Source organism: Synechococcus sp. MU1643 (assembly GCF_020514095.1).
Classification (GTDB): domain Bacteria; phylum Cyanobacteriota; class Cyanobacteriia; order PCC-6307; family Cyanobiaceae; genus Parasynechococcus.
In genome coordinates this window covers 224980-336702 of sequence record NZ_VTKY01000002.1, presented here as the reverse complement: position 1 = coordinate 336702, position 111723 = coordinate 224980, and the positions used below count along the sequence as shown (strand labels likewise).

Sequence of the window (111723 nt, the reverse complement as noted above, 5' to 3'; positions counted from 1 at the left end):
CGCCGTTGTCACCGCCGCCCAGTACCTGCGCAGTGGGGCGATGCGCCGCATCCTCGTGGTGGGGGCCGATCAGCTCAGCCGCTGGGTGAACTGGGACGATCGACGCTCCTGTGTTCTGTTCGGTGATGCAGCCGGTGCTGTGGTGCTGGAGGCTTCAGAGAACGGCCAGGACGATCTCGATGGATTCCTGTTGCGCTCCGATGGCAGCCGCGGCGAGGTGCTCCAGCTCCCCCAGGTAAGCCAGCGCCAGCCCCTGGTAGGGGACGCCAGCCATCAGTGCGGCGGCTTCGATCCCATTCAGATGAATGGGCAGGAGGTTTACAAATTCGCTGTGCGCGAGGTGCCAGCGATTCTCGAAAAGCTGCTTGAGCAGGGTGGTGTCGCTGCAGATTCCCTGGATTGGCTGCTGCTGCATCAGGCCAACCAGCGCATCCTTGATGCGGTGGCGGATCGCTTCTCGGTGCCCTCCGAAAAAGTCCTCAGCAACCTGGCCCACTACGGCAACACCTCAGCAGCCACCATCCCCTTAATGCTGGATGAAGCCGTGCGCGATGGACGCATCCAACCCGGCCACCGCATCGCCAGCAGTGGATTCGGTGCGGGATTGAGCTGGGGGGCAGCCCTCTTCCGTTGGAGCGGGCCCGCCTAATCTCCGGCACGGTCTGCAGAACACAGCAATGGCGATTGCCTGGGTCTTTCCCGGTCAGGGCTCTCAAAAGGTGGGCATGGCAGAAGCACTGCTCAGCATCGATGGCAGCCGCGAGCGTTTCGCCATGGCCTCCGAGCTGCTGGGGCGCGACCTGCTGGCGATCTGCCAGGGGGAAAGCGGCGGTGGTGATGGGCCCGATGACCTCAACGACACGCGCAACACCCAGCCCGCCCTGTTCGTGATCGAATCGGTGCTGGCCGACAACCTTCAGCAGCAGGGCCGCGAGCCTGCGCTGGTGGCCGGCCACAGCCTGGGCGAACTCGTTGCTTTGTACAGCGCAGGGGTGTTTGGGCTGGAGACGGGTCTGCAGCTGATGAAAACCCGCTCAGAACTGATGGCGAACGCTGGGGGCGGCGCCATGACGGCTGTGATCGGCTTCGATCGCACTCAGCTGGACGACCTGGTGGCCTCCACGGACGGCGTCAGCATCGCCAATGACAACAGTGATGCCCAGGTGGTGATTTCCGGAGCTCCAGAGGCCGTGCAGAGCGTGAGTGAGGCTCTGAAATGCAAGCGCGCCATCCCTCTTGCCGTCTCCGGAGCCTTCCACTCCCCGTTCATGGCGGAAGCGGCTGAACGCTTCGCCGCCGAGCTGGACAACGTGCCCTTCCTCGATGCCCGCGTGCCATTGCTCAGCAACAGCGCCGCGAGCGCCAGCACCAGCGCGGACGAGCTCAAACTGCGCCTGAAGCAGCAGATGACCACCGGCGTGCGCTGGCGCGAGACCATGACGGCGATGACCGACAGCGGCGTGGACACCCTGGTGGAAATCGGTCCCGGCAACGTCCTCAGTGGCTTGGCGAAACGCAGCATGAGCGGTGTCACCACCGCCCAGATCTCCGGGGCGGGGGACCTCGGACAGTGAGTCACTCCAGCCTCGTCCGCACCCCCAAGCCGAGCTTCACCTACCGGCTGGTCAGCAGCCTTCTGGTGTTCCCCGTCTTCCGCTTTCTGTTCCGAGGATCGACCGCCGGCAACAACAGAGTGCCCATGCAAGGGGCCCTCGTGGTGGTGGCCAACCATGGGTCGCACCTGGACCCACCCTTGCTGGGCCATGCCCTGGGGCGCCCCGTGGCCTTCATGGCAAAGGCGGAACTGTTCAACATCCCACTGCTGGGACGCGTGATTCGGGCCTGTGGTGCTTACCCCGTGCGGCGGGGTGCCAGTGACCGCGAAGCGATCCGCACCGCAACGGCGCGTCTGGAAGAGGGCTGGGCCACCGGCGTGTTTCTGGACGGCACCCGCCAAAGCGACGGCCGGATCAACAACCCACTCCCAGGAGCAGCCCTGCTGGCGGCTCGCACGGGAGCCCCGCTGCTGCCTGTGGCCATCTGCAACAGCCACCGCGCCTTGGGCACCGGGCGAAGCTGGCCGCGCCTGGTGCCGATTCAGCTGCGGATCGGCGACCCCATCCCAGCCCCGGCCAGTCGCCGCAGGCCCGATCTGGATGCCACCACCGCCCTGCTGCAGGAACGCATCAACGCCCTGCTAGATCAGGGTCCGCAGCATCCCTGAGGTCGCGACCGGTCATCACCCACGCCACCGCACGAACCCAATCACTCCATTGCTTGAGACGCCCCTCGCGGATGCAGTCCTCACGGCAGGCCACGGGGACACCGGTGAGCTGAATTCCACGGCTGCCCGCCACCACCTGGCCCACCGCCATCGAGCGGGGCAGATGGTCTTCGCTGGTCACCAGCAGCACGTGGCGAACGCCGTCCGCCTGCAGCTCATCCACCACAGACGTGAAGTTGCTGAGGGTGTCACGGGCCCGGTAATCCAAGGTGACGCGTTCGGGATTGAAGCGCTCCTCACTCAGCATCCATTCGGCGTACTCAGGGTTGCTGCCACCGCTCACCAGCAGGGGTAGATCGAGCTGACGCGCCAACCGGGCACCCATTCGTTCCCGGTCCACATCCCCCCCGAGCACCAGCACCAGCTGCGGCGGGCTGCGATCCAACAGAGCCCGCCGATAGGGCGACAGCGGTCCGGGCCCCAACAGCCAGGCCATCAGACCAGCACCCAGCAGAAGCCCTGTACGCACGCCCGCCATCAGACCTGTCCAACAGGGGAGGTGGGGTAGATCGGCAAAACCTCAGCCCAGGGCATCACTGCCCCGGCAGCATGGCTGCGCTGCAACAGCTGCAGCAACAGCGCCACATCAGCTGCCACATCCAGTTGCGCCTCAACGGCGGGCTGGGGAGAAGCCCCCTGCGGCAGCAGGGTTGGCAGGCTGAGTTCGTCAACCTGCCCAGAGGTGATGCGGTACTCACCACCCACCACCCCCCGGCGGGGCAACTCCTGGGTGATCCAAAACGGTTCCCCTTGCATGGATTGGGGCAGTTGCCGCTCCAAGCGTGGCGCCATCAGGGCATAACTGCTCACCCCCAGCAGGGGGCAATCCAACTGTTGCGCCAGGGTGCGGGCCATCACCACAGTGAGGCGGGTGCCGGTGAAGCCGCCGGGTCCCGTCGCTACGGCAAGGCCCTGCAACTGAGGCCAACGCTCAGGCGGGAGGAGCGACTGAACCCGCGAAATCAACCTGTTGGACAGGCCCCGGCCATCCGGATGGACCTGCACCAGGAGTTCTGCCCCAGGCTGCTGGGGATCCAGCAGCGCCATGCCGAAGCAGTCAGAACAACTGTGCAAGGCCAGCAGGAGTGGCAGGGCGGTCATCGGGGCAGCTCCTGACCAGGACGGCAACGCTGCCACCGTCCTGGATCCGCTTTAAAGCTGGAGCAGGAACGCACATCCCACTCAATCCCGGCCTGGCCATCGGGGAGATCCATCACCGAGACGTGAATGCGAGGCCCATCTGGCTCAAAATCCGGTATCTCCGCCAAATGCGGAACACCATGCTGACGCTCAACTGCGTGATAGGCCTGACAACGGTCGACCCAGCTGCAATCCACGCAGATGCACATGCCTCCCAAGGCCGTTCACTCCCCCATTCTGATGGCCGAAGGCTCCGGCGACGCATTGCTTGACCAGCTGCAAACGCGACTGGCGCCAGCCCAGTGGCCTCTCCCCCTGGCACGGCTTCCCGAGGGCACAGCGCTGGTGGGTGGCGCCGTGCGGGATGGCTTGCTGGACCGTCTCCAGGAGCAGCCGGATCTTGACCTTGTTGTCCCGTCGGATGCCATCGCTCTGACCCAGGCCCTAGCCCAAGAGCTCCAAGGCACCTGTGTGGTGCTCGATGCGGAACGGAGCATTGCTCGGCTGGTGATTGGAGGCTGGACGGTCGACATCGCCCGACAGGACGGTGACCGCATCGAAGACGACCTTTGGCGGCGCGACTACCGACTCAATGCCATCGCCGTGTCGCTCCAGCCCTGGGGAGAGCTGTGGGACCCCACAGGGGGACTGAGCGATCTCCAGCAGGGGTGCCTGACGGCCGTCTCGGAAGCCAACCTCACCGATGACCCTCTACGGCTGCTGCGGGGATTGCGGCTGATGGCGGAAATCCCGCTCACCATCTCCAGCCAGACCATGGGCTGGATTGAGCGCCACGCCGCACGGCTTCCAGAAGCGGCACCGGAGCGAATCCTGGCGGAGCTGCAGCGCCTGGTGAGGGGCGACCAAGCCGACGTGGCGATCGCAGCCTTAACAAGCCTGCCGTTGCTGCACCCCTGGGCGGCAGGAGGGCAACCTCCCACGCCTAGCAACATCGAAGGCCTCAGCAAAGAGGAAGCCGCTGCGGCTGTGCCCTTGGCGCGGCTGACGGCCTTGGTCAGCGATGAGGGCCTCAGCCAACTCCGAGCCAGTCGCGCCCTGCGCCAGCGCTGCAAACGGCTGCGGATCTGGCAGGAACGCATCGGTCAGGCACCGGAGTCGCTACCCGAAAGCGATCGACTGCAATTGCACGAGGAACTGGAAGGGGATCTCCCCGCCCTGGCCCTGCAAATGCCCATGCCCGAGAAAAAGATCTGGCTGCGGCGATGGCGGGACGCTGAGGACCCTCTGTTTCACCCCAGAAGCCTGATCGACGGCAACGGCCTGCTCACGGCCCTGGAGGTCGAACCCGGGCCCCGTCTCGGACGCCTGCTGCATCATCTGAAGCTTGAACATGCCTTTGGGCGCATCCAAACCCCCAGCGAGGCGCTGAAGGAGGCCAAACATTTCTTGACCCGTGAAAGCGAGGCTCTGTGATTAACTTTGCAGGTGTCAATGATGACGGTCAGACACCGACAGATCGCATTTTCTTTCCTTCATGAGCATCCGCCTGTACATCGGCAACCTGCCGCAGACCTTTGAAGAACAGGAGCTGGTGGCTCTGCTCAAGTCGGTGGGAGAAGGGATCCGGTTCAAGACAGTTCTCGACCGTGAAACCGGTGCATGTCGCGGATTTGGCTTCGCCAACGTGGACGATCCGAAACTGGCCGATGCCGTGATCGAAGCGCTGAACGGCAAGGAGTTCGGTGGCAGCGCTCTGCGGGTCGAGCGCTCCGAACGTCGCGACAACAATGCTGGTGGCAACCGTCGCGGAGCCCCCAATGCAGCCGGCCAGCCTCAAGTGGCTCGCAAGGCCGTGAACAAGGTTGTTCACAGCGATGCGAAGAGCGAGGGCGCTCCGGACCCCCGCTGGGCTGGCGAACTCTCCAAGCTCAAGGATCTCCTGGGCAACCAGAAAACGGCGGTCTGATCCGTCGCTGATCTGATTGAAGGAAACAGCTGATCAACCCCTGCCGGTCATACCAGTAGGGGTTTTTAGCGTGACTGAGCCAACAGGAACGAACGGGGCAGATCAAGCAGCTTGTTGACCTTGGCCACGTAGGCACGGTGATTGAACACGTCGTAATCGACGCGCTCAATTTCATCCAGGATGCCCCGGTACAGCCGCAAGGACGTCCACACCGGCCAGCGCGCATCAGCGGACAGCCAACGCACTCCTGCTTCGGAGCGAGCGAACCAATCGCGAGCCCGCTCCAGCTGGAATCGCATCAACGCACGCCAGGAGTTGTTGAGGGTTCCAGCCATCAGCTCCTCCTCGGAATAACCGAAACGCTCGAGATCTTCCTGCGGCAAATAGATGCGACCACGGCCCCGGTCTTCCCCCACATCCCGGAGGATGTTGGTGAGCTGGTTGGCAATCCCAAGGGCGACGGCAGCATCAGAGGTGTCGGGACAGTCGCTCCAGGGGGCTGAGGTGTAGGCCTGATCGACACCCATCACCCCCTGGGTCATCAGGCCAACAGTGCCTGCAACGCGATAGCAGTAGAGCTTGAGGTCTTCGAAGCGGGGGTAGCGGGTCCAGGTGAGGTCCATCCGCTGCCCCTCAATCATGTCGAGATAGGGCTGGATGCCCTGGGGGAAACGCTCCAGGGTGTCCACCATCACCGCATCCAAGTCGTCCTCCATCCGGCCAGCGAACAGGGCTCGGGTCTTCTCTTCCCAGCGATCCAGCCGCTCGGCAAGCTCTTCCACCGGACGCGCCTGGGCCTCCGGGCTGTCCATCAACTCATCCGTGCGCCGGCACCAGACATAGATCGCCCAGATGGCACGCCGTTTCTCTGGAGGCAGAAGCAACGTGCCGATATAGAACGTCTTGGCCCACTCGGCGGTCTCCCGACGGCAGGCCTCGAAGGCTGCGTCGAGATCCGGGGAGGCGAGGGGCATGGCTCAGGCCGTCACAGGCTCACTGGAAGAGGTCGATGATGCCAGCTGACCTGTCTTGCGGTCCACTGCACCAGCGCAGAGCTTGCCGCTGAGAACGGCACCCTCCATCGAGGCGAGATAGCGCTGCATCGTGTAATCCCCGGCCAGGAAGAAGTTCTTGATAGGGGTGGTCTGATCGGGCCGCAACTGCTGACAACCAGGGGTCGTTTTGTAGACAGACAACGGCGTCTTCACGACCTTGTATTTGCGCAGTGTGGCGGGATTTTCACCACCAAAATGCATCGGGAACAGCTTTGTGAGCTCGCCCATGGTGGCCTCGATGATCTCTTCATCGGGACGACCAATCCAGTCTTTGGCAGGAGCAAACACCAGCTCGAGCATTGACTTGTCGGGGTCTTCGTACTCCCTGCAAGTGATGCTCATGTCGGCGTACACGCTGAGCAGAGGCGAGCGGCTAAACAACAGATGGTCGATATCGGTGAGCTTGCGATCGAACCAGAGGTGCAGGTTGATCACGGGGACACCCCGAAGCCCATCCAACTTTTGGAAGACCTCCATCTGCTTCCAGGGCTCTGGCAAGAGCAGCTTGAAGGGATCCACCGGCAAGGCACTGACGTAGGCATCAGCGGTGAGGTCGAAGCTCTCCTTGCCTTTTAAGCCGCCGATGTGGAAGGCAGCGACAGAACCATCCTCATTCAACTTGATCTCCCGCAGGGGGCTATCGAGGTGCACTTCCCCTCCGAGTGATTCGATGTGCTCGACCACCGGCTGGCAAAGGCGCTCCGGCGGAGCGCCATCGAGGAAAGCCATCTTGGAGCCGTTCTTCTCCTGCAGAAAACGATTGAGCGCCGTGAGCACAACCGTGGCAGAGATTTCATCGGGATCGATGAAATTCAGCGCCTTGCTCATCGCTAAGAACACTTCATCGTTCACCCGTTCGGGAATGTTGTGGACCCGCAGCCACTCGGTCCAGGAATACTTGTCGCACTCTTCGACATACCCCTGACCCCGGAGCATCGCAGGCACAAGGCCCAGGCCGAAGCTGATTTTCTCAGGCCAGCTCAGCATGTCGTTGTTTCCCAAGATCGCGGCCACACCATTCACAGGGGCTGGCAGATCAGGAAAATCAAAGCGGCTATAGGTGCCTGGTTCCTCCTGCTGATTGAAGATCATCGAGTGGCTCTTCCACTGCAGCCGGTCTTCGATGTTCAGCTCCTTGAACAACTGGAGCATGTTCGGGTAAGCCCCGAAAAAGATGTGCAGGCCGGTTTCGTACCAGTCGCCGTCCTCGTCTTTCCAGGCCGCCACCTTGCCGCCGAGAACATCCCTGGCTTCCACAACGATGGGGGTGTGGCCGGCATCCGCCAGGTATTTGGCACAGGAGAGCCCTGCAAGACCAGCTCCGGCAATAGCGACGCGCATGCGGCCGTCTCGAAAGTGAAACCAACCTTAAAAGGGCTTGCCCCCCGTTCGCTTCTTAAAGTCGTGTCAGCTTTCCCGTGGGCGCGTCTTGGCTGACACCCTCCTCAAGTGCACCACCCGCCACGTGCGCCTGTTCACAGCAGCGCTTCAGGACGAAGATCTGGTTCCTTCGGATGACCAGCTGACCTTGGATCTTGATCCCGACAACGAATTTCTGTGGGATGCCGCCAGCCTCGCCAAGGTGCAGGGACGCTTCAAGGAACTGGTGGATGCCGCGGCCGGCGGGGAACTGAGTGACTACACCCTGCGCCGTATTGGTACGGACCTGGAAGGATTCATCCGGCAACTGCTCCAAGCCGGAGAACTCAGCTACAACCCGGATGGCCGTGTGCAGAACTTCTCCATGGGCCTACCCCGCACCCCTGAACTGTTGTGACCGGCTCGCGCTACGACCGCGGCGGCCGCCGACCGCGGGATGGCCGATACGACCGCGGTGAGCGTGATCGCTATGACGCTCAGCCCCGTGGCGGATACGGCCGTCCTCCCGCCCCCCCCTCAGGTGGCGGAGGGGGCCAGGGCCCCTTTCAATTCAGCACCCTCACCGTGGCCGTCTTGGCAGGGGTGCTCGTGGTGGGGATCGGCATCGGCAGCGCTGTCACCAGCACCACCCAGGGCGACCAGGGGAACATCGCCAGCTCCCAGCAGCTGGACATGGCCGTGCCCGACCCGGAGTTCTGCCGGCAGTGGGGTGCGAGCGCCTTCGTCATGGACATCGAGATGTACACGACGCTCAACCCCTCCAGCAGCTTTGTGACCCAGCCAACATTGCAACCGGGTTGTGTGATCCGTCGAGAAAACTGGTCAGTGCTGCGCAAGGAGGGGGCCATCACCGCCGTGCAGGAGCGTGAGTGCAAACAGCGGATGAACACCTTTGCCTACATCGGCTCCGTACGGGACAAGCCCGTGGTGCGATGCGTTTACCAAACCGATATCAGTGAGAACAAATTCCTGACCCGAGGCGTGGCAGACGACGCTGTGGGGGTAACACCAGAGGCCGATCAGTTCTGAACCAGTTGCTCCCCGATCGCTTCAGGAACGACTTTCGCTGCCTGGCGAATCGGGCTGTCAGCACTGGCGAAGACGGGCAGAACGTCATTGCGGAAGGCCACCGAGGCACGGGAGCAGTAGCGGGCGGGATGGGTGATCAGCTTGAGCTGGCGGCGCACCTGCAGATCCGCCACCTGGGGGCGATGAATCGTGCCGGCCGATAACTCCCGCTCGATCGACACCACGGGAACAAAGGCGGCACCCAGGCCCGCCTGAACTGCATTTTTGATGGCTTCCAGCGAGTTCAACTCCATGTCGATGCGCAGACGCTGCACATCCAGGCCGGAGCGGGCCAGAAGCTGGTCGACCATCTTCCGGGTGGTGGATTGCGCATCGAGGCAGACAAAGCCCAGGCGATACAGGTCTTCCTTGGTGAGCTCAGCCAGCCGGGCCAAGGGGTGCTTCACCGGCAGCACCAACGCCAGCTCATCACTGGCGTAGGGCACTACCTGCAGCAGTTCATTCAGTTCCGCGGGCAATTCACCACCGATGATCGCCAGGTCGATCTGACCGTTAGCCACACTCCAGCCCGTGCGTCGGGTGCTGTGGACCTGGAGCTGCACGGACACCTCCGGATATTTCTGGCGGAACAAGCCGATCATCCGGGGCATCAAATAAGTGCCGGTGGTCTGACTTGCACCCACGATCAGGGATCCGCCTTTGAGGTTGTGGAGATCATCCAGGGCCCGGCAGGCTTCATGGCACTGACTGAGGATCCGGTCGCAGTAACTCAGCAGCAGATGGCCAGCTTCGGTGAGCTGAGCCTTGCGCCCACCGCGATCAAACAACGACACCTCCAGCTGCTTCTCCAGGTTCTGGATCTGAAGGCTGACGGCTGGCTGGGTGACGTAAAGACTGTCGGCGGCTTTCTTGAAGCTGCCCTCACTGACAATCGCGCGAAGGATCCGCAGCTGGTCGAGGGTGAACGGCAGATCGGCCACCGCGGAACACCCGGAGGAACAAGGGAAATTTAGGACCGCCACGTCCGCCAGCCAGAATCACGCCCTTCCCACGCAGCCGCCATGGCCTCCACCCACCACAGCAGCGTCGTGATGCTGGTGCTGCTGATCCTGTTTGCGGTGATTCACAGCGGTGGGGCTGCGCTGCGCAGCCGGGCTGAAGCCGTGATCGGAGCACGGGCCTGGCGTCTGATCTTCGCGGCAGCCAGCATTCCCTCTGCCGTTGTGGTGATCGGATGGTTCCTGGCCCATCGCTACGACGGAGTTCGGCTGTGGAATCTCCAGGGCGTGCCTGGGGTGATTCCGCTCGTCTGGATCGGAACCGCCATCAGCTTCCTCTTCCTTTATCCAGCCACCTACAACCTGCTGGAGATCCCGGCGGTGTTGAAACCGCAGGTGCGTCTTTACGCCACAGGGATCATCCGCATCAGCCGCCATCCCCAGGCCATCGGACAAATTCTCTGGTGCCTCACCCACGCCCTCTGGATCGGCAGCAGCTTCATGCTGGTGACCTGCGTGGGCCTGATCGGCCATCACCTCTTTGCCGTCTGGCATGGCGACCGGCGCCTGAAGGCCCGCTTCGGCGAGGCCTTTGAAGAGCTCAAGGCCAGCACCTCAATCTTGCCCTTCGCTGCGGTGCTGGATGGACGTCAGCAACTGCAGTGGCAGGAATTCATCCGACCGGCGCAACTGGGCATCGCCATCGCCGTCGGCGTGTTCTGGTGGGCCCATCGCTTCATTCCGGCGGCTGCCGAATTGATGCGCAATTCAGCACTCCAGAACCTGCTGGGCTGAGCTGCCTACACTCGCTTCAACCTGCTCTTAGCGGATGCCCTCGGCCGAGGAACTCGCCTGGCTCATTCCCGTTCTGCCCCTGTTCGGCGCTGTGCTGACCGGGCTGGGATTGATCAGCTTCAACCGCACGATCAACCGGTTGCGCAAACCCGTTGCGCTGCTGTTGATCTCCTGTGTCGGCGCAGCTGCGTTCCTCAGCTACAGCATCCTGTTCAACCAGCTCAACGGCGCTCCGCCGGTCGAGCATCTGTTCGTTTGGGCCAGTGCCGGCAGCTTCGTTCTGCCGATGGGCTACGTGGTGGATCCACTCGGGGCGGTAATGCTGGCGCTGGTCACCACCATCGCTCTGTTGGTGCTGGTGTATTCCCACGGCTACATGGCCCACGACAAGGGCTATGTGCGCTTCTTCACCTACCTGGCGCTATTCAGCAGCTCCATGCTGGGACTGATCATCAGCCCCAATCTCCTGGAGATCTACGTCTTCTGGGAACTGGTGGGCATGTGCTCCTACCTATTGGTGGGCTTCTGGTACGACCGCGACGGTGCCGCCCACGCTGCTCAGAAGGCCTTTGTGGTGAACCGGGTTGGTGACTTCGGCCTGCTACTTGGCATCCTTGGCCTCTTCTGGGCCACCGGAAGCTTCGATTTCCAAGGAATCGCCGATGGCCTGCAGAACGGCCTGGCCGCCGGAACGGTGGCTCCATGGGCAGCATTGCTGCTCTGTTTGCTGGTGTTCATGGGTCCGATGGCCAAGTCGGCCCAATTCCCCCTCCACGTCTGGCTGCCCGATGCCATGGAGGGCCCGACGCCGATCTCTGCTCTGATTCACGCCGCAACGATGGTGGCCGCAGGGGTGTTCCTGGTCGCCCGACTCGATCCCCTCTACGCCCAGTTCCCCGTCGTTCAAACCGTGATCGCCGTCGTTGGCACGATCACCTGCTTCCTGGGGGCCTCCATTGCCCTAACCCAAATGGACCTCAAGAAGGGGCTGGCCTACAGCACCGTCTCCCAGCTCGGCTACATGATGTTGGCTATGGGTTGCGGTGCCCCGGTTGCCGGCATCTTCCACCTGGTGACCCACGCCTTCTTCAAGGCGATGTTGTTCCTGGGATCAGGCTCTGTGATTCACGCGATGGAGGAGGTGGTGGGCCACGAGCCCGTTCTCGCCCAGGACATGCGCCTGATGGGCGGCCTGCGCAAGCAGATGCCCGTCACCTCGATCACCTTCTTCATAGGCTGCATCGCCATCAGTGGCATTCCCCCCCTGGCTGGCTTCTGGAGCAAGGACGAAATTCTTGGTCAGGCGTTCAACAGCTACCCGCTGCTCTGGGTGGTGGGCTTCCTGACGGCGGGAATGACGGCCTTCTACATGTTCCGCCTCTATTTCCTCACCTTTGAAGGGGAGTTCCGCGGCAATGACACCGCCATGCAAGCCCAGCTGCTGACCGCAGCCGGCAAAGATCCTTCCGAGCACCACGCCCATGGCGGCAGCGTGCATGAGTCGGCCTGGCCGATGGCGGCCCCCTTGGCGGTTCTGGCGGTGCCTTCCGTGCTGATTGGCCTGCTGGGAACCCCTTGGAACAGCCGCTTCGCAGGCCTTCTCAATCCCGAAGAAGCCCTCGAAATGGCCGAACAGTTCAGCTGGGGCGAGTTTCTGCCCCTGGCGGGTGCCTCCGTGGCCATCTCCGTAGCTGGCATCACCCTGGCTGTTCTGGCCTATGCCCTGCGTCGGATCGATCTGGGGCAACTTGTAGCAGGCCGATTCCCGGCGGTGAATGCCTTCCTCGCCAACAAGTGGTATCTCGATGTGCTGAACGACAAGCTGTTTGTGCGGGGTAGCCGCAAACTGGCGCGGGAGGTTCTCGAGGTGGACGCCAAAGTGGTGGACGGCGTGGTGAATCTCACCGGACTACTGACCCTCGGCAGCGGAGAAGGTCTCAAATATCTCGAGACCGGACGGGCCCAGTTTTATGCCCTGATTGTGTTCGCCGGCGTGATCGGCCTGGTGGTGCTGTTCGGCGTGATCGGCGGCCCAATCGCTTAGATCCCATCGCCCATGTGTGTCATCGCCTATCGAGGTGATGACACAGCGGCCATGATTTCTACGATCCAACCAGTAAGGGTCGGATTCACAGAGTGTTCGAATTCGCAGTCGCCGGACTTGGCGAGCCGGTGCAGGCCACAGTGCCATGGCTGAGCCTATCGATCCTGGTGCCGATCGTGGGTGCTCTGCTGGTTCCCCTCGTTCCTGACGAAGGCGATGGCAAGAAGGTGCGCTGGTACGCCCTGATCGTGACGCTGATCACCTTCCTGATCACCGTTGCGGCGTACCTCACGGGCTATGACCCCAGCCTGAGCGGCCTGCAGCTATCCGAACGGGTGAGCTGGCTTCCCGATCTGGGGCTCACATGGGCGGTGGGTGCGGACGGGCTCTCAATGCCGCTGATTCTGCTCACCAGCTTCATCACAACCCTGGCCTGCCTGGCGGCGTGGCCGGTCAGTTTCAAGCCGCGCTTGTTTTATTTCTTGCTGCTGGCCATGGATGGCGGCCAGATCGCAGTGTTCGCCGTGCAGGACATGCTGCTGTTCTTCTTGGCCTGGGAGCTGGAACTGATCCCGGTGTATTTGCTGCTGGCCATCTGGGGCGGCAAGAAACGCCAGTACGCCGCCACCAAATTCATCCTCTACACCGCCGGCAGTTCCCTGTTCATTCTGTTGGCCGCTCTGGCCATGGGCTTCTTCGGCGGCGGCACCCCCAGTTTTGAGTACACCGCTCTTGCGGCCAAAGACTTCGGCACGGGCTTTCAACTGCTCTGCTACGCCGGGCTGCTGATCGCCTTTGGCGTGAAACTGCCGATCGTGCCCCTACACACCTGGCTGCCGGACGCCCATGGCGAAGCCACAGCACCGGTGCACATGCTCTTGGCCGGCATCCTTCTGAAGATGGGGGGCTATGCCCTGCTGCGCTTCAACTGTGAGCTGCTGCCAGCAGCCCACTCCCAGTTCGCCCCACTGCTGATCGTGCTGGGGGTGGTGAACATCATCTACGCCGCCCTCACCTCCTTCGCCCAGCGCAACCTCAAGCGCAAGATCGCCTACAGCTCGATCAGCCACATGGGCTTCGTGCTGATCGGGGTGGGCAGCTTCAGTGCCCTGGGCACCAGTGGCGCCATGCTGCAGATGATCAGCCACGGCTTGATCGGGGCCAGCCTGTTCTTCCTCGTGGGTGCCACCTACGACCGCACCCACACGCTTCAGCTGGATGAGATGGGGGGCATTGGCCAGAAGATGCGAATCATGTTCGCGCTCTGGACGGTGTGTGCCCTCGCATCCCTGGCCCTGCCAGGCATGAGCGGATTCGTCAGTGAATTAATGGTTTTCGCTGGTTTCGCGACGGATGAGGCCTACACCCTGCCTTTCCGCGTAGTGATCTGCGGGCTGGCCGCTGTGGGCGTGATTCTCACACCGATCTACCTGCTCTCGATGCTGCGGGAAATCTTCTTCGGCAAAGAGAAGGAGGAGCTGGTGTCCCACACCAACCTCGTGGATGCAGAACCGCGCGAGGTGTACATCATCGGCTGCCTACTGGTGCCGATCATCGGAATCGGGCTTTATCCCAAGCTGATGACCGACAGCTACCGCAGCTCGATTGAAGCCCTGGTGAACCGCAACCTGGGTGCCATGGAACAGGTGATCTCACCGACGGCCCCCTTGATTCGAGGCCAGGCTCCGGTTCCTGCGGTCATCCAGGCCCCTGCCGTGGGCGCTTCATAAATCACGTATCGATTCCGATTCATTCCCACCCAACCGTCCGTAAGTTCCAGGGGAACGCCCCCCTGCCATGCGTCAGATCAACTTCGGCCTGATCTTTAGCTTCGGCCTGATCACGGTGTTCTTCACCCTGGCGAACACCAATCCCACGACGGTTCACGTGTTACCCGGGGTCGAGTACACCCTGCCCTTGGCGGGTCTTCTGCTGCTGGCAGCGGGAATGGGAGCCGTCTCAGCCTGGTTCTTCGCCGCCTGGACCGGCATGCTCAACAACGTTGAACAATTCAGCAAGGCGAACGAATACGAAGCACAGCAGGTGCGCATCCAGGAACTGGAGACCGACCTCAACCGCTATCGCTCCACCGTTGAAACCCAGCTGGGTCTCCTCCCCGCGACCACCGTCAGCGCGAGCAGCGCTGAGAGCGACGACAGCGATGAAGCAGAGGTCACCGATGCCAGCAGTGCGGCTTAAGGCAGCACTGGCGACAACGGTTTGGGGCCGATACCTTGCCGGGAAAGGGTGAATTGACTTGCTCCAGGTGGCCCCCAAAGACGGCGCTGATGCTGGAGCTCGCCTTGCGATTCGGCTGCTACAAGACGCAGCGGAGCGGGGAGATCTCGATCCATGGGATGTGGATGTAATTGCCGTCATCGACGGCTTTCTGGATCAACTCCGGCAACGCATTGAAGTTCCCGGGCAGGTGGCAGCCGTCCTTACCGGACGGGGGGGCAGCTACGAGCGGGACCTTGCCGAAAGCAGCGAAGCCTTCCTCGCTGCCTCCGTGCTGGTGGGCCTCAAGGCGGAGATGCTCGAAACCAGCATGCTTCCGCCACCTCCCGAAGTCGAAGATCACTTCGACGCCGACTTCGATGGGCAAGGTTGGCTGGATCCGGCCTTTGATCTACCCCGACGGCCGGAACGGCATCTGCAGCGGCGTCCCGTGGCGCCACCGCCGTTACGTCGCCCCGTCACCCTTGGGGAGCTGATCGAACAGCTGGAATCGATTGCCGAGCAGCTGGAATCAGACGAACTCGAGGCGCGCCGCCGCAAACGGCAGAAGCGCTACAGCAACCGTGAAGCCATCGCCCAGGTAGCCGGGCTGGCCCACCGCGAAAAGCTTCCGGAAACAACTGCAGCATTGGGAGTGTTTCTCAACGGTTGGGAGACCGCCCTGGACTGGGTGGGCTTCGATCAACTGGTGGAGCATTGGGAGGTGACCGCCGCCGCGGACCTGGACTGTGACCGCGTCGGGGTGTTCTGGGCCCTGCTGTTTCTCTCCTCCCAGGGCCGGGTTGAGCTGGAGCAGGAGGGTTGGCTGCACGGTCCGCTGCGACTGAAATTCATCCCCGCGAGTGGCACTGCAACGCAACTCCCGATCCGCAGCCTTCAGGTGCCAGATCCGTCGCCGACCCAGACGGTCGTGGCAGCCTAAGACCGGGTCTATGGTCACTACCCTGTATTGACCGGTCCAAACGCCAATGAAGGCGATGATTCTGGCGGCTGGTAAGGGGACGCGGGTCCAACCGATCACCCATGTGATCCCCAAGCCGATGATTCCGATCCTGCAGAAGCCGGTGATGGAATTTCTGCTGGAACTGCTCAAGGAGCACGGTTTCACCGAAGTGATGGTGAACGTCTCCCACCTTGCCGAAGAAATTGAAAATTACTTCCGGGATGGCCAGCGTTTCGGGGTTGAAATTGCTTACAGCTTTGAAGGACGGATTGAAGACGGTGAACTGATCGGTAGTGCCCTGGGGTCCGCTGGCGGGCTCAAAAAAATCCAGGATTTCCAGCATTTCTTTGACGACACCTTCGTGGTGCTCTGCGGAGATGCGCTGATCGACCTTGATCTCAGCGAAGCGGTACGCAAGCACCGAGAAAAGGGCGCGATCGCCAGCCTCGTTACCAAACGGGTCCCCAAGGATCAGGTGAGCAGCTACGGCGTTGTGGTCACCGATGAGCAGAACAGAATTTCAAGCTTCCAGGAAAAGCCCAGCGTCGACGAAGCCCTCAGCGACACGATCAACACCGGCATCTACATCTTCGAGCCGGAGATCTTTGAGCACATCCCTTCGGGGCAGTCCTTCGACATCGGCTCGGATCTGTTCCCGAAACTGGCCGAGCTCGGTGCACCCTTCTATGCCATCCCGATGGATTTCGAATGGGTGGATATCGGCAAGGTTCCCGACTACTGGCAAGCCATCCGCAGCGTGTTGATGGGTGACGTTCGTCAGGTGGGCATCCCTGGCAAGGAGGTGCGTCCCGGGGTTTACACCGGTCTGAATGTGGCCGCCAACTGGGACAAGATCAACGTCAGCGGCCCCGTCTATGTGGGCGGCATGACCAAGATCGAAGACGGCGCAACGATCGTTGGACCCACCATGATCGGCCCGAGCTGCCACATCTGTGAGGGTGCCACGGTCGATAACTCGATCATTTTCGACTATTCGCGCATCGGCCCGGGCGTGCAGCTGCTGGAGAAACTGGTGTTCGGGCGCTATTGCGTGGGCAAGGACGGCGATCACTTCGACCTGCAGGAAGCCTCCCTCGACTGGCTGATCACCGACGCCCGTCGTCAGGACTTGGTGGAGCCTTCGCCCCAGCAGAAAGCCATGGCGGAGCTGCTCGGAACAGACCTCACCCAGGCAGCGAGCTGAGTCCGGCACGCTCCAGAATCATCGGGATGCGCTCCTCAGCCTTGATCGCCATCAGGTGCACACCACGCACGATGCCGAGGTAGCGCTTCACCTGTTCAGCGGCGATGGCCACGCCCTCCATGGCGGGATTCGCGGCGCACTCAAGCCGATGGATCAACGCATCGGGGATGCAGGCTCCTGGCACAACGCGGTTGATGAACCGGGCATTCTTGGCTGACTTCAACAGGAACACGCCAGCAAGCACGGGCACCCCCATAGGGCCGGCCAGCTCGCGCTGGAAACGCTCGAGCGCGTCAGGGTCCATCACCATCTGGGTTTGAACGAAGCGGGCTCCCGCCGCCTGCTTGCGCTGCAACCGACGCTGGAGACCGCTCCAGCTCCTGGATTGTGGGTCAGCGGCACACCCTGCAAACAGGGTGGTCGCCCCATCCGGCAGGGTGCCCTGCACGGGATCCACGCCCCGATTGAGGGCTTCCACCTGCTGCAACAGCTTCACCGACTCGAACTCATTGACCGGCCGTGCATGCGCCTGATCGCCCGCCCGCACCGGATCTCCGGTGAGACACAACAGGTTGCGGATCCCCAGCGCATGAGCCCCAAGCAGGTCGGATTGAAGGGCGATGCGATTGCGATCCCGGCAGGCCATCTGCAAAACCGGCTCCAGACCCGCCTCAAGCAACAACTTGCAGGAGGCCAAGCTGCTCATCCGCATCACGGCCCGACTGCCATCGGTCACATTCACCGCATGGACACGGCCTTGCAGCGATGCGGCCATAGCCAACATGTGCGTCGGATCGGCTCCGCGCGGAGGCATCACCTCAGCCGTGAGCACCTGATCCCCGGCCTCAATCGCGCGCTGCAGCGCCGTCTTCAAGTCCTGTTCCATTTCACCGGCCCACTATGCAGGATCAGACCGATCGTCCGGACTACCATGTACCCAGCGGTGGCCAGCCATGTCCTCCCATGACGGTACGGATCCTCTGGAGATCTCCCTCTCGGCCAGGGAGGTAGAGATCATCGAGCTCGTGGCAGAAGGACTGACCAATCAGGAAATCGCTGACCGTCTCACCATCAGCAAACGAACAGTGGACAACCATGTGAGCAACGTGTTCACCAAGACCGGTTCTAAAAACCGGGTGGCACTGCTCAACTGGGCTATGGACAACGGCAAGATCTGCCGGGACGGCTTCAACTGCTGCGTCCTTCCAGAAAACGATCCCCCTTCACCCTGATTGAGGAGCTGACGGGCTCCGGCAGGCTTTGCAGGGACGTGGGACCCACAGGAATTCGAAACAGGGTGGCGTATTCCAAGCAAGCCTCCACACTGGATCCCGCGAAGCGAAGCATTCCAGTTGTGTCGTACAGACCCACCACTGGGATGAACCACCAATCAGATAACTTCAAATCTAAAGGAAACATGTAGACAGGTCCAGTCCGGCCTTAGGACAAGCCACAACGGCGACGCTGCTCCTCGGGCCAGGACTGGACCGGATGCTGGGCCAGCACCGCATTGCTCCAGCGGGACTCTCCGGTGATCTCCTCTCCACACCAGGACGGAATCAGTAGATCCTCCTGGGCCGATGCCAGCTCCACCTCGGCCAGCACCAAGGGAGCGTTCTCAGCCTGGAAACAATCCACCACCCAGTCACCACCAGGGCAATCCAAGGCGTAGCGGACTTTGTCCAGGCGGTGGGGCGCCAGATCCCAGAGGGCTTCGGCATCCGCCACAGGGATCGGATACTCGAACTCATGGCGCACCAGGCCAACGGCATCAGCAGCAGCCTTGAGGGTGAGCCAGGCCTGATCCGAACCACGCAGGCGCATCCGCACTGTCACACCTTCGGCACTGGCGGCCAGATAGCCCTGACGCAGCGGCTGTGCTGGGCCAGCACTGCTGCGCCAGGCATCCGACCGCACCAGAAAGCGGCGTTCAATCTCGAAGGCCATGGATCAATTTTGCGAGGGCTGCGCCGCATGCAGGCTTCCCGCCCAGTGCAGCTTGTGGGACAGGGTGCGGTAATACGACGGGCTTTGATTAAGCAACACCATCAAGGCATGGTGGCGCGCCTGCTGAACGACACAGCACTCTCCTGGTTCCAACACCGTGCAGCCCACACCGTCCTTCCACAGCTTGATGCGGTGATCCCCAGCCCCCAGCGGCCAGATGGCCAACCTGGCCCGGGGCGGCACCACCAGCGTTCGGCTGGAGAGGCTCATGGGACAGATCGGGGCAACGATGATGGCATCGATGCCAGGATGAAGAATGGGCCCCCCTGCTGCAAGGGCGTACCCGGTGGACCCCGTGGGGGTGGAGAGAATCAGACCGTCACCACGCACCTGGTCGATCACTTCCCCATCGATCTCGAGCTCCAGGGTGCAGGTGGGCGAAATCTCATCGCGGTAGGCCCGGAGGTAGAAGTCGTTGAAGGCCCAGTGGTGCTCTTCATCGTCTTCCAGATCCGGCTGTTGCAGCAGACCGGGGGAGGCGGCACGGTCGTCTGCAGAGCGGCGATCCACCATCGCCTGAAGCATCATGCGCCGTTCGATCGCGAACTGATCGTCCTGAAGGCGTTGCCAGATCTGATCGCCACGCAACACACGGCGGTCGTGGGTAAGAAAGCCCAGATGGCCTCCCACATTGATGCTGAGGATCGGGATGTCATGCACCGCCAGGTGGCGAGCAGCTCCCAGCACCGTGCCATCCCCCCCCAGCACCAGCGCTAGGTCGGGCAACGACTCCTCAACAGCCAGTAAGCCTGGAAAAGGATTCACCCGTGGTCCCGACATCGCAGTGACCACTTGGGTTCCGATAGCTTTCAGTTCTTTGGCACATTGCCGGGCTTCACGCTGGGCAGGCTGACTGTCGGCCCGATAGATCACCCAGACCCGATCGAGACGCATGACCCAGGTGTGCGGGGGTTACCAGCGCAGCAGGTTGAACTGCTCCATGTCGACGGTAACGCGATTGCGATAAAGCGACAGCAGAATCGCCAGACCAACGGCTGCCTCAGCGGCAGCCACCGTGATCACGAAGACAGCGAACACTTGGCCGCGAATCAAATCACCATCCACGAAGGAGGAGAAGGCCATCAGGTTGATGTTCACGGCATTAAGCATCAGCTCAATGCTCATCAGCACCCGCACCGCATTACGACTGTTTATCAGGCCCCAAACACCGATGCAAAAGAGCATGGCGGCCACCAAGAGGTAGGCCTGCAGGGATGGAAGCGTGGCAAGAAAATCGCTCATCATTCCGCTCGGTTCATCAGCAGGGGAGTACGGGCCTTCTCAATCAGGCCTTGATCGGCCACCTCACCGGTGACCACATCGGTGGCCAACACATCACGACGGGCCAGCACGATGGCGCCGATCATGGCCATCAACAGCAGTACCGATGCCACCTCAAACGGCAGGAGGTAATCGGTGAACAGGTGTTCACCAATGCGGGCCGTGGCTTCTTCACCCACAGCGGGAGGACCGGGCAGCGGCCAGGGTGTGGTGACCACAACACGAACCAGCAACGCCAGCAGACCTGCGCAGACACCAGCGGAGACCGCACGGCGCGTGGTGAGATTGGCGATGGCCTTTAGGTCTTCCCGCTTGTTCACGAGCATGATCGCGAACAGGATCAACACATTGATCGCGCCCACGTACACGAGGATCTGGGCCATGGCCACGAAACTGGCGTTCAGCAGCAGGTAGAGCCCTGCAACGGCTGTGAACACCCCGCCCAGCAGGAAGGCGGAATAAACGATGTTGCTGAGCAGCACCACACCCAGGGCGCCGATCACCACAACGGCGGACAGCACCAGAAAACAGATCAGCTCGGTGGTTGTCGCGATGGTCATGCGTCGCCCTCCTTGGCCTCACTGGAGGATTGTCCCTCATTCTTGGCAGCGGGCTTGGCGGGAGGGGTGAGGGTCTCCAACATCTGTGACGGCAGCTGGCCCGCACGGGGGCGATCGGCAGCAACACCGTGGGGATCCATCTCGCCCGCCGGCAGATAGGCGAGTTCCCGCAGGGGAACTACCGAGGGATCGGTGGTGACGCTGGTGGGAAGACGTCCGAGGGCAACGTTGTCGTAGTTGAGGCTGTGGCGGTCAAAAGCGGCCAGCTCGTACTCCTCCGTCATCGAGAGGCAATTGGTGGGGCAGTACTCGACACAGTTGCCGCAGAAAATGCAGACACCGAAGTCGATGGAGTAGTTGCGCAGCTCCTTCTTCTTCGTGGCTTTGTTCATCACCCAATCGACAACCGGAAGGTTGATCGGGCACACCCTGACGCACACCTCACATGCGATGCACTTGTCGAATTCGTAGTGAATCCGGCCCCTATAACGTTCGGAAGGAATGAGCTTCTCGTAGGGGTACTGCACCGTGACCGGACGGCGCTGCATGTGGTCAAACGTGACCGAAAAGCCTTGGGCCAGATTCCGAGCTGCATCGACTGCATCCCGGGTGTAGTCACCGACCTGTTTGAGGAAGCCGAACATGGTCTGAAGGGGAGAGAACGAAGCGAAGACGGAAACGCAGAAATCCTAGGTAGGAAAACCTAGCCGCCGAATGCAACGGGGAAAGCGAGCTTGAGGGCTGCTGTCACCAGAAGATTTACCAGGGACAGGGGCAGCAGGAACTTCCAGCCCAGGTCGAGCAGCTGGTCAATGCGGACGCGGGGGGTGGTCCAGCGCAGAAGGATCGCCACGAAAACCAGCAGATAAGCCTTGAGCACCGTCATCACGATGCCAACGGCGCCTGTGATCACCTGCACCACAGGTGCATCGATGGGCTGGTTCAACCAGCCGGCCAGCCACTCCACAGGGATCGGGAAGCCCCAGCCACCGAGATACAGAACGCTGACCAGGACCGCCGAGAGCACCAGGTTGATGTAACCCGCCAGGTAGAAGAGGGCGAACTTCATGCCTGCGTACTCGGTCTGGTAGCCAGCGACCAGTTCTTCCTCAGCTTCGGGAAGGTCGAAGGGCAGCCGCTCACACTCGGCCAGGGCACAGATCCAGAAAATCAAGAAACCCACCGGCTGACGCCAGATGTTCCAACTCAAAATGCCGGCACCGGTCTGCTGGCCCACGATGTCGACGGTGCTCAGCGAGTTGCTCATCATCACGATGGCAAGAACCGCCAGAGCCAGGGGAATTTCGTAGCTGATCGATTGAGCAGCGGCCCGGAGTCCCCCGAGCAGCGAGTACTTGTTGTTAGAGGCATAGCCGCTCATCAACAAGCCGATCGGCTGAATGCTGCTGAAGGAGATCCAAAGAAAGATCCCAACGCCCACGTTGCTGATCAGCAGGTTCTGACCAAAGGGAATGATCAGCCAGGAAATGATCACCGGCACCACCACCAGCACCGGGCCTAGGGTGAAGAGGAGGCTGTCGGCCCGCGAAGGAATGATGTCTTCCTTGACCAGCAGCTTGAGGCCGTCGGCCAAGGGCTGAAGCACACCAAGAGCGCCGGCATATTCCGGACCGATCCGTTGCTGAACGGCGGCGGAAATCTTGCGTTCCAGCCAGACCGAAACCAGCACACCCACCACTGCAGCCACCAGGACCAGCAGCATCGGCAGCGGCAACCAAAGCAGCCTCGCCACCTCTGGGGAGAAGCCAAACCCTTGCAGGGCCTGGCTAAAGCTCAATTCCAGGTCCAGTCCCGGACTCACCATGGTGTCGACGGAAGTGCGTGCAACTTAGGCGGCCGGAGCCGAGACGCGCTCCTCAATGGGCATCCAGGAGCGTGGCTGGGATCCGGAGTAGATCTGCGAAGGCCGGAAAATTCGGTTCGCCCCGAGCTGCTCCCGCCAATGGGCCAGCCAGCCGGCAACCCTGGCGATGGCGAAGACCGGCGTGAACAGATCCCTGGGGATGCCGAGCTTGCGATACACCAGGCCCGAATAGAAATCCACGTTGGGATAGATCCCCTTGGGGCCAAGACGGGACGCTGCTTCCTCTTCAATCGCCCGGGCCACGTCGTAGAGGTCGTCATGGCCGAAGCTGGCGAACATCTCCTCCACCAGGGCCTGCAGGATTACGGCACGGGGGTCTTTCACCTTGTATTCCCGGTGGCCGAAGCCCATGATTTTGCGCTTGGCAGCGATGGCCTCATCCAAAAAGGCGCCAGCGTTCTCGGGACTTCCCACCTGCTCGAGCATGGCAAGGACGTCTTCATTGGCGCCGCCGTGGAGTGGGCCCGCCAGGGTGCCAACGGCTGAAGCCACCACGGCGTAGGGGTCGGTAAGGGTGCTAGCGGTGACCCGGGCACTGAAGGTGCTGGCGTTGAGGCTGTGCTCGGCATGGAGCATCAGGCATCGATCAAAGATCCGCGCCGCCAGGGGATCCGGCTCACGTTCCGTGAGCATGTAAAGGAAATTGGCGGAGTAGGCCAGATCATCCCTGGGCTGGATTGGGTCCTGGCCTTTGCGGATCAGCTGAAAGGCAGCCACCATCGTGGGGATCTTGGCAATCAGCCGCACCACCGCGTCATAGATGTACTGCGGGTCGTCGATCGCCCGGCGCGAATAGAACAGCCCCAGGGAAGCGGCACTGGACTGCAGCGCGTCCATCGGATGGCCACTGGCCGGGAAGCACTTCATCATGTCCCTCACCCGGAAGCTGACCCGCCGGTGCATTTGCACCGCGTGCTCAAACTCCGCCAACTGGTCACGGCTGGGCAGCTCTCCCCAGATCAGCAGGTAGGCCGTTTCAAGGAAGCTGCTGTTGGCCGACAGATCCTGCATCGGGTAACCGCGATAGGTGAGCAGCCCCTGCTCTCCATCGATATCGCAGATCGCCGACTGGGTTGCCGGCACGCCATCGAGGCCTGGACGCAGTTCGATCCCGGTCCGCGCATGGCGCAGGTCGCCTGTCTGCTGCTGGACCACCGCCTGATTGCCTCTAATAGCAACTTAAATCGTCAATCAACAGTGCTGGCCGAAGCAAGGCCTGCAACTGCCACTGACCCGCGGAACGACGCAGCTGGATCACACCAGCTTTCTTCAGCACCAGGGCACCGGGGGCACACCTCAGAAGAGCGCAGGCCAGATCGCCAAGGTCCGGCTCATGGCCCACCAGACCGAGGTGTCCATCCCACGGCGTCAGCAACGTTTCAAAGGCGCCTCCAGGTTGAAGGCGTTCGTCCACCGCAAGCTCTGAAGCGAGCCCTGCCTCCATAGCCAGTTCCGCCGTTTGCAAAGCCCGACGGTAAGGACTCGAGAGCAGGCGATCCAACCGCAGCCCCCGTTGCACCAGGGCCGCCATCACCAGCTGAGTTCGCTGACGGCCGGCGGCGGTCAAGGGGCGTTCCAGATGGTCCTGGCCCGCCTGGCGGGGTTCGGCGATGCCATGCCGCAACAGCACCAGGTCAGCCAAGCTCGAGCCGGGCATGCAACGGAATCTCGGTACCGCCCTGCTCCTGACGATCAACGTCGATGGCAACCGCAAGGCCGCGGACCTGGTCCTGGAGAGGCCGCCCCGCCATCACCTGCAGCAGGGCCCATGGCCGCCATTGCCCCAACAGTGCGCGGGCGGGCTCATCGGCCAGCATTAGGGCCTGCGCGGGTTGGGAGGACGCTGTGAGCTCCTGCCACTGGTTCAAGCGAGGCTGGAGGGCACGCCCGTTCTGGCGCTGCGCCAGAGCCATCAAGGACTCCCCCCACCAATTCAACGCTGACGAGCGAACCTGAGCCACGGCCAATTGAGCGTCCACCCCCGGCTGGCGTCCCCGCTGGCGCACCAGACGCGTCCAAACGCTCAACACCTCTCCATCGCCCTCCAGCTCAGAACGGGTCAGACCCTGCTCCTGCAAACGGGCGTCCACCGCATCCCGGGCAGGGTTTTGCGGGCGGGTGGCCAGCAGCCAGCCCTCGGGTTGGTCCTGCCAGAGGAGAGGGCCGTCATCGGCTTCAACAACAGCATCTGCCGCCGGCCGGTCCGCCAAGTGCTGCTCCAACACAGGAGCGAACCACTGGGCCAACGGATGGTTTTCGCTGGGATCCAACAAACGGGCTGGACTCTGCAGATGAGCCAGCCAGCGGGCATGGCCGCCGGCCGAAGCGGTCAGATCCGTGAGCCCAGGCCAGGGGGCAGTGCCAAGGGCTTGCTGGAACCCCAGCCTCCCATCCACCGCCAGGGTTGAACCCTCCGGCCGCAGTGATGCCACGAGTCCGCTCAGGTCGTCCCGTTGGGCCACCAGCTCCGGCAGCTGCAACCAATGCTCAAGGGCGTGGGGCGATGCCGTCAACAGAGCCACGCCCTCGCCGAGCTCAGCCACCTGACGCTGCAGGCGTTGATCCCCCAGCTGATGCTGATCCGGGAGCTGCGAGACATCGAGGGCCTGCTCCAGCACGCCCCGGCCTGAGGCCACGAGGAGCAAGTCGTCGTCAATCAAGGCCGTGGCCAGGGGTTGGGGGTCATGCCCCACCAACGCTCCCTGGCCGCTAATCACACCGATGCCGCGATAACTGCTGATCTGCAGGTCGGTGCCCGCCAAGCTGCGGGTCTGCCAGAACCGTTGCAGAAATCGCCGGGCGCCATCGTTATCCCGACTGGTTAAAGCCAACACCCAACCGGCGTTGGTGTCCCCATCGATGAGGGTGAGGCTGACCTCCTCACCAAGCCAGGGCTCCAGCTCAAGACCGAACTGGAGGCCCGCCAAGGCAAAGACGCCTTCGCGCCACTGCCGGGCGCCATCACGGGCATCGCGGCGTTGGGAGGCAGGGGCAACGGCCTGGGCATAGGCCGGCAACCGTCCGGGATCGGCCAGCCAATGGAGGGACAAATCAGCATCCCGGGGCACAAACCGGGCCGCCCGAGGCAGATGCAACGGCTGCTCTGCCAGCTGCAGGGGGCTCTGGCGGTTCATGGTCCAGAGCAGGCCAACGGCCAGCAAAAGCAGCGACAACAGCACAGCGCCGGCAGCGCTGAGGAAGGGGCGAGCCTTCATGGGCCGGCGGTCTCGGGTCGCCTCATTTTTGTCCATCACCGCAGAATGGCGCCATGGGCCAATCCCAACAACCACAACCAATCCAAGCCTCTGAACTGCAGCAATGGCTGCAAAGCGAGCGACCTTCCCCGCAATTGGTGGATGTGCGCGAGGAGGCTGAGCTCGCGATCGCTGCCTTCCCAGGTGCGGTGCTGCACCGCCCCCTGAGCCAATCCAATGCATGGCTTGGAACACTGCAGGCCGACCTCAAACCCGATCAACCCGTCGTGGTGGTCTGCCATGCCGGCATGCGCAGCTACCACTTCGGCCTGTGGCTGCTGGACCAACCTTGGGGCCTTGAGGTGTGGAACCTTGAGGGAGGCATTGATGCCTGGAGCCTTCAGGTTGATCCCAGCGTTCCCCGCTACTGATGAGCAAGCCCCTGTCCCTTCGGCAAGAACAGGTGCTTCAGGCGACGGTGCACCACTACGTCGACACGATGGAGCCGGTGGGCAGCCGCACCCTGGTGCAACGCTTCGGCATCCCTGCCAGCTCCGCCACCATTCGCTCCGCCATGGGGGCACTTGAGCGCCGCGGACTGCTGCAGCAACCGCACACGTCCGCAGGACGCGTTCCCAGTCCGATGGGATACCGGCACTACGTGGATGCGCTGCTACCAGAACCCGGCATCGCCGTTCAACACCTGGAACGGGAGCTCACCGGACTCAGTCTTCGTTGGGCCGGTTTGGACGACCTGCTGATGCATGTGGCACGGCGGCTGACGGATTTCACCGGCCTGATGAGCCTGATCACCCAACCGCAGCAGGAGAACCGCCAATTGGAGACGATCCGTCTGGTGCCCAGCGGTGATCGACTGCTGGTGATGCTGGTGGAAGCCAGTGGCCGGGCCAGCCACCTCAACCTGCGCCTTCCCCACGGGGCTGAAACCGAACTCACCGCGATGGAACGTTGGGCGTCGGCACAGCTCGAGCAGGGAGACCTGAACTGGGAGGCTCTGCCCAGGCAGCTGCTAAGCAGCGGCGCTGTGCTGCGCAACGCCCTTGAACAGCCGACACCCACCAACTCCACGCAAGTGGTGGTGCATGGCCTCTCCAGGCTGGTGAGCGAACCGGAATTTGAAAGCACGTCCAGCCTTCGACCGCTACTTGAACTGATCGACGAGCAACCTGGGACCTTGATCAGCCGCGGTGAATCCGCACGGGTGTGGATCGGGGACGAACATCCGCAGCCAGCGCTGGAGGCCTGTGCCGTAGTTCAGGCCCCCTACCACTGCAACGAGGGGCTGGGCCATGTGGCCCTGGTGGGCCCGATGCGCATGGCGTATGCCACGGCACGGGCGGCGGTGAAGCGGGTGGCCCGGCACCTGGAATTGCTGCTGGCCTGAAGCCAGACCGTCAGAGCTGAGCCCCCAGCTTCTCCGCCACGGTGTTGACGTCCTTATCGCCGCGACCGGAGCAGTTGATCACCACTTCCGTGCCATCAGCCAAGGTGGGGCAAAGCTGCTCAAGCCAGGCGAAAGCGTGGGCGGTTTCCAGGGCGGGAATGATGCCCTCAAGCTCACTCACCAGGCGCAGGGCATCGAGGGCCTGTTGATCGGTGACAGCGGCGTACTCAGCACGCCCGATCTCACGCAGGTAGCTGTGCTCCGGACCAACCCCGGGGTAATCAAGACCGGCACTGATGGAGTGGGCCTCCATCACCTGGCCGTCGCCGTCCTGCAGCAGCAGGCTCATGGCGCCATGCAGCACGCCGGCACGGCCCTCGGTGATCGTCGCGGCATGGCGACCGGTGGCCACGCCATCACCAGCGGCCTCGACACCGATCAGACGCACAGACGTGTCCTGAACAAAAGGATGGAAAAGGCCCATGGCATTGGAGCCACCGCCAACGCAGGCCATCAGCACATCGGGCAGCCGACCGAAGGCCTCATGGCACTGCTGCTTGGACTCTTCGCCGATCACGGCATGGAAATCCCGCACCAACATCGGGTAGGGGTGCGGACCAGCAACGGATCCCAGGATGTAGTGGGTGGACTCAACATTGGTCACCCAGTCGCGGATGGCTTCACTGGTGGCGTCCTTGAGGGTGGCGGTGCCGGCCGTCACCGGTTGCACCGTGGCGCCCAGAAGGCGCATGCGGAACACGTTGAGGGCTTGACGGCGCATGTCTTCCGCCCCCATGTAGATCACACACTCCAGACCGAAGCGGGCACAGACCGTGGCCGTGGCGACGCCATGCTGACCCGCACCGGTCTCGGCAATGATCCGCTTCTTGCCCATGCGTAGCGCCAGCAGGGCCTGCCCAAGGGCGTTGTTGATCTTGTGGGCACCGGTGTGGTTGAGGTCTTCTCGCTTCAGCCAGATGCGGGGGCCACCATCGAGGCGGCGGTAATGAGCGGTGAGACGCTCGGCCTCGTACAACGGTGTCGCCCGGCCGACGTAGTTCTTGAGCAGGTGATTGAGCTCAGCGGTGAAAGCTGGGTCATTCCAAGCATGGACCGCCGCTTGCTCTAGTTCTGCCAACGCCGGCATCAGGGTCTCGGGCACGTACTGGCCGCCGAATCGTCCAAAGCGACCGTGGGCTCCGGGGCGCACCGCTGGCTGCAGGCTGGAGGGATCCGGAGTGCTGGTGTTGGGCAGGGTGCTGGTCACGGATCCACGGCGGAGCGTCGGGTCAGCGTAAGCAGGCGGTCACGCCATGGGGCGCCGCATGGGCAGTCATCGACAATGCAACCCGGTTGCGATGGGTGGATGCCGAAGGGAGGCTGGCAGGAATTCAGCAGTGCCGAGAGCCTGCAACGACCGAGCGGACCTGCGGCGGATCCCACGGCGAAGGCGCAACAAATGGTGCGGGTGCAGCCCACCCGCGGGGGCAAAGGGGGCAAAACCGTGACGGTGATTCGAGGGCTGGAGCTGGATGCAGCGGGCTTCAAAGCGCTGCTTAAGAAGCTCAAATCACGCATCGGCAGTGGCGGTACCACCAGGGACGGCGTGATCGAACTGCAAGGAGATCAGGTTGATCTGGCGCTCGAGCTACTCAGCAAGGAGGGATACCGGCCGAAACGGGCTGGGGGTTAAGGGAGAATGGCCGCCACTTCATGCCGTGGCCATGACTGCCAGCCCTACCTACGGAGAACTCACCAACAAGGGTGCATCCACCAACATCGCCTGGCATGAGGCCTCGGTGGGCCGCGACGAGCGCTCGAAGCAGCGCGGTCACCGCAGCACCATTCTTTGGTTCACCGGACTGTCCGGCTCCGGCAAGAGCACCCTGGCCAATGCCGTTAACGCGGCTCTGTTTGAGAGGGGACTCGCCACCTACGTGCTGGATGGGGACAACATTCGCCACGGCCTCTGCAAAGACCTGGGCTTTTCCGATGCCGACCGTGAGGAGAACATCCGCCGCATCGGTGAAGTGGCCAAGCTGTTCCTGGATGCGGGCGTGATCGTGCTGACCGCCTTTGTTTCTCCCTTCCGTGCTGACCGGGACAAGGCCCGGGGCCTGGTGAAGGACGGTGACTTCCTCGAGGTGTTCTGCGCAGCTGATCTCGAGGTCTGCGAATCCCGCGATCCCAAAGGTCTGTACGCCAAGGCACGGGCGGGGCAGATCAAGGAATTCACCGGCATCTCGAGCCCCTACGAAGCACCGGAGACGCCCGAGCTCAAGATCGACACCGGCAAGCAGGATCTGGCCGACTCCGTGGAGCTGGTGATCAAAGCGCTCCAGGAGCGTGGGGTGATTCCGGCGGCCTGAGTTCGCCGTCGCCGGCCCGGGCGGCATCCGCCAGGGTCTTGATGCAACTGGCCATAGGCACTGCCAACAGCAGTCCCAGCAACTCACCGAAGCCGAAGATGGCGCCCACCCGAGCACCGATCGGCAGAGAGATCAGCAACCAGGCCGGTTGCAAACCCACGATGCTGCCCATCAGCCGCGGTTGGATCACCTGATCCACGATCTGACCCACCACGATCGCCGCGGCGAGCAGCTCAAGGCCTGTGCGGGGGTCTTGAACCGCCAGCACCGCACTCACCGAAACGATCGACACGGCACTGGCATAGGGCACCAATGTGGTGAAGCCGATCAGCACGGCGAACAAGACGCCGTAGGGAATTTTGAGGGCGGTGAAGACCAGAAGCTGACCACCACTGAGAATCAGTGCCAACACCACCTGGCCGGCGAAATAGCCGCGAAAGGTGCGCTCGAGGGTCGTCTGCACCAGATCTCGCCAACGATCAGGCAGCCAACGGGCCAGGCCATCGACGATCGGATCCGCCCCCAACAGCAGAAAAACCGCCAGCACCAGCACGATCACCACATTGATCGTGGTGCCCACCGTTGCCCCTAACAGGCCCAATAGGCGCTGGCTCAGTTGCGTGGCCAGCCGACTGAACTGGGCCACCAGATCACTACTGAGATCAGCGAAATCTGCAGGCAGGCCATGGTCGAGCACCCAGAGCTGACCTCGATCGATCCACTGCTCTGCCGCCGTGAGCAGAGATGGCGAGGCACTGATCAATTGGCTCAGCTGTTCAATCAGTAGAGGCACTAAGGCCACAGCCGCCCAGACCAGGAGCCCCAGGGTCATCAGGACGACACTGACGATGGCCCAGGCGCGCGGAAGGCCCCGTTGCGCGAGCCAGCGGCAGGGCAAGTCCAACAAAAAGGCGATCAAAGCCGCGGTGAGGAACAGCCCGGGGAATGGGGCGAACTGCACCAGCAAGCGCTTCAACACAAAGGCGTTCAAGCCCAGCAGCGGTAACAGAAGACCAAGTCGCAACCAGGCCGGCCAGGGCGTCATCGAAACGATGACGCGAATCGATCAGTGCTGCTCAAGGGAGGCCGGCTTGGAAGCGGAACTGACGTAATGGCACCAAAAACTGAGCCATACGGCAATCCCGAGGAATTTGAAACCCTCCTCAAAGATCTGCACCGTCTCGTAGGAATTCGGCCACAGCCACTGGAGGGCATCGGTCAGAACCGACAGACCCAACAACACAACGGAAACCAAAAAGGTGTCACCACCGAAGCGCCGCAGTGGCCCACAGAACCGAAACAACAACAGCCCGGTGAAAAAGGCGTAGGTGATGTAGAGGAAGGCCTCGCCGAGTTAGCGGTCATGCACCAAAAACATGTCGTCGAGGCACAGCCAAAGCGAGAAGCCGCCACCACAGAAGGCGAATTGGCGGTTCAGAACGGAGCCTTGGATCTGCCGGGTGGACGCTGCAAATAAGGCAATGGCAGCCGCCGCCATCCAAAGCAGATAGCCCACGCTGGAGAGGAAACCTTCTCCGAGAGGGGCCTTGCAGGACTGGGCCAAATCCCTCAACACCATCTTGGCGCTGATGCCCTCTGAGGCGCTCCAGACCAGGGCGACCGCATAGACGATCGCCGCAGGCACCACCGCCCCAAGCAGCGTGGAACGAACAGGAACATTCATGAATCCATCTGGGAGAGGTAATCCGTGCTGCCGAGAACAACCAAGCGCGCATCCTTGGCCACCACAGCATCGTGGAGGCTGCTGCGGTAGGCCTCAAGTTTCTGGGCCAAGCCAGCATCGGCCACCGAAAGGATCTGGGCCGCCAGCAAGCCAGCGTTGAGGCCCCCACCGATGGCGACGGTGGCCACGGGAATCCCCCCCGGCATCTGCACGATCGAGTGAAGGGAATCGACGCCGGACAGCGCCCGACTTTTCACCGGCACGCCGATCACGGGCAGTGTGGTGAGGGCGGCCACCATGCCGGGGAGATGGGCCGCCCCACCGGCACCGGCGACGATCACCCCAAATCCCTGGTCCCGGGCTGCTTGAGCGAAGTTCACCATCTCCAAAGGGGTGCGGTGGGCCGAGAGCACCCGAACCTCCACCTCCACTCCCAGCTCGCGCAGGATGGCGGCAGCGGGTTCCATGGTGGGCAAGTCAGAGTCACTTCCCATCACAACGGCAACTCGGGGGAGCACTGGCGGCACAACGCAGAGGGGCAAGACTGCCATCGTGTCCCCCCATGGCTGCCCCGGCCAGTGTTGCGTTGATGCACCGGATATCCAACGTTCGTTTGCCGGTTCCCCTGCCTGGGGACGGAGACCAGCGCTACGGCATCGACCTCGACGACCAGGGGCTGATCTGCCGCATCGACGCGATGGGCGCAGAGGCTCAACAGACTGATGAAGACTGGAACGGCGACTGGCTCAGCCCCCGGGGTGTTGACCTGCAGATCAATGGCGGACTGGGGCTGGCCTTCCCGGAACTGAGTGCGGCGGATCTGCCCCGGCTTGAGGAACTGCTCGAGCTGTTGTGGCGCGATGGGGTCGAAGCGATCGCACCAACCCTGGTTACCTGCGGCATCGCACCGCTGCGCCAAGCCCTGGCCATGCTGCGGCAGACGCGGCAGCAACACCGGCCAGGCCGTTGCCGGCTGCTGGGTGCCCATCTGGAGGGTCCTTTCCTGGCGGAGGCCCGCCGCGGTGCCCATCCCCGTGAACACCTGACCAGCCCCAGCCTGGAGGCTCTCGAGGAACGAATCGGCGGGTTCGAAGAAGAGATTGCCCTGGTCACCCTGGCCCCCGAACTGGAGGGGGCCGCTGCGGTGATCGGGCGGCTGCGGGAGCTGGGCATCAACGTGGCCCTGGGGCACAGCGCCGCCACTGCCGAACAGGCCAGCACCGGTTTCGATCAGGGGGTGGCCATGCTCACCCACGCCTTCAATGCCATGCCGGGCTTGCACCACCGGGCACCGGGACCACTGGGGGAAGCCTGCAGGCGCGGGGGGATTGCCCTGGGGCTGATCGCCGATGGCGTGCACGTCCACCCCACGATGGCGGTGCTGTTGCAACGGCTGGCACCGAAGCAGACGGTGCTGGTGAGTGATGCATTGGCCCCCTACGGCCTGGCCGACGGCGAACACCGCTGGGACGAGCGGGTGCTGCTGGTGAAGAACGGCACCTGCCGGCTCGATGACGGCACCCTGGCGGGAGTCACCCTGCCGCAACTGGAGGGGGTGAAGCGGCTGGCCCGCTGGAGTAACAGCCCCAGCGCTGCAATCTGGAGCGCCACGGTGGCACCGAGGCGGGTGATTGGCGATGCAACGGGGTGCCTGGACGCCCTGATCGGAAGGCCACTGACGCAGCTGCTGCGCTGGCACCAGCAGGAGGGTGAGCTGCACTGGGCCTGCGCTGCTTAGGATCCCGCCGACGCAAACCCTTCCGCCATGGCCCCCGATCAGCTGCTGGAGCAGAAACAGGCCGAGAAGAAGGAGGTGAAGGGCTATTTCGAAACCACAGGCTTCGACCGCTGGAACCGCATCTACAGCGACAGCGACGACGTGAACAAGGTGCAGCGCAACATCCGCATCGGTCACCAAAAAACCGTTGATGAGGTGCTGGCCTGGATTACGGAAAGCGGTGAACTCAGCCAGGCGAGCTTCTGCGATGCCGGCTGCGGTGTGGGCAGCCTGAGCCTTCCGCTGGCGGCCATGGGCGCTGGATCCATCAACGCCAGTGACATTTCCGAGGCCATGGCCCGGGAAGCGGAGCGCCGGGCCCGCGAGGCCGGCCTCGACATGGCCAAGCTGAACTTCTTCGCCAGTGACCTGGAAAGTCTGAGCGGCTCCTTCCACACGGTGTGCTGCCTGGATGTGTTCATCCACTACCCCCAGCAACCGGCTGAGGAGATGGTGAAACACCTCTGCAGCCTCACCGAAGAGCGCCTGATTGTGAGCTTTGCGCCCTACACCCCGCTGCTGGCGCTGCTGAAGGGCATTGGCCAACTGTTCCCCGGCCCGAGCAAAACCACCCGGGCCTACACGCTCAAAGAAGACGGCATCGTCAAAGCGGCAGAAGCCTGCGGCTTCAAGCTGGTGCGCCGCAGCCTGAACAAGGCCCCCTTCTACTTCTCGCGCTTGATCGAGTTCCGCAAAGCCTGATCTCCCTCACTTGGGGGATCCACCTGGAGTGTTGTCTCCCCCAAGTGAGGGAGACCCGAAAGCCGCCAGGCATGCAGCCGGTAGCCGCCATCCCCGGGGGTTGCTGTTGCTGTGATCTCGCGATTGCGGAGATACAGCGGATCCCCCAGCAGCGGACTACCCAGCTGCGCCAGATGAATCCGGATCTGATGCGGCCGGCCGGTGGTGATTGTCACTTGCAAGCGATCGCCCTCAGCCGTGCGCTCCAACAGCTCCAGCTCGGAGCGGGCTGAGAGCCGTTTGCGGATCGGCTCATCGTCGAGCGGTTCCGGCCCCCAGATCCAACCCAAGAGCGGATGCGGCCGTTGCACCACATCACTGCTCACCGTCAAGCACTGGCCCAGCTCCAACCCTGGCACCCGATAGCTCCAGGCCTGATACACCTTGCGGCAACCGCCTTCGGGCCGGAATTGCTTGGACCAGAGGGCTCGCGTTTGCGGCGTGCGGGCACACACCTGCAGGCCGGAGGTGAAGCGCCCCAGGCGGTGCACCGGCCGGGCACCGGTGGGCTCAAGCAAGGCCGTGAGCGTGTGGCACAGGAAGCCACCACCAGGCATCACCGGCAAGCCGGAGGGCTTGTTGATCACCAACAGGTCGCCGTCGTCGTGGAGCATCTCCCATTGATCCGGGATCGCCTCCTCTAGCCAGGGCGGACGCCGCCAACAGAGGGTGTCCCCCCCCTGCAGTGCTCTATCACCGGTGAGCAATGCGCCGTTCCAATCCAGCTCACCAGCCGCAATTCGCTGCTGCCACACCAACCCATCGGAGTGGCGGTAGCGGTCTGCAAGCCAATCGCTCACCGAGGTGCCGGCATCGGCCCGCGGCACCTTGTCGCGATAGGTCCAGCCATCATTGAGCGCGGCCGGCTTCAAGTCACCAGACGGTGCTCCAGGGCGTAGCGCACCAGTTCCGTGCGGCTGGAGGTACCCGTCTTGTTGAACAGACGGCTCACGTACTTCTCGACATTGCGGATCGAGGTCTCCAGCTGACGGGCAATCTCCTTGTTCATCAGGCCCTCAGCCACCAGCTGGAGCACACTCGCCTCCCGCGGCGTGAAGCTGTGCACCACAGGCTCTGTGGAGGGCAGCGCTTCCGCCTGGGCGAGCAACGAACGAATCTCGGTGATCTGCTTGGCCATCTGGCCCATATCGGTATCGGCGAAGCGCGCTGCTTCCTGCAACAGCCGTTGCTGGCGCTGGGCCACGTTGCGCACCCGCGCCACCAGCTCATCGGGGTCGAAGGGCTTGGGGATGTAGTCATCCACCCCGGCCAGATAACCCTGGGTGCGGTCCGCCGTCATGCCCTTGGCGGTGAGGAAGATCACCGGAGTGCCGCCGAGCCGTTCATCGGCGCGCAACTTCTGCAGCAAGCCATAGCCATCCAGCCGCGGCATCATCACGTCGCTGATCACCACATCCGGCAACATCTGCTGGGCCTTGCTGAACCCCTCTTCCCCGTCCACCGCAGTGGTCACGTCAAAGCCTTCGTCTTCCAGGTAGGCCTGCACCGCCGTGCGCAGACCGGGCTCGTCGTCCACGAGCAACAGGCGCGGGGCGGGCGCCGCGGCCTCTGCGGATTCAGCGGTGGGAGTAGGCGCGTCGCTCATGGCCGGAATCGCTCTTGTCGCAATGTATGGAGCACGCGCTCAACGGGCCAGTGCGGGTAACTGCTCCTGCTGTTCGGGAATCAGGGTGGAAAAGCCCAGATCCAGGGCCTTTTGCCGCAACATGGCAGGGTCGGTTCCCGCCACCTCCGGCACGCAGGCCGCCCACCACACCAGGTGATCTTCCCGGTTGACATCAGTGATGGGACCACCGGGATTGAGGGTGCGCACGTAAACCGCCATCGGGGTGCGTTTCACCCGCACAGGCTTGGTGGTGGAGCAGTTGACGCTCTCGACATAGACGTTTAGATCCGACGCCGACTCCTCCCACAAGCTGTAGCTGCGGGTATCGGGATTCGACGAAACTGGCTTGACCCCATAAATCCCGATCGAAAGGATGCCAACAGGGGCCGGGCGTTCGATCAGCACCTTGAGATCAGCTGGCCGCGATTGCCGCATCTGCTCCAGCACCTGCTCACGATCGAAACTACTCACGGGCTGTGCCCAGATCAGCCCCCCCAAGCCCAGCAGAGCCATCGGCATTCGCAGACCCATGCCAGTGCTGTTCGCAATACAGCACCATGATCGCAACATCTGCCTGAATCGTCCTGAGCGGCTCGGCTCTCGCCTTTGATTTCCAGGCCACCACCCCCTGTGCGGCCGAGGTGGTGCAGGCGATGGCGCCTTTTTGGAGTACGGATTGGGGCAATCCCTCCAGCCGGCAGCATCGGCTCGGCCTGAGCGCCTCAGCAGCAGTGAAGCTGGCGCGGCGCCAGCTGGCGGAGGCGGTGGGGGTGAACCCGGAGCGGCTGGTGTTCACCAGCGGCGCCACCGAAGCCAACAACCTGGCCCTGTTGGGCCATGCCCGCGCCCTAGGCAGGGCTCATCTGATCAGCGTGGCCACCGAACACCACGCCGTGCTCGATCCGCTAAAGCAACTGCAACGAGAAGGGTTCAACGTCACCCTGCTGGACCCGGGCCCCGATGGACTGATCAGCCCAGAGCAGCTGGAGGCGGCGATCACCCCCGAGACGCGGCTGGTGAGCGTGATGGCGGCCAACAACGAAATCGGCGTGCTTCAGCCGCTCGAGCAGCTGGGGGCTCTCTGCCAGGCCCACGGCATCACTCTGCATAGCGACGGGGCCCAGGCCTTCGGAACGCTGCAGCTGAACCCTGATGCCCTGGGGGTTGACCTGCTCAGCCTCAGTGCTCACAAGCTCTACGGCCCTAAGGGCATCGGCGCCCTGGTGCTGCGGGAGGGCATCGCCATCGAACCGCTGCAGTGGGGGGGCGGCCAGGAAGCGGGGCTCCGGGCCGGCACCCTGCCCACTGCCTTGATCGTGGGCTTTGCCGCAGCAGCCCGCCTGGCAATGCAGGAGCAGGAGCAGCGCAACGGCCGGCTTGAGCATTTACGCAATCAGCTTTGGGAAGGCCTGCAGCAAGACCTCCCCGGCGTGCTGCTCAATGGAGCCCTACAGCCGCGCCTGCCCCACAACCTCAACATCAGCCTGCCTGGAGTGAACGGCAGCCGCCTGCACCGGGCCCTGCGCCCGCAACTGGCCTGCAGCAGTGGCTCCGCCTGCAGCAACGGAGCGCCATCCCATGTACTACTTGCGATCGGTCGCTCGCGCGCTGAAGCCGAAGCCTCCCTGCGGCTGAGCCTGGGGCGCGAGACCACAGCCGCGGAAGTTGATCAAGCCATTGCCGCGATCACCGACGCCGCTGCTGCCGCCGGGCTCCTCAGCGGTCGCTAAGCAAGGGCCAAACGCTGGGCCACCCGCCATTTGGCACTACGGCTGCGGGGGTTGGCCTCTTCCTCCTGCTCAGTCGCCACCACCGGCTTGCGGGTGATCCGTTGCAAGCGCTCATCGCGCAGGAAGGCGGTTTTGACGCGGCGGTCTTCCAGGGAGTGAAAACTGATGATCCCCAGCAGGCCCTCGGGCTCAAGCCAGTCAGGGGCCTGCAGCAGCAGGCGATCCAGCACCCCCAGCTCATCGTTCACGGCAATCCGAAGGGCCTGAAAGGTGCGGGTGGCGGGGTGAATCCGCCCCCGCCGCGCCTTGGGGGGATAGCAACCGGCCACGGCGTAGGCCAAGGCCGCGGTGCCGTCATAGGAGCCCTTGTCTTTGAGATCGGCTTTGATCCGCCGGGCGATGCGGCGGGAGAGCCGCTCTTCCCCGTAGCCATAGATCAGATCCGCCAGCGCGTTCTCCTCAAGGCGATCAATCAACTCAGCCGCAGTCTCCCCCTCACCGCTGGCATTCATCCGCATGTCCAGGGGACCATCCAGGCGAAAACTGAAGCCCCGCTCCGCCACATCCAACTGCGGGCTGCTCACCCCCAGATCCGCCAGCACCATCACGGCGGGCTCTGGCGGCACATAGTCGGCAAAGTTGGTGGCCACAATCGAGACCCGATCGCCGAAGGGGGCCAGACGCTCCGCCGCCGCTGCCCGGGCCGTGGCGTCCTGATCCAAACCAATCAAGCGAAGGCCGGAATGCTGTTCCAGCAACAGGGCGCTGTGGCCGCCACCACCGAGGGTGGCATCGATCAACAAGCCATCCGGACGGGGGGTCTGCCGGGCCGCGTCCAGCACCGCATCGGCCAGCACGGGTACATGGCTGAAGGGGGGCACAAGCCACAGGCGAAGACTCCTTAAGATCTACACATCGATCGGACCACCGCTCCCATGACGCAGCTGGAAACGCGCACGGAGCCCATGGTGGTGAACTTCGGGCCCCACCACCCCTCCATGCACGGGGTGCTGCGGCTTGTCGTCACCCTCGATGGTGAGGACGTGGTCGACTGTGAACCGGTGATCGGTTACCTCCATCGCGGCATGGAGAAGATCGCTGAGAACCGCACGAACGTGATGTTCGTGCCCTACGTGAGCCGCATGGACTACGCGGCGGGGATGTTCTATGAGGCGATCGTGGTGAACGCCCCGGAAAAACTGGCGAATATCCCTGTCCCCAAGCGGGCGAGCTACATCCGGGTGCTGATGCTGGAGCTCAACCGCATCGCCAATCACCTGCTCTGGCTTGGACCCTTCCTGGCGGACGTTGGAGCCCAGACGCCGTTCTTCTACATCTTCCGCGAGCGGGAGATGATCTACGACCTCTGGGAAGCCGCCACTGGTCAAAGGCTGATCAACAACAACTATTTCCGCATCGGCGGCGTCGCCGCTGATCTGCCCTGGGGATGGCTTGAGAAGTGCCGTGATTTCTGCGACTGGTTCGGCCCCAAGATCGATGAATACGAAAAGCTGATCACCAACAACCCGATTTTCCGGCGCCGAATTGAAGGTTTGGGAACGATCGAGAAGGAAGACGCCATCAACTGGAGCCTCTCCGGCCCGATGCTGCGCGCCTCTGGTGTGCCCTGGGATCTACGCAAGGTGGATCACTACGAGTGCTACGACGACTTCGACTGGCAGGTCGCCTGTGAGAAGGAAGGCGACTGCTATGCCCGCTATCGCGTGCGCATCGAAGAAATGCGCCAGTCACTCAAGATCCTGCGCCAAGCCTGCGACATGATTCCCGGCGGCCCTACCGAAAACCTCGAAGCCAAGCGCCTCAACGAAGGCAAGGGCAGCGACGCTGCTGGTTTCGATTTCCAGTACGTGGCCAAAAAAGTGGCTCCCACCTTTAAGATCCCCAATGGCGAGCTCTACACCAGGTTGGAGTCTGGCAAGGGTGAGATCGGCGTGTTCATCCAGGGCAACAACGACGTCACCCCCTGGCGCTTCAAGATCCGCGCTGCCGACAGCAACAACCTGCAGATCCTTCCCCACATCCTCAAGGGACACAAGGTGGCCGACATCATGGCCATCCTCGGTTCCATCGACGTGATCATGGGATCGGTGGATCGCTGATCTCTGAACCGTTTTCTGCGGCGGTTGTAACGCACGGGCTACCTGCTGCCCGTGACTTTCACTGGTGGGTTGTGGCTCAAGGGACTGCATCCAGGCCTTCCCGGCCTGGGCTATCCGTTGCGTGCCCTCACCTGCGTTCCTTGACCCACCTGCTTTCTGACCCGCGCGACGGGGGCAGCACTCACCGGTGATCTGAGCGGATCGCTGCAATGGCATCTGTTTGGCCCCATTGCCGCCCTGGGGCTTGTGCTCTGGAGTGTGCTGGCGCTCCAGCAACGGCGTCTCATCCCGAAGGGCCTTCCCTTCTGGCCCCTGCCGATGGTGGCTGGAGCGTTAATCAGCTACTGGCTGCTGCGCCTGAGCGCCAACAGATGGCCCAGTGCCGAATCACTACTGCCGATGATCGCCGACACCACCGGGATGTGATGCAGGAAGGCCTGCCAGGCCTTCTGGACGGACGGGGGCTCGAAGGCGATGGCGCGGCCATGCTTGGGGCGAAATTTCTGTCAGGGTGACAATCGGCACCGGCTCTAACAACACATCGCCATGACCTCTGCCCCCTGGCTGGAGCTGAGCCGAACCGTGCGCTTTAGCGACACGGATGCCGCTGGCGTGATGCACTTTCAGCAGCTGCTGGGCTGGTGCCACCAGGCCTGGGAGGAAAGCCTGGAGCAGTTTGGGTTACCAGCGGGTTCAGTCTTCCCTGGCGGCCGCGGAGAGCAACCGAGCGTGGCCTTGCCGATCGTGCACTGCCATGCCGATTTCCGCGTCCCGGTGCAGGTGGGCGACAAGCTGCTGATCCGCCTGGAACCAAAACGGCTTGATCCCAGCAGCCTTGCGGTGAACAGCCAGGTGCTGCTGGAGGACAAGCTTGTCGCCACAGGCTGCCTGCGCCATGTGGCCATCGACGTCAACACCCGGCGCCGCTGTGCTCTGCCCGATGGCGTGGACCGTTGGCTAGAGGCGTCAAGCCTCGGCCACATCCAACCGCTCTAACCACTCCCGCCAGCGCTGGCGCTGCCATTTCCCCAGCGCCGAGGGCGCCAAGTCGGGGCATACGACCCAACGCCGAGGCGTCTCCGCCGGTGACCAGGACAGTGTGAGGGCTTCAAGCCGCGGCAACACCGCAGCGTCCATGCTGCCGACGAGGGCCACCAACCGCTGTCCCCACTCAGGATCATCCACACCGAGCAACAGCACGGCGCTCACCGGGAGTGATTCCGCCTGAATCGGGGTCATCAAACGCTCCTCCAGCTGCTCGGGAAACACGGTTTCTCCGCCGGAGTGAATGGCACCATCGATCCGGCCCGCAATCTGGAGGCCTGGGGTCAACATGGCCCGATCCCCGGAGCGCCACCAGCCATCAGCATCCCTGAGCGGTTCCCACCGATCGGGCTGATCCGCCCACCAACGGCCCAGGGCCAACCGATCAGTGCGCACCTGAAGCGCCCCATCAGCGGCCAGCCGCAGCTCCACATCCATGAGCGGGTCGCCACACCCCGGCTCGCCGGCCAAGAAGCGGTCTGGTGGCAATGCCGTCACCATCGCCGCCGTCTCCGTTGACCCATAACAAGGCGCCAGCGGCAGCTGCAACGCCCGAGCCTGATCCGCCAACGGAGGCGGAAGGGCAGCGCCACCGATCCAAATCAGCTGCAGCTGCTGCAGGAAGGCCACCCCGTCGGGATGGGCCAGCAGACGCGCCAGCTGCGTGGGCACCAACGACAGCAATGCAGAGGTCGTCCGCCAGGCAGGCAGGCCCTGGCAGAACGCAAGCAATTCGGTGGGGGTTTTCATCAACCCCGGCGCCAGTGGCTGATGCCCCGCGCCCCAACAGCCGGCGCGCCACCAAGGCATCAGACCACTCACATGGGTGTGAGGCAGTGCATTGAGCAGCAGAGTGGCGGCGGGGTCAAGGCCGATCCCCGTCAACCAATGGGCGGTGGCTGCGGCCGAACGGTCGAGATGCAGCGACGGCTGGGCGCAGCAACGGCTGCCGCCACTGCTGCCACCACTACGCACCAGCACACCCGGGCCTGGCGGCAGTTGATCGATGGGGGCAGCATCCGCCTCCGGCGCCAGGGGCACCCACTGCCCCGCCGCCAGCCTCTGCTCCAGCCGCTCGAACTCGCTCATGCTGCTGCGGCCCAGACCTGTTCTGAATCCGTGGAGAACAAGGGCCCCGATGGCGTCCAGCCGGGGGCCAGGCCCGGTGCCGTCGGCGTAGGCCCCTGGGCCTGAAGCCCGGCTAGATGCTCCAACCAACGCCGACCGATGCCGGTTTCAAACGCCGTGCTCAGCATCCGTTGGGGGATCCCCGCTTGCAGCTCCCGCAACAGCAGGCGGGGATCCCCCTCCAGCGCAGGCCGCCGCACCTGCCAGCCGCTCCAGCTGCGGCACAGCTCCGGGTGCTGGTCGAGCGATTCATCGAGGGCCACCGGCCCCAGCACCGCCAACTGCTCCAGGCCAGCTTGATCTTTCACCGCCAGCGGCTGCTCCAACCAATCCAGGCGCGGGTCATCGCACAACCGCTGCATCCAGGCCTGGGCCGTGCTGCGGTCCCAGCCGCCGTTGGCATCCAGCCGCAACCGGGCCGTGGTGGGCAGCCGCTGAAGCAGCTGCTCGAGCAGCTGACGTTCGAGGGGATCGGGCTCCGTCGCTACCTTCCACTTAAAGGTGCGCTCCTCAAGGCCACCCGCCGATGCTGCCGCAGCCTCCAGAGCCGCAAGCATGGCCTCGCCAGCAGGCAACAAAAGCGCAGGGGCAGGCGCCCTCAGCCATCCCTGGGGCGAAGCAGCACCCACCACACCTTGCAGCTCCGCCAGCGCCGCCCCCAGACCAAAACCCAGTGCCCCCGGCACCTCCTGCAGCAGGGCCTCCAACTGAGCCTGAGGAAACTCGTCTCGCAGCGAGGCGAGAGCGTGCTCACAGGCCGTGAACTGATGCCGCTGAAGCGGAGCCGCTTCGCCCCAGCCCACGGCCCCCTGATCACCCTGCAGCCGCAGCAACCAACCAGAGCGCTCCTGCAGCACGCCGGCTGCCGTGCGCAGCGGCTGCAGCAGGGCAAAGCGGAAGCGGCGACGCTGCAGCCGGAGCGTCATCCGCCCGTCCAGAAGCGAGCCAGCGCCAGACCTGCACTCAGCCCCAGACCATTCCAGCCCTGGAAGCGCAAGGCCAGAAACTTGCTGCCGCTGATCAGCTCCGGCCGATCGTGGTGGCGCTGGAGCAGACGCATCAGCTGCACCCCGGCAGGAAGACCAAGAGCGCTCAACAACACCGTCGGAGGCCAGTCCCCATGCAGCACGGGCACCCACTCCAGCGCCAGCGTCATGGCCACAAACCAGGGCACCAGCCCCGCCGCCCGAGCCGTGCCCAGACGCACCACCGGCGAACGTTTGCCGTGGGCGGCGTCCTCCTCCACCTGATGGAAGTGGGAGCAGAACAACACCAGGGTGGTCGCCAGAGCGGGGCCTGCCCCCAACATCCACGCGGTGCCCCAAGCAATCGATGCTGCCCCCCTGGGCTGCAGGACCAACAGAGCCGCTGCGGTGGCGAAGGGCCCAAAGGCCAGCCAGCACAGGGGCTCGCCCAGGCCGCGGTAACCCAGACGGAATGGAGGGCCCTGGTACACGTAACCCAGGCCGCAGCACACCAGCACCAGTGCCAACACCGCCCAGCTGCTGTTCCAAGCCACCCCCCCCATCAACAGCAACCCCAGCATCAGCGCGGCGGTCGCCCCCTGGGCGACACGGTCCCGGCGGCCGATGAGGTTCACCACGGAATGGGGCTTGCCGGTGGCATCCACCCCCGTGGCCGCATCAAAAACATCGTTGCTGAGGTTTTCCCAGAGCAACAACAAAATCGCCGCCAGCAAAAAGCCCCCCAACTGCAGCCATCGCAGAGAGCCCACCACCCCGAACTGCCATCCAGCGGCGACCAGCACTGGCATCACGGCGACGGAATACATCGGCCACTTGATCGCTGCCTTCCACAAACGGCGCCGATCGGCGTAACGGGATGCGACAGCCTGCGGCTCAGACATGGACAGGACCCGTTCCCGCAGGGCGAAGACCCATACATTTGAGCAGTAACCCTGGCCGGAAACGCCGCGGATGTCGGCTGATTGTTGTTTCAGCACCCTCCTCTCCGCTGCCCAGCGGGGATGGTTGGCCTGTGACGGCGATGAAGCGCTGCTGAGCCTGGCCCTGCCGATCGAAGGGATCGACCCGCTTCTTGCCCTGCCGCAGCTGGCGGAACAGGAAAGTTTGCAGGTGCTGTGGGACAGCGCCCCGGGCCTCTGCCTGGCCGCTGCAGGGCCCTGCCAGGAATTGGAGCTGGCGGGCAGTCGTCGCTTTGAGCAGGCCCAGCGCTTCGCCGACCTCTGCCTGAGCCGCTTGCACGACACGGCAGCGGACAGCCCAGCCCATGCGCGGCCTCGGGTGCTGCTGCGTTTCCGCTTCTTCGATCAGGTGAGTGAACGCCGCCGCAGTGAAGCGGTGGTGCCATCGGTGCAGGCGGTGCTGCCTCGATGGCAGCTGAGCCGTCAGGGACGCCGCGGCTGGCTGCGGCTGAATGGGGTCGTGAGCAGTGCAGCGGACTGCCGCGAGCTGGCGGAACAGCTTTGGCTCAAGCACGAACAGCTGGTCAAGAAGCCAGCCACGCCAACCCCGCTCAAGCCCCAGGCGATGGTGGCGGCAACGGAACCGGAAACCTGGCGGCAGCGCTACGCCGCAGCCCTCACCCGCGGCATTGATCTGGTCAACGACGACGAGCTGCACAAACTGGTGCTGGCAGTGCGACATCGCATTATTCTGGCCGAAACCTTCAACCCCCTGCCGCTGTTGAAACGACTGCGGCGGCAGCAGGCCGGCAGCTGCCGCTTCCTCTGGCAGCGCCATGCCGGAGATGCCTTTTTTGGTGCATCTCCGGAACGGCTGCTCAGCCTGCGGGCCGGTTGGCTGCGCAGCGATGCCCTGGCCGGCACGGCGGGGCAAGGGGATTCCGGGGCTCAGCTGCTGCGCTCCGACAAGGACCGCCGCGAACACCAATTGGTGGTGGAAACCATCACCGACCAACTGCGCCGCAACGGCTTGACCCCTCGCCACCGCCGGCAACCCCAACTAGCCCGGCACGGCAATCTCACCCACCTGCACACCCCGATCACGGCGGAAACCCACGGTCAGCCGGTGCTGGCCCTGGCTGAACAGCTGCACCCCACCCCCGCCGTTGCCGGCTTACCACGACGCGACGCGATGGCCTGGTTGCGCACCCTCGAACCCTTCGAACGGGGAAGTTACGCAGCGCCGATCGGCTGGATCGACAGCGCCGGTGATGGGGAACTGCGGGTGGCAATCCGCTGCGGTCATGCCCGGGGCTGCGAGCTGGACCTCACCGCCGGAGCAGGCCTGGTGCGGGGATCCGTTGCCGAGCGCGAGCTGCAGGAAGTGGGACTGAAGCTGGCCGTTCTGGCGGACCAGCTGGAACTTCAGACCAGCGCGCGCAACCGCTCAATCGTCTGATCCGCCAGGGGCTGGTTCATCAGCCGCTCCACTTCCCGCACACCGGTGGGGCTGGTGACGTTTATTTCGCTGAGCATGCCGCCGATCACATCGATACCGACGAAGAACAATCCCTCGGCCCGCAGCGCTGGGGCCAGAGCAGCACAGATCTGACGTTCCCGCTCCGTGAGTTCCGTGGCCTCCGCCTGGCCACCCACAGCCAAGTTGCTGCGGAACTCACCAGCTGATGGGCGCCGGTTGATCGCCCCCAGGGGATCGCCGTCCACCAGCAGGATGCGCTTGTCGCCCTCGCTCACGGACGGCAGAAAAGCCTGGGCCATCACCGGCAAGCGTTCCTGCTCCGTCACCAACTCCAGCAGGGCCTTCAAGCCCGGCGACTGACCGTTGACCCGAATCACCCCCAGGCCGGCACGGCCCCCCAAGGGTTTAAGCACGATCTCCTGCTGCTCCTGGGCAAACAACAGCAGCTCAGACACCCGCCCCGCAACCAGCGTGGGGGCCATCCAACGGCTGAAGCGCAACGCCCCCAACTTTTCATTCCAGCTGCGCAACGCACTGGGGCGATTGAGCACCCGCACCCCGGCCCGCTCCGCCACCTCCAGCAGATGGGTGGCGTATAGATACGCCTCATCCACCGGCGGATCCTTGCGCATCCAAATCACGTCAAACCCAGCCAGGGCCTGACGTTCGGCCATCCCAACCGTGATCCAGGGCTCCGGGGTCACCGGCAGGGCAATCACTAGGGGTTCATCACCCCGAGCAATCAGATCAGAGGGCGTGCAGGCCCACACCTCATCGCCGGCCCGACAGGCGGCCTGCATGAGCGCAACAGAGGAATCCTTGGCTGGATTGATCTGCCCCAGCGGATCCAGAACAAACAGCTGGCGCATCGATCAGGCCTTCAGCAGCGCATCAAGCTCAGCGGCGCGCTCCAAAGCATGGAGGTCGTCACAGCCACCGATGTGGCGATCGTCGATGTAAATCTGAGGAACGCTGCGGCGACCATCGCCCCTGGCCGCCATGGCATCGCGGCCAGGCTCATCGCCATCCACGCTGTATTCGGTGTAGCTCACCCCCTTGCGATCCAAGAGCCCCTTGGCGCGGACGCAGAACGGGCAAGTTTGCCAGGTGTAGATCTCAACCTTGGCCATTGCGTTGATGATGCCGGTGGTCGGATCCTATGCAGCAACTGCGCTGATAGCGTCAGAGGCTGATCAGGATCGAGTCTTTGCTGGATCTCACCGACTTCAAACGCGACCTTTCCGAGCTCACTGACCGCCTGGGCAATGCCCAGGACTGTCTTTGACGTCCCTGCACTGAACGCAAGGCAACAGGATCTCGAACAACTCGCGGCCCAGCCCGATTTCTGGGATGACCAGCAGAACGCCCAGAAGCAGATGCGGCGTCTGGATGAGGTGAAAGCCCAGCTGTCTCAGCTGGCCGGATGGCGCGGTGCAGTCGATGACGCCCAGGCCACCCTTGAGCTCTATGAGCTGGAGCCCGATGAGGACCTGCTGCAGGAAGCCCAGAACGGCCTGAACCAGTTACGCCAAGGGCTGGACCGCTGGGAGCTGGAACGCCTGCTCAGCGGCGAATACGACAAAGAGGGTGCCGTCCTCAGCATCAATGCAGGGGCCGGCGGCACAGACGCCCAGGACTGGGCTCAGATGCTGCTGCGCATGTACACCCGCTGGGCGGAAGACCGCGGCATGAAGGTGACCGTGGACGAACTCTCCGAAGGGGAAGAAGCCGGAATCAAGAGCTGCACGATCGAGATCGAAGGGCGCTACGCCTACGGCTACCTGCGCAACGAGAAAGGGACCCATCGCCTGGTGCGCATCTCACCGTTCAACGCCAACGACAAGCGCCAGACCAGCTTTGCCGGTGTGGAGGTTATGCCCAAGCTCGAGGAGGACCTCAAGCTAGACATTCCAGAAAAGGACCTGGAAATCACCACCAGCCGCTCGGGCGGCGCCGGTGGCCAGAACGTGAACAAGGTGGAAACAGCTGTGCGCATCCTGCACATTCCCACCGGGCTGTTTGTGCGCTGCACCCAGGAGCGCTCCCAGCTCCAGAACAAGGAGAAGGCGATGGCGTTGCTGATGGCCAAATTGCTGGTAATCGCCCAGGAGCAACGGGCGGCCGAAATCGCCGACATCCGCGGCGACATCGTTGAAGCGGCCTGGGGCAACCAGATCCGCAACTACGTCTTTCAGCCATACCAAATGGTGAAAGACCTCCGCACCAATGAAGAAACTAACGATGTGCAAGCCGTGATGGATGGGGCCCTCGACCCATTTATCGACGCCTCTTTGCGCCAGGGTGTCGATAGCCCCGGCGCCGACGCCGATTCCTGATCCCATGGCCACCGAGAGCACACCACCGCCGAGCTTCGTTAAACAGGCCATGCGCAACATGGTGCGCAAGGGCAGCAAGAGCCTGTTTCACTTCGGTCTCACCGCCATGGGATTACTCGGCTTCATCACCCTCGTGGCATGGCTAGGGCGTCCGACACTGCCGGGGTAGGCATGGAGCTCGACCTTGCGCTGGAGCAGGAGGGGGTGGCGCTGGAACCCTCCGACAGTGCCGACCTGCTCGATGAGACGGTATGGCTCCAGCAGCTGGAGCATTGGCTGAACAGACTTTTCGGGGATGAGAGCCTCGACTGCCCAACCCTGGTGCGCGCGGCGGAAGAGCTAAGCCTGGGGCTGCGCTTCACCGATGACGCCAACATCGCGGATTTGAACAGCACCTGGCGCCAGAAAACTGGCCCCACGGATGTGTTGTCGTTTGCCGCCCTCGACGATGCCGGTGACTGGATGAAAGGGCCCAGCATCGAACTGGGAGACATTGTCGTTTCCCTGGAAACGGCCCGACGTCAGGCCCAGGAACAGGGGCACAGCCTGCAGCGGGAATTGCGCTGGCTGGTGAGCCATGGCCTGCTGCACCTGCTGGGCTGGGACCATCCCGATGACGACAGCCGTGCCGCGATGCTGGCCCTGCAAGAAAGGCTTCTTGGGGATGGGTGGTCTGGAGAACCCAGGTAATCTTCCAAAAGCGGGCATGTGCCCTGCGGAGTCCGAGTTCCGTTCCGATGACCACCGAATCGCCCCGGAGACCACCCGCAGACGCAGCTTCTGAAGAAGTGGCCATGGTGCCCAACGCCATGCGACGACGGGGCAGCTGGCGCATCGCCGGTGATCTGCCGTCGAGTTTTCGCTACGCCGCCCAAGGCCTTGGCTACGCCTTCCTCACCCAGCGCAACTTCCGCATCCATGTGGTGACGGGCCTGGTGGTGTTTGGCATGGCCACCTGGCTGCAACTGGATCTAATCCGCCTGGCCGTGCTGGTGCTTACGGTGGCTGCCGTTCTGGTATTGGAGCTGCTGAACACTGCGATGGAAGCGGTAGTGGATCTGGCCATTGGCCGGCGTTATCACCCCTTGGCCCGCATCGCCAAAGACTGTGCTGCTGCCGCCGTGCTCACGGCCGCCATCAGCTCCTTGCTGATCGCTCTGTTCCTCCTGCTTCCGCCGCTTTTGCTCCGCCTGGGGCTCTAACTCCCGATTCGCAGATGCTGCTGGTCATCGACAACTACGACAGCTTCACCTTCAACCTGGTGCAGTATTTCGGTGAACTCGCTGCCCAGCATCCCGTGGCAGCCGATCTGCAGGTGCATCGCAACGACGCCATCAGCCTCAAGCAGATCCGCGCCCTGAAGCCCGACGCGATCCTGCTCTCTCCAGGGCCCGGCGACCCGGATCAATCCGGCGTCTGCCTCGAGATCCTCAAGGAGCTTTCAGCCACCGTGCCCACCCTGGGGGTGTGCCTGGGCCATCAGGCCATCGCCCAGGTGTACGGCGGCCGGGTGGTGCGCGCCCAGCAGCAGATGCACGGCAAGACCTCACCGGTGCTGCACAAGGGCGACGGCGTGTTCGCGGGACTGCCCCAACCGCTGACGGCCACCCGTTACCACTCCCTAATCGCCGAACGCGACACCCTGCCGGACTGTCTCGAGGTGACCGCCTGGCTCGAGGACGGCACGATCATGGGCCTGCGGCATCGGGAGCATCACCACCTGCAGGGGGTGCAGTTCCACCCCGAAAGCGTGCTCACCGATCAAGGCCACCAACTGCTGGCCAATTTCCTGCGGGAAGCCGAGGTATAACGCTGTTAGCGTCCGAAACACGTTCGACCCCGCCCATGTCCGTCCTGCGTTCCGCCGTGACCGCCGCTGCAGGCCTGGCACTCAGCCTCACGTCTCCTGCCATGGCGGGCGGTGGAGTATCGATCAGCAGCTATGGGCAACGGGCCCTGCTGATCCAGGGGGGCGGCCAGTCGGTGCTGCTCAACCCCTACAAGGCAGTGGGTTGCGCTGCGGGGCTTCCTGAACCCCGGCTAACGGCCGGCGTTGTTCTGGCCAACTCCGAACTCGCCGATGAAGGAGCCCGGGATGTGGCCGGCGGCCGCTTTCTCGCCCAACCCGGGTCGTATCGCATCGGCGGACTGAGCCTGGAGGGCTTTGCCAATCCCCACGACCGAATGGGCGGACGCCGCTTTGGCAATGCCACCCTCTGGCGATGGCAGCAGGGGGGCCTCAGCTTTGCCCATCTCGGTGCAACCGCAGGTGAGCTCACGGCCGCCGACCGGGTGCTACTGGGCAACCCCGATATGCTGATCATCGGCGTGGGTGGCGGCAGCAAGATCTACGACGCCGAAGAAGCTGCGGCGGTGGTAAAGCAGTTGAACCCCAAACGCGTCATCCCGGTGCAGTACGTCACCGGCGATGCGCCTGATGGATGTGACCAAGAGGGCGTGCAGCCCTTTCTCGACGCCATGGGTGGCACCGCCGTACGCCAAGTGGGCCGGTCGCAAACCCTGCCCGGCCGCCTCGACGACACCACCGTGATCACGGTGATGCAGTGATCAGCGCATCCAGCTGATTTCTGTCCCAACCCGCCAGCACAGCCAACAGCAACAACACCCTTGCTTTCTGGGGATTCAGGCTGCCTGCGGGCAGCAACCCAAGCCGTTCGTCCTCGGCATGGCGATGCACGGGTCCAGACCCGCAACGATTGGCCCGCAGCATCAACGGTCGTGGGCCAGCCCACGCCTCCAACACTCGGCATTCGCCAACCGACAGCTGACCCGCACCGGTACCCGTGAACACCAGGCCTGCAACACGGGAAGTGAGACAGGTGCTGAGCAGGAGCGGCTCGGGGTCCACACACCCGTAAACGATCGGCACCTCGGGCCATTGCTCCGGTAAATCGAAATAAGCGAAGGGCACCTGCCGAGGTCCACTCACACTTGTCAGATGAATGCCAACGTCGTCCACCCAACCCAACGGCCCGCTATCGGGACTGGCAAAGGCCCCCACCCCCTGGGTGGCCAGCTTGGTGACCCGCTGGGCGGCATGGACCTGGCCATCCATCACCACCAGCACGCCGTGGCCGCGCGCTTCGTGGCTCAAGGCCACCTGCACCGCATGCAACAAATTGAGGGGGCCATCGGCACTGAGGGCCGTGGCCGGCCGCATCGCCCCCACCAGCACCACCGGCCTGGGGTCGTCGATCAACAGCTGCAACAACCAGGCGGTTTCCTCCAGCGTGTTGGTGCCATGGGTGATCACCACCCCAGCCAGCTCAGGGTCCGCCGCGAAGGCATCACGGATGCGCCCCACCAGCGCTCGCCAATGCGCAAACAACAGGTCGGCGCTGTCGACATTGGCGATCTGCTCAACACTGATCGTCGCCAAGTCCTGCAGCTGCGGCACCGCCGCCAGCAGGGCATCACCCCCCAGCACACCCGCGGTGTAGTAGTTCGACGTTGCACTGTCGGCCGCACAGCCGGCGATGGTGCCGCCGGTGGCCAGCAGCAGCAGGCGGTTCATTGCTCCAAGGGGAGGAAGGCCTCCATGAAGCGCTGCATCTGGCTGGTGGTGCCAATGCTCACCCGAAAACAGCCGTCAATCAGGGGCTTGCCTGTCATCGAACGCACCAGGATTCCCCCTTCACGTAACGCCGCATCCACCTCCGCCACAGGGCGCTGGGGCCAGATCAGCAGATAGTTGCCGCCATCACAGTGATGCCGAACCCCCGCGTCCTGCAGCGCCTGCAACGTCCAATCGCGAGCCCGCAGCACCTCGGCCACATAGGCATCTACATACGACTGATCCGCCAAAGCGGCGAACGCCGCGGCCACGGCCACGCTGTTGACGTCGTAGGGCCCCGTGACGCGGCTCACCCGATCGACCACATCGGCATGGCCGATGGCAAAGCCGATGCGCAAACCCGCCAAACCAGCTGTTTTGGCCAGGGAGCGGAACACCAGCAGGTTCGGGGTGGCCGTGAAATCAACGCTCGGCAGCACGCTGTCTCCGGTGAAGGCCTCATACAGCTCATCCACCACCACCAAGGTTCCCGAGGCCGAAGCCGCCAGGGCTATCACCTCTTCTGCCGCCAAGCGTGTGCCGGTGGGATTGTTCGGATTGCAGATCAACAGCAACCGCGGCGTACGAGCGGCCAATGCCTCCTGAATGGCCGCGAGGGGAAAGTCAAACGTCTCGCCTTGGTAGGGGATCGCCTCGATCGCCATGCCCTGCATCCCGGCGCAAGGGGTGTAGTACCCGAAGGTGGGCGCTGTGGTCAGCAACGTCTTACCAGCATCGCCATAGGCCTGAAACACCGCATGGATGGCGGCATCCACACCGTTGAACAGGCCCACCTGATCAGGAGTCAATCCCGGCTGGCAGCCGGTTTCCACCAGGTTCTGAAGCAACGCTTCCCGCAGGCCGTCGTACTCCGGATAAACGGCAATTTCTTCGGTGCTGAAGTTGCGCAGCGCCTGGGCCACCAGGGGGCTGGGGCCAATGGTGTTTTCGTTGAAATCCAGCCGCAGCATCTGGCGGCGGCCCTCCAGCGGAGCGCTGTAGGCCTTGAGCTGCTCAACAGCGGCGCGGGCCACTGGAGCACCATCAGGTGTGAACGGTTGGATGTTGTCGCTCACATTCGGTCCAGGGTGGGAATGCCCAGCAGTCCGAGCCCCAGTCTGAGGGTGTCGGCCGTTAAACGACAAAGAGCGAGGCGGGATGCCAGCGCTTCAGGATCGGCCTTAAGCACCGGCACCTGGTCGTAGAAGCGGTTGAACACCTGGCTGAGCTCGAACAGGTAGCTGCACAACCGGTTGGGCAGCAGCTCTGCCTCCACCTCAGCGATCACGGCGTCGAACTTGAGCAGTTCCCGCACCAGGGCCCACTCCTGGAGCTCGCTGAACTGCAGTCGTGCACTGGTGGCCGCAAGGTCGCCCCCCTTGCGGGCGATGCCGGCGATGCGCACCACGGCATAGAGCAGATAGGGCGCGGTGTTGCCCTGCAGCGCCAGCATCCGGTCGAAGGAGAACTGGTAATTGGTGATCCGGTTCTGGCTGAGGTCGGCGTATTTCACCGCTGCCAAACCCACGGTGCCTGCCACATGCTGGATGAACTGCTCCGACTCGCTGCGCTCCTCCTCGTTCAGGCGTGATCGCAGATCGGTCTCGGCGCGCTCGACGGCTTCATCGAGCAAATCCCGCAGACGCACGGTGTCACCCGCGCGGGTCTTGAGTTTCTTGCCGTCCTCCCCCTGCACCAGGCCAAAGGGCACGTGCTCGAGGCGCGCACCGTCCGGGATCCAACCGGCCCGTTCCGCCACCTGGAACACCCCGGCGAAATGGTTCGCCTGGCCGGCATCGGTGACATAAACCACGCGCCGGGCACCATCTCCCTCTGGAGCCGCCCCAAAGCGGTAGCGGATGGCCGCCAGATCGGTGGTGGCGTAGTTGAAGCCGCCGTCGCTCTTCTGCACAATCACAGGCAGGGGCTTGCCGTCCTTGCCCTGCACACCCTCGAGGAACACGCACTGGGCACCGTCGTCGGTGACCAGCAGTTCGGCGACCTTCAAGCCATCAATCACCGCTGGCAGAAAGGGGTTGTAGAAGGATTCACCTCGTTCGCTCAGGCGGATGTCGAGCCGGTCGTAGATCTTCTGAAACTCTCGCCGCGACTGATCGCAGAGCAGGCCCCAGGCCTTGAGCGACACCGGATCGCCCCCCTGCAGCTTCACCACCTCATCGCGGGAGGTGAATTGAAAGGCTTCATCGTCATCGAAGCGCTTCTTGGCCTCGCGGTAGAAAGCCACGAGGTCTCCCAGATCCACCGCATCGGCGGTCTTCAGGGCTTCCGGCGCCACCTGCTTGAGATGGGTAATGAGCATGCCGAACTGGGTGCCCCAGTCGCCCACGTGATTGAGCCGCAGCACCGGATGGCCGCGGAACTCCAGCACCCGCGCCAGCGAGTCGCCAATGATCGTGGAGCGCAGATGCCCCACATGCATCTCCTTGGCGATGTTGGGGCTGGAAAAATCCACCACCACCGGCGCCGCGTTGCTGACCGCCGGGACGCCGAGCCGCTCGTCCCCCAGCCGGGCCGACACCTCAGCCGCCAGCCGCTCAGGGCGGATCGTGAGGTTGATGAAACCAGGCCCAGCGATCTGGGGCTCCAGGCACAGATCTGTGAAGGCGGGATCGGCCTGCAGCTGCTCCACGATCGCAGTGGCGATCTGGCGGGGGGCCTGCTTCAAGGGCTTGGCCAGGGGCAGCGCACCGTTGGCCTGGAAGTCGCCGAATTCAGGCTTGCTGGCAGGAGCCAGCTGGGGGTCCAGCCCCGCATCAGCCTCAGGGAAGGCCCGTTGCATCGCCGCCCGCAGCTGGGCATCCAGGGACTGGGACAGGCTGAGCATGGGCAGTGCGTGGCCGGGGGAATCCGGCTCTGATCATCCCTCTTCAGGTGAAACGCATGCTCAGGTCCAACCAGCGGCTGCGGGTGACCGGCGCACTGGTGGAGATCAGATCGATGCCCGTGGCGGCGTAGGCCTGCAACTGCTCGGGCTGAATGCCGGAGGCCTCCAACACCACCCCACGATCGCTGCAATTCCGTAGACGCGGCACCAGCTGCGTGAGCTGCTCGGGGCTGAACTCATCAAGGAGTACTCCGTTGGCGCCCGCCTGCACCGCTTCGGTGGCCTGGGCCTCCGTCTCCGCTTCCACAATCACGGCCGTTGGCCAGGGAGCCTGATCGCGCACAGCCGCGATGGCCGCCGTGATGCCCCCAGCCCAGGCGATGTGGTTCTCCTTAAGCATGGCCGCGTCATCCAGCCCCATGCGGTGGTTAAAGCCGCCGCCGCAGCGGACTGCGTATTTCTCAACAAGACGCAGCCCAGGCGTGGTCTTGCGGGTATCGGCCAGACGCACACCCGTGCCCTGCAGCTGAGCCACCAACTCAGCGGTGGCGGTGGCAATGCCCGAGAGGCGCATGGCCAGGTTCAAGGCGGTGCGTTCTCCCGCTACCAGGGCCGTGGTCGGACCCTCCAGTTCAAGCAGGCAGTCCCCGGCCTCGACGGCGTCGCCGTCATGCCGCAGCAAACGAATGCTCACCCCAGGATCCAGCAGCTGAAACAAGTGCTTCACCAATGGGCCACCGCAGAAGCGGCCAGGCTGTTTGGCAACCCAATGGGCCTGACCCTGCTGGCCCTGCAAGGCAGCCGCCGTCAGATCGCCACGACCGATGTCTTCTGCCAGCCAGGCCTCTAACGCAGCGGTGAGTGCAGGGGATTGCCAGTCCAAACCGTTCAAAACATCCGCTAAACCTATTTTCCGATGCAGAAGCGCGAAAATACACGATCTAGCACCGCTTCGGTGAGCTCTTCTCCTGTGATCTCCCCCAACGCGCGGATCGCCTCCCGCAGATCGATCGTCCAAAAATCCCAAGGCAACTGCTGAGCCGCCACCTCCTGGCTGCGGGCGAGGGCCTCGGCCGCTCGGGCGGCCAGATCTCGTTGGCGTTGGTTCAGGGCCACCAACATGCCGTCGGTTCCAGCAGCCCCGCAACGCTCCAGCAGGGCCTGCACCAAAGCTGCCTCCCCCGTTCCCTCCAACGCCGACAACTGCACATCCACCGGCTGGGGGAAGGCCCCAGCCGAGAGATCCGCCTTGTTGGCCACAAGAATGCGGGGGATCTCCTCGGGGATGCGCGCCAACAAGGCCGCGTCCTCAGCGGTCCAGCCCGCATGGCCGTCTAGCACCAACAGCACCACATCAGCCGTGGCCAGTGCTTCCTCGCTGCGGGCAATCCCCAGCTGCTCCACAGCGTCATCGGTGTTGCGGATGCCGGCAGTGTCGAGCAGGGTGATCGGCACCCCCTCCAGAACGATCTCGCTCTCCAGAAGATCTCTGGTGGTGCCCGGCAGATCAGTCACGATCGCCCGCTCGCGGCGGCTGAGCCTATTGAGCAGGGAACTTTTCCCAACGTTGGGGCGACCCACCAGCGCCACACGCAGGCCCTGGCGCAGGGCATCTCCGCGCTCGCCGTCCCGCACCAGCTGCTGAAGCTCCAGGCGCACGGCTTGCAGCTGCTGCAGTAGGGCCTCGCCATCGAGGGGGGGCAGGTCCTCCTCGAAATCCACCCGAGCCTCCAGCTCAGTCAGCTGGTCCAGCAGTCGTTCCCGCAGCGCCGTGATCTGGGCCTGAATGCCGCCGTCGAGGCCCGCCATCGCCAACTCGGCCGCCCGGCGGCTGCGGGCCGCCACCAGCTCACTCACCGCCTCCGCACGGGTGAGATCGAGCCGCCCGTTGAGCACGGCCCGCTGGCTGAACTCTCCGGGCTGGGCCCGGCGCACTCCCGGCTGCCGCAGCACCTGTTCGAGCACACGCTGCACAGCGATCACCCCGCCATGGCAGTGGATCTCCACCACGTCCTCACCGGTGAAGCTGCGGGGCCCGCGCATCAGCAGCAGCAGAACCTCATCGAGACGCCGGCCCTCGCCATCGATTACGTGGCCGTACACCAGCCGGTGCGTTCCCCATTCCTGACGGCCCGGGCAGTGCACAACGCTGCGCCCCGTCACTTCCGCAGCCGGCCCGGAGAGGCGAATCACGGCGATCCCGCCCTGACCCGGGGCCACGGCGGTGGCCACTGCCGCAATCGTGTCGGTACTGGTCACAGCAGTCGCCGCTGGTCATCCATACCTAGGATCCGGCCGATTTCTGCTGGGTTCATGCGCCGGTTGCTGCGCCTCAGTCGCATCCGGATGCGCCGCGGGGGCCTCTGGTTGTGGAGACAGGAAGGAACACCAGGCCAACGGGCCCGCGGCCTCGCCGCTGGCGTGTTCTGCGGCTGCTACCCCTTCTTCGGGCTGCAGATCTTCCTCAGCGTGGGTGTTGCCAGCGTGGTGCGTGGCAATCACCTGCTCGCCGCCGCAGGCACCTTGGTGAGCAATCCCATCACCTATCTGCCCCTTTACTGGTTCAACTACCTGGTGGGCTGTCAGCTACTTGGCCCCGGCCAAGGCGGGATCAACCTGGCGGAGCTCACTCGCAGCAGCCTGTGGGCCCAGGGATGGGACTTCAGCCAACGCATCCTGCTGGGCTCCACTGTTGTGGGGATGGTGCTGGCGATCGTCAGCGGCTGGATGGCCTACCGCCTGTTTTTGCGACGTGAAGCCCATGAAGTCGTGAGCAGAGGCAGCTAGCTCGTGCCCGCCCGGGCAATTCCGATCACATCCGCCATCGAGCGGATCTGGTCCATGGTGAGGCTGAGCTGATCTGCTCCCTCCAGTTCAACCCGAAGATCAATGCGAGCAGGCTTGCCAGCGGCAGTGGTTACCCGAGCATCACTGACGTTGATGGCACCATCAGAGAGACGCAGAAGGATATCTTTGAGGATGCCAACACGATCGATCACTTCGATCCGCAGCTGCACCGGGAAGCGCTGTTTCTCCTGTTCGGCGTGGGTGGTGTTCCAGCGCACGGGAAGGCGCCGTTCTCGCGGGATCGTCTCCACGTTGGAGCAGTCTTGCCGGTGAATGGTGATGCCGTGGTTGCCGAGGGCCACCGTGCCAACGATCAACTCGCCCGGCAGTGGACTGCAGCAGCCACCAAGGCGGTAGTCCAAGCCCTCCAACCCAAGGATCGCCCCTTCACCTCCGGAACGATCCGTCGCAACATCCCGCGATGGCACCAGCGCCGCGGCCACGTCTTCATTGCTGGGTGGGGCCTGCTGCTGTTCCGCCAGCAGACGCATCTCCTCCCGCAGACGGTTGAGCGCCTGCTGGAGCGTGATGTCTCCAAACCCCAGTGACGCCAGCAGGTCTTCGGTGGTGGGCACATTGCAGCGCTGCGCCACCCGCTGCATCGCCTCACTGTTCAGCAGGGCATCAAAGCCATCACGGCCCAGCTCCCGTTCCAGTAGATCCTTGCCCCGTTCAATCGTTTCGTCCCGGTGGCTGCGCTTGTACCACTGGCGGATGCGGTTGCGCGCCGTCGGCGTGGCGACGAAGTTCAGCCAATCCAGGCTGGGGTGGGCCGTCTTACTGGTGAGCACCTGAACGAAATCACCGTTCTGAAGCGGCGTCGCCAACGGACACAGCCGATCGTTGATGCGAGCGCCATGGCAGTGATTACCCACCTCGGAGTGAATGCGATAAGCGAAATCAACGGCGGTTGCCCCCTTGCGCAAACCGAGCAAATCGCCCTTCGGGGTGAAGACGAACACCTCCTCGTCAAACAGGTCTTCTTTGATCGAGGAGAGGTAGTCGTTGTGATCGTCGTTGCCGCCTTCCTGTTGCCAATCCACCAGCTGACGCAGCCAGTTGAACCGCTCCGCATCGCTGCTGCTGCTGGCCGGCGAGCCGCCTTCCTTGTATTTCCAGTGGGCCGCAATCCCGAATTCGGCCACATGGTGCATCTCAAGCGTGCGGATCTGCACTTCGATCGGGCGATGCCGACCGATCACAGCGGTGTGCAGGGATTGATAACCGTTGGGTTTCGGCAAGCCGATGTAGTCCTTAAACCTGCCGGGAATCGGGCGGAAGGTGTCGTGAACCACCGCAAGCGCGCGATAGCAGCTCTCAACATTGGGAGTGAGGATCCGCAACGCCGCCACGTCGTAGATCTCGTGGAACTCCTTCTGCTGGCGCTGCATCTTGCTCCAGATGCCAAACAGATGTTTGGGGCGACCACTCACCTCGCAGTGGTCTAAGCCAGCCCGTTCCAGCCGCTCGTTCAGCAGCCCCACGGTGACGCCAAGCCGCTCCTCCCGTTCACTGCGCTTGGTGGCCACCTCCTCCTGAATCTCGCGGAAGGCCTCTGGTTCCAGCAATTTGAAGGCCAGATCCTCCAGCTCCCACTTGAAGCGGCCGATGCCGAGGCGGTTGGCGAGGGGGGCATAGATCTCGCGGGTTTCGCGGGCGATCCGCTGGCGCTTCTCTTCCTTCAACGCACCCAGGGTGCGCATGTTGTGCAAGCGGTCAGCCAGCTTCACCAAAACCACACGGATGTCGCTGGCCATCGCCAGGAACATTCGCCGCAGATTCTCCGCCTGAGCTTCCGTGCGGTCGTTGAAGTGGATGCCGCCGAGCTTGGTGACCCCCTCCACCAGTTCACGCACCTCGGAACCGAAGTGCAGCTCGATCTGATCGGGGGTGACGTCGGTGTCTTCGACCACGTCGTGAAGGAACCCCGCGGCGATCACCGGGGCGCTAGCGCCGATGTCCCGCAACAGATCAGCCACTGCCACCGGATGAACGATGTAGGGGTCTCCACTGACGCGGAACTGGCCTTCATGGAGCTGAAAACCGAAATCGAAGGCCGACACAAGCAGCGCCTCGGCATCAGTGGGGCAGCTCTGGCCAATGCCAGGCGGAACATTGGCGATGCACTCCCTCAACCACTCAGGCAGAGCGATGCCGTAATCGTCCGGATGACGGACGGGATGGCGCCTTACTTCGGGCAACGCGCAGGCCACCTTGGCCGAACCCGTGCTGGTTCGAGGCTCTTTGGGTGTGGAGGCAGCGTTGAGCATCCGACCCATCGGGTCAATCCATGGTATTCAGTGCAGGACCTCCTGTCTCTCCAGCCGCACTGTTCATGGGCCGGCCTGTTCTGGAACTCGAACAGCTGCGGTTGCGCTACCCCGGCAGTGAGCACTGGACGCTGGATGGGCTGAATTTGAGCCTCGAGCCGGGAGAAACACTGGCCTTAGTGGGGTCTTCAGGCTGCGGCAAAAGCACGGTGGCGCGGGCCGTGATGCAGCTGCTGCCGCAGGGAACGGTCTGTGAAGGACGGCTGGCCTTGACCGGCCAGGATCCACGCCAGCTCAGGCGACCGCAGTTGCGGCAGCTGCGGGGCGAGGCCGTGGGACTGGTGTTTCAGGACCCGATGACGCGGATGAATCCGCTGATGAGCGTGGGCGGCCATCTGATCGACACCCTCAGGGGCCACCAGCCTCATGCCAGCGCTGTAGCTCACCAGGAACGGGCCCACGAACTGCTGGAACGGGTGGGCATTGGCGCCAACCGCTTCCGCGCCTACCCCCATGAGCTCAGCGGTGGGATGAGGCAGCGCCTGGCCATTGCCTTGGCGATTGCCCTGGAACCACCGCTGCTGATCGCCGACGAACCCACCACCAGCCTGGATGTGGCGGTGGCCGGGCAGGTGATGGCCGAGCTGAGCGGTCTCTGCAAAGAACTGGGTAGTGCCCTGCTGCTGATCAGCCACGACCTGGCCATGGCCGCCCGCTGGTGCGACCGCATGGCGATGCTCGACGGCGGACGCAAGGTGGAGGACGGCCCCAGCCACCAACTGCTCACGCGGCCGCAGTCTTCCGTAGGGCAACGGCTGGTGGCCTCCGCCCAGGCCCGGGAAGGGGGACACTCACCGGCACGTCCCTACAGCGGCAGCGTGCTGCGGGTGGAGGAGATGCGCTGCTGGCACGCCGTGGGCGGCGCACCTTGGTCACCCCTCTGGCTGAAGGCGGTGGACGGGGTGAGTTTCGAACTCAGAGCTGGGGAAAGCCTTGGGGTGGTGGGAGCCTCAGGCTGCGGCAAGAGCACCCTCTGCCGTGCGCTGATGGGGCTCAATTTCATCCGCGGCGGTCGGGTCGACCTGCTCGGTCAGGACCTGCTGAGCCTGCGTGGAGATGCGCTGCGAAGAGCTCGCCGGGCCCTCCAAATGGTGTTTCAGGATCCGCTGGCCTGCCTCAATCCGGCCCTGCAAGTAGCCGATGCCATCGCCGATCCCTTGCTGATCCATGGCCTCTGCTCCAAAGCGGCAGCCCGGGAGGAAGCCAGGCACCTGCTGGAGCGGGTCGGCCTCAGCCCGGCCGAGCAGTTTCAAAACCGCCTGCCGAAGCAGCTCTCCGGCGGCCAGCAGCAGCGGGTGGCGATCGCCCGCGCCCTGGCCTTGAAGCCCAAGGTGCTGATCTGTGATGAGAGCGTCAGCATGCTTGATGCGGAAGTGCAAGCAGATGTGCTCGCACTGCTGCGAGAGCTGCAGCAAGAACTGGGCCTGGCGATCGTGTTCATCACCCACGACCTCTCAGTGGCCAGTGGTTTCTGCCACCGGGTATTGGTGCTGGACCAAGGGAAAGTGGTGGAAGAGGGTCCAGGCGACCGGATCTTCAGCGCGCCTCAGGCACCGATCAGCCAGACCCTCGTGGAGGCTTGTCCGAGGCTGCCGCATTAAGCAGCGCGCCGTCGCAACACCCCCAGCAACTTCTCCATTACCGGAGGCAGGGGAGCTTCGAACACCATCCGCTCGCGGGTGATCGGATGGTCCAGCCCCAACTGCACGGCATGCAGGGCCTGACCGGGCAACTCGATCGGCAATTTGCGGCAGCGGCTGTAGGTGGGATCCCCCACCACGGGGTGGTTCATGTGGGCGCAGTGGACGCGGATCTGATGGGTCCGTCCAGTGTCGAGCTTGAAGCGCAACAGGGAGTAGTCGCCGAGACGCTCTACCAGAGTCCAGTGGGTGCAGGCATAACGACCGTTTTCGCTGCTCACCACGGCGTATTTCTTGCGATCCGCCGGATGACGGCCAATGGCGCCAACGATCGTGCCGGAGTCGCCGTCGGGCACGCCATGAACGACGGCGAAGTACTCGCGGGAGGCGATCCGTTTCTGGATCTGAACCTGCAGCCGCACCAGGGCCTCCTGGCTCTTGGCGATCACAATGCAGCCGGTGGTGTCTTTATCGAGACGGTGCACGATCCCCGGCCGCAACTTGCCGCTGATGCCGGGCAAATCCGGGCAATGATGCAGCAGGCCGTTCACCAGGGTGCCGTCCTTGTTGCCCGGCGCCGGATGCACCGTCAGCCCTGCCGGCTTGTTGAGCACGATCAGATGGTCGTCCTCAAACAACACATCCAGATCCATCGGCTCCGGCTTGAGATATGGCAGCGGTTCCGGCGGCGGCATCCAAAGCTGCACCTCATCGCCCTGGCGCAGAGGTGTTTTGGCCTTGCCGGTCTTGCCGTTGACGCGCACATAGCCCGCGTCGATAAACTTTTGGATCCGGGCCCGACTCTGCTCCGTGCGCTGGCTCACTAGCCAACGATCCAGCCGCATTGGCAACGTCTTGGGATAGGTCAGCGTCAGCAGCTCTCCCTCACCCTCCCCAAAGCAATCGGTGAAGGTCTCTTCCGGCAGCGGAGGACGCTTCCACTGCGGACTCATGCCGGCAGCTCCAGAGCAATGCTGCCGAGGGCCGATTTACGGAAATCATCCAGCAGCCGCTGGGCCATGCGCGCTGTCTCTCCAGAGGTGTGGCGGGCCGCTGCAGCCTCCAGCCAAAGGGCGGGGTCCGCCGTTTCACCGCTCAGGGGAATGCCATAACGCTCCTGCAGCAGCGGAATCGTCACCCCAGCCGCAGCCTGCGCTGCCGCACCAAGCAGTAGCTGCAAGAAAGCCTGAGCCACGAGCTCACCGTCATAGGCGGCCTGGCCGATGTCGTCGCAAAGAGCCAGCCGCAGGGCCGCCTGCTGGTCATCGAGCCGAGGGGGCAGCACCCCAGGCGCATCAAGAAGATCGAGGTCTTGCCCCAGACGCACCCAGCGAAGGGTGCGCGTCACCCCAGCCCGCCGAGCACTTGCCACCACCTTCTGCCGCACCAAGCGGTTGATCAGGGCCGACTTGCCGACGTTGGGGAAGCCCAGGGTGAGAGCCCGCACCGGCCGGGGCCGCATGCCCCGGTTGCGGCGGCGTTCGTTGAGCTGATCCCCAGCGCGAATCGCGGCTTGCTGCACCTGCTTTACGCCAGTCCCGGCCTTGGCATCACACCAAACCGTCCGCTGCCCTTGGGCCTTGAACCAGGCCTCCCAGGCCTCCCTAGCGGCCGCGGTGACCATGTCGCGCCGGTTGATCACCAACAGATGCTGCTTGCCCTTCAACCAGCGGTTGAGATGGGGATGACCTGTGGCGAGGGGAATGCGGGCATCACGCACCTCGATCACCAGATCCACCTTGTCGAGATGGCGTTTGAGCTGCTGCTCCGCCTTGGCGATGTGGCCGGGGTACCACTGAATCGTTGGAGTGCTCACGAACGCAAAGGCACAGAACAGAGAGCCAGCCGGAACAAATTCACCTTGACCTCGCTGGCGCTTTCGCCATTCACACGGGTTAGTCTCTCCCCGTTTTCTTACCGCACGACACAACCCTATGGCGAAGCGTTCCCTGGCCAGCCTCAACGCCGGCGACCTGAGCGGCAAACGCGTTCTCGTGCGGGTTGACTTCAATGTGCCCCTGAACGACGCCGGTGCCATCACCGACGACACCCGCATCCGTGCCGCCCTGCCCACGATCAACGATTTGATCGGCAAGGGTGCCAAGGTGATCCTTTCCGCTCACTTCGGCCGTCCCAAGGGCCAAGTGAATGACGCGATGCGCCTCACCCCCGTGGCCGCTCGCCTGCGCGAACTGCTTGGCAAGCCCGTGGCCAAGACCGACAGCTGCATCGGGCCCGACGCCGAAGCCAAGGTGGGCGCTATGGCCAACGGCGATGTGGTGCTGCTGGAGAACGTGCGCTTCTTCGCTGAAGAAGAGAAGAATGAAGCCGGTTTTGCTGAGAAACTCGCGGGCCTGGCTGAGGTGTACGTGAACGACGCCTTCGGCGCCGCCCACCGCGCCCACGCCTCCACCGAAGGCGTGACCAAGTTCCTCAAGCCCTCAGTGGCTGGCTTCCTGATGGAGAAGGAGCTTCAGTACCTGCAGGGTGCTGTGGATGAGCCCAAGCGTCCCCTGGCTGCCATCGTCGGCGGCTCCAAGGTGAGCTCCAAGATCGGCGTTCTCGACACCCTGATCGACAAGTGCGACAAGGTGCTGATCGGCGGCGGCATGATCTTCACCTTCTACAAGGCGCGCGGCCTCTCGGTGGGCAAGAGCCTTGTGGAAGAGGACAAGCTGGAACTGGCCAAGGAGCTCGAAGCCAAGGCCAAGGCCAAAGGCGTGGAGCTGCTGCTACCCACCGATGTGGTGCTGGCCGACAACTTCGCCCCCGATGCCAACAGCCAGGCCGCTGACATCAACGCCATCCCCGACGGCTGGATGGGCCTCGACATCGGCCCCGACTCGATCGAGGTGTTCCAGGACGCCCTGGCCGACTGTCAGACCGTGATCTGGAACGGCCCCATGGGCGTGTTCGAATTCGACAAGTTCGCTGCTGGCACCAACGCCATCGCCACCACACTGGCCGACCTGAGCGCTAAGGGCTGCTGCACGATCATCGGCGGCGGTGACTCCGTGGCAGCCGTCGAAAAGGCTGGCCTGGCCGAGAAGATGTCTCACATCTCCACCGGCGGTGGCGCCAGCCTCGAACTGCTGGAAGGCAAGGTGCTGCCAGGTGTAGCAGCCCTCGACGCCGCCTGATCAGCGGCTCAGGGCTGGAGTTTCCGGCCTCTGGCATCACGCTTGTTGCCTGTACGCGCCGGAAGCCCCAGTTGATTCCGAACCTTGTTCATTTACGCCCGGTAGTCCTGCTTGAGGGACTACCGGGCTTTTTATCTGCCGACGGCACGTCTTCAGGGCATCGGCGGATGCTGATGCATCGATGCAGCGCTGCTGGCTCTGCAGCAACTCCAGACGACGCTGGTAGTTGTCCTTGGCCCAGGTCTTGCGGGCCTGAAACAACACCTGGCTCTGCTCCGGAGACAGATCACTCCCCGCTGCTGCCGATGAAGCCGTCGAGATCACCGGTGCCGCCAAGACGGCAGCCAAGGCGAGGGAAGCGGTGGAGATGCGCATGGATCAGGCCTTCACATTGCTCTCAATCTGGCGACATCCGTGGAGCAGGATCTGAATGCTTCGCCGTAAGTCATGACCAGATGTGACCTGAGCCTGGGCTTCGTGGGGCTGGGGGCGCTGGGCGTGCCCATGGCAATCAACCTGCACCGCGCCGGCTTTCCACTACGGGTGCACACCCGCAGCCGCACAGCCGAAACAAACCCGGAGCTCGAGGGTGCAGCGCGATGTTCCAGCCCAGCCGATGCCAGCACCGGCGTTGATGTTCTTCTGCTGTGCGTCAGTGACGATGCAGCCGTTGAGAACGTGCTGTTCGGACCAGATGGCGCCGCATCACAACTGAGCACCGGCAGCGTGGTGCTGGATTGCTCCACCATTGCTCCCGCCACAGCCCAACTCTGTGCGGAGCGCCTGGCAGGCCAGAACGTCCACTACCTGGATGCCCCGGTCACCGGCGGCACGGAAGGCTCCAAACGCGGCAGTCTCACGGTGCTGGTGGGAGGAGCCAGCGAGCCGCTGGAAAGGGTTCGGCCCATCCTCGAGGTGATTGGAGGATCCATCCATCACTTCGGAGGAGTGGGGCGGGGGCAACAGGTGAAGGCGGTGAACCAGGTGCTGGTGGCAGGAAGCTATGCCGCCGTAGCGGAGGCGGTAGCCCTGGGTCAGCGCCTGGAACTACCAATGCCCCAGGTGATCAACGCCCTCAAAAACGGTGCCGCCGGCTCCTGGGCCCTCCAACATCGCAGCACCGCCATGATTGAAGGTACCTATCCCCTCGGCTTCCGGCTGAACCTGCATCGCAAGGATCTCGGCATTGCCCTGGAGGCGGCCAAGGCCGTTCAGCTGGATCTACCGGTAACGACGCTGGTGGAACAGCTGGAACTGGATCTGATCCAGAACGGCCATGGCGATGAGGATGTGTCAGCCCTGCACCGCTGGAACCAAACGAGACAGGAAAGCTAGTTACTGCTGACCACCCTCACCCGCTTGGTGGCCGTTACCACGCCATCGGGGTGCACCAGCATCACGGCCCAGGTCTGCGAACCAGGTGTCTGCGGTGCCTGAACGCTCTTGAACAATCCACCACCAGCCTGGGGCGCCAACGGCAGGGTGGGGCGCATCTGAGCAGACAGCTGCTCATCGGTGAGGTCGATCAAACCGCCTGCCACAAGGGCCTGGCCCAGCGGCTCTTGAACGATCAAGTCGACGTCGTAGCGACTGCCGGTGAGCACCATGTCGGGGATGACGACGTTGACCGCCAAAGGACGCTCGCCGCTGCGCAGTAACGACTGCTGGGCCAACAGTTCCTGTTCCACCAACTCGCCGCCTTCCAGACGAATCGCGATCTGTTCACTGGCCTCAAGGGAATAACTGAGCCCCTCGGATTCAGCGGTACCCCGCACCCGCAGGCTGAGGGTCGGGCGGCCATCCAGCATGGGCGCTGCGGGCTGCACCTGCCAGGTGACCTCAGGAAAATCCTGCCGGAACCGCTCCAGGCGCTGGGCCAACACAGGCTGCAGCTCAACGCTGGCCAGCGTGTCGAATGCCGAAGAGCTGCCGCTGTTCAACGCGGTTTGCAGGTGATCGCTGAAACGATCCACAGCACTGCCCTCGCGACCGGGCGGCTCAAGAGCATGGACCGGCGATAGCACCAACGCCATGGCCGACACGAGCGTGACACCCAGGAAACGACGCACGGGCCGGACCACAACAACCCAATTAAGTTAGGCCTGGTGTGCGGAGATGGCCGACGCGATGACCCGGCTTCTGATCGCCGCCAGCGGCACCGGCGGCCATCTCTTCCCCGCTCTGGCTGTTGCAGAAGCAGTTGAAGAGCAGTGGCTTGTGCGCTGGGTGGGGGTGCCCGATCGGCTCGAAACACAGCTGGTGCCAGAGCATTTTGGTTTGGTGTGCGTGAACGCCGGTGGCCTCCAGGGGCGCGGACTCACCAAGCTGCTGCAGTTGCTGCGGCTGTTGCTGGCCAGCGTCAGCGTGCGGCGGGTGATCCGCCGGAACGAGATCGATGTGGTGTTCACCACCGGCGGCTACATCGCCGCCCCGGCGATCCTGGCGGCGCGCTGGTGCGGCATTCCCGTGGTGCTGCATGAATCCAATGCCATCCCGGGGCGGGTCACCCGCTTGCTGGGTCGCTTCTGCAGCGCCGTGGCCATCGGCATCCCCGCTGCCGCCAAGCGCATCCCGAGCAGCCAGCCTGTGCTGACGGGCACGCCGGTGCGTTCCAGTTTTCTGGCCCCACAACCCCTACCGAGCTGGGTGCCCGCCGGCGAGGGACCGCTGCTTGTCGTGATGGGAGGCAGTCAAGGCGCCGTTGGCCTCAACCGGATGGTGCGTGCTGCGGTGCCGGCCCTGTTGAAGCAGGGCTGCCGCGTGGTGCACCTCACCGGCGACAACGATCCCGACATCGAGCAGCTGCGACATCCACAGTTGGTGGAACGCCGCTTCAGCAATGAGATTCCCGGGCTGCTGCAACATGCCGACCTGGTCATCAGCCGTGCCGGGGCAGGCAGCCTGAGTGAACTGGCGGTCTGCAGGACCCCAGCCGTATTGGTGCCGTTTCCGCAGGCGGCAGATCAGCATCAGGAAGCCAATGCAGCCTGTGCCGCATCCTTTGGTGCTGCGGTGATCGTGCATCAACACGAGCCCAATCAACCTGTGTTGCTGAACACCGTTGAACGGCTCCTGGCAACACGGCTGGGGCAAGACAAAGCTGCACCCGATCTCCTTGCCCAGATGCGTGAAGGCATGCAGGCCCTGGCTGAACGGGATGCCGAACGGCAACTGGCGGCCTTGCTTCAGACGCTGGTGGCCTGAGTCAAGTCAGAGGGCCGCGCTTCAACTCCTCACGCAACGCCCTCAAGATGCGGCGGTTGTTGCGGCGAGCATGCAACCCAATCCGTAGCCAGGTTTCACCCAATCCCTCGAAGGAGCGGCAATCGCGCAGAAGGATGCGATGCCTCTGCTCCAGTGCTTCCCGCAATGGCACCAAAGAGCTATGCGCGCGAATCAGCAGGTAATTCACAGAAGACGGCATGGGGGTAATGCCCGGCAGCTGCGCCAGCTGCTGCTGCATCCAGGCTCCTTCTGTGGCCACCCAACGCTGCACCCGTGCGCACCAACGGTGGTAACGCCGCGGCGATGCCAACAAACGTTCGCCAATGGCTAAGGCAATGCCGTTCACCGGCCAGGGATCTCGCCACTGCGTCCAACGCTGAAGACGTTGGGGCTGGGCCACGGCATAGCCCAAACGCAACCCTGCGATGCCGTAGAGCTTGGTGAGGCTGCGAATCACTACCAGGTTCGAATGCTCTGCAACCAAGGGAAGCAACGACTGCTGCTCGCCATTGGGCACCAAGGGAAGAAAGGCTTCATCGCAAATCACCAGCGCATAGCGCTCGAGCAACGGCTGCAACGAAGCACGGCTCCAGAGCTGGCCGGTGGGGTTGTGGGGATTGCAGATCCACAACACAACCCCAGGACCTGGCTCGGGGAACAATTGCGGGAATGCCTCACTCCAGACCAGGGGTAGCTGCTGCTGGCGGGATAACGCTGACCAACAATTCAGGGCACGTCCGTAATCCGCAAAACCCGGTGAAAGCATCACACTTTCACCCGACACCGAGGCGTCGCGCGCAGCCCAAGTGAACAATTCGGCAGCACCATTCCCTGGCAGCACATCATCAGGGTCCAGGCCATGCAGGCCGGCAATCGCATGGCTCAGCGACGTCTGACCCCGATCGGGATAGTCACGAATGGCGGCCGGAGAGATACCAGAACAGCGAGGACTCCATGGGGCCAGAGAAGCACTGGCATCCAGCAGCTGCGATGGCTTGCAGTTCAACCTTGCAGCGGCTGCTTCGAGGTTGCCGCCATGGCGCATGTCAACGCCCATCCCGACTCCCGTCAAAACGCATAGACATCACCAGCGTGGCTCACAGCTGAGTTCAAGCCAAGCTGACCACTTTGAGTTGAGGTAGCTCACCAAAAGCGAGCAGTGGCAAGCGGATTTATCCACTAAGCCAACGCTGTCGACGATCACCCCTTGAATCACTCCGCAAAAGAGACATTTAAGGGCGCAACATCGCTCAGATGAGGTTCCTTTGAAGCAACACGTTCAGTCCTGCCAGGGCAAGCCACTGCCTGACGCCTCCGCAATCGTGCGCAAGCCATGGCGATCCAACTGCAGCAGCAGGCCTTCCAGAATCCGCGGCACCAGATCCGGCCCCTGAAAAATCCAGCCCGTATAAAGCTGCACCAGGGAGGCACCTGCGGTGATGCGCTCCCAGGCAACTTGCGGAGAATCAATCCCACCCACACCGATTAACGGCAACGCCGGACCAGCACTGGCCCGCAAGCGACGGATCACCTCCTGGGCCCGATGGCGCAGGGGGGCACCGCTGAGACCACCGGCCTCCTCCGCCAGGGTGCGCCCGGTCTGCGGCAGACGCCGTTGCTCAAGGCCCAACCGATTGAGACTGGTGTTGACCGCAATCACACCGGCCAGGCCCTCTTCAAAGGCCAAACGGGCCACGGCATCAATCGACTCATCATCAAGATCCGGTGCGATTTTCACGAGTAAAGGCGGGCAGGCCGGCAGCCTTCGCAGCCGCTCCACAAGCCTCCGCAACTGGGCCGTGTCCTGCAGATCACGCAGGCCGGGGGTGTTGGGAGAGCTGACGTTGATCACCGCATAGTCCGCCAAGGAGGACAACAACTCCAGGGAAGCCGCGTAGTCGTCCGGGGCCTGCTCCAAAGCGGTGATCTTGGATTTGCCGACGTTGATCCCAAGCACCGCCGGCCGCCGGCCCGGCGGATCCAGCCGTTGACGCTCCAGGGTTTGCAACAACGCCTTAGCGCCGTCGTTGTTGAATCCCATCCTGTTCAACGCGGCCTGTTCTTCCGCTAATCGGAACAGGCGTGGTTTGGGGTTGCCAGGCTGGCCATGCCAGGTGACCGTGCCCACTTCGGCAAAGCCAAAGCCGAAGCGATCCCAGATTCCGGCCGCCACACCGTTCTTGTCGAAGCCAGCCGCCAAACCCACCGGGTTGGGGAAGCGGCAGCCAAACAGCACCTGCTCCAGGCGCAGATCACGCCGTTGCAGATCAGCCGCCACGCCATCCAGCACAGTGGACAACCCTGGCCAGCGGCGCCGCAGGCTGGCCTGACCAAGCGCCGTAAGCGCAGTGCGCGACAGCTGTTCAGCATCGAGGCCGTCGTCCCGCGCCAGCACCGGGCCAAGCCAACGCTGATAGAAGGCACCGCTGCTGAGCGGTCCGGCCGAAGGGGACGGCGACATGCTCGGGCTCAGGACTGTTCTGATCCTGCCTCGCGACGTTGCAGGGTCCAGCGCCCCTCCGCCTGGGGCTGGACGATCCAATCCCTCCAGATCCAGCTCTCAGCTTTGGTTTCCAGCTGTTTAAGCGGCTTTTCCACCAATTGCGCCAACTCCAGCAGCGAGAGGCTGTAACCACCTTGCGCCAGGCGATCAGCCAACTCCAAACGTGACAACACCTGCAGCAGGGGCTTGGGGGCAACCTCGGATGGGGCCTCTGGTGCGTCCTCGGTTGCTCCCTGCTTCCGAGCCAAGTTCGGCTGGGCGTTATGGGAGAACGCCACAGCGATGCGATCCACCCGTTCGTTGTCTGGATCACCGCTGTGGCCTTTGACATAGCTCAGGGGGACGTCGTCCAGTCGGGCTGCATCCAGGGCCTTCCAGAGGTCCTGATTGAGCACAGGCTTACCGGCAGCCGTTTTCCAGCCTTTGCGCTTCCAACCGTTGATCCAGGAGCCCAGACCATCAATCAGGTATTTGCTGTCGGTGCGCAGGGTGAGATCCGGATGACGGGGCAGCTGCTCAAGCCGTTGCAACACCTCCAACGCGGCCTGCAGTTCCATGCGGTTGTTGGTGGTGTCGGGGTCATGACCACCGAATTCCTCAACACTGCCGTCTTCGAAACGCAGCAACGCGCCCCAACCTCCCGGACCTGGGTTGCCGCTACAGGCACCATCCGTCGCTGCAGCCACGACCCGTCCCCGTCCTTCCGCCATTGATCGGTCCCAACACTGTTCGGTACAACACGGTTTCTGGCGTCACCGTGCATGAGCCGAACCTACCTGCGGGCTGTCGGTCTGACTGCCGTGGGGCTCCTGAACGCTGGCCTGACGCAGGCGAGCGCAGCACGGACTTTGTTTGACAGCACTGCCATCCCACAGGAGCGATTTGCTGTACTCGCTCAACCGATTGGCAGGGTCCAGTGGAAACTGCTGGTGCTGGAACAAATCAAGACCCAACCGCGCTGTTGGAGGGAACGCCAGGACGGACTGGTGGAGCCCAGCCTGAATCGCTTCAACTTCAGCGCCATCTGCAAGCGCTACCTGGACAGCAATGGCTACTCGCTACGCAGCGGTGGCCAGGACCTTGGAACCCGCTTTCGCTTCCGGCTCAAGCAATCCGGCACATCGCTGAGGCTCGAGGCCCTCGACCCCCAGCAAAGGGCACCACTTTTGGTGGGTCAGGCCAGAATTCCCAGACGCGATCTCAATGGCTTCGTACAGCTGCAGCTGGAGTCGGGCTGGGCCTTGGAACGACGTGTCTACCAAGCACGCCAGCTCAACCACCTGTATTTCGCTCACCAGGAACCGGTGAACCGGCTGCTCGCGCTGGCCAACAGCCACGGCCATCGCTCAGTTTTTAGCCGACTGGGAACCCCGATGCCGCCGATCGCACCACCGCCTTTGCCCGCCGCACGAACAACACGCCGACGAACGACACGCCTCGCTAGCAATGCTCCTATCCGGCTACAAGTGATTCCTTACCGCCGCTGAGCACCAACCATCACAGTGCCAGTTAAGAGGGCGACCAGACAGGGGCTTACAACTAAATCCAAGCCCTTATGTTGAGTTTGTGTGAGGAGTGCCGAACGCCTCTTCAGGGTCGAAACAAGGACAGACTCCTGAACGTGTTCCTCTCGACAAAAGCTCCGCCTTTGGCGGGGCTTTTTTGTTGCCGGAGATAAACACAAAAAAACCGGTCCTTGAAAGAACCGGCGGATGACTGAGAACAGGGAGGAGAGGGATAAACCCTCTCCCAAGGCGATCACTTGAGGGTGACCTTGCCGCCTGCTTCTTCGATGGCCTTCTTAGCAGCCTCGGCGTCTTCCTTGGAGACACCTTCCTTGACAGCCTTGGGAGCAGCCTCAACAAGAGCCTTGGCGTCGCCCAGACCCAGGCCCGTGACCTCACGGACGGCCTTGAGGACCTTGATCTTGGCGGAGGCGTCGAAGCCTTCGAGGATCACATCGAATTCGGTCTTCTCTTCAGCGGCCTCGCCACCGCCACCAGCAGCGCCGGGGGCAGCCATCACAACACCAGCAGATGCTGCGGCGGACACGCCGAAGGCCTCTTCGATCTGCTTAACCAGCTCGGAAGCTTCAAGCAGGGAGAGGGATTTCAGCGATTCGAGAATTTCGTCGGTTTTTGCAGACATGGTTTTGAAAGGGGAAGCAACAGATCAGTGAACAGTGGTCTCGGCAGGGCCGAATCAGCCTTCGCCGCCTTCGGCGTGCTGCTTGAGTGCCCTGGCCATACCAGAGGGAACCTCGTTGATGCCCACAGCGACCTTCGTGGCCACGGCGTTGATAGCACCGGCGATCTGAGCCATGAGCTGCTCCTTGGAGGGGAGATCGGCAATGGCTTTGATCTCGTCCTGAGACAGGAGCTTGCCTTCGAAAAGGCCGCCCTTGGTCTCGGACTTCTTGAGTTCCTTCTGGAAGGTCTGAACGGCCTTCACACCGGCGCCAACATCGCCCTTCACCAGGACGAAGGCGTTGGTTCCGGTCAGCAGGGAATCGAGGCTGGCCCAGTTGCTGTCACCATCAATGGCACGACGCATCAAGGTGTTTTTAGTCACCTTGCAAACGCTGTCGCTGGCCCGCAGACGATCCCGCAGGTCAGACATTTCCTTGATGGACAGGCCCTTGAAATCAAGGACAAGTGCCAGTTCGGCGTCGGCGAGGAGCTCTTTGAGCTCTCCGACGATCTGCTGCTTGTTCTCCAGCGTGCGGCCCATAGGGATTGGATCGGATCAAAGGAACAAGCTGGGCACACAGCCGATCGAGTCTTCGATAGGAAGACGAGGCCGCGTGCCGATCCAATCCTGAATGGGACAAAACCGTGTCGCGTCTGCCTCGGCAGGGATTACATCAACGGGAATAACTGATGTCATGCCCAGGGAAATCCTGCTGTCTCTGGCCGGGCGCGTGCCCGATTTGGCTTTCGCCAATCTTTAAGTCTAGAGGAGAGCCGGATCAGCTCCCCTGCTCGATGTCCTGCAGAGCAGAGAAATCGACTTCAACGGAAGGACCCATGGTGGAGGTCACATACAGGGACTTCCAGTAACGGCCTTTAGCCCCGCTGGGCTTGTTGCGGTCGATGGTCTCCTGCAGGGTCTTGAGGTTCTGCAGCAGGGCATCGGCGCTGAAGCTGGCCTTGCCGAAACGAACGTGGACAATGCCGGTGCGGTCGGCGCGGAATTCCAGCTTGCCGGCCTTGAATTCCTTGATCGCGGCCTCGATGTCCGTTGTGACGGTGCCTGCCTTGGGGTTGGGCATCAAGCCACGGGGACCGAGGACCCGACCCAACTTGGCCACCTTCGGCATCATGTCGGGGGTGGCGATCAACAGGTCGAAATCCATTTCGCCCTTGCTGATGCTTTCCACCAGATCTTCTTCACCGGCGAGTTCAGCACCGGCGGCTTTGGCTTCAGCCACCTTTTCACCGCGGGTGACCACGGCGATGCGCACGGTCTGACCGGTGCCATTGGGAAGAGCCACGGTGGTGCGCAGCTGCTGGTCGGTGTATTTCGGATCGATGCCGAGGCGCACATGGGCCTCCATCGTCTCGTCGAATTTCGCGTTGGCGTTGTCCTTGACAAGGGCAATCGCCTCGAGGGGTGCGTAGGCACGGTCCTCGATCTTGCCGGCCATGCTGGCCAGGCGCTTGGAGATTTTAGGCATGTTCAGTGGTGGGGTTCAGACGACATCAGTGATGCCTCCCCCAAATGGGTTGGAGAAGCGATGCAGCGACGTCAGTCGCTGACGGAAACGCCCATGTTGCGGGCGGTGCCTTCGATGATCCGCATGGCGGACTCAACGCTGGTGCAGTTGAGGTCGGGGAGCTTGGTCTTGGCGATTTCCTCGAGCTGAGCACGAGTGATCGATCCAACATTGCCCTTGGCGGACTCACCGGATCCCTTTTGGATCTTTGCGGCCTTGGTGATCAGCACCGAAGCCGGGGGTGTCTTGGTGATGAAGGTGAAGCTGCGGTCTTCGAAGACCGAAATCTCCACCGGAATCACATAACCGGCTTTGTCCTGCGTCCGAGCGTTGTACTCCTTGCAGAACATCATGATGTTCACACCGTGCTGACCGAGGGCAGGGCCCACCGGCGGCGCGGGGTTTGCTTTGCCGGCATCTAGGGCCAGCTTGATCACAGCTACGACTTTCTTGGCCATCGGCTGGGGTGTTTGGACAGCTGCGGATCACCAGACCCTCGGGTCGAGTGCGGCGGAATGGTTGCCCATTCCCAAGGCCGCCCTCCGCAGGGAGACGGCCGCCGCCAGGTCAGTTTTGTTTGCTGATCTGAGAGAACTCCAGTTCCACCGGGGTCTCTCGACCAAAAATGGAGAGCAGAGCCTTGAGCTTGTTGCGCTCCCCGGACACCTCGATCACCTCGCCTTGGAAGTCCTTGAACGGACCAGCGGTCACCAGGATCTGATCGCCTTCGGTGAGATCCACCTTGACGACAGTCTTCTTCTCGGCAGCGCGCTTGAAGATGCGATCCACCTCAGAGCGGCTGAGGGGACGAGGCTTGATATGACCACGGGCCTTACCGGTGGCACGCCGGTCTTCAGCACCGACGAAATTGATCACGTTCGGGGTGCTTCGCACCGCCATCATTGTGTCCTCATCCAGCACCATCCGGACCAGTACATAACCGGGAAACACCTTCTCTTCAGTGGACTGACGGGTGCCGTCCTTCTTCAGCTTGACGGCAGGCGTCTGAGGAATCTCGATTTCAAGAATTCGGTTGCTCACCCCCAGGGTTACGGCTCGCTGCTCAAGGGTGGCCTTGACCTTCTTCTCGCAACTGGAAGCCACCTGAACGGCATACCAACGGGCGATCGCCGTATTAGCGACAGCGGCCGCAGGCAGAGTGCCGTCTTCCCCCTCATTCAGGGCTGGCAGATCAAGCACCTCAGGGGCGTCCGGTGTGGTCAGGTCTTCGGGCACGGCGAGAAAGGTGATATCGAGTCAGCGGAACACCTGGGACGAAGCCCACCCAAAGAAGCGACTCACAGCCGCGATGGTGGCGGCCGAAAGGCTGACCATCAGAATCACAGCGATAGATTCGCTGAATAGTTGCTGGCGGCTGGGCCAGACCACGAGTTTCAGCTCATCAACCGTGTCCGCCAGAAAACCACCGGATTTGGTGGAATCGGCAGCGGCCTTGGAGCCGTCAGAAGTGGTGGTGTCCTCAGAGATGGGGCTGGTCACGGGGATGGGACCGGAAGTTGACAACGGTGCCGGTAGGCACTTCGCCAAACAGATACCTTACCGGATGCCCTCAAACCTTCACCGGAGCGAACACCAGGGCATCCGTGCCGGCCTCCCCCAGCCGCACCGTCACTCCACTGGCTCCAGCAAAGCGCTCCTCAAGCAACAGGGTGGAGAGCGGATTTTCCAATTGACGCCGCAACACCCGACGCAGGGGGCGCGCCCCGTACTCCGGTTCGTGGCCCTGACGGGCCATGGCCTCGGCAACAGCATCGGCAACCTGAAGGGCAAGACCCTGCTCGGCCAACAGAGCAGCGAGATCCTTCAGTTGCAGCTGAACAATCCGCACCAGATCGGAGACCTCCAAGGGACGGAAACGAATCACCTCATCGATGCGGTTGAGGAATTCAGGCCGGAACTGGCTGGAGAGCGCTGCATCCACCTTCTGTTGCAGAGCTGACTCATCCGTGGATCCTGAGCGGGCATGTTCAAGGATCGCCGGGCTGGCCAAATTGCTGGTCATCACAACCACGGTGTGGCGGAAATCGACAGTGCGGCCTTGGGAATCGGTGAGCCGGCCGTCATCCAGCACCTGCAGCAGCAGGTTGAACACATCGGGATGGGCCTTCTCCACTTCATCAAGGAGAAGCACCGCATAGGGACGACGGCGCACGGCCTCGGTGAGTTGCCCCCCTTCCTCATAGCCGACGTAGCCGGGCGGAGCACCGATGAGCCGAGCCACAGCATTCCGCTCCATGAACTCGCTCATGTCGAGGCGAACCAGCGCGTCCTCTTCATCAAACAGCGACCCCGCCAACGCCTTCGCCAGCTCGGTCTTACCGACACCTGTCGGCCCCAGGAACAGGAACGATCCCACGGGACGACGGGGATCCTTCATGCCGGCCCTGGCCCGGCGGATGGCAGCAGCAACAGCCGTCACAGCCTCGCCCTGACCAATCACCCGTTCAGCGAGATGGGCGTCGAGATCCAGGAGTTTGCGACGCTCGCCTGCCAACAGCCGCTGCACAGGGATCCCGGTCCAACGGGCCACCAGATCCGCGATATCGCCGGCCTCCACCTGCTCGCGCAACAGGGTCGTTCCGGCTGACTGTGCCTCCGCCTGGGACGCCTCCAATTCATCCCGGCGCTGCTGCACCCGATGCAGCTGGTCGTACTGCAGGCGGGCTGCTTCCTCAAGGTCACCATCCCGCTCGGCTTCAGCGATGGCATGACGCAGGTCTTCGTCCTGCTGAAGCAGCTGGCCGAGCTCCTCAAGCTGACCGCGCTCCTCCTGCCAGCGCCGCCGCAGATCGTCTAGTCGCGTGGACACCTCAAGCCGGTTGCGCTGGAGCTGAATCCGCTCCGCTTCAGGGGCCTGCTCAGCGGCGAGCAGGGCCAGTTCAACGCGGCGCAGATCCGCCTCGGCCTCCTCCACCACCTGCGGCTTGGAGGTGACCTCCATCTTCAGTTGCGCCGCTGCCTCATCGATCAGATCAATGGCTTTGTCCGGCAGGCAGCGATCGCTGATGTAGCGGTCGGCGAGACGGTTGGCGGCCTGAATGGCCTCATCGGTGATGCTGACGCCGTGGTGCAGCTCGTAGCGCTCCTTCAAGCCGCGCAGAATTTCGAGGCTCAGCTCGAGATCCGGCTCCCGAATCACCACCTGCTGGAAGCGGCGGTTGAGGGCCGGATCCTTTTCCACGGTGAGCCTGTAATCCTCCGGCGTGGTGGCACCGATGCAGCGCAGATCTCCGCGGGCTAGAGCTGGCTTCAACAGGCTGCCGGCATCGGTGCTGCTGCGATCACTACCGACAACGGTGTGCAGCTCATCGATGAACAACACCACACCGGAATCAGAACCACTCACCTCCTCGAGCACCGAGCGCAGGCGTTCCTCGAACTGACCGCGGAACTTGGCACCGGCGATCAAAGCCCCGAGATCCAGCGCCACCAGACGCAGACCCTGCAGCGACTCCGGCACTTCACCCGCCACGATCCGCTGCGCCAGCAGCTCCGCAATCGCTGTTTTGCCAACACCGGGTTCACCAATGAGCACCGGATTGTTCTTGCTCCGGCGCGAGAGCACCTTGATCAGATTGCGAATTTCAGAATCGCGACCGATCACCGGATCCAGGCTGCCTGCTTCCGCCTCTTCGGTGAGATCCCGCCCATAGGACTCCAGGGCCGTGGGGGGCTCTTGCAACGGGGCCTCAAAGGCAGGCGGCTGGGGGGCGACAGGCTCTGGCTCGCGCACCGCACGGGAGGAGGACGGAACTCGCGCCACCCGTTCACGACGGGGCGCTGCTTGCGGAACCTCTGGCTGAGACCGCGGCATCGACCGCTGCTGGGTTGGAGCTGGAACCCCAGCAACTCGATCATCCATGCCGCGTTGGATCAGCTGCTCCAGGGCATCCGCGGACAGACCAAAGCCGGCAAACAGATCAGCACCGATCCGAGGGTCGGCACCGATGGCCATCAGCACTTCCGGCAGATCGATGACTTCTCCATTCCAGCGCCGACGGATGGCATCAGCCGAATCGAGCAGCTGTTCCAGGTCATCACCGATGAAGAGCTCAGCGCCTCGCCCCGAGGGCTGATCGGCCAGCACATCCTCCAAGCGATCCAAGAGCGCATCGATGGGGAGGGGCAAGCGCTCCACCAGGCGGCGGCAGGCGGGATCGGTGAACAGCACCTGGATCAGGTGCTCCACGTCCAACTGCTCATGGCGCCAGCGACGGGCGACGTCCTGACCACTCAGCAGCAGATCCCAGGCCGCGTCGCTGAAGCGATCCGGCTCATGGGTGAGGCTGCCGTTCAACGCTGGCGATGAAGTCATCCGGTTCTTCAGGCGTGGGCTTTGGAGGACATCTCGATCAATTCCACCTTGTAGCGATCCGGATCCTCAACGAAGGCGATGACGGTGGTGCCGTGCTTCATCGGACCAGGTTCCCGCACCACACGACCACCCTTGTCGGTAATGCCGGCGCAGGTGTTGTGGATGTCCTCCACACCCAGCGCGATGTGGCCATAGGCATCACCCAGTGTGTAGCTGTCGGTGTCCCAGTTGTGGGTGAGTTCCAGGACGGTATGGTCTTTCTCCGACCCGTAGCCAACAAAGGCCAAGGTGAAGCGGCCGCTGGGGTAGTCCTTTCGACGCAGAAGCTGCATGCCCAGGACCTCGGTGTAGAAGACCAGAGACCGCTCCAGATCCGCGACCCGGAGCATGGTGTGAAGCATCCGCATGGGTGAGCGTTGTGCAGATTGAACCTGACGTCATTCTGGCCAGGTATGACCCGTCACAACAGGGGAGAGAGGGGCGACCCATAGGATCCCAGGGTTAAGCGTCCGTCCCAACGTGATCGATTCCCTCGACCTCGTCATCGACACAATCGTGGCCCGAGAGGTGCTCGATTCCCGCGGCAACCCAACAGTTGAAGCCGAGGTGCTGCTCGAAGGAGGTGCCATGGGACGGGCCATCGTTCCCAGTGGTGCCAGCACCGGTGCCCACGAAGCCCACGAGCTGCGTGATGGAGGCGACCGCTACATGGGCAAGGGCGTGGGCCAAGCCGTGAATCACATCGAAGAGCGGATCGCACCAGCCCTCTGTGGTCTTTCTGCCCTGGATCAGGCGGCTGTGGACGCCGCGATGCTGGAGCTGGATGGAAGCGACAACAAATCCAACCTCGGAGCCAACGCGATCCTGGCGGTGAGCATGGCCACCGCCCGCGCTGCTGCCAACGGGCTGGGCATTCCCCTCTACCGCTATCTCGGCGGCCCGATGGCCAACCTGCTGCCGGTGCCGTTGATGAACGTGATCAACGGTGGCGCCCATGCCGCCAACAGCCTGGACTTCCAGGAATTCATGCTGGTCCCCCACGGCGCTCCGAGCTTCCGCGAAGCACTGCGGATGGGCACAGAGGTGTTCCACACACTCAAGAAACTGCTCAGCGACAAGGGCATGAGCACCGCCGTGGGCGATGAAGGCGGCTTCGCGCCTGATCTGGGCAATGTGGAAGCCGGCGAAATCTTGGTGGAAGCGATCAGCAAAGCGGGCTACAAGCCCGGCGAACAGATCTCCCTGGCCCTGGACGTGGCCAGCACCGAATTCTTCGAGAACGGCCGTTATGCCTTTGATGGCGGCAGCTACACCAGCGCCGAGATGGTGGGCCAACTCGAGCAACTGGTGGATAAATTCCCGATCGTTTCGATCGAGGACGGCCTGGCGGAAGACGACTGGGATGGCTGGAAGCTGCTGACCGAACGCCTCGGTGGCAAGGTGCAGCTGGTGGGTGACGACCTGTTCGTCACCAACACCAAGCGTCTGCAGCAGGGCATCGACAGCGCCACGGCCAACTCGATCCTGATCAAGGTGAACCAGATCGGTTCGCTCACCGAAACCCTTCAGGCCATCGACCTGGCAGGCCGCTCCGGCTACACCAGTGTGATCAGTCACCGCAGTGGCGAAACCGAAGACACCACAATCGCCGACCTCTCTGTCGCCACCCGCGCCGGACAGATCAAGACCGGCTCCCTCAGCCGCAGCGAGCGGGTCGCCAAATACAACCAGCTGCTTCGCATCGAAGACGAACTGGGGAGTCAGGCTGTGTACGCCGGCGCTGTTGGCCAAGGTCCCCGCGGCAAGGCCTGATCTTGGGCCTCATAAGAAAGATTCAACGGTTGGAACCGGGCAACTGCTCCAACCGTTGATCACGACGGATCTTGACCTGCATTCGGAACCAGCCCAAACCCACAGGCAAGGCAGCAGCGGCCGGAAGAATTGACCACAGCGGGCGGGCACTGGCACCAATGATGGCGGTGGCCAAAGCCAGGCATCCGAGCAACACCGATTGACCAATCGATTGCTGAGCCAGGGCCATCCGACGGAACTGCCGATCCGATTCCCCCAAGCGCACCTGGAGCTGTAGGTCACCCTGCTCCAAGCGTTCCAGGCTTTCATCGAGGCGCCGTGGAAAGGCCGCAGCCCGGCTGCTGAGGGCCCCGACTTGACGGCCGAGTTCGTTGAACAGATCGTTGCTGCCGGAGCCGCTGGAGGTCATGAGTGGAAGGAGGTAAGGCTTGGCGATCGCCACCAAGCTAAAAGCGGGATCGAGGCTGCGGCCAACACCCTCAAACGTGGACAGGGCCCGCATCACGAAGATGAGTTCAACCGGCAGGCGAAAGGGCTGGCCATACACCAGGTCGTAAAGATCGCCGGACAGTTTGTCGATCGCGTTGGCCGTAAAAGGTGGAGTGAGGGCCTCCTGCAGCATCAGCCGCACGAGACGGCGAACCGGACCCACATCAATGCCGCCGGAGATCACCCCGGCCGCCTGCATCTCCGCCACCAATGCAGCTGAATCCCTGGCGGCAGCAGCGCGGACCATGGCTCCCAGACGTCGACGCAAGCCGTCTGACAACAGGCCCATCATCCCGAAGTCGTAGTAGATGAGCGCTCCATCACTCGCCACGGCGAGGTTGCCGGGATGGGGGTCGGCATGGAAGAAGCCAAACCGCACCAACTGCTTGAGATAACTGGCAGCACCCACCTCAGCCACCGCAGCCGGATCAATACCGGCTTCGATCAATGCCTCACGGTCGTTGACCTTGATGCCGGGCAGGTAGTCGAGACAAAGCAAACGGCGCGTGCTCAACTCCCAGATCACACCGGGGATCCTGATCCGTTCGTCATCCAGAAATTGCTGACGAAAACGCGCTGCATACTGGGCCTCGACGCGGAAATCGAGCTCACGCAGTAACACACGTCGGCATTCGCGTGCCATCGCCGGCCAATCGCGACCACGCCCCCAACTGGGATTGCGTTGCAGCACAGCCGCCACCTGCTGCATCACCTCAAGATCAAGGCGGAACAGGCGATCGAGCCCAGGCCGCTGCACCTTGAGCACCACCTGCCGGCCACTGCGCAGGCTGGCGCGATGCACCTGGGCCAGCGAGGCAGCGCCCAGAGGCTCGGGATCGAGGTCGATCACCTCGGCACAGCGCTGACCAAGCTCTCGCTCGAGCACGGTTTGCACCTGATCAAAACTGACAGCCGGAACGCTGTCCTGCAGCGCTGCCAGTTCGGCCACCCAACCCGCAGGAAGGATGTCTGGGCGAGCCGAGAGCAGTTGCCCCAGCTTGATGAAGGCGGAACCCAAAGACAGCAGCTCAGCCGTCAACCAGCGAGCTCGCTGTTGCTGACGGAGAGCTCGCCGCTCGGCGGTGACACCACCGCGGTAGGTCCAGGACTGTCCATCCCACCAAAGCAGCAGCAGGAGCGACAGGACAGCGCGCCAGATCCTGAGCGCGCGCAGCAGTCCAAGCATCAGGGGCGTGCCTCGATTGCTTGACTCAGATCAGCCACCGTGGCCCGGAGACGATCAATGACCGCTTGTGGGTTCTCCAACGATTCCGACGACGAAGTCCCATCCGTTCTGACCGTGACCTGATCACCCCGTTCAATCCGTTCCGCTTCGGCACGCACCTCGTCCTGAAACAGATCCCATTCCTGGCGCAGCCGTTGCGGGGTGTCTTGCGCCAAAACCGCCAACTCCGCTGCCGCGTCTGCAAAACCGTGGCCAAGGCGCGCACTGATGCGGTTCACCGTGGCGCGAATCAAGGCCTCCGACGAGCCCATGGACCGATTGCAGACAGCTTCAACTGTGGCAGATCCACCCGGAGATCAGGGCTGAGGCGGGATCACGGGCTCGATGGTTTCAAAAAAGGCTTCAGCTCCCGGAGGCAGCACAGCAGGTTCTGGCTCAGCAACCAAGACCGGTGAATCACCATCAGGGACAACCACAGCAGGCATGACCTCGATGGACTCCTCCGGAACCACCAGGGAATCGGCGTTGCTGTCGTCAAGCTCGGGGTCAATGGTTTGGGGGTCCGACCAGGCTGGGGCCGTCCACACCGGAGGTTCGGGCGTCTGCAGAGCCAGATCGGGTTTGATCGCCTCCTTGACCACTGGCTTGGCCAGTCGGCTCGCGGCCTCGGCGGCCTCCAGGGCTGTGACATCCACTTGCAGCTCTGCATCGTCGTCGCTGAACCGGGACCGGATCTCCTGCAGGGAATCCCCTGGAAACGCGAGCGGGGTGAAGGCCTCAGGGACAGGGTCTTCAGCATTGGTCTGCAGCGTCATCACCCGCTCGGTGATGCCGTAACCAAGGGCAAAACAACAACCAGCCACCAGAGGGCCCACCCAGAAACGAGACTGGGTTTCAACGGGAGCGTCAGGGGAGCTGGTCTTGTCCACGGGTGGGCCTGACGAAGACTCGGATTGTGACAGGGATCCAGAACAGAATCTTCAAGTGGTGTAGTCGGCGTTAATGCGCACGTATTGATCCGAAAGGTCACATCCCCAGGCCTGACCACAGCCGGAACCATCCCCGAGGCAGAGGCGAATAGGAACATGCTCCTGCCGCAGGATGTCGCTGGCTGCAGCGCGATCAAAGGCCACGGGTTGACCGGCCGCCATCAATTGATACTGACCAATCCAAAGAGCAACGGCATCCGGCTCGAAAGACACGCCGGAGCGACCTGCTGCCGCCACGATCCGCCCCCAGTTCGGATCCCGGCCATGGACAGCGGTCTTTACCAAGGACGAGCCGCAAACCGTACGCGCCACCTGCAACGCCGCGGCCTCGTCAATCGCGCCCTCCACCTGCACCTCGATCAAACAGGTGGCCCCTTCACCATCCCGGGCAATGGCCTGGGCGAGCTGCTGCATCGCCTGGGTCAGGCCCTGTTCCAAAACGGCATGGTGCTCTTGGGCCAGCGGTGGGCCTGCCGCAAAGGCCAGCACGGTGTCGTTGGTGCTGGTGTCTCCATCAACAGTGATGGCGTTGAAGGAACGCTGCACCGCGCGTTGCACCATCCCCTGCCAAACACCGGCATCAACACCGGCATCGCAACTGAAAAAGCCCAGCATCGTGGCCATGTCGGGATGAATCATTCCCGAACCCTTGGCCATCCCTCCAATGCGCACCCTGCGCCCCTCCAGCTCCAGTTCAAGTGCCACCTGCTTGTCCACCAGATCGGTAGTGAGGATGGCGTTGGCAGCGGCATCACCACCCGCGTCATCCAGGGCTTCAACCAAAGGAGCCAAGCCAGCCAAGAGGGTCGTCATCGGAATCGGCACACCAATCACGCCTGTGGAGCAGATCAACACCGACTCCGCATCGATGCCGAGCTGATCCGCTAGCACCTGGGTGGCGCGCTGACTGTCAACCAAACCGCGATCCCCGGTGCAGGCATTGGCCTGACCGGAGTTGATCAACACAGCACGGGCCTGGCCGCCATGGCTGACGAGGCGATCGCGGCAGAGATCAACACAGGCCGCCCGCACCACTGAGGTGGTGAAGGTGCCCGCACAAACAGCCGCCTCCGGTGCCAACACCAGCGCCAGATCAGGCTTACCCGAAGGCTTCAGGCCAGCAACGATGCCTGCAGCCTGGAACCCATTCGGTGCCGTCACACCACCCTGGATCGGTTGCCAAGAAGAAGCCATCGCCACCGCTGATCTGCCGCGAGACACTGGATGCATCCTGCTCCGACACCATGGCGCCTGGCGAGCTTTTCTCGCAACGACGCATCGGTCTCACGGGCGGAATTGCAAGCGGCAAGAGCAGCGTGGGCCGTTGGTTAGCCCAACAAGGTCTTCCGGTGTTGGATGCGGATCAATTCGCCCGAGAGGCTCTCGCGCCTGAGCGCCAGGCCACCCACACCGTGCTGCAGCGGTATGGCTCCACGGTCCAGGCCGAGGGAGGCGCGGCCGTCGACCGAGCTGCTCTGGGTCGGATCGTGTTCCAAGACCCCGCTGAGCGTCAGTGGCTCGAGCAACTGATTCACCCGCTCGTTCGGGAGCGCTTCGACCAAGCACTCAGCCTCCATGCCAAAAAGCCAGCCGTCGTGCTGATGATCCCACTGCTATTCGAGGCGGGTTTGGAGTCGCTCTGCAGCGAAATCTGGCTGGTCGACTGCCATGCATCCCAGCAACTCGAGCGCTTGATCGCCAGAGACGGGCTGAGCATTGAAGCCGCTCAAGCCCGCATTGCCGCTCAATGGCCTCTGAGTCGCAAACGCGACTTGGCCGACCACGTTATTACCAATAAAGGCCAACCCGGCGCTTGGCGAGCCCAGGCCGTGGGGCTACTCAACGCAACAGAAAAAGCAAAACCCGACTAGCCGTTACGCCCAAAGTCGGCACGGAACCACTTGGTGATCACCCATTTGTGGCCCACCTCCACCGGCAAGGCCTCATGCAGCGTGAAGGGGTTGGGGGTGCCATCGGCCTGAAGGTTGTTCCAGGCCAACGCCATGCCGGGCACCGGCGTGAACGACCGCCCCAGGCGGCGGAACAGCGTCTCTCCACCCCGCTCCACAGCGTTGAGATAGACCATCACTGTCCAGGTGCGTTGGCCGCCACTGTCGGTGTGGGTGGCGTATTCCTCGGTGCCCGGCGAAAACCAGTCCGTGTGTTCCTTGAAGTACTCGCCGGGGTCGTAGCGCTGCCCCTGAATCGGTTCCGAGAGGCGCGGATCCACGCCGAATAAGGCCGCAAAGCGCTGATCCAGGGTCGCCGCCAGCTGGGGATGGTTCTGACGCAGATGGCAGGTGCGGCTGGTGCGGTAGTCGCTGCTGCCGCGGGTCACCGTCGACGGCTGCAGTGACGCATTGATGGCGTCGATCACTTGCCCGCACTCCTCATGGCTTAGCAGGGCCTGCAGCTCGTACACCTGGGCGAGTGAGGTATCGAGCCGCCAGGCGCGGGGCCGGTGCTCCTTTCGAGTGAGGGGTGACTCAAACCAAGCGAGCCAATCCGGCGTGGACGACTGGAGAACAGCCGCAATCGCCTCTCGCGAAAACCCCTGATCGAGGGCCCGCTGCATCAGCCCCTCAGGATCACAGCCTCTGTCCCTGTTCTGCAGCAACCACCCCTTCCAGGCATCGGGAATGGCTGCCGCTCCACTCATCAACCCTTGAGTTTCTTGCTCAGAATCTGGTTAGCAAGCTTGGGATCAGCTTTACCACCGGTCTTCTTCATCAACTGTCCGACGAAGAAGCCCTGCAGCTTGGTCTTGCCGCCGCGGAAGGCCTCCACCTCATCGGGATGGGCACCCAACAGCTCATCGACGATCGCCTCAATGGCCGCCGGATCGCTGATCATGCCGAGGCCGCGCTCGTCGACGATCGCTTTGGGTGAGCCGCCTTTCTCCAGCAGCTCAGGAAGGATCTCCTTGGCAATCTTTCCGCTGATCTTGCCCCCATCGATCAGTTGAACCATCTCGGCCAACTGCTCAGGCCGGAAGGGCAGTTCGGCATAGCTGAGCCGGTTGCTGTTCACGTGGGCAGCAATGTCTCCGGTGATCCAGTTCGCCGCAAGCTTGGCGTCAGCACCAGCGCCCACAACGGCCTCGAAGTAGTCGGCCATCGGACGCTCATCGGTGAGCACCCGCGCGTCGTACTGGGAGAGGCCCAGATCATCGGCGTAGCGATGGCGTTTGACTGCCGGCAGCTCGGGCAGCTCAGCACGCCAGGACTCCCGCTGATCCACACTCACCTCAATCGGGCCCAGGTCGGGATCCGGGAAGTAGCGGTAATCGCTGGCCCCTTCCTTGCTGCGCATGCTCTTGGTGAGCTGCTTTCCCTCGTCCCAGAGGCGGGTCTCCTGAACGATCGGCTCACCGGTTTCGTAGGCCTTGATCTGACGCTTGATCTCGTACTCACAGGCCTTTTGGATGGCCGAAAACGAGTTCATGTTCTTGATTTCCACCTTCGTCCCGAAAGGCGCATCCGGCCCCCGACGCACGGAGATGTTGACGTCGCAACGCAAGGAACCCTCCTGCATATTGCCGTCGCTCACGCCCAGGTAACGCATGATCCGGCGGATCTCCGAGGCGTATTCCGCAGCCTCGCGACCGGTGCGCAAATCCGGCTTGCTGACGATCTCGGCCAAAGCCACACCAGCGCGGTTGTAATCCACCAAGGAATGGGTGGATCCCGCCAAACGGTCGCTGCCGGCATGCACCAACTTGCCGGCGTCCTCCTCCATGTGAAGACGCTCGATGCCGATCGTCTTCATGTAGGTGTCCTTTCCTTTTTCAGCGACCTCCACCTCGATCCAACCTTCCTCCGCGATCGGCTCGTCGTACTGGGAGATCTGATAGTTCTTCGGGAGATCGGGATAGAAGTACTGCTTGCGGTCGAACTTGCTGTGTTCGGCGATGTTGAGGTTGAGGGCCATCGCCGCCTTCACCGCGTACTCGAGGACCTTCTTGTTGAGCACCGGCAACGTGCCAGGCAGACCGCACACCACCGGGTCGATGTGGGTGTTGGGGTCATCGCCAAAGGTGGTCGAAGCCGCCGTGAAAATTTTGCTGTCCGTTCCCAGCTGCACGTGGGTCTCGAGACCGATCACGGCCTCCCAGGCCGGTTGGGTTGCTGCGTCGGCCATGCGCCCTTGATGTGAAGCAGATCCCGGGATCCTATGGAATCAGGATGAAGCCCTCTCCTGACAGCATGACCAGCAAGGGCCTTTCTCGCGCATGACTGCCGCCTCTGACTCAGCCGTCTGTGTTTTGGGCGGGGGCCTGATGGGCTTGGCCGTTGCTCATCAGCTGGCCCGTCGCGGACAGCGTATGACCGTGATCAGCCGCCGCCGCAGCGAAGCAGCAGGCTTTGTTGCTGCAGGGATGCTGGCACCCCATGCCGAAGGCTTGAGCGGCGAGTTGTTGGAGCTGGGCCAAGCCAGCCTCGAGCTGATCCCTCGTTGGGTGGCACAGATCGAGGGTGACAGCGGCCTGGGTTGCGGCCTGCGCACCAGCGGCATCGTGGTGCCGTTCCGGACAGCGGCCGAGCGGGAGGCTTACCCCACCGCGAGCCTCGGACAAACCTTGGACCGCACCGGGCTGGAGCGGGAAATCCCAGGCTTGGGGCTGGAGTGGAGCACGGGGTTGCTGTTCGAGCAGGACGGCCAGATCGACAACCGCAGGCAATTGATGCGGGCCCTGGAGCGCGCCTGTGTGTCCCTGGGCGTGCAGTTCATGGAAGGGGCCGAGGTGCTTGCTCTGGAGCGGGATTCCACGGGACAGCTCTGCGGCATCCGTCTGCGCAGCGCCGAAGGGGAACAGCAGCAACTGAGCTGCCGGCAGGCGGTGCTCTGCAGTGGCGCCTGGAGCCAACAACTGGTGCCGCAACTGCCGGTGTTCCCAGTAAAAGGCCAGATGCTGTCGCTTCAAGGGCCGCGGGAGGCACTGAAGCGGGTGATCTTCGGCCCCGGCACCTATCTGGTTCCACGTGAAGACGGATTGATCGTGGTGGGAGCCACCAGCGAACGGGGCGCAGGATTTGCTGAAGGCCTCACGCCCGATGGCCAAAAACAACTGCAAACGGGCATCGCCTGCCTGCTGCCAACAGCAGCCAACTGGCCCCCAATGGAGCGTTGGTGGGGGTTCCGGCCTTGCACACCCGACGAAGGCCCCTTGCTCGGCCCTGGTCCACTGCCAGGCCTATGGCTGGCCTGCGGGCATCACCGCAATGGCGTTTTACTCGCTGCCATCACGGCTGAGCTGACGGCGGGCGGAGTCATGAAAAAAGCCCCCAACGCAGCCGAAAAGGCGTTGTTGGAGGCTTTCCGGTGGAACCGATTCGAAAACTGAGCGATCAGCCTTCGACGCGCCACTCCTGATCAGAAGGGGACCAGTCGTTCAGCTCATAGGCTTCAAACCAGAGGCCAATCTCGAAGGCAGCGGTTTCAGCAGCATCGGAACCGTGGATGACATTGCGGCCGATGTTGACGGCCAGATCGCCACGAATGGTGCCGGGCTCGGCTTCGAGGGGCTTGGTGGCACCGATCAGTTTGCGGGCGCTGGCAATGACGCCATCGCCTTCCCACACCATGGCAACCACGGGGCCAGAGGTGATGAAGTCGACCAGGCCAGCAAAGAAGGGACGCTCCTTGTGAACGCCGTAGTGCTGCTCAGCCAGGGCGCGGCTGGGGGTGATCTGCTTCAGACCGACCAGCTTGAATCCCTTGCGCTCAAAGCGGCCGAGGATCTCGCCCACCAGGCCGCGCTGGACGCCGTCGGGCTTGATGGCGATGAACGTGCGTTCGGCCATGGATTTGGTGTGAATAAAAGCGCCGCCATCGTCAGTGCTGGCCACCCCGCTTGGCAAGCACAGGCCTTGGGCAGCGCAGGGAATGTCCCTAGATTCCAGCCATCCCCTTCATCCAGACGCAGGTGTCAGACGGCGAACACTGGTCGATTCAAGACAGTGCTGCGCTGTATGGCCTTGACCGCTGGGGCGATCCATACTTCTCCATCAATGGGCGCGGACACATCAGCGTTCAACCCCAAGGGGATCGCGGCGGCAGCCTCGATCTGGTGGATCTGGTGTCGGAGCTGAAAAGCCGCAACCTGGCTCTGCCGCTGCTGATTCGCTTCGACGACATCCTCGAAGACCGTCTCGAGCGGCTCCACGCCGCCTTTGAACGCGCTATCTCGCAATACAGCTACCCCGGCCGGTATCAAGGCGTCTTTCCAGTGAAGTGCAACCAACAACGCCACGTCGTGGAGGAATTGGTGAGCTGCGGCAAGCGCTGGAACTTCGGGCTTGAGGCGGGCAGCAAAGCAGAGCTGCTGATCGCGCTCTCGCTGCTGGACGACCCCGAGGCCCTGCTGATCTGCAACGGCTACAAGGATCGGCTCTACATCGAGACCGCAATCCTGGCGCGACGTCTGGGACGCCAACCGGTGGTAGTGATCGAACAGCCGGACGAAGTCGACCGGATTATTGAAGCCAGCAAGAGCCTGGGAGCAGCGCCCTACATCGGCGTGCGGGCCAAGCTCTCCAGCCGCAGCACAGGGCGTTGGGGTAGTTCCGTTGGCGACAAGGCCAAATTCGGCCTCTCCATTCCTGAGTTGCTGGCAACGGTGGAGCGGCTGAGGGACAACAACCTGCTCCAAGATCTTCGCCTGCTGCACTTCCACATCGGCAGCCAAATCAACGACATTGCCGTGCTTAAAGACGCTCTCCAAGAGGCGGGGCAGATCTATGTGGAGCTCAACCGACTGGGGGCCCCGATGGGTTTCCTGGATGTGGGTGGTGGACTCGGCATCGACTACGACGGCAGCCGCACCGCATCGTCGGCCTCCACGAACTACTCGCTGCAGAACTACGCCAACGACGTTGTGGCCACGGTGCGGGAATGCTGCGAACCCAATGGTGTTGCCGTGCCCACGCTGGTGAGCGAAAGCGGCCGCGCCATTGCCAGCCATTTCTCCCTGCTGGTGTTCGACATTCTTGGCAGCAGCGCACTCCCCGCATCGATTCCCAACGCAAGTGGAGACGAACCACTCACCGTTCGCAACCTGCGGGACACCCTTGCCACCATTCAGGAGTTATCGGCGACGGCGGATGCGCAGTTGGTGCGACTGCAAGAAGCCTGGAATGATGCCCTGAAGTTCAAGCAGGATGCGCTTGCCGCATTCCGGCTCGGGTACATGGGTCTCCCCGACCGCGCCACGGCCGAACAACTGACATGGGCCTGTGCAGACGCCATCGCCCAACGGCTGCCCAAGGATCAAGCCATCCCGGAGGAGCTCGCAGCCCTGAACAAGGCACTGGCTGGGACCTATTACGCCAACTTGTCGATCTTTCGCTCAGCTCCCGACACTTGGGCCATTGATCAACTGTTTCCGGTGGTGCCCATCCAGAAGCTGGATCAACGGCCGACCCGACTGGCCAACCTCGCGGACCTCACTTGCGATTCCGATGGACGCCTGGATCGCTTCATCGGAGATGGGCAACCCAAACAGTTGCTGGAGCTGCACGAGCTCGACGGCGACAACCCCTATCTGATCGGCCTGTTTCTCAGCGGGGCGTACCAAGAGGTGATGGGCAATCTGCACAACCTGTTTGGCACCACCAATGCCGTGCACATTCGCCTCAGCCCAGGCGGTAGTTATCACATTGACCATGTCGTGCGGGGCGACACCAATGCCGATGTACTGGAGGCCATGGAGCACGACCCCCGCGCCTTGCTGGAGCGGTTGCGGATAGCAGCGGAGGCGGCCATCAACACTGACCAACTCCGCATCGATGAATCACGACGCCTGCTCGATCACCTCGAAAGCAGCCTGCGACAGACCACGTACCTTCAAGACTGAGGCAACGCTGCCGCAAGCTCTGAGCGCGCTGCCTCAAGAGCGGCAGGCAGGGCGGCACCATCGCGACCACCAGCCTGGGCCAGGTTCGGGCGACCACCACCGCCGCCACCGCACTGCTTGGCGATGCCACCAATGAACTTGCCGGCCTGGAGCTTGGCGGCGATGACCTGCTTGCCGAAGGCTGCCACCAGGATCACCTTGCCCAGGTCGCCAGGATCCGGCAGACCGCCGATCACCACGGCCGCACCATCCCCCAGCTGATCCGCCAGGCTCTGAGCTGCCCCCTGCAAACCGGCGCCATCCACACCATCGAGACGTTCCACCAGCAGTTGGAAGTCGCCCACGGCCTGGGCCTTGGCGGCCAGAGCGCCGGCTTTGGCCACCGCCAGTTCCGCTTGGGCCGCCGCCAGGGCCTTGCCGGTGGCCTTGAGCTCCTCCTGGAGGGCTGCTACACGGTCAACGATTTCGGCCGGCTGGGCCTTGAAGCGATCTCCCAGCTGCTTCACCACCGCATCGCGCTCGTTGAGATAGGCGAGCACGGCAGGGCCGGCAACAGCTTCAATGCGGCGAATGCCGGCGGCGACGCCACTTTCCGCCACGATCTTGAACAAACCGATCTCCGCAGTGTTGGCCACGTGGGTGCCGCCGCAGAGCTCCATCGACACACCGGGCACATCGACTACACGCACCACATCGGCGTACTTCTCACCGAACATCGCTACGGCACCGGCCGCCTTGGCCTGGTCGATCGCCATCTCCTGCACCTGCAGCGCATGGGCCTCGTTAATCCAGCCGTTGATCAGGGTTTCAACCTGCTGCAACTGATCCGCCGTCACCGCCGTGGGGCAGCGGAAGTCGAAGCGCAGGCGATCGAAATCCACCAGTGATCCGGCCTGGCCGATGCCTGGATCCACCACCTGCTTGAGCGCAGCCTGCAGCAGGTGGGTGGCGGTGTGATTGGCCTGGGCCCGACGCCGGCAGGCGCGATCCACCTGAGCCTTCACGGTGTCGCCCAGGGCGAGCGCCCCGCGTTCCACCCGCCCGGCATGGACGAAGACATCGCGGCTGCGGCTCACAGACTCAATCCGCACGATCAGATCGCTGCCCACCAGCACACCGCGATCGCCCACCTGACCGCCGCCTTCTCCATAGAACGGCGTGGTGTCGAGCACCACCTGAACCGCATCACCCGCCTTGGCGGTGGTAGCTGGCTCGCCGTTCACCACCAACGCCTGCACGCAGGAGGCCTGGTCGAGGGCTTCATACCCCTCGAAACAGGTGGCCGCCTGATCGGCAACCACCTGATCGATCGCATCCTGCAGCGTGAGATCGATGCTCACCGCGGCTGCCTTGGCCCGCTGTCGCTGTTCCTCCATCGCCGCCTCAAACCCGTCGAGGTCGACGACCAAGCCCTGCTCCTCCGCGATCTCCTGGGTGAGCTCCAGCGGGAAGCCATAGGTGTCATACAGCTCAAAGGCCTGGGCACCGCTGATCTGTGTGGGCTTGGAGGCCAGCACCTCGGCCAGCAACTTCTCACCGCGCTCGAGGGTCTCGAGGAAGCGGGCTTCCTCCCGCTGAAGCTCGGCCAGGATCACCTCCTTGCGCTCAATCACGCTGGGGTGAGCCCCCTTAAGCAGGGCAATCGCCGCCTCGCCCATCGTGACGAGGAAAGGTTTGTCGATGCCGAGAAGGCGGCCATGGCGCACCACCCGGCGCAGGAGGCGCCGCAGGATGTAGCCGCGGCCCAGGTTGCTGGCAGTAACGCCATCGCAGATCAGCTGCGTCACCGCACGGCTGTGGTCGCCGATCACCTTCAAGGACGTCTTGCCCTTGTCGTCGAGCTGGTGGTAGTCGACCCCCACCAGATCCGCGGCTGCTTGGATCAGCGGAAAAATCAGATCGGTTTCGTAGTTGTTGGGAACCTTCTGCAGGATCTGGGCCATTCGCTCGAGGCCCATACCGGTGTCGATGTTGCGGTTGGCCAGCGGCGTGAGGGTGCCCTCCGCGTCGCGGTTGTACTGCATGAACACCAAGTTGTAGAACTCGATGAAGCGGTCGTCGTCCTCGAGATCGATGCCCTCATCCCCGAGCTCGGGCTTGAAGTCGTAATAGATCTCCGAGCAGGGGCCACAGGGGCCGGTGGGGCCGGACGCCCAGAAGTTGTCGGCCTCATCCATGCGGATGATCCGCTTGGGATCCACCCCCACCACATCGCGCCAGATCTGCTCGGCTTCATCGTCTTCCCGGAAGACACTCACCACCAGGTTCTTGGGATCGATGCCATAAACGCCGGTGCTGAGCTCCCAGGCCCACTCAATCGCCTGCTGCTTGAAGTAATCCCCGAACGAGAAGTTGCCGAGCATCTCGAAAAAGGTGTGATGCCTAGCCGTGCGCCCCACGTTCTCGATGTCGTTGGTACGGATGCACTTCTGCGAACTGGTGGCCCGGGAAGCGGGTCGCTCCTGCTGACCCAGAAAAACAGGCTTGAACGGCAGCATTCCCGCAATGGTGAGCAGCACCGTTGGGTCTTCGGGAATCAACGAGGCGCTGGCCATCCGCTTATGGCCGCGCTCGGCATAGAAGTTGAGAAAAGCCTCACGAATCTCCTCCCCACTGCGCGGCGCAGACGCTGCAGAAGACGACGATGCGGCGGCAACCATGACAGGAAAGGGGGATCCTGCCGTCATGATCGCCTTTGAACCGCCGGCGCCCGTGGCCGTTCCACCCAGTGATCCCGAGATTCGCCAGCAACTGCGGCTGCAGTCGATCGGTTGGGCTCTGGCTGCGGGCATCAGTGCTGGGCTACTCAGCTTGCCCTGGGGCCTGGACGCTGCCGTGCGTTCCGGCGGTTGCGGTCTCTTTTACGGCCTGCTGGCCTTCCACCTGCAACGGGTGGACCCCGACGACGGGCATTTGCAGGCGGGCCTGGTGGGAGCGGTCTGCGGGCTGCGCAGCCTCGGCATGCCCCTACCCCTTGACAACTGGCAGGTCGATGGCATGGCATCATTAACAGTGGAGCTTCTTCAGGCTTGGCTGCCGTTGATCGGCAGTGCTCTCCTGCTCCACGGCATCCTCCGCTTCCTGCCCGCGTCGCGGCCATGAGCCTGCTGCACGCCACCTGGCTTCCCGCCATCCGCACCTCCAGCAGTTCCGGTCAACCGGCACTGCTTGTTTGGGCTGACACCTGGCGGGTAGCCACACCAGAAGGTCCAGGCCTCACCCCGGCTCTGCATCCCTTCACCCTGAGCCATGACGACCTCAGGGCCTGGCTGAGTGAACGCGACCTTTTGCCGGGCGGCTGCATCGACGCCACGGCCTGTCTCACCCTGCCGAGTCGCACGGTGAAGCCGCGCAAAAGCCGAACCAAAAAAGAAGAGCCGGCCGCAGAGCCACCGGGCTGGACCGGGCTGCCAATGCAAGCCGGCGAACCGATTCCCAAGCAAACCGAATGGTGGCCCTGGCAGGTGCAGGGACTAGCCGTCGAAGCATCGGCAGCCACGGAGTGGTTATCACGATTGCCGCTCTCCGGCACCAATCCCGACCTAGCTGACGAACTGCGCTGGTGGAGCCATCTGCAGCGCTGGGCACTGAGCCTGGTGGCCCGGGGCCGCTGGATTCCCCAGATGGAGCTCAGCAAAGGGGAGGGCTATCCCCATCGGGCCCGTTGGGTGCCGCTGCTCAACCGGGAAGAAGACCGGCGCCGGCTCGAGGATCTGGCGGCCAGCCTGCCGCTGGTGGCCACCTGCGCCTTGCCCTGGCGGGAACCCCTGGGGCGCCGCAGCAACCGCACCACCCGGTTGCGACCAGAGGCCATGCGGGCCGCCAACCCCGTGGCGAGCTGCCGGCCCCGCAGCGGACGCCTGCGGGTGGCGACGCTGCTGGAAGACCTGGTGGACGCGCAGCTGCGCAAGGACTTTGAACCGTCCACGGATGGGCTTGATCCCCTGCTGACCCTCTGGCAAGAGGCGCTGGGCTCGGACACCGGAGTGATCGAAATCGGTGATGAAGAGGCCGAACGCCTGGCCACCGCCAGCCATCACTGGAGAGAGGGCATCGCCGGCGGATTTGCCGCAGCCCGCACATGCCTGGAACTGCACACCCCACCGGATGGAGAGGATCTCTGGGAACTGCGCTTCGGGCTGCAGGCGGAAGCTGACCCCAGCCTGAAGCTCCCGGCCGCCGCGGCCTGGGCCTCTGGCGCTGAGATGCTGCAACTGGGGGAGATCCAGGTGGATCAACCGGGCGAAGTGCTGCTGGAGGGTCTGGGACGAGCCCTGACGGTGTTCCCACCGATCGAACGCGGCCTGGAGAGCGCCACGCCGGACACGATGCAGCTGACCCCGGCGGAAGCCTTCGTGCTGGTGCGCACAGCCGCTCGCCAGCTGCGGGATGCCGGCGTGGGTGTGGAGCTGCCGCCCAGCCTCTCCGGTGGCCTGGCCAGCCGGCTGGGCTTGTCGATCAAGGCCGAACTTCCAGAGCGCTCCCGCGGCTTCACCTTGGGCGAATGTCTGGACTGGGAGTGGGATCTGATGATCGGCGGGGTGACACTCACCCTGCGGGAACTGGAGCGTCTAAGCGGCAAGCGCAGCCCCCTGGTGCGCCACAAGGGGGCCTGGATTGAACTGCGGCCCAACGACCTCAAGAACGCCGAAAGATTCTGTGGGGCGAAACCGGAACTAAGCCTTGATGACGCACTGCGGCTGACCGGAACAGAAGGGGAACTGCTGATGAGGATGCCGGTGCACCGCTTCGATGCTGGTCCGCGGCTGCAATCGGTGCTGGAGCAATACCACCAGCAGAAGGCCCCCGACCCCCTGCCGGCCCCAGAGGGATTCAGTGGCCAGTTGCGGCCCTACCAGGAGCGAGGGCTGGGCTGGCTCGCCTTCCTGCACCGCTTCGACCAAGGGGCCTGCCTGGCCGATGACATGGGCCTGGGCAAAACCATCCAGCTGCTGGCGTTTCTGCAACACCTCAAAGCAGAGCAAGAACTGAAGCGCCCGGTGCTGCTGGTGGCTCCCACATCGGTGCTCACCAACTGGCGACGGGAAGCGGAATCGTTCACCCCGGAATTGGCGGTGATCGAGCACTACGGCCCGCGCCGCCCCTCCACACCCGTCGAACTGAAGAAAGCATTGAAGGATGTGGATCTGGTGCTCACCAGCTACGGCTTGCTGCAGCGGGACAGCGAACTGCTGGAAACCCAGGACTGGCAGGGGGTGGTGATTGACGAAGCCCAAGCGATCAAGAACCCCGGCGCCAAGCAGAGCCAGGCCGCCCGCGACCTGGCCCGCCCCGGCCGCAGCAAGAGCAACCGCTTCCGCATCGCCTTGACCGGCACCCCAGTGGAGAACCGAGTAAGTGAACTGTGGGCCTTGATGGACTTTCTCAATCCCAAGGTGCTGGGGGAAGAGGACTTCTTCCGCCAGCGCTACCGGATGCCGATCGAGCGGTACGGCGATATGTCGTCCCTGCGGGATCTCAAAGGCCGAGTGGGTCCCTTCATCCTGCGCCGGCTGAAGACGGACAAAACGATCATTTCCGACCTGCCGGAAAAGGTAGAACTGAGCGAATGGGTGGGGCTGAGCAAAGAGCAAAAATCCCTGTACAGCAAAACCGTGGAAGACACCCTCGATGCCATTGCGCGGGCGCCACGCGGGCAGCGCCACGGTCAGGTGCTGGCCCTGCTCACCCGGCTGAAACAGATCTGTAACCATCCCGCCCTGGCCCTGAGCGAAGGTGCGGTGGACGATGGCTTCCTGGGCCGTTCGGCCAAGCTGCAGCGGCTGGAAGAAATCCTCGATGAGGTGATAGAAGCAGGTGATCGGGCTCTGCTGTTCACCCAGTTCGCCGAATGGGGGCATCTGCTGCAGGCCTGGATGCAGCAGCGCTGGAAATCAGAAGTGCCCTTCCTGCATGGCGGCACCCGCAAGAGCGAACGCCAGGCAATGGTGGATCGCTTCCAGGAGGATCCCCGCGGTCCGCAGCTGTTCCTGCTCTCGCTCAAGGCTGGTGGTGTGGGCCTCAACCTCACCCGGGCCAGCCACGTCTTCCACATCGACCGCTGGTGGAACCCGGCCGTGGAAAACCAGGCCACCGACAGGGCTTATCGGATCGGCCAGACCAACCGGGTGATGGTGCACAAATTCATCACCAGCGGCTCGGTGGAGGAAAAAATCGATCGCATGATCCGGGAGAAATCACGACTGGCCGAGGATGTGATCGGCTCCGGGGAGGATTGGCTGGGAAGCCTCGGTGGCGATCAATTGCGCAATCTCGTCGCCTTGGAGGACACCTGACCATGACCCTGAGCAACGGCAACACCAACGGCATCACCGCCATCGGCGACGACGGCCTGGGCCAACAGCCCTGGTGGGTGGAGCAGTGGATGGAGCTCATCAACGGCTACCGCTTCAAAAAAAGGTTGGAGCGGGCCTGGGGTTACGCCCGCGAAGGCCATGTGACCTCGATCCGCTTCGAAGGCCGCCGCGTTCACGCCCGCGTCCAGGGCACCGATGAAGCGCCCTACAAAGTGAAGCTCTGGCTGGACGTGCTCAACGATGAGGACTGGGGCTATGTGTTGGAAGCCCTGACCCAAAAAGCCCGCTGGTCGGCACAGCTGCTGGCGGGGATCATGCCCTCCGACATCGAGCGGGCCTTCGCCGCCAGCGGCAAACGTCTGTTCCCGTTCAAGTTGCAGGAAGTACGCAGCGAGTGCAGCTGCCCCGACAAAGCCAACCCCTGCAAACACATCAGCGCGGTGTATTTCCTAATGGGGGATCGCTTCAGCGAAGACCCCTTCGTGCTGTTCCAACTGCGGGGCCGCAACCGAGCTCGGCTGCTGGAAGACCTGGCGGAACATCGGCGCAAGGCCCTGGCGGAGCGGGCGGCGGCAGCCAAAGACGAGAAAAAAGCCAGCACACCTCACGAGGCAACACCGCTGCCGCCACATGCGGCAGTGCAGGACCCGGCCCTGTGGTGGCGCTACAACCGCAGCCTCGATGGCGACCTGGTGGTGATTGCCCCAGCGATGGAGGGCGACACGGGCCTCGATGCCGCCGGAGAGCTGCCTCTGGCGGAAGACCCGCGCTTTGTAGAGGCCCGAAGCACCTTCCTGAACAACCTCAAGGCTCATGGCCAGGCCAGTGCCCAGAAGGCGATGCTGCAGGCCATGGCAGCTGGCAGCTGAAGCGGAGCAGAGCCATGGCCAGCGAAGCCGCCTGGCTCAGCAACGACAAACAAGGGCTCGCCGAATTGCTGCTCCAATCGCATCAACAGGCCTTCAGCAGGCCGCTGATCGCCGCCACCCAACCAGGCCACGCAAAGCGGCTGCTCTGCCAGAACCTGTTTGCCTGCGGCTTCCCGGTGCTGGCCCACGGCACGGAGCAGGATCCCAAGCTCAGTTACGCCAACGCTGCGGCCCTGCAGCTATGGGACAGCCGCTGGGATGAGCTGATCGGCATGCCCTCGCGGCTCACCGCACCGGACAGCGAACGGGCGGAACGCAGCAGCGCCCTCGGCCAGGCCAAACGTCTCGATGCAGTGCAGAACTACCGCGGCATTCGCATTAGCCGCAAAGGGCGACGATTCATGATCAACAAGGCCCGGATCTGGACCCTCTGGGATGCAGAAGAACGGGTCTGCGGCCAGGCGGCCTGCTTCAGCGACTGGTGGTGGCTTTAAGGAGATTCGGTTTCAACAACATCCCTGTAGTGCCAGCCGAACCTGGTGGTAGAGACCGAATCAAAACGGACGGTTCTCACGCTTCTGGTTCTCATCCAAGCAGCGCAGATTGTGATGGCGGGCGATCAACCCAGTCCGCAGATGTTCATTCTTCGGAGCCACCATCATGCTGACCCTTCGCCAATCCCCCTTCGAGCTGTTCGAGCGTCTCGAGCAGCAAGTGGCCACCGCTGAACGCGTTCCCAACGCTGAAATCCGCGAGACCGAAACCAGCTACACCGTGCAGCTGGAACTACCCGGGGTGGACCGGGACTCGATCGACGTCAAGGCCACCGATCGCAACCTGGTGATCAGCGCCGAACGACCAGCGACAGGCAGCGAAGACACCGAAGCACCTCTGCTGAGCGAATTCCGCTGCGGCACCTGGAGCCGCAGCTTCCGTTTCCCCCACAGCCTCGATCGCGACCAGCTCAAGGCCAGCTATCGGGACGGCATTCTTGAAATCAACGCCGGCAAAGCTGTGGAGCACACCAGCGTTTCTGTGAAGGTCGAGAGCTGAGTCAGGACCCGAGCACAAAACAGCTTTGGGCTGGACAAGCCCAACACCAAGACGAGAAGAACGGAAGCCCAACCCCTGCCCATGGCAGGGGTTTTTTGTTGAAACCGGGGCGGAATCAGCCGCCGAGGCCCAGGAAGAAGCGGCCGATGAACAGCAGGCTGAAGCCACTGAAAAACACCAGGCCAAACCAGCAGAAGGCCTGGGTAAGCCGCCCATAACGGTGCTCCAACGGAACCAGGGGGCTGTTGATCGTGTCCATCGCCATCCAGGCGAACAGAGGAGCGGTGAGAAAACTGCCGGTCATCGCCCCGAAGACGAAATCCTTCACCCCGATCCCGCCGCTCTTGGCCACCACCAGCGCCAGCACAGCCGCCAGGAAATGCACGATCAACCAGATGTCGAAGCGACGCTGCATGGGCCCCGGCGCTGAATCCCCAGTGTCGTGATGACGCAACAAGCCCTGGATCGCCGCAATGCTGCGGGGGTAGGCATCCAGGCAGGTGAGGGTGGTGCTGAACATGGCGGAAAAGGCCGCCGGGATAATCACCCAGGCCGCCCAACCACCCATGGCTGCTGTGTAGAGCTTGATCAGCTTCTGAGCGAAGGAGACGCCACTGCCAGCCAGCATTCCTTCACCGCTGCCGTACATCGTGTAGGCGCCCAGGATCACGAAGAACATGGCCGTCACCACAGTGACGCTGTAGCCGAGGTTGAAATCGAACTCGGCCTCCTTCGGCGTTGCGGTGTGGTCGGTGTCGCGCGCGCGCGAAAACATCCACAGCGATGGCCACACGCACATCTCCACCGGTCCGGGCATCCAGCCCATCAGGGGAATCAGGAAGGCCAGGTTGGCGAGTGTCCAGGGGCTGGGCTCGGTGCTGACCCAACTCGCCGCCACATCCCCGACAGGGCCACGGATCAGCAGCGATGCGGCCGCGACCCCCGTGAGCAGGGTGAGCAGCACCACCAACAATTTGGAGAGACGGTCGAGCGCTCGGTAGTGCCCCAGCAGCAGCACCAGGCCACTCACCACCAGCACGGCGATAGACAGTCCGTAGGGGTCCAGTCCCGCCAGTAGAGGAATATTGGTGAGCAGCAGCCCCGCCACAAAGCTCACCGCCGCAATGGTGAAAGTCCCCGTCACCAGGCTCACCACCAGATACAGCGGCAGGTAAAGGGCATTGCGTTTCTGGAAACCCTCCAGCAGCGACAGTCCCGTGGCCGCTGTGAAGCGGGTGCCCACACGCAGGAACGGGTACTTGATCAGGTTGGTGAGCAGGATCAATACCACGAGTGCAAAGCCGAATCGGGCTCCCGCCGTGGTGGACGACATCAAATGGGATCCACCGATGCAGGCACCGGCCAGCAAAATCCCAGGCCCGATGCTCTGCCTGAGCGTCGATGACGCCATCACAAGGTTGCGGTTGCGACCAGTCTCCGACGCCTTCCCCCGCTGAATCTTCTTAAAGTGGACTTCCGTCACGGTCGGTTTCATGGTCGTTGCTCCCGCTGCTCCGAAGCTGTCGCTGCAGTGCGAGGCCATCGCTGCCGACACCAGCACGATTCGCTCCCTCGACTGGGACCGCAGCCGCTTCGACATCGAATTCGGCCTGCGCAACGGCACCACCTACAACGCCTTTCTGGTGCGGGGAGAACGCACCGCCCTGATCGACACCAGCCACGCCAAGTTCCGCGACACCTGGATCCCCCTGCTCAAGGAGCAGATCGATCCAACCGCGATCGATGTGTTGATCGTGAGCCACACCGAACCCGACCACTCCGGTTTGATCGGTGACCTAATCGATCTCAATCCTGAGATCGAAATCGTGGGCTCGAAGGTGGCGCTGCAGTTCCTCAAGGACCAGGTGCACAGGCCGTTCAAATCCCGTGCGGTGAAGTCCGGCGCAGAATTGGATCTCGGCACCAACCCCGACAGCGGCATCCAGCACCGCTTCGAATTCCTCAGTGCTCCGAACCTGCACTGGCCGGACACGATCTTTTCCTTTGATCACGGCACAGGCATCCTCTACACCTGCGACGCCTTCGGTCTGCACTACTGCTCCGACGACGTCTTCGATGCCGATCCCGGCGCCATCGCTCCCGATTTCCGCTTCTACTACGACTGCCTGATGGGCCCCAACGCCCGCAGCGTGCTGCAGGCCCTCAAACGCATGGATGGCCTGCCGGAGATCAACACCATCGCTGTGGGTCATGGGCCGCTGTTGCGGCATCACCTCAGCCACTGGATCAGCGATTACCGCGAGTGGAGCGGCCAGCGCAGCAAAGGAGAGAGCTATGCCGCCGTCTGTTACCTCAGCCAGTACGGCTTCTCTGATCGGATCAGCCAGGCCATTGCCCACGGAATCGGCAAAGCGGATGCCCAGGTGCAGCTGGTGGATCTGCGGGCCACCGACCCCCAGGAACTCACCGCCCTGATCGGCGATGCCAAGGCCGTTGTGGTGCCCACCTGGCCCGCGGAACCGGAGCCGGATCTCCAGGCATCCATCGGAACTCTGCTGGCGGCCCTGCATCCCAAGCAACTGGTGGGGTTTTACGACGCCTTCGGCGGCAACGACGAACCGATCGATGCCGTCGCCGATCAATTGCGCAGCCAGGGTCAGAAGCAAGCGTTCAACCCGCTACGGATCAAACAGCTGCCCCAGGGCAGCGACTACCAACGCTGTGAGGAATCCGGCACTGACCTCGGCCAGCTGCTGACCAAAGAGAAGACGATCGCGGCGATGAAAAGCCTCGATGGAGACCTCGACAAAGCCCTGGGTCGCATCAGCGGTGGCCTTTATGTGGTGACCGCCAGCCAAGGGGAAGGCGAGTCGCAGCGCCGCAGCGCCATGGTGGCCAGCTGGGTGAGCCAGGCCAGCTTCACCCCACCGGGCCTCACCATCGCCGTCGCCAAAGACCGTGCGATCGAAGCCCTGATGCAGGTGGGAGATCGCTTCGTGCTGAATGTTCTACGGCAGGACAACCATCAGGCACTGATGCGTCACTTCCTCAAGCGCTTTCCCCCCGGTGCCGATCGTTTTGCTGGGGTGAGCGTGCTAGAGGGAACTGCCGATGGCGGCCCGGTGCTCGCCGATGCCTTGGCGTTTCTGGGCTGCCGGGTTGAGCAACGGATGGAGGGCCCCGACCACTGGATCATCTATGCCGTGGTGGAACAGGGCAACGTGGCCGATGCCGAAGCCAGCACCGCGGTGCACCACCGCAAAGTGGGAAACCACTACTGAGCCTGGAGCTGGTCCAAAGCATCCAACAGGTTGGTCAGCAGAGGGCCCACGTGCTGGCTCCTCTTCCATTCACGGCGGTTGAGCCAAGGATCAATGCAGCGGCGCCACCAACCATGTTCCGCCGGCTGGCAAAGACCAACTCCACGGTGATGGGGCGAGAGGAACACCGCTGCAGACAAGAGATTGGTGCCGAAACCCAGTACGTTCCAACGCCCGATCCCTTCATCAGACCATCCACGCAACAACCGCACCTCAAGGGGTTCATCGGCGGGGAGCAGCTCCCAGGATCTGCCTGGCCGCAACAAAGCCAACAGCCGTTCGATCAAGCCATGGTGTGTTTCGTTCTTGGGATGAGCTTGCACCCGCAACGGCGCATTGGCTGGCAACGGTCGTAACGCGGCACAGATGGCGTGCTTGAAATAGGTCCGGTTCTCGATGCCTGGCGCCAGGCGCCAGCCAAACGATCGACCCAAGAGCCGCCAGCGCATTTGCCATTTGGGCACTCTCAAATAGGGCAAGCAGAGCAGCACTCCCTCTGTCTGCGGCCCGTAGGGCGCTTCGGCATCGACGAAAGCCCTGCGGAAACTGGCGCAGATTTCGAGCAATTCCTGGAGCCGCAACGGCTCTACCGGGCGATCAAACGGCACCAGCTGATCCAAACGGACCGAAGCCATGGCTTGGGAACGACGCACCAACTCGAGCGCCCTGATCCGGTTGCGCTGGGCTTGCTCTGAATAAAGACGTGTTTCCACCCCAATCGATTCCCCCAGCTCCACCACCTCTGACGCCAGATACGCGCGCAGCATCTGCTGGCCTTCGCGATCATCCAAGCGCGGCAGCAGCAGCAGGCTGCAGGCCCTGGGCTCCGGCTCGATCAACGCACTATCGCCAGTGATGAACCGGCAGTCATGCCCATCCTGGGCCGCAAGACCCTGCAGCAGCGGCTGGAAGGCCATGGCCCAATGGCTGAGGTCGTCGCGATAAAGCGATACGACCTCCAGCCGGGTGCCCCGGATCCCTCTCCAGCGCAGATAGGCCAGTACCGAGAGGGTGGTAATCAGCTCGGAGGAGAGAACAACAACGCTCTGCGCCAACGGCCTGCTGCTCCCATCAACAACACGCCTACATTCGACTGGCTTCGAAGATGAGCGTGACCAGCACCGCAACCACTCGTCGCACGATCCAGCTGCCGATCGACGATGGAGTCGTTGGTCTGCGCGGTCTGAGCCCTGAACGGCACCGCTTCGAACTGGAATACGCCCTGGAGCGGGGCAGCACCGCCAACAGTGTGTTGTTCGAGGCCGGAGATGGCGCCCCTGCCGTGCTGGTCCACCCCCCGGGGGTGGCCTACAGCGCAGCCTTTCTGCCGGTGCTTGCTGAAGCCCTGCCCAGCAGCGACGCACCGCTGTTGGTGGTGGTTGGCCACGTCAACCCCAACCGCGTTGCCCTGCTGCGGGATCTGGCGGAGGCCTATGCCGGCCTGGAACTGATCGTCTCCAACCCTGGCGCAAAGCTGATCGAGGAGCTGTGGAGACAACGCAAGCCGGCCCCTCCCGGCGAAACAAGCGAACAACCACCGCTGCCAGATCTGCCGCCTCTGCGGGTCATCCGCCAGGAGCAAACACTTCCCCTCAGCCATCAACGCAGCTTGATGCTGCTGCCGGCCCCAACTCCTCGCTGGCCAGGCGGATTGCTGGCCTTCGAGGAAAGCCTGGGCATGCTGATGAGCGACAAGTTCTTTAGTGCTCATCTCTGCACGGACAGCTGGGCCGAAAGCAACCGCAGCAGCACCGAAGAAGAGCGCCGTCACTTCTATGACTGCCTGATGGCCCCGATGGCCCGTCAGGTGGATGCCCTGGTGGAACGGCTCGAAGAGCTCGACATCCGCACCATCGCACCGGGCCATGGCCCGGCAATTGAAGCCAGTTGGCGCAGCCTCCTGAATGACTACCGCCGCTGGGGCGAAGGCCAGCAGACCGCCAGCCTGACGGTGGCCCTGCTGTTTGCCAGCGCCTACGGCAACACCGCAGCCATTGCTGATGCCCTGGCCCGCGGGGTCAGCCGCACCGGCATCCGGGTGAGCAGCTTGAACTGCGAATTCACCCCCGCCGATGAACTGGTGAGCACGATCCAGCAGGTCGATGCCGTGTTGATCGGCTCACCCACCCTGGGAGGCCATGCCCCCACACCGATCGTCTCGGCCCTGGGAACCCTGTTGGCGGAGGGGGATCGCAGCAAACCAGTGGGGGTGTTCGGCAGCTTCGGCTGGAGCGGCGAGGCCGTGGATCTGCTGGAAACGAAGCTGCGGGATGGCGGCTTCAGCTTTGGCTTCGAGCCGATCCGGGTGAAGTTCAGTCCGGATGCCGCCCGAGTGAAGGAGCTGGAGGAAACCGGCACCCGTTTCGCCCGTCAGCTGCTGCAAAACCAGAAGCGGGCGCAACGGCGCAGTGCAGGGGGCTTGAGCGAAAGCCGCAGCGATCCAGCGGTGCTGGCCCTGGGCCGCGTGATCGGCTCCCTCTGCGTGCTCACAACACGCAAAGCCGATCTGAGCGGGGCCATGGTGGCCAGCTGGGTGAGTCAAGCCAGCTTCAATCCCCCCGGCATCACCGTGGCCGTCGCCAAGGACCGTGCCGTGGAAGCCCTGCTGCACAAGGGCGATCGCTTCGCCTTGAACGTGCTGGCCGAAGGGCGCGAAACCGCCCTGATGAAGCAGTTCCTGCAACCGTTCGAACCCGGTGCCGATCGCTTTGCAGGCCTTGAGCTGGAGAGCAGCCCCTCCGAACAGCCGTTGCTGCCGGGTGCCCTGGCCTGGCTGGACGGGAAGGTGAGCCAGCGGATGGAATGCGGCGACCACTGGCTGATCTACGCCGAAGTGGATCACGGCGGCGTGCTGGATGCAGAGGGCAGCACCGCAGTGCACCAACGCCGCAGCGGCGCCAACTACTGAGCTAGCAGCCTGAGCCGGCAACCCGAACCCCTCGGCTAACTCATACCCACTACGAGTTAGAACTAGCCTGTTGGAACGATCCCTGGTGCCGTCGATGGACATTTCCAAGCCTTCCACCCACGCCAACCTCGAGGCTGCTTTCGGTAGCGAGAGCATGGCCAACCGCAAATACCTGTTCTTTTCAGAGGTGGCCAAACAACTCGGCCATAAAGACCTGGCCAAGTTGTTTCGTGAAACCGCAGCGCAGGAAACGGAACACGCCTTTGCCCACTTCCGTCTGCTGCACCCTGAGTTGGTGTTGAGCCATCCCGAGCAGCTCAGCAACGAGGAGAAGCAGTCCATCCTGAGCCGCTGCCTGGAACTGGCGATTGAGGGCGAGACCTAGTGAATACACAACGATTTATCCGGAGTTCGCCGCCCAGGCCAGGCAGGACCGGGACAGCGGAGCCGAAGCGGAATTCGCCGATCAAAGCAGCGAATCCAAGGAGCATGCCGGCCTGTTCCGCACCGCCACCAAGAACTTCGGCCTGCTGACCCCGACCGAGCAGCATCACGCCGACACCTATGGCGTTGCCCTCGAGGCCCTGCAAGGCAAGGGCACGGCAGGCCAGGCCGATCAACCGATCCAGGACAAGTGGATCTGCGAGGTGTGCTCGATGATCTACGACCCTGCCGAGGGGGATCCGGATTCCGGCATCGCTGCAGGCACCCCCTTCGAGGCAATTCCCGACGATTGGCAGTGCCCGATCTGCGGGGCCCGCAAAGCCAGCTTCGCTCCTTACCGCGAAGCCGAGTTGAAAGCGGCCTGACGCCCTGGCAGAAGGGTCTCGTTGTGAAAACAGACGAGACCTTGCACGATTCCACAAAGAGCCTTCGTCTCCATGCCCTCTGATCTCATCGTTCTGACAGCGAGCAATGGCGAAAACCTCAAGCTGGCGGAACGCTTCGTGCAGGCCGCCGCAGCTCAGAACGCCAGCGCCGAACTGACCGATCTCACGCAGCTCGACCTGCCCCTGTTCACGCCACGAGTGAAGGACTCAGGGCCAGGCACTGACCTGGCGACCCTGCACGACCAGCTGCACCGAACCCCACGCTGGGTGATCTGCGCCCCGGAATACAACGGCTCGATTCCGCCGTCGCTCACCAATGCCATTGCCTGGCTCTCGGTGACCGACGACGACTTCCGATCCCTGTTCAACGGACGGCCGATCGCCATGGCCACCTTCTCCGGCGGTGGCGGCATGGAACTGCTGGTGTCGCTGCGCATCCAACTCACCCACCTCGGAGCCCAGGTGGTGGGGCGTCAGCTGCTGAGCAACCACGCCAAACCAGCGCAGGACGACAGCATCAACGACCTGGTGCAGCGGCTGCTGCAAATGTCGCCTCTCAAGCTCTGAGTCGAGCCCAACCATCACCTCTCCACCTATCACCTCGCCCACAGACCACGACTGCAGCAACATCAATGAACACTCCTGAAGCCGTGATGCGCCCCGCTGACGCGCGCTTTCACAGCCAACTGGACTGGCTCGACTCATGGCACAGCTTGTCCTTCGGCAGCCATAAGGATCCGAACTGGATGGGCTTCGGCCCCTTGCGAATCATCAACGACGACACCATCGCTGCCGGGAAAGGTTTCGGCATGCACCCCCACCGCGACATGGAGAGCATCACCGTGATGGTGGTTGGGGACCTGACCCATGCCGACTCGATGGGCAACAGCGCGGTGCTGCACGCCGGCGAGGTGCAGCGGATGAGTGCCGGTACCGGCATCGTTCACAGCGAAATGAACCAAACCGGCGCACCTTGCAGGCTGCTGCAGATCTGGATTGAACCTGCTCAGCTGGGCATTCAAGCCCGCCTATGAACAGAAGCCCTTCGAGATCGGCGACAACTGGACGGCTCTGATTGAGCCAAGTGCTTCCGGGGAAGCGATGGCAATCGCCTAGCACGTGCGCCTGTGGCGCGCCAAGCCAGAACACCAACAGCATTTGGCCCTTCCAACCGGCGAAAAGCAGTCGCTCTGGATTCAGGTGATTGATGGAGAGCTGAGCCTCCACAACAACGGCACACCCGAGCATTCGCTGCGGGGAGGCGATTGGGTATGACTAATCCAGCATGCATCAACACAACGCGAGATGATCAGCCCCAGTGAACGCGCTGACGTGCTGCTGTTTGCTGTGGCGTGAAGCAATCCGGAAAAGATCTGGTGCAAGCGCGAGACACCAGAGCTTGTGCCCTGAAATAGCTGTGTCACTTACAAATAATCCCTAGAGCGATGGGATTCATTAACGGCCAAGAGGCCTCGGTTCGTTACCGCGGCTTTCTTTTGATGCCTCAAACCAACCGGAGCTGGCTGGTGCGGCCGGAACGCAGCCCGATGAGATTGCTGCCATTCCGCACACCAACTTGCTCACTGGCTGACGTCAAAGCCCTACTGGACTGGCGTCTTGCCCAGGAAAAATCTGAAATCGGCGTGGCCTGAACTCAGGCCGCCGCCGGTGGTGGGGTTGGATCGCCCACCGGTTGAAAAGGAATCACCAAGGTGGCCCAGTGATCGGGCCTCTCAGGGCGGCTGCGACGGGAACGGCGGGTACCGAATGGAACCCGAACCACATTGGTTCCTTCAATTGACAAGGTGTGGCCGCGATTAAAGGCCGATTCCAGACCGTCCGGAAGTTGAGGAAGGGCAGGCCCTTCAATGCTGCTGAGCGCAGATTTCTTGTTGTTGTCCCGATCCATGGTGTCCCCCGACAGACGAATCAGTTGTCGAACAGTTTGACCGAACTCGCAAGAGCGATAAACGGAATCAAACCAATTTTTCCGTTTTCGGTGAAAATTTACACGCTCTGAACCCCTTACACCAGGGCTTCAAGCCGCCACAGCCACCGCTTCCACCGAAGGACAGGTGCACACCAGGTTGCGATCACCAAAGGCGTTGTCAATCCGAGCCACGGCGGGCCAGACCTTGCTCTCCCGTTGCCCATCCATGGGGAAGGCGGCCTGCTGACGGCTGTAGGGACGGTCCCAGTGATCCGCTGTCACGGCAGCCAGGGTGTGGGGAGCACGCTTGAGCGGGTTGTTCGCAGGATCGCTGGAGCCGGTTTCAATGGCGCGAATCTCCTCGCGGATCGCTACCAGGGCATCGGCAAAACGATCCAGCTCCGCCAGGCTTTCGCTTTCGGTGGGCTCGACCATCACCGTCCCTGCCACCGGCCAGCTGACGGTGGGCGCATGGAAGCCGTAGTCCATCAAACGCTTAGCGATGTCATCCACATCGATCCCCGCATCCCGTTTGAGCGGGCGCAGGTCAAGGATGCATTCATGGGCCACCCGCCCGGTACTGCCTCGAAACAGCACGGGGTACGAAGCGTCGAGCCGATGGGCGAGGTAGTTGGCCGACAACAGCGCTACGGCACTGGCCTGCCGCAGGGCCTCCGCCCCCATCATCCGGAGGTACATCCAGCTGATCGGCAGGATGCTGGCGCTGCCGAGCGCTGCTGCAGACACAGGGCCGATGGCCGATGAGGCACCGGCCTGCAAGGGATGCCCCGGCAGAAAGGGCGCCAGATGCGCCGCCACACCAATCGGCCCCACTCCAGGACCACCACCCCCATGGGGAATGCAGAAGGTCTTGTGGAGGTTGAGGTGGCAAACATCGGCACCGAAGGCACCGGGCCTGCACAGCCCCACCTGGGCGTTGAGGTTGGCCCCATCGAGGTACACCTGGCCACCGTGCTGATGCACCACCGAGCAGATCTCACGGATGCCGGTTTCAAACACGCCGTGGGTGGAGGGGTAGGTAACCATCAGCGCCGCCAGACGATCGGCGTGCTGGGCGACCTTGGCCGCCAGATCCTGTTGATCGATGTTGCCCTCGTCATCGCAGGCCACGGCCACCACCTTGAGGCCCGCCATCACGGCACTGGCCGGGTTGGTGCCATGGGCGCTGGTGGGGATCAGACAGATGTCGCGATGGGCCTCACCGCGGGAACGATGCCAGGCGCGAATCACAAGCAGCCCCGCGAATTCCCCCTGGGAACCGGCATTGGGCTGCAACGACACGGCGGCAAAGCCCGTCAGGGCAGCCAGCCATTGCTCAAGATCATCAGCCAGACGGTGATAGCCCTGGGCCTGATCGCCTGGGGCAAAGGGATGCAGTGCCGCAAACGCAGGCCAGCTCACCGGCTGCAGCTCAGCGGCGGCATTGAGCTTCATGGTGCAGCTGCCCAACGGGATCATCCCGTGCACGAGCGACAGATCACGACTCACCAACCGCTGGATGTAACGCATCAGCTCTGATTCGCTGCGGTACTGATGAAAGACCGGCTGGCTCAGCCAGGGTTGGCTACGTGACGGCAGGGAGAGGGACGGGGGCTGTTCAGCCCCAAGCTCCGGCAACGCCTGGCCGCAGGCCTCAGCCAACACTGCGAGGAGGGCTTGCAGCTCCCGTTGATCCGAGAGCTCATCCAGGCTGATGCCGAATCCGGTGGCATCCGCCGGAGCTGCGCCATCGGGCAGGACCCGCAGATTGAAACCTGCCGCTGCTGCTGCACGGTGCACAGTCGGTGCCGACCCACAGTGCACGGTGACGGTGTCGAAGCGATCGGCGACCTCCAGCGGATAGCCAAGGGCCCGCAGGCCCTGCTCCAACTGGCAGCGCAGGCAAACAATGCGCTGGGCGATGGCCTGCAAACCGTCGGGCCCGTGGTGCACAGCAAAAAACGAGGCCATCACTGCGAGCAGCACCTGGGCCGTGCAGATGTTGCTGGTGGCCTTGTCGCGACGGATGTGCTGCTCACGGGTTTGCAGCGCCAAACGCAAAGCCGAGCGGCCTTCTGCATCCTTGGATTGCCCCACCAAACGGCCGGGGATCTGGCGCTTGTAGGCCTCAACCGTGGCGAAGAAGGCGGCATGGGGGCCACCGAAACCCATCGGCACCCCAAGGCGTTGGGCGCTACCCACGGCAATGTCAGCCCCCAGGGATCCCATAGGCGCCATCAGAGTCTGCGCCAAGGGATCGATGGCTACGGTTGCCAAGGCACCGGCGGCATGGGCCGCTTCGATCACGGCGGTTGGATCCCAGAGGCATCCATCGGCTCCGGGCAACTGCAAAAGCACTCCGAACACGGACGCATCAATCGGAGCCATAGCCGGGTCGATCCGCTCAAGGCTGATGCCAAGGGGTTCGGCGCGGGTCTGCAGCACCGCCCAGGTTTGAGGCAGCACATTGGCGTCCACCAAAAACCGTGTCGCCTCGGGGCGACGACACACGCCGAAGCTGAGGCTCATGGCCTCTGCGGCGGCAGTGGCCTCATCTAGCAGCGACGCGTTGGCAATCGGCAAGCCCGTGAGCTCACTGATCAGTGTTTGGAAGTTGAGCAGGGCCTCCAAGCGGCCCTGGGCGATTTCCGCCTGGTATGGGGTGTAGGCGGTGTACCAGGCCGGATTCTCAAAAACGTGGCGCTGAATCAGGGCCGGGGTTGCCGTGCCGTAGTAACCCAGCCCGATCAAGGAGCGGCGCAGCGTGTTGGTATCGCACAACTGCTTCAGCTGCTGCAGGGCCTCCGACTCCCCACAGCCCTCCGGCAACGCCTCGACCGGCGGCGCTGGATCGAGGATGTCAGCGGGCACGACATCAGCGACGAACTCATTCAGATCGCTGTAGCCAAGAGCATTCAGCATGCGGACTTTTTCAGCCTCGCTCGGGCCGATGTGCCGCTGCGAAAAAGGAGAAATCAACGTCGAATGCAGCAGCCCACGCGGTGATCGTAGAAGCGACGTTCCGGTGCTGATGTCAGCCGGCGTTAACCTTGGCGCCGTATGCATCGGCGGTCATCAAGGAGTCGAGCTCAGAGGGATCCGCCGGACGCAGCACCAGCAACCAGCCCTCGCCGTGGGGATCGTTCTGCAGTTCCTCGGGACTGGCCAGCACCGCTTCATTGCGTTGCACCACCTCACCGGCAATCGGTGCATACATGTCTTCCACAGCCTTCACCGACTCCACCGATCCGAAGCTGGTGCCCTTCGCCAGGCTGACGCCCACGTCCGGGAGATCCACAAAGACGATGTCGCCCAGCTGATCAACAGCGAAGGCACTGATGCCCACCCGCACCAGCTCACCGTCGGTATTGGCGTACTCGTGGCTGTCGGCGAAGCGAAAAGAGTCGGGGAACGCGAACGCCATCGACGCAGTTTCAGGTGGTCCCAGTCTGCGGGAGATTGATCAGTCCTGCCGCATTGAGGTCACACAACGCACGGGACAGGGCCAAGCGGATGTGGGCGCGATGGGTGCCGCCCTGCACATAAAGGTTGAAAGGTTCCCGCAGCGGCGCATCGGCCGAAAATTCACTGGTGGAGCCGTCGACGAAGGTTCCACCAGCCATCACCAGATCAGAGGCATAGCCAGGCATCGAGGCTGGCACCGGATCGAGGTAGGCCCCGATGGGCGACATCGCCTGGAAGGCACGGCACACGACTTTGAGAGCGTCCGGACTGCCCAGCCGCACCGCCTGGATCAAATCGCTGCGCACCGCACCTGGCAGCGGGTTCACGGGGAAGCCCAACCGCTCAAACACCCCCGCCACCAGATCCGCGCCAATCAAGGCCTCCGACACCATCTGCGGCGCCAGGAACAGTCCCTGCAGCACCAGCCGCTGCAGGTCAAATCCCGTGCCGCCTTCACTGCCGATTCCCGGCGCTGTTAGCCGGCAGCAGGACTGCTCCACCAGGTCGGCCCGTCCTGCGATGTAGCCGCCGGTGGGGGCAATGGTGCCGCCAATGTTCTTGATCAACGATCCAGCGATCAGATCCGCCCCAACCGCCGTTGGCTCCTGCTCCTGCACCAACTCCCCGTAGCAGTTGTCGACAAAGACAACGCAGTTGGGCTGGCGGGCATGGATGCGCTCACTCAGCCCGGCGACCTGCTCAACCGTGACCGACGGACGCCAGCTGTAGCCGCAGCTGCGCTGGATCAGCACCATCCGGCAAGGCTGCTCCAAAGCTTGGCTCAACGCCGCCTCATCGACCGCCCCATCCGGCTGCAGATCGATTTCGTCGTAGGCAACCCCGAATTCCGCCAGGGAACCCTGGCCCTTGCCGCGAAGACCGATCACCTCCTCAAGGGTGTCGTAGGGACGGCCCGTGATTGAGAGCAGACGATCACCGGGCCGCAACACACCGAACAACGCTGCGGCGATGGCATGGGTGCCGCTGACGAATTGCAGGCGCACCGCTGCGGCTTCAGCCCCAAGCACCCGGGCAAAGACACGATCCACCACCTCACGGCCCTGATCCCCGTGGCCGTAACCAGTGAGCGACGCAAAGTGCTGGGTTCCAACGCGCTCGGCTGCCAGGGCCTCCAAAACGCGCTGCAAGCGTTGCTCCACCGCTGCCGTCCTTGCTGCAGCCAGACCGGCCTGATCCCGCGCCACCGCGTCGATCAGTTCCTCTGCAAATGCACTGATCACCACTTGCCTGACGGACGTCATGCCTTCCTAAACCCTGACCAAAGCCAGGATTC

115 protein-coding genes and 3 pseudogenes (1 of these 118 only partly in view) are annotated in these 111723 nt (G+C 63.2%); 53 read left to right on the top strand and 65 right to left on the bottom strand.

Annotation, left to right across the window (positions count from 1 at the left end):
- The 3 genes in view from FZX09_RS05990 to FZX09_RS05980 are tightly spaced (at most 28 nt apart) and all read left to right on the top strand, a layout consistent with a single transcriptional unit that may run on beyond the window.
- Window positions 1-649, top strand: partial view of a beta-ketoacyl-ACP synthase III gene (locus tag FZX09_RS05990; protein WP_226401134.1) — the 3' portion only. Its footprint begins 341 nt before the window's first position; the window shows 649 of its 990 coding nt (coding positions 342-990); the start codon falls outside the window, past its left edge; its stop codon occupies window positions 647-649.
- Window positions 650-677: 28 nt separating this feature from the next.
- The gene (gene fabD, locus FZX09_RS05985; RefSeq protein WP_226401062.1) at window positions 678-1574 is read left to right on the top strand and encodes an ACP S-malonyltransferase; all 897 of its coding nucleotides are present in this window, start codon (window positions 678-680) and stop codon (window positions 1572-1574) included.
- Window positions 1571-2224 (top strand): lysophospholipid acyltransferase family protein, encoded by a 654-nt coding sequence (locus tag FZX09_RS05980; protein WP_226401060.1) that lies wholly within the window; start codon window positions 1571-1573, stop codon window positions 2222-2224. Before fabD ends, FZX09_RS05980 begins: the two co-directional genes overlap by 4 nt.
- On the opposite strand, the gene FZX09_RS05975 is transcribed toward FZX09_RS05980, so the two are convergent.
- Genes FZX09_RS05975 through FZX09_RS05965 form a run of 3 tightly spaced genes read right to left on the bottom strand, consistent with a single transcriptional unit; the run spans window position 2187 to window position 3633 of the window.
- Complete coding sequence (locus FZX09_RS05975; protein ID WP_226401058.1) at window positions 2187-2762, bottom strand: YdcF family protein; 576 nt, start codon at window positions 2760-2762, stop codon at window positions 2187-2189. The genes FZX09_RS05980 and FZX09_RS05975 overlap by 38 nt on opposite strands.
- Window positions 2762-3385 carry a tRNA (adenosine(37)-N6)-threonylcarbamoyltransferase complex dimerization subunit type 1 TsaB gene (gene tsaB, locus FZX09_RS05970; RefSeq protein WP_226401056.1) on the bottom strand — a complete coding sequence of 208 codons (624 nt, stop codon included), beginning with the start codon at window positions 3383-3385 and terminating at the stop codon, window positions 2762-2764. The genes FZX09_RS05975 and tsaB overlap by 1 nt, the downstream gene beginning before the upstream one ends.
- A complete protein-coding gene (locus tag FZX09_RS05965; RefSeq protein WP_226401054.1) occupies window positions 3382-3633 on the bottom strand; it encodes a Ycf34 family protein in 252 nt (83 codons plus the stop codon). The genes tsaB and FZX09_RS05965 overlap by 4 nt, the downstream gene beginning before the upstream one ends.
- Window positions 3634-3664: 31 nt before the next feature.
- Between FZX09_RS05965 and FZX09_RS05960 the strand changes: the two genes are divergently transcribed.
- Complete coding sequence (locus FZX09_RS05960) at window positions 3665-4858, top strand: CCA tRNA nucleotidyltransferase (RefSeq protein WP_226401046.1); 1194 nt, start codon at window positions 3665-3667, stop codon at window positions 4856-4858.
- Between the two features lie 61 nt (window positions 4859-4919).
- Complete coding sequence (locus FZX09_RS05955; protein ID WP_226401045.1) at window positions 4920-5351, top strand: RNA-binding protein; 432 nt, start codon at window positions 4920-4922, stop codon at window positions 5349-5351.
- Window positions 5352-5416: 65 nt separating this feature from the next.
- Here FZX09_RS05955 and FZX09_RS05950 read toward each other — a convergent pair whose 3' ends face one another.
- Both FZX09_RS05950 and pds read right to left on the bottom strand, forming a co-directional pair.
- The gene (locus FZX09_RS05950) at window positions 5417-6325 is read right to left on the bottom strand and encodes a phytoene synthase (RefSeq protein ID WP_226401044.1); all 909 of its coding nucleotides are present in this window, start codon (window positions 6323-6325) and stop codon (window positions 5417-5419) included.
- Between the two features lie 3 nt (window positions 6326-6328).
- A complete protein-coding gene (gene pds / locus FZX09_RS05945) occupies window positions 6329-7747 on the bottom strand; it encodes a 15-cis-phytoene desaturase (protein WP_226401043.1) in 1419 nt (472 codons plus the stop codon).
- A gap of 88 nt (window positions 7748-7835) precedes the next feature.
- On the opposite strand from pds, the gene FZX09_RS05940 reads away from it, so the two are divergent.
- Together FZX09_RS05940 and FZX09_RS05935 are read left to right on the top strand one after the other, a co-directional pair.
- Window positions 7836-8183, top strand: coding sequence for an NAD(P)H-quinone oxidoreductase subunit M (locus FZX09_RS05940; RefSeq protein WP_226401042.1), 348 nt, complete (start codon window positions 7836-7838; stop codon window positions 8181-8183).
- Window positions 8180-8815: a DUF3172 domain-containing protein gene (locus FZX09_RS05935; RefSeq protein ID WP_226401041.1), complete on the top strand. Its 636-nt coding sequence runs from the start codon at window positions 8180-8182 to the stop codon at window positions 8813-8815. Before FZX09_RS05940 ends, FZX09_RS05935 begins: the two co-directional genes overlap by 4 nt.
- On the opposite strand, the gene FZX09_RS05930 is transcribed toward FZX09_RS05935, so the two are convergent.
- Window positions 8806-9795 (bottom strand): LysR family transcriptional regulator, encoded by a 990-nt coding sequence (locus tag FZX09_RS05930; RefSeq protein ID WP_226401040.1) that lies wholly within the window; start codon window positions 9793-9795, stop codon window positions 8806-8808. The two genes, FZX09_RS05935 and FZX09_RS05930, sit on opposite strands and share 10 nt — an antisense overlap.
- Window positions 9796-9876: 81 nt before the next feature.
- Here FZX09_RS05930 and FZX09_RS05925 point away from each other — a divergent pair, with 81 nt between their 5' ends.
- The 6 genes from FZX09_RS05925 (at window position 9877) to FZX09_RS05900 (ending at window position 17037) form a co-directional block, all read left to right on the top strand.
- A complete protein-coding gene (locus FZX09_RS05925; RefSeq protein ID WP_226401038.1) occupies window positions 9877-10608 on the top strand; it encodes an NnrU family protein in 732 nt (243 codons plus the stop codon).
- 34 nt (window positions 10609-10642) lie between these two features.
- The gene (locus FZX09_RS05920) at window positions 10643-12652 is read left to right on the top strand and encodes an NAD(P)H-quinone oxidoreductase subunit 5 (RefSeq protein ID WP_226401036.1); all 2010 of its coding nucleotides are present in this window, start codon (window positions 10643-10645) and stop codon (window positions 12650-12652) included.
- A 92-nt stretch (window positions 12653-12744) separates the two neighbouring features.
- Window positions 12745-14382, top strand: a complete 1638-nt coding sequence (locus FZX09_RS05915) for an NAD(P)H-quinone oxidoreductase subunit 4 (RefSeq protein WP_226401034.1) — start codon at window positions 12745-12747, stop codon at window positions 14380-14382.
- A 67-nt stretch (window positions 14383-14449) separates the two neighbouring features.
- Entirely contained in the window at window positions 14450-14851 is a 402-nt protein-coding gene (locus tag FZX09_RS05910) for a lipopolysaccharide assembly protein LapA domain-containing protein (protein ID WP_226401032.1), read from the top strand.
- A 58-nt stretch (window positions 14852-14909) separates the two neighbouring features.
- On the top strand, window positions 14910-15812 hold the full coding sequence (locus tag FZX09_RS05905; RefSeq protein ID WP_226401029.1) for a segregation/condensation protein A: 903 nt from the start codon (window positions 14910-14912) through the stop codon (window positions 15810-15812).
- Between the two features lie 46 nt (window positions 15813-15858).
- Entirely contained in the window at window positions 15859-17037 is a 1179-nt protein-coding gene (locus FZX09_RS05900; protein ID WP_226401027.1) for an NDP-sugar synthase, read from the top strand.
- Here FZX09_RS05900 and FZX09_RS05895 read toward each other — a convergent pair.
- Window positions 17018-17923: a methylenetetrahydrofolate reductase gene (locus tag FZX09_RS05895; protein ID WP_226401025.1), complete on the bottom strand. Its 906-nt coding sequence runs from the start codon at window positions 17921-17923 to the stop codon at window positions 17018-17020. The genes FZX09_RS05900 and FZX09_RS05895 overlap by 20 nt on opposite strands.
- 67 nt (window positions 17924-17990) lie before the next feature.
- On the opposite strand from FZX09_RS05895, the gene FZX09_RS05890 reads away from it, so the two are divergent.
- Entirely contained in the window at window positions 17991-18269 is a 279-nt protein-coding gene (locus FZX09_RS05890; RefSeq protein WP_226401023.1) for a helix-turn-helix transcriptional regulator, read from the top strand.
- Between the two features lie 208 nt (window positions 18270-18477).
- Here FZX09_RS05890 and FZX09_RS05885 read toward each other — a convergent pair whose 3' ends face one another.
- The 9 genes from FZX09_RS05885 to FZX09_RS05845 are packed head-to-tail and all read right to left on the bottom strand — an operon-like array spanning window position 18478 to window position 25985.
- Window positions 18478-18984: a CYTH domain-containing protein gene (locus FZX09_RS05885; protein WP_226401021.1), complete on the bottom strand. Its 507-nt coding sequence runs from the start codon at window positions 18982-18984 to the stop codon at window positions 18478-18480.
- Window positions 18985-18987: 3 nt separating this feature from the next.
- Window positions 18988-19938, bottom strand: a complete 951-nt coding sequence (locus FZX09_RS05880; RefSeq protein WP_226401019.1) for an NAD(+) kinase — start codon at window positions 19936-19938, stop codon at window positions 18988-18990.
- Between the two features lie 18 nt (window positions 19939-19956).
- Window positions 19957-20286, bottom strand: coding sequence for an NADH-quinone oxidoreductase subunit NuoK (gene nuoK, locus FZX09_RS05875; RefSeq protein WP_038552705.1), 330 nt, complete (start codon window positions 20284-20286; stop codon window positions 19957-19959).
- Entirely contained in the window at window positions 20286-20885 is a 600-nt protein-coding gene (locus tag FZX09_RS05870; RefSeq protein ID WP_226401017.1) for an NADH-quinone oxidoreductase subunit J, read from the bottom strand. The genes nuoK and FZX09_RS05870 overlap by 1 nt, the downstream gene beginning before the upstream one ends.
- Window positions 20882-21529: an NAD(P)H-quinone oxidoreductase subunit I gene (gene ndhI, locus FZX09_RS05865; protein ID WP_226401015.1), complete on the bottom strand. Its 648-nt coding sequence runs from the start codon at window positions 21527-21529 to the stop codon at window positions 20882-20884. The genes FZX09_RS05870 and ndhI overlap by 4 nt, the downstream gene beginning before the upstream one ends.
- 59 nt (window positions 21530-21588) lie before the next feature.
- The gene (gene nuoH / locus FZX09_RS05860; RefSeq protein ID WP_226401132.1) at window positions 21589-22707 is read right to left on the bottom strand and encodes an NADH-quinone oxidoreductase subunit NuoH; all 1119 of its coding nucleotides are present in this window, start codon (window positions 22705-22707) and stop codon (window positions 21589-21591) included.
- Window positions 22708-22734: 27 nt separating this feature from the next.
- Window positions 22735-23925 (bottom strand): citrate synthase, encoded by a 1191-nt coding sequence (locus FZX09_RS05855; protein ID WP_226401013.1) that lies wholly within the window; start codon window positions 23923-23925, stop codon window positions 22735-22737.
- A gap of 13 nt (window positions 23926-23938) precedes the next feature.
- The gene (gene sixA, locus FZX09_RS05850) at window positions 23939-24427 is read right to left on the bottom strand and encodes a phosphohistidine phosphatase SixA (RefSeq protein WP_226401002.1); all 489 of its coding nucleotides are present in this window, start codon (window positions 24425-24427) and stop codon (window positions 23939-23941) included.
- On the bottom strand, window positions 24405-25985 hold the full coding sequence (locus FZX09_RS05845) for a DUF3352 domain-containing protein (protein WP_226401001.1): 1581 nt from the start codon (window positions 25983-25985) through the stop codon (window positions 24405-24407). The genes sixA and FZX09_RS05845 overlap by 23 nt, the downstream gene beginning before the upstream one ends.
- Window positions 25986-26038: 53 nt before the next feature.
- Here FZX09_RS05845 and FZX09_RS05840 point away from each other — a divergent pair, with 53 nt between their 5' ends.
- Together FZX09_RS05840 and hrcA are read left to right on the top strand one after the other, a co-directional pair.
- The gene (locus tag FZX09_RS05840) at window positions 26039-26395 is read left to right on the top strand and encodes a rhodanese-like domain-containing protein (RefSeq protein WP_226401000.1); all 357 of its coding nucleotides are present in this window, start codon (window positions 26039-26041) and stop codon (window positions 26393-26395) included.
- Window positions 26395-27369, top strand: a complete 975-nt coding sequence (gene hrcA, locus FZX09_RS05835; RefSeq protein WP_226400999.1) for a heat-inducible transcriptional repressor HrcA — start codon at window positions 26395-26397, stop codon at window positions 27367-27369. The genes FZX09_RS05840 and hrcA overlap by 1 nt, the downstream gene beginning before the upstream one ends.
- 10 nt (window positions 27370-27379) lie before the next feature.
- On the opposite strand, the gene trpB is transcribed toward hrcA, so the two are convergent.
- Window positions 27380-28636, bottom strand: coding sequence for a tryptophan synthase subunit beta (gene trpB / locus FZX09_RS05830; RefSeq protein WP_226400998.1), 1257 nt, complete (start codon window positions 28634-28636; stop codon window positions 27380-27382).
- A 99-nt stretch (window positions 28637-28735) separates the two neighbouring features.
- Here trpB and FZX09_RS05825 point away from each other — a divergent pair, with 99 nt between their 5' ends.
- A complete protein-coding gene (locus FZX09_RS05825; RefSeq protein ID WP_226400997.1) occupies window positions 28736-29062 on the top strand; it encodes a translation initiation factor in 327 nt (108 codons plus the stop codon).
- A gap of 31 nt (window positions 29063-29093) precedes the next feature.
- A complete protein-coding gene (gene cysC, locus FZX09_RS05820) occupies window positions 29094-29738 on the top strand; it encodes an adenylyl-sulfate kinase (protein ID WP_226400996.1) in 645 nt (214 codons plus the stop codon).
- On the opposite strand, the gene FZX09_RS05815 is transcribed toward cysC, so the two are convergent.
- The 4 genes from FZX09_RS05815 to purE are packed head-to-tail and all read right to left on the bottom strand — an operon-like array spanning window position 29698 to window position 31973.
- Window positions 29698-30783, bottom strand: coding sequence for an AI-2E family transporter (locus FZX09_RS05815; RefSeq protein ID WP_226400995.1), 1086 nt, complete (start codon window positions 30781-30783; stop codon window positions 29698-29700). The genes cysC and FZX09_RS05815 overlap by 41 nt on opposite strands.
- 21 nt (window positions 30784-30804) lie before the next feature.
- Window positions 30805-31041 (bottom strand): hypothetical protein, encoded by a 237-nt coding sequence (locus FZX09_RS05810; RefSeq protein ID WP_226400994.1) that lies wholly within the window; start codon window positions 31039-31041, stop codon window positions 30805-30807.
- A gap of 51 nt (window positions 31042-31092) precedes the next feature.
- Window positions 31093-31422, bottom strand: a complete 330-nt coding sequence (locus FZX09_RS05805; RefSeq protein ID WP_226400992.1) for a hypothetical protein — start codon at window positions 31420-31422, stop codon at window positions 31093-31095.
- Complete coding sequence (purE, locus tag FZX09_RS05800; RefSeq protein WP_226400990.1) at window positions 31419-31973, bottom strand: 5-(carboxyamino)imidazole ribonucleotide mutase; 555 nt, start codon at window positions 31971-31973, stop codon at window positions 31419-31421. Before purE ends, FZX09_RS05805 begins: the two co-directional genes overlap by 4 nt.
- Before the next feature lie 11 nt (window positions 31974-31984).
- On the opposite strand from purE, the gene FZX09_RS05795 reads away from it, so the two are divergent.
- Together FZX09_RS05795 and bchM are read left to right on the top strand one after the other, a co-directional pair.
- On the top strand, window positions 31985-33160 hold the full coding sequence (locus tag FZX09_RS05795; protein ID WP_226400988.1) for an N-acetylglucosamine-6-phosphate deacetylase: 1176 nt from the start codon (window positions 31985-31987) through the stop codon (window positions 33158-33160).
- 27 nt (window positions 33161-33187) lie between these two features.
- Entirely contained in the window at window positions 33188-33901 is a 714-nt protein-coding gene (gene bchM, locus FZX09_RS05790; protein WP_226400986.1) for a magnesium protoporphyrin IX methyltransferase, read from the top strand.
- Here bchM and FZX09_RS05785 read toward each other — a convergent pair.
- Genes FZX09_RS05785 through FZX09_RS05775 form a run of 3 tightly spaced genes read right to left on the bottom strand, consistent with a single transcriptional unit; the run spans window position 33865 to window position 36098 of the window.
- Window positions 33865-34812, bottom strand: coding sequence for an RNA pseudouridine synthase (locus FZX09_RS05785; RefSeq protein WP_226400984.1), 948 nt, complete (start codon window positions 34810-34812; stop codon window positions 33865-33867). The two genes, bchM and FZX09_RS05785, sit on opposite strands and share 37 nt — an antisense overlap.
- A complete protein-coding gene (locus tag FZX09_RS05780; RefSeq protein ID WP_226400982.1) occupies window positions 34809-35546 on the bottom strand; it encodes a response regulator transcription factor in 738 nt (245 codons plus the stop codon). Before FZX09_RS05780 ends, FZX09_RS05785 begins: the two co-directional genes overlap by 4 nt.
- Before the next feature lie 39 nt (window positions 35547-35585).
- On the bottom strand, window positions 35586-36098 hold the full coding sequence (locus FZX09_RS05775; protein ID WP_226400980.1) for a hypothetical protein: 513 nt from the start codon (window positions 36096-36098) through the stop codon (window positions 35586-35588).
- A gap of 122 nt (window positions 36099-36220) precedes the next feature.
- Between FZX09_RS05775 and FZX09_RS05770 the strand changes: the two genes are divergently transcribed.
- Window positions 36221-37297, top strand: coding sequence for a cysteine desulfurase family protein (locus FZX09_RS05770; RefSeq protein WP_370624195.1), 1077 nt, complete (start codon window positions 36221-36223; stop codon window positions 37295-37297).
- On the opposite strand, the gene rsmH is transcribed toward FZX09_RS05770, so the two are convergent.
- Complete coding sequence (gene rsmH, locus FZX09_RS05765; RefSeq protein WP_226400978.1) at window positions 37294-38178, bottom strand: 16S rRNA (cytosine(1402)-N(4))-methyltransferase RsmH; 885 nt, start codon at window positions 38176-38178, stop codon at window positions 37294-37296. The genes FZX09_RS05770 and rsmH overlap by 4 nt on opposite strands.
- Before the next feature lie 54 nt (window positions 38179-38232).
- Here rsmH and FZX09_RS05760 point away from each other — a divergent pair, with 54 nt between their 5' ends.
- The 4 genes and pseudogenes from FZX09_RS05760 (at window position 38233) to FZX09_RS05745 (ending at window position 40413) form a co-directional block, all read left to right on the top strand.
- Complete coding sequence (locus FZX09_RS05760) at window positions 38233-39417, top strand: NAD(P)H-quinone oxidoreductase subunit H (protein ID WP_226400976.1); 1185 nt, start codon at window positions 38233-38235, stop codon at window positions 39415-39417.
- 156 nt (window positions 39418-39573) lie between these two features.
- A pseudogene (locus FZX09_RS12040) lies at window positions 39574-39621 on the top strand (hypothetical protein); the annotation flags it as partial.
- 5 nt (window positions 39622-39626) lie between these two features.
- Window positions 39627-39932 (top strand): hypothetical protein, encoded by a 306-nt coding sequence (locus FZX09_RS05750; RefSeq protein ID WP_226400974.1) that lies wholly within the window; start codon window positions 39627-39629, stop codon window positions 39930-39932.
- Between the two features lie 31 nt (window positions 39933-39963).
- Window positions 39964-40413: a thioesterase family protein gene (locus tag FZX09_RS05745; RefSeq protein WP_226400969.1), complete on the top strand. Its 450-nt coding sequence runs from the start codon at window positions 39964-39966 to the stop codon at window positions 40411-40413.
- Here FZX09_RS05745 and FZX09_RS05740 read toward each other — a convergent pair.
- The 3 genes from FZX09_RS05740 to menA are packed head-to-tail and all read right to left on the bottom strand — an operon-like array spanning window position 40384 to window position 43456.
- Window positions 40384-41550 (bottom strand): AMP-binding protein, encoded by a 1167-nt coding sequence (locus FZX09_RS05740; protein WP_226400967.1) that lies wholly within the window; start codon window positions 41548-41550, stop codon window positions 40384-40386. The genes FZX09_RS05745 and FZX09_RS05740 overlap by 30 nt on opposite strands.
- Window positions 41547-42515, bottom strand: a complete 969-nt coding sequence (menC, locus tag FZX09_RS05735; RefSeq protein ID WP_226400965.1) for an o-succinylbenzoate synthase — start codon at window positions 42513-42515, stop codon at window positions 41547-41549. Before menC ends, FZX09_RS05740 begins: the two co-directional genes overlap by 4 nt.
- Window positions 42512-43456, bottom strand: a complete 945-nt coding sequence (menA, locus tag FZX09_RS05730) for a 2-carboxy-1,4-naphthoquinone phytyltransferase (protein ID WP_226401128.1) — start codon at window positions 43454-43456, stop codon at window positions 42512-42514. The genes menC and menA overlap by 4 nt, the downstream gene beginning before the upstream one ends.
- A 70-nt stretch (window positions 43457-43526) precedes the next feature.
- Here menA and FZX09_RS05725 point away from each other — a divergent pair, with 70 nt between their 5' ends.
- The gene (locus FZX09_RS05725) at window positions 43527-44933 is read left to right on the top strand and encodes an isochorismate synthase MenF (RefSeq protein WP_226400963.1); all 1407 of its coding nucleotides are present in this window, start codon (window positions 43527-43529) and stop codon (window positions 44931-44933) included.
- Here FZX09_RS05725 and gshB read toward each other — a convergent pair.
- The gene (gshB, locus tag FZX09_RS05720) at window positions 44900-45823 is read right to left on the bottom strand and encodes a glutathione synthase (RefSeq protein ID WP_226400961.1); all 924 of its coding nucleotides are present in this window, start codon (window positions 45821-45823) and stop codon (window positions 44900-44902) included. The genes FZX09_RS05725 and gshB overlap by 34 nt on opposite strands.
- A 3-nt stretch (window positions 45824-45826) precedes the next feature.
- Complete coding sequence (gene grxC / locus FZX09_RS05715) at window positions 45827-46084, bottom strand: glutaredoxin 3 (protein ID WP_226400959.1); 258 nt, start codon at window positions 46082-46084, stop codon at window positions 45827-45829.
- Between the two features lie 77 nt (window positions 46085-46161).
- Between grxC and prfB the strand changes: the two genes are divergently transcribed.
- The 6 genes from prfB to FZX09_RS05685 all read left to right on the top strand — a co-directional run bounded on the left by prfB (window position 46162) and on the right by FZX09_RS05685 (window position 49858).
- A protein-coding gene (gene prfB / locus FZX09_RS05710; RefSeq protein WP_226400957.1) for a peptide chain release factor 2 occupies window positions 46162-47290 on the top strand; the annotation gives its coding sequence in 2 pieces (ribosomal slippage) (window positions 46162-46236 and window positions 46238-47290; 1128 coding nt in all).
- 4 nt (window positions 47291-47294) lie between these two features.
- On the top strand, window positions 47295-47459 hold the full coding sequence (locus tag FZX09_RS05705; RefSeq protein ID WP_226400945.1) for a DUF3285 domain-containing protein: 165 nt from the start codon (window positions 47295-47297) through the stop codon (window positions 47457-47459).
- A 2-nt stretch (window positions 47460-47461) separates the two neighbouring features.
- Window positions 47462-47980 carry an rRNA maturation RNase YbeY gene (gene ybeY, locus FZX09_RS05700; protein WP_226400943.1) on the top strand — a complete coding sequence of 173 codons (519 nt, stop codon included), beginning with the start codon at window positions 47462-47464 and terminating at the stop codon, window positions 47978-47980.
- A gap of 104 nt (window positions 47981-48084) precedes the next feature.
- The gene (locus FZX09_RS05695; protein WP_226401126.1) at window positions 48085-48492 is read left to right on the top strand and encodes a diacylglycerol kinase family protein; all 408 of its coding nucleotides are present in this window, start codon (window positions 48085-48087) and stop codon (window positions 48490-48492) included.
- A gap of 14 nt (window positions 48493-48506) precedes the next feature.
- A complete protein-coding gene (locus FZX09_RS05690; protein ID WP_226400940.1) occupies window positions 48507-49100 on the top strand; it encodes an aminodeoxychorismate/anthranilate synthase component II in 594 nt (197 codons plus the stop codon).
- 35 nt (window positions 49101-49135) lie between these two features.
- Window positions 49136-49858: an MBL fold metallo-hydrolase gene (locus FZX09_RS05685; RefSeq protein ID WP_226400938.1), complete on the top strand. Its 723-nt coding sequence runs from the start codon at window positions 49136-49138 to the stop codon at window positions 49856-49858.
- Here FZX09_RS05685 and FZX09_RS05680 read toward each other — a convergent pair.
- The 5 genes from FZX09_RS05680 to mnmE are packed head-to-tail and all read right to left on the bottom strand — an operon-like array spanning window position 49842 to window position 55968.
- Window positions 49842-50825, bottom strand: coding sequence for an asparaginase (locus FZX09_RS05680; RefSeq protein WP_226400936.1), 984 nt, complete (start codon window positions 50823-50825; stop codon window positions 49842-49844). The two genes, FZX09_RS05685 and FZX09_RS05680, sit on opposite strands and share 17 nt — an antisense overlap.
- Complete coding sequence (locus tag FZX09_RS05675) at window positions 50822-51940, bottom strand: histidinol-phosphate transaminase (protein ID WP_226400934.1); 1119 nt, start codon at window positions 51938-51940, stop codon at window positions 50822-50824. The genes FZX09_RS05680 and FZX09_RS05675 overlap by 4 nt, the downstream gene beginning before the upstream one ends.
- Window positions 51937-53709 (bottom strand): arginine--tRNA ligase, encoded by a 1773-nt coding sequence (gene argS, locus FZX09_RS05670; protein ID WP_226400932.1) that lies wholly within the window; start codon window positions 53707-53709, stop codon window positions 51937-51939. Before argS ends, FZX09_RS05675 begins: the two co-directional genes overlap by 4 nt.
- 43 nt (window positions 53710-53752) lie before the next feature.
- The gene (gene nadC / locus FZX09_RS05665) at window positions 53753-54592 is read right to left on the bottom strand and encodes a carboxylating nicotinate-nucleotide diphosphorylase (protein ID WP_226401124.1); all 840 of its coding nucleotides are present in this window, start codon (window positions 54590-54592) and stop codon (window positions 53753-53755) included.
- Window positions 54593-54615: 23 nt separating this feature from the next.
- Window positions 54616-55968: a tRNA uridine-5-carboxymethylaminomethyl(34) synthesis GTPase MnmE gene (gene mnmE, locus FZX09_RS05660; protein ID WP_226400930.1), complete on the bottom strand. Its 1353-nt coding sequence runs from the start codon at window positions 55966-55968 to the stop codon at window positions 54616-54618.
- 54 nt (window positions 55969-56022) lie between these two features.
- Here mnmE and FZX09_RS05655 point away from each other — a divergent pair, with 54 nt between their 5' ends.
- Complete coding sequence (locus FZX09_RS05655; RefSeq protein ID WP_226400928.1) at window positions 56023-56496, top strand: DUF2062 domain-containing protein; 474 nt, start codon at window positions 56023-56025, stop codon at window positions 56494-56496.
- Here the strand turns inward: FZX09_RS05655 and FZX09_RS05650 are convergent.
- A complete protein-coding gene (locus FZX09_RS05650) occupies window positions 56493-58826 on the bottom strand; it encodes a bifunctional (p)ppGpp synthetase/guanosine-3',5'-bis(diphosphate) 3'-pyrophosphohydrolase (RefSeq protein ID WP_226401122.1) in 2334 nt (777 codons plus the stop codon). The genes FZX09_RS05655 and FZX09_RS05650 overlap by 4 nt on opposite strands.
- Before the next feature lie 20 nt (window positions 58827-58846).
- On the opposite strand from FZX09_RS05650, the gene FZX09_RS05645 reads away from it, so the two are divergent.
- On the top strand, window positions 58847-60487 hold the full coding sequence (locus tag FZX09_RS05645; protein ID WP_226400926.1) for an ABC transporter ATP-binding protein: 1641 nt from the start codon (window positions 58847-58849) through the stop codon (window positions 60485-60487).
- Here FZX09_RS05645 and FZX09_RS05640 read toward each other — a convergent pair.
- A complete protein-coding gene (locus FZX09_RS05640) occupies window positions 60484-61479 on the bottom strand; it encodes an RluA family pseudouridine synthase (protein ID WP_226400924.1) in 996 nt (331 codons plus the stop codon). The genes FZX09_RS05645 and FZX09_RS05640 overlap by 4 nt on opposite strands.
- Complete coding sequence (ylqF, locus tag FZX09_RS05635; protein ID WP_226400922.1) at window positions 61476-62342, bottom strand: ribosome biogenesis GTPase YlqF; 867 nt, start codon at window positions 62340-62342, stop codon at window positions 61476-61478. Before ylqF ends, FZX09_RS05640 begins: the two co-directional genes overlap by 4 nt.
- 118 nt (window positions 62343-62460) lie before the next feature.
- Here ylqF and pgk point away from each other — a divergent pair, with 118 nt between their 5' ends.
- Window positions 62461-63666 carry a phosphoglycerate kinase gene (gene pgk, locus FZX09_RS05630; RefSeq protein WP_226400920.1) on the top strand — a complete coding sequence of 402 codons (1206 nt, stop codon included), beginning with the start codon at window positions 62461-62463 and terminating at the stop codon, window positions 63664-63666.
- 36 nt (window positions 63667-63702) lie between these two features.
- Here the strand turns inward: pgk and FZX09_RS05625 are convergent, their stop codons facing one another.
- Window positions 63703-64041: a hypothetical protein gene (locus FZX09_RS05625; RefSeq protein ID WP_226400918.1), complete on the bottom strand. Its 339-nt coding sequence runs from the start codon at window positions 64039-64041 to the stop codon at window positions 63703-63705.
- 72 nt (window positions 64042-64113) lie between these two features.
- Between FZX09_RS05625 and FZX09_RS05620 the strand changes: the two genes are divergently transcribed.
- Window positions 64114-65001 carry an NAD(P)-dependent oxidoreductase gene (locus tag FZX09_RS05620; protein ID WP_226400916.1) on the top strand — a complete coding sequence of 296 codons (888 nt, stop codon included), beginning with the start codon at window positions 64114-64116 and terminating at the stop codon, window positions 64999-65001.
- Here FZX09_RS05620 and FZX09_RS05615 read toward each other — a convergent pair.
- Window positions 64998-65735 carry a hypothetical protein gene (locus FZX09_RS05615; protein WP_226400914.1) on the bottom strand — a complete coding sequence of 246 codons (738 nt, stop codon included), beginning with the start codon at window positions 65733-65735 and terminating at the stop codon, window positions 64998-65000. The two genes, FZX09_RS05620 and FZX09_RS05615, sit on opposite strands and share 4 nt — an antisense overlap.
- A 58-nt stretch (window positions 65736-65793) precedes the next feature.
- On the opposite strand from FZX09_RS05615, the gene murG reads away from it, so the two are divergent.
- Window positions 65794-66870: an undecaprenyldiphospho-muramoylpentapeptide beta-N-acetylglucosaminyltransferase gene (murG, locus tag FZX09_RS05610; protein ID WP_226400912.1), complete on the top strand. Its 1077-nt coding sequence runs from the start codon at window positions 65794-65796 to the stop codon at window positions 66868-66870.
- Window position 66871: 1 nt separating this feature from the next.
- Here murG and FZX09_RS05605 read toward each other — a convergent pair whose 3' ends face one another.
- From FZX09_RS05605 to rnhA, 3 genes are all read right to left on the bottom strand, one after another.
- Window positions 66872-67948: a threonine-phosphate decarboxylase gene (locus FZX09_RS05605; protein WP_226400910.1), complete on the bottom strand. Its 1077-nt coding sequence runs from the start codon at window positions 67946-67948 to the stop codon at window positions 66872-66874.
- A 222-nt stretch (window positions 67949-68170) separates the two neighbouring features.
- Window positions 68171-69352, bottom strand: coding sequence for a quinone-dependent dihydroorotate dehydrogenase (locus FZX09_RS05600; RefSeq protein ID WP_226400896.1), 1182 nt, complete (start codon window positions 69350-69352; stop codon window positions 68171-68173).
- 8 nt (window positions 69353-69360) lie between these two features.
- A complete protein-coding gene (gene rnhA, locus FZX09_RS05595; protein ID WP_226400894.1) occupies window positions 69361-70104 on the bottom strand; it encodes a ribonuclease HI in 744 nt (247 codons plus the stop codon).
- Between the two features lie 51 nt (window positions 70105-70155).
- Here rnhA and FZX09_RS05590 point away from each other — a divergent pair, with 51 nt between their 5' ends.
- A complete protein-coding gene (locus FZX09_RS05590) occupies window positions 70156-70881 on the top strand; it encodes a DUF3747 domain-containing protein (RefSeq protein ID WP_226400892.1) in 726 nt (241 codons plus the stop codon).
- Between the two features lie 271 nt (window positions 70882-71152).
- On the opposite strand, the gene rplL is transcribed toward FZX09_RS05590, so the two are convergent.
- The 8 genes from rplL to gloA all read right to left on the bottom strand — a co-directional run bounded on the left by rplL (window position 71153) and on the right by gloA (window position 77852).
- Entirely contained in the window at window positions 71153-71542 is a 390-nt protein-coding gene (rplL, locus tag FZX09_RS05585; RefSeq protein ID WP_226400890.1) for a 50S ribosomal protein L7/L12, read from the bottom strand.
- Between the two features lie 54 nt (window positions 71543-71596).
- Window positions 71597-72124 carry a 50S ribosomal protein L10 gene (rplJ, locus tag FZX09_RS05580; protein WP_006851480.1) on the bottom strand — a complete coding sequence of 176 codons (528 nt, stop codon included), beginning with the start codon at window positions 72122-72124 and terminating at the stop codon, window positions 71597-71599.
- A 238-nt stretch (window positions 72125-72362) separates the two neighbouring features.
- Window positions 72363-73070 (bottom strand): 50S ribosomal protein L1, encoded by a 708-nt coding sequence (gene rplA / locus FZX09_RS05575; RefSeq protein WP_226400888.1) that lies wholly within the window; start codon window positions 73068-73070, stop codon window positions 72363-72365.
- Window positions 73071-73141: 71 nt separating this feature from the next.
- A complete protein-coding gene (gene rplK / locus FZX09_RS05570; protein ID WP_226400886.1) occupies window positions 73142-73567 on the bottom strand; it encodes a 50S ribosomal protein L11 in 426 nt (141 codons plus the stop codon).
- Window positions 73568-73676: 109 nt separating this feature from the next.
- Window positions 73677-74345, bottom strand: a complete 669-nt coding sequence (gene nusG, locus FZX09_RS05565; RefSeq protein WP_226400884.1) for a transcription termination/antitermination protein NusG — start codon at window positions 74343-74345, stop codon at window positions 73677-73679.
- Window positions 74346-74366: 21 nt separating this feature from the next.
- Complete coding sequence (gene secE / locus FZX09_RS05560; RefSeq protein WP_006850159.1) at window positions 74367-74609, bottom strand: preprotein translocase subunit SecE; 243 nt, start codon at window positions 74607-74609, stop codon at window positions 74367-74369.
- A 70-nt stretch (window positions 74610-74679) separates the two neighbouring features.
- Window positions 74680-77445: an ATP-dependent Clp protease ATP-binding subunit gene (locus tag FZX09_RS05555; protein ID WP_226400882.1), complete on the bottom strand. Its 2766-nt coding sequence runs from the start codon at window positions 77443-77445 to the stop codon at window positions 74680-74682.
- A gap of 8 nt (window positions 77446-77453) precedes the next feature.
- On the bottom strand, window positions 77454-77852 hold the full coding sequence (gene gloA, locus FZX09_RS05550; RefSeq protein WP_226400880.1) for a lactoylglutathione lyase: 399 nt from the start codon (window positions 77850-77852) through the stop codon (window positions 77454-77456).
- A 112-nt stretch (window positions 77853-77964) separates the two neighbouring features.
- Here gloA and eno point away from each other — a divergent pair, with 112 nt between their 5' ends.
- Window positions 77965-79257 carry a phosphopyruvate hydratase gene (gene eno / locus FZX09_RS05545; protein WP_226400878.1) on the top strand — a complete coding sequence of 431 codons (1293 nt, stop codon included), beginning with the start codon at window positions 77965-77967 and terminating at the stop codon, window positions 79255-79257.
- 22 nt (window positions 79258-79279) lie between these two features.
- On the opposite strand, the gene FZX09_RS05540 is transcribed toward eno, so the two are convergent.
- From FZX09_RS05540 to argJ, 4 genes are read right to left on the bottom strand one after another with little or no spacing between them, the layout of a single operon-like run.
- Window positions 79280-80932, bottom strand: coding sequence for an AarF/ABC1/UbiB kinase family protein (locus FZX09_RS05540; protein ID WP_226400876.1), 1653 nt, complete (start codon window positions 80930-80932; stop codon window positions 79280-79282).
- Complete coding sequence (locus FZX09_RS05535; protein WP_226400874.1) at window positions 80932-81243, bottom strand: hypothetical protein; 312 nt, start codon at window positions 81241-81243, stop codon at window positions 80932-80934. Before FZX09_RS05535 ends, FZX09_RS05540 begins: the two co-directional genes overlap by 1 nt.
- A 45-nt stretch (window positions 81244-81288) precedes the next feature.
- Window positions 81289-81861: a hypothetical protein gene (locus FZX09_RS05530; protein WP_226400872.1), complete on the bottom strand. Its 573-nt coding sequence runs from the start codon at window positions 81859-81861 to the stop codon at window positions 81289-81291.
- 51 nt (window positions 81862-81912) lie between these two features.
- Window positions 81913-83115 (bottom strand): bifunctional glutamate N-acetyltransferase/amino-acid acetyltransferase ArgJ, encoded by a 1203-nt coding sequence (gene argJ, locus FZX09_RS05525; RefSeq protein ID WP_226400870.1) that lies wholly within the window; start codon window positions 83113-83115, stop codon window positions 81913-81915.
- 50 nt (window positions 83116-83165) lie between these two features.
- On the opposite strand from argJ, the gene coaE reads away from it, so the two are divergent.
- Window positions 83166-83792 (top strand): dephospho-CoA kinase, encoded by a 627-nt coding sequence (coaE, locus tag FZX09_RS05520; RefSeq protein WP_226400868.1) that lies wholly within the window; start codon window positions 83166-83168, stop codon window positions 83790-83792.
- On the opposite strand, the gene FZX09_RS05515 is transcribed toward coaE, so the two are convergent.
- Both FZX09_RS05515 and gatB read right to left on the bottom strand, forming a co-directional pair.
- Window positions 83789-84580: a 2OG-Fe(II) oxygenase gene (locus tag FZX09_RS05515; protein WP_226400866.1), complete on the bottom strand. Its 792-nt coding sequence runs from the start codon at window positions 84578-84580 to the stop codon at window positions 83789-83791. The two genes, coaE and FZX09_RS05515, sit on opposite strands and share 4 nt — an antisense overlap.
- Entirely contained in the window at window positions 84580-86061 is a 1482-nt protein-coding gene (gene gatB / locus FZX09_RS05510; RefSeq protein ID WP_226400864.1) for an Asp-tRNA(Asn)/Glu-tRNA(Gln) amidotransferase subunit GatB, read from the bottom strand. The genes FZX09_RS05515 and gatB overlap by 1 nt, the downstream gene beginning before the upstream one ends.
- 91 nt (window positions 86062-86152) lie before the next feature.
- Between gatB and FZX09_RS05505 the strand changes: the two genes are divergently transcribed.
- A complete protein-coding gene (locus tag FZX09_RS05505; protein WP_226400862.1) occupies window positions 86153-87265 on the top strand; it encodes an FAD-dependent oxidoreductase in 1113 nt (370 codons plus the stop codon).
- 4 nt (window positions 87266-87269) lie between these two features.
- Here FZX09_RS05505 and ndk read toward each other — a convergent pair whose 3' ends face one another.
- On the bottom strand, window positions 87270-87725 hold the full coding sequence (gene ndk, locus FZX09_RS05500; RefSeq protein WP_226401120.1) for a nucleoside-diphosphate kinase: 456 nt from the start codon (window positions 87723-87725) through the stop codon (window positions 87270-87272).
- 122 nt (window positions 87726-87847) lie between these two features.
- Here ndk and speA point away from each other — a divergent pair, with 122 nt between their 5' ends.
- Window positions 87848-89776 (top strand): biosynthetic arginine decarboxylase, encoded by a 1929-nt coding sequence (speA, locus tag FZX09_RS05495; RefSeq protein WP_226400860.1) that lies wholly within the window; start codon window positions 87848-87850, stop codon window positions 89774-89776.
- On the opposite strand, the gene alaS is transcribed toward speA, so the two are convergent.
- Window positions 89767-92436: an alanine--tRNA ligase gene (gene alaS, locus FZX09_RS05490; RefSeq protein WP_226401118.1), complete on the bottom strand. Its 2670-nt coding sequence runs from the start codon at window positions 92434-92436 to the stop codon at window positions 89767-89769. The two genes, speA and alaS, sit on opposite strands and share 10 nt — an antisense overlap.
- Before the next feature lie 25 nt (window positions 92437-92461).
- On the opposite strand from alaS, the gene FZX09_RS05485 reads away from it, so the two are divergent.
- From FZX09_RS05485 to FZX09_RS05465, 5 genes are all read left to right on the top strand, one after another.
- A complete protein-coding gene (locus FZX09_RS05485) occupies window positions 92462-92878 on the top strand; it encodes a hypothetical protein (protein ID WP_226400858.1) in 417 nt (138 codons plus the stop codon).
- The gene (locus FZX09_RS05480) at window positions 92875-96072 is read left to right on the top strand and encodes a DEAD/DEAH box helicase (protein WP_226400856.1); all 3198 of its coding nucleotides are present in this window, start codon (window positions 92875-92877) and stop codon (window positions 96070-96072) included. The genes FZX09_RS05485 and FZX09_RS05480 overlap by 4 nt, the downstream gene beginning before the upstream one ends.
- A 2-nt stretch (window positions 96073-96074) precedes the next feature.
- Complete coding sequence (locus FZX09_RS05475) at window positions 96075-96962, top strand: SWIM zinc finger family protein (protein WP_226400854.1); 888 nt, start codon at window positions 96075-96077, stop codon at window positions 96960-96962.
- Window positions 96963-96976: 14 nt separating this feature from the next.
- Window positions 96977-97456 carry an MEKHLA domain-containing protein gene (locus FZX09_RS05470; RefSeq protein WP_226400852.1) on the top strand — a complete coding sequence of 160 codons (480 nt, stop codon included), beginning with the start codon at window positions 96977-96979 and terminating at the stop codon, window positions 97454-97456.
- Between the two features lie 166 nt (window positions 97457-97622).
- Window positions 97623-98015 (top strand): Hsp20/alpha crystallin family protein, encoded by a 393-nt coding sequence (locus FZX09_RS05465; protein ID WP_226400850.1) that lies wholly within the window; start codon window positions 97623-97625, stop codon window positions 98013-98015.
- Window positions 98016-98130: 115 nt separating this feature from the next.
- Here FZX09_RS05465 and FZX09_RS05460 read toward each other — a convergent pair whose 3' ends face one another.
- The gene (locus FZX09_RS05460) at window positions 98131-99426 is read right to left on the bottom strand and encodes an NRAMP family divalent metal transporter (RefSeq protein ID WP_226401116.1); all 1296 of its coding nucleotides are present in this window, start codon (window positions 99424-99426) and stop codon (window positions 98131-98133) included.
- Window positions 99427-99508: 82 nt separating this feature from the next.
- Here FZX09_RS05460 and FZX09_RS05455 point away from each other — a divergent pair, with 82 nt between their 5' ends.
- The gene (locus FZX09_RS05455) at window positions 99509-101257 is read left to right on the top strand and encodes a diflavin flavoprotein (RefSeq protein ID WP_226400848.1); all 1749 of its coding nucleotides are present in this window, start codon (window positions 99509-99511) and stop codon (window positions 101255-101257) included.
- Here the strand turns inward: FZX09_RS05455 and FZX09_RS05450 are convergent.
- The gene (locus FZX09_RS05450; RefSeq protein WP_226400846.1) at window positions 101251-102351 is read right to left on the bottom strand and encodes a hypothetical protein; all 1101 of its coding nucleotides are present in this window, start codon (window positions 102349-102351) and stop codon (window positions 101251-101253) included. The genes FZX09_RS05455 and FZX09_RS05450 overlap by 7 nt on opposite strands.
- Window positions 102352-102401: 50 nt before the next feature.
- Between FZX09_RS05450 and FZX09_RS05445 the strand changes: the two genes are divergently transcribed.
- From FZX09_RS05445 to FZX09_RS05420, 5 genes and pseudogenes are all read left to right on the top strand, one after another.
- Window positions 102402-104204 (top strand): diflavin flavoprotein, encoded by a 1803-nt coding sequence (locus FZX09_RS05445; protein WP_226400844.1) that lies wholly within the window; start codon window positions 102402-102404, stop codon window positions 104202-104204.
- Window positions 104205-104298: 94 nt separating this feature from the next.
- Window positions 104299-105013: pseudogene (locus FZX09_RS11945) on the top strand (rubrerythrin family protein).
- A 72-nt stretch (window positions 105014-105085) separates the two neighbouring features.
- Window positions 105086-105601: an NADPH-dependent FMN reductase gene (locus FZX09_RS05430; protein WP_226400840.1), complete on the top strand. Its 516-nt coding sequence runs from the start codon at window positions 105086-105088 to the stop codon at window positions 105599-105601.
- A 65-nt stretch (window positions 105602-105666) separates the two neighbouring features.
- Window positions 105667-106390 (top strand): annotated as a pseudogene (locus FZX09_RS05425) (pirin family protein).
- Between the two features lie 89 nt (window positions 106391-106479).
- Entirely contained in the window at window positions 106480-106686 is a 207-nt protein-coding gene (locus tag FZX09_RS05420) for a hypothetical protein (RefSeq protein WP_226400839.1), read from the top strand.
- Between the two features lie 2 nt (window positions 106687-106688).
- Here FZX09_RS05420 and FZX09_RS05415 read toward each other — a convergent pair whose 3' ends face one another.
- From FZX09_RS05415 to FZX09_RS05400, 4 genes are all read right to left on the bottom strand, one after another.
- Window positions 106689-106943 (bottom strand): hypothetical protein, encoded by a 255-nt coding sequence (locus FZX09_RS05415; protein ID WP_226400838.1) that lies wholly within the window; start codon window positions 106941-106943, stop codon window positions 106689-106691.
- A 129-nt stretch (window positions 106944-107072) separates the two neighbouring features.
- The gene (gene gcvP / locus FZX09_RS05410; RefSeq protein ID WP_370624191.1) at window positions 107073-109886 is read right to left on the bottom strand and encodes an aminomethyl-transferring glycine dehydrogenase; all 2814 of its coding nucleotides are present in this window, start codon (window positions 109884-109886) and stop codon (window positions 107073-107075) included.
- 112 nt (window positions 109887-109998) lie between these two features.
- Entirely contained in the window at window positions 109999-110388 is a 390-nt protein-coding gene (gene gcvH / locus FZX09_RS05405) for a glycine cleavage system protein GcvH (protein ID WP_226400832.1), read from the bottom strand.
- A gap of 10 nt (window positions 110389-110398) precedes the next feature.
- Complete coding sequence (locus FZX09_RS05400; protein ID WP_226400830.1) at window positions 110399-111691, bottom strand: methionine gamma-lyase family protein; 1293 nt, start codon at window positions 111689-111691, stop codon at window positions 110399-110401.
- Between the last annotated feature and the right edge of the window lie 32 nt (window positions 111692-111723).

Excerpts from the sequence above, each read along its gene's own strand:
- fabD (WP_226401062.1), top strand. The coding sequence starts at position 678 with ATGGCGATTGCCTGGGTCTTTCCCGGTCAGGGCTCTCAAAAGGTGGGC.
- FZX09_RS05975 (WP_226401058.1), bottom strand. The coding sequence starts at position 2,762 with ATGGCGGGCGTGCGTACAGGGCTTCTGCTGGGTGCTGGTCTGATGGCC.
- tsaB (WP_226401056.1), bottom strand. The coding sequence starts at position 3,385 with ATGACCGCCCTGCCACTCCTGCTGGCCTTGCACAGTTGTTCTGACTGC.
- FZX09_RS05965 (WP_226401054.1), bottom strand. The coding sequence starts at position 3,633 with ATGTGCATCTGCGTGGATTGCAGCTGGGTCGACCGTTGTCAGGCCTAT.
- FZX09_RS05960 (WP_226401046.1), top strand. The coding sequence starts at position 3,665 with ATGGCCGAAGGCTCCGGCGACGCATTGCTTGACCAGCTGCAAACGCGA.
- FZX09_RS05955 (WP_226401045.1), top strand. The coding sequence starts at position 4,920 with ATGAGCATCCGCCTGTACATCGGCAACCTGCCGCAGACCTTTGAAGAA.
- FZX09_RS05950 (WP_226401044.1), bottom strand. The coding sequence starts at position 6,325 with ATGCCCCTCGCCTCCCCGGATCTCGACGCAGCCTTCGAGGCCTGCCGT.
- pds (WP_226401043.1), bottom strand. The coding sequence starts at position 7,747 with ATGCGCGTCGCTATTGCCGGAGCTGGTCTTGCAGGGCTCTCCTGTGCC.
- FZX09_RS05925 (WP_226401038.1), top strand. The coding sequence starts at position 9,877 with ATGGCCTCCACCCACCACAGCAGCGTCGTGATGCTGGTGCTGCTGATC.
- FZX09_RS05920 (WP_226401036.1), top strand. The coding sequence starts at position 10,643 with ATGCCCTCGGCCGAGGAACTCGCCTGGCTCATTCCCGTTCTGCCCCTG.
- FZX09_RS05910 (WP_226401032.1), top strand. The coding sequence starts at position 14,450 with ATGCGTCAGATCAACTTCGGCCTGATCTTTAGCTTCGGCCTGATCACG.
- FZX09_RS05900 (WP_226401027.1), top strand. The coding sequence starts at position 15,859 with ATGAAGGCGATGATTCTGGCGGCTGGTAAGGGGACGCGGGTCCAACCG.
- FZX09_RS05895 (WP_226401025.1), bottom strand. The coding sequence starts at position 17,923 with ATGGAACAGGACTTGAAGACGGCGCTGCAGCGCGCGATTGAGGCCGGG.
- FZX09_RS05890 (WP_226401023.1), top strand. The coding sequence starts at position 17,991 with ATGTCCTCCCATGACGGTACGGATCCTCTGGAGATCTCCCTCTCGGCC.
- FZX09_RS05885 (WP_226401021.1), bottom strand. The coding sequence starts at position 18,984 with ATGGCCTTCGAGATTGAACGCCGCTTTCTGGTGCGGTCGGATGCCTGG.
- FZX09_RS05880 (WP_226401019.1), bottom strand. The coding sequence starts at position 19,938 with ATGCGTCTCGATCGGGTCTGGGTGATCTATCGGGCCGACAGTCAGCCT.
- nuoK (WP_038552705.1), bottom strand. The coding sequence starts at position 20,286 with ATGAGCGATTTTCTTGCCACGCTTCCATCCCTGCAGGCCTACCTCTTG.
- FZX09_RS05870 (WP_226401017.1), bottom strand. The coding sequence starts at position 20,885 with ATGACCATCGCGACAACCACCGAGCTGATCTGTTTTCTGGTGCTGTCC.
- ndhI (WP_226401015.1), bottom strand. The coding sequence starts at position 21,529 with ATGTTCGGCTTCCTCAAACAGGTCGGTGACTACACCCGGGATGCAGTC.
- sixA (WP_226401002.1), bottom strand. The coding sequence starts at position 24,427 with ATGCCCGGCTCGAGCTTGGCTGACCTGGTGCTGTTGCGGCATGGCATC.
- FZX09_RS05845 (WP_226401001.1), bottom strand. The coding sequence starts at position 25,985 with ATGAAGGCTCGCCCCTTCCTCAGCGCTGCCGGCGCTGTGCTGTTGTCG.
- FZX09_RS05840 (WP_226401000.1), top strand. The coding sequence starts at position 26,039 with ATGGGCCAATCCCAACAACCACAACCAATCCAAGCCTCTGAACTGCAG.
- hrcA (WP_226400999.1), top strand. The coding sequence starts at position 26,395 with ATGAGCAAGCCCCTGTCCCTTCGGCAAGAACAGGTGCTTCAGGCGACG.
- FZX09_RS05825 (WP_226400997.1), top strand. The coding sequence starts at position 28,736 with ATGCCGAAGGGAGGCTGGCAGGAATTCAGCAGTGCCGAGAGCCTGCAA.
- cysC (WP_226400996.1), top strand. The coding sequence starts at position 29,094 with ATGACTGCCAGCCCTACCTACGGAGAACTCACCAACAAGGGTGCATCC.
- FZX09_RS05815 (WP_226400995.1), bottom strand. The coding sequence starts at position 30,783 with ATGACGCCCTGGCCGGCCTGGTTGCGACTTGGTCTTCTGTTACCGCTG.
- FZX09_RS05805 (WP_226400992.1), bottom strand. The coding sequence starts at position 31,422 with ATGAATGTTCCTGTTCGTTCCACGCTGCTTGGGGCGGTGGTGCCTGCG.
- purE (WP_226400990.1), bottom strand. The coding sequence starts at position 31,973 with ATGGCAGTCTTGCCCCTCTGCGTTGTGCCGCCAGTGCTCCCCCGAGTT.
- FZX09_RS05795 (WP_226400988.1), top strand. The coding sequence starts at position 31,985 with ATGGCTGCCCCGGCCAGTGTTGCGTTGATGCACCGGATATCCAACGTT.
- bchM (WP_226400986.1), top strand. The coding sequence starts at position 33,188 with ATGGCCCCCGATCAGCTGCTGGAGCAGAAACAGGCCGAGAAGAAGGAG.
- FZX09_RS05780 (WP_226400982.1), bottom strand. The coding sequence starts at position 35,546 with ATGAGCGACGCGCCTACTCCCACCGCTGAATCCGCAGAGGCCGCGGCG.
- FZX09_RS05775 (WP_226400980.1), bottom strand. The coding sequence starts at position 36,098 with ATGGGTCTGCGAATGCCGATGGCTCTGCTGGGCTTGGGGGGGCTGATC.
- FZX09_RS05770 (WP_370624195.1), top strand. The coding sequence starts at position 36,221 with ATGGCGCCTTTTTGGAGTACGGATTGGGGCAATCCCTCCAGCCGGCAG.
- FZX09_RS05760 (WP_226400976.1), top strand. The coding sequence starts at position 38,233 with ATGACGCAGCTGGAAACGCGCACGGAGCCCATGGTGGTGAACTTCGGG.
- FZX09_RS05750 (WP_226400974.1), top strand. The coding sequence starts at position 39,627 with ATGGCATCTGTTTGGCCCCATTGCCGCCCTGGGGCTTGTGCTCTGGAG.
- FZX09_RS05745 (WP_226400969.1), top strand. The coding sequence starts at position 39,964 with ATGACCTCTGCCCCCTGGCTGGAGCTGAGCCGAACCGTGCGCTTTAGC.
- FZX09_RS05740 (WP_226400967.1), bottom strand. The coding sequence starts at position 41,550 with ATGAGCGAGTTCGAGCGGCTGGAGCAGAGGCTGGCGGCGGGGCAGTGG.
- menC (WP_226400965.1), bottom strand. The coding sequence starts at position 42,515 with ATGACGCTCCGGCTGCAGCGTCGCCGCTTCCGCTTTGCCCTGCTGCAG.
- menA (WP_226401128.1), bottom strand. The coding sequence starts at position 43,456 with ATGTCTGAGCCGCAGGCTGTCGCATCCCGTTACGCCGATCGGCGCCGT.
- FZX09_RS05725 (WP_226400963.1), top strand. The coding sequence starts at position 43,527 with ATGTCGGCTGATTGTTGTTTCAGCACCCTCCTCTCCGCTGCCCAGCGG.
- gshB (WP_226400961.1), bottom strand. The coding sequence starts at position 45,823 with ATGCGCCAGCTGTTTGTTCTGGATCCGCTGGGGCAGATCAATCCAGCC.
- grxC (WP_226400959.1), bottom strand. The coding sequence starts at position 46,084 with ATGGCCAAGGTTGAGATCTACACCTGGCAAACTTGCCCGTTCTGCGTC.
- FZX09_RS05705 (WP_226400945.1), top strand. The coding sequence starts at position 47,295 with ATGGCCACCGAGAGCACACCACCGCCGAGCTTCGTTAAACAGGCCATG.
- ybeY (WP_226400943.1), top strand. The coding sequence starts at position 47,462 with ATGGAGCTCGACCTTGCGCTGGAGCAGGAGGGGGTGGCGCTGGAACCC.
- FZX09_RS05695 (WP_226401126.1), top strand. The coding sequence starts at position 48,085 with ATGGTGCCCAACGCCATGCGACGACGGGGCAGCTGGCGCATCGCCGGT.
- FZX09_RS05690 (WP_226400940.1), top strand. The coding sequence starts at position 48,507 with ATGCTGCTGGTCATCGACAACTACGACAGCTTCACCTTCAACCTGGTG.
- FZX09_RS05685 (WP_226400938.1), top strand. The coding sequence starts at position 49,136 with ATGTCCGTCCTGCGTTCCGCCGTGACCGCCGCTGCAGGCCTGGCACTC.
- FZX09_RS05680 (WP_226400936.1), bottom strand. The coding sequence starts at position 50,825 with ATGAACCGCCTGCTGCTGCTGGCCACCGGCGGCACCATCGCCGGCTGT.
- argS (WP_226400932.1), bottom strand. The coding sequence starts at position 53,709 with ATGCTCAGCCTGTCCCAGTCCCTGGATGCCCAGCTGCGGGCGGCGATG.
- FZX09_RS05655 (WP_226400928.1), top strand. The coding sequence starts at position 56,023 with ATGCGCCGGTTGCTGCGCCTCAGTCGCATCCGGATGCGCCGCGGGGGC.
- FZX09_RS05650 (WP_226401122.1), bottom strand. The coding sequence starts at position 58,826 with ATGCTCAACGCTGCCTCCACACCCAAAGAGCCTCGAACCAGCACGGGT.
- FZX09_RS05645 (WP_226400926.1), top strand. The coding sequence starts at position 58,847 with ATGGTATTCAGTGCAGGACCTCCTGTCTCTCCAGCCGCACTGTTCATG.
- FZX09_RS05640 (WP_226400924.1), bottom strand. The coding sequence starts at position 61,479 with ATGAGTCCGCAGTGGAAGCGTCCTCCGCTGCCGGAAGAGACCTTCACC.
- pgk (WP_226400920.1), top strand. The coding sequence starts at position 62,461 with ATGGCGAAGCGTTCCCTGGCCAGCCTCAACGCCGGCGACCTGAGCGGC.
- FZX09_RS05625 (WP_226400918.1), bottom strand. The coding sequence starts at position 64,041 with ATGCGCATCTCCACCGCTTCCCTCGCCTTGGCTGCCGTCTTGGCGGCA.
- FZX09_RS05620 (WP_226400916.1), top strand. The coding sequence starts at position 64,114 with ATGACCAGATGTGACCTGAGCCTGGGCTTCGTGGGGCTGGGGGCGCTG.
- murG (WP_226400912.1), top strand. The coding sequence starts at position 65,794 with ATGACCCGGCTTCTGATCGCCGCCAGCGGCACCGGCGGCCATCTCTTC.
- FZX09_RS05605 (WP_226400910.1), bottom strand. The coding sequence starts at position 67,948 with ATGGGCGTTGACATGCGCCATGGCGGCAACCTCGAAGCAGCCGCTGCA.
- FZX09_RS05600 (WP_226400896.1), bottom strand. The coding sequence starts at position 69,352 with ATGTCGCCGTCCCCTTCGGCCGGACCGCTCAGCAGCGGTGCCTTCTAT.
- rnhA (WP_226400894.1), bottom strand. The coding sequence starts at position 70,104 with ATGGCGGAAGGACGGGGACGGGTCGTGGCTGCAGCGACGGATGGTGCC.
- FZX09_RS05590 (WP_226400892.1), top strand. The coding sequence starts at position 70,156 with ATGAGCCGAACCTACCTGCGGGCTGTCGGTCTGACTGCCGTGGGGCTC.
- rplL (WP_226400890.1), bottom strand. The coding sequence starts at position 71,542 with ATGTCTGCAAAAACCGACGAAATTCTCGAATCGCTGAAATCCCTCTCC.
- rplJ (WP_006851480.1), bottom strand. The coding sequence starts at position 72,124 with ATGGGCCGCACGCTGGAGAACAAGCAGCAGATCGTCGGAGAGCTCAAA.
- rplA (WP_226400888.1), bottom strand. The coding sequence starts at position 73,070 with ATGCCTAAAATCTCCAAGCGCCTGGCCAGCATGGCCGGCAAGATCGAG.
- rplK (WP_226400886.1), bottom strand. The coding sequence starts at position 73,567 with ATGGCCAAGAAAGTCGTAGCTGTGATCAAGCTGGCCCTAGATGCCGGC.
- FZX09_RS05555 (WP_226400882.1), bottom strand. The coding sequence starts at position 77,445 with ATGACTTCATCGCCAGCGTTGAACGGCAGCCTCACCCATGAGCCGGAT.
- gloA (WP_226400880.1), bottom strand. The coding sequence starts at position 77,852 with ATGCGGATGCTTCACACCATGCTCCGGGTCGCGGATCTGGAGCGGTCT.
- FZX09_RS05540 (WP_226400876.1), bottom strand. The coding sequence starts at position 80,932 with ATGCTTGGACTGCTGCGCGCGCTCAGGATCTGGCGCGCTGTCCTGTCG.
- FZX09_RS05535 (WP_226400874.1), bottom strand. The coding sequence starts at position 81,243 with ATGGGCTCGTCGGAGGCCTTGATTCGCGCCACGGTGAACCGCATCAGT.
- argJ (WP_226400870.1), bottom strand. The coding sequence starts at position 83,115 with ATGGCTTCTTCTTGGCAACCGATCCAGGGTGGTGTGACGGCACCGAAT.
- coaE (WP_226400868.1), top strand. The coding sequence starts at position 83,166 with ATGGCGCCTGGCGAGCTTTTCTCGCAACGACGCATCGGTCTCACGGGC.
- FZX09_RS05515 (WP_226400866.1), bottom strand. The coding sequence starts at position 84,580 with ATGAGTGGAGCGGCAGCCATTCCCGATGCCTGGAAGGGGTGGTTGCTG.
- gatB (WP_226400864.1), bottom strand. The coding sequence starts at position 86,061 with ATGGCCGACGCAGCAACCCAACCGGCCTGGGAGGCCGTGATCGGTCTC.
- FZX09_RS05505 (WP_226400862.1), top strand. The coding sequence starts at position 86,153 with ATGACTGCCGCCTCTGACTCAGCCGTCTGTGTTTTGGGCGGGGGCCTG.
- ndk (WP_226401120.1), bottom strand. The coding sequence starts at position 87,725 with ATGGCCGAACGCACGTTCATCGCCATCAAGCCCGACGGCGTCCAGCGC.
- alaS (WP_226401118.1), bottom strand. The coding sequence starts at position 92,436 with ATGGTTGCCGCCGCATCGTCGTCTTCTGCAGCGTCTGCGCCGCGCAGT.
- FZX09_RS05485 (WP_226400858.1), top strand. The coding sequence starts at position 92,462 with ATGATCGCCTTTGAACCGCCGGCGCCCGTGGCCGTTCCACCCAGTGAT.
- FZX09_RS05480 (WP_226400856.1), top strand. The coding sequence starts at position 92,875 with ATGAGCCTGCTGCACGCCACCTGGCTTCCCGCCATCCGCACCTCCAGC.
- FZX09_RS05475 (WP_226400854.1), top strand. The coding sequence starts at position 96,075 with ATGACCCTGAGCAACGGCAACACCAACGGCATCACCGCCATCGGCGAC.
- FZX09_RS05470 (WP_226400852.1), top strand. The coding sequence starts at position 96,977 with ATGGCCAGCGAAGCCGCCTGGCTCAGCAACGACAAACAAGGGCTCGCC.
- FZX09_RS05465 (WP_226400850.1), top strand. The coding sequence starts at position 97,623 with ATGCTGACCCTTCGCCAATCCCCCTTCGAGCTGTTCGAGCGTCTCGAG.
- FZX09_RS05460 (WP_226401116.1), bottom strand. The coding sequence starts at position 99,426 with ATGGCGTCATCGACGCTCAGGCAGAGCATCGGGCCTGGGATTTTGCTG.
- FZX09_RS05455 (WP_226400848.1), top strand. The coding sequence starts at position 99,509 with ATGGTCGTTGCTCCCGCTGCTCCGAAGCTGTCGCTGCAGTGCGAGGCC.
- FZX09_RS05445 (WP_226400844.1), top strand. The coding sequence starts at position 102,402 with ATGAGCGTGACCAGCACCGCAACCACTCGTCGCACGATCCAGCTGCCG.
- FZX09_RS05430 (WP_226400840.1), top strand. The coding sequence starts at position 105,086 with ATGCCCTCTGATCTCATCGTTCTGACAGCGAGCAATGGCGAAAACCTC.
- FZX09_RS05420 (WP_226400839.1), top strand. The coding sequence starts at position 106,480 with ATGGGATTCATTAACGGCCAAGAGGCCTCGGTTCGTTACCGCGGCTTT.
- FZX09_RS05415 (WP_226400838.1), bottom strand. The coding sequence starts at position 106,943 with ATGGATCGGGACAACAACAAGAAATCTGCGCTCAGCAGCATTGAAGGG.
- gcvP (WP_370624191.1), bottom strand. The coding sequence starts at position 109,886 with ATGCTGAATGCTCTTGGCTACAGCGATCTGAATGAGTTCGTCGCTGAT.
- gcvH (WP_226400832.1), bottom strand. The coding sequence starts at position 110,388 with ATGGCGTTCGCGTTCCCCGACTCTTTTCGCTTCGCCGACAGCCACGAG.
- FZX09_RS05400 (WP_226400830.1), bottom strand. The coding sequence starts at position 111,691 with ATGACGTCCGTCAGGCAAGTGGTGATCAGTGCATTTGCAGAGGAACTG.